General features: G+C 37.6%; 111 protein-coding genes (1 of these 111 only partly in view). 52 read left to right on the top strand and 59 right to left on the bottom strand.

The window, feature by feature from the left end:
• The 5 genes from fabF to FRZ67_RS03055 all read right to left on the bottom strand — a co-directional run.
• Positions 1–473, bottom strand: the 5' end (the start) of a protein-coding gene (gene fabF / locus FRZ67_RS03075; protein WP_147188137.1) for a beta-ketoacyl-ACP synthase II. The gene continues 784 nt to the left of window position 1, outside the view; 473 of the gene's 1,257 nt are visible here — the first part of the coding sequence; the start codon lies at positions 471–473; its stop codon lies off the left edge, out of view.
• On the bottom strand, positions 470–1,090 hold the full coding sequence (locus tag FRZ67_RS03070; protein WP_147188136.1) for a pyridoxamine 5'-phosphate oxidase family protein: 621 nt from the start codon (positions 1,088–1,090) through the stop codon (positions 470–472). The genes fabF and FRZ67_RS03070 overlap by 4 nt, the downstream gene beginning before the upstream one ends.
• Before the next feature lie 38 nt (positions 1,091–1,128).
• Positions 1,129–1,329: a hypothetical protein gene (locus FRZ67_RS03065; protein WP_147188135.1), complete on the bottom strand. Its 201-nt coding sequence runs from the start codon at positions 1,327–1,329 to the stop codon at positions 1,129–1,131.
• Positions 1,330–1,336: 7 nt separating this feature from the next.
• On the bottom strand, positions 1,337–1,750 hold the full coding sequence (locus FRZ67_RS03060) for a nuclear transport factor 2 family protein (RefSeq protein ID WP_147188134.1): 414 nt from the start codon (positions 1,748–1,750) through the stop codon (positions 1,337–1,339).
• A gap of 145 nt (positions 1,751–1,895) precedes the next feature.
• A complete protein-coding gene (locus FRZ67_RS03055) occupies positions 1,896–2,453 on the bottom strand; it encodes a carboxymuconolactone decarboxylase family protein (protein WP_147188133.1) in 558 nt (185 codons plus the stop codon).
• 345 nt (positions 2,454–2,798) lie between these two features.
• On the opposite strand from FRZ67_RS03055, the gene FRZ67_RS03050 reads away from it, so the two are divergent.
• Positions 2,799–3,101 carry a hypothetical protein gene (locus FRZ67_RS03050; RefSeq protein ID WP_147188132.1) on the top strand — a complete coding sequence of 101 codons (303 nt, stop codon included), beginning with the start codon at positions 2,799–2,801 and terminating at the stop codon, positions 3,099–3,101.
• Between the two features lie 222 nt (positions 3,102–3,323).
• A complete protein-coding gene (locus tag FRZ67_RS03045) occupies positions 3,324–5,048 on the top strand; it encodes a T9SS type A sorting domain-containing protein (RefSeq protein WP_147188131.1) in 1,725 nt (574 codons plus the stop codon).
• 86 nt (positions 5,049–5,134) lie between these two features.
• On the opposite strand, the gene FRZ67_RS03040 is transcribed toward FRZ67_RS03045, so the two are convergent.
• The 4 genes from FRZ67_RS03040 to FRZ67_RS03025 all read right to left on the bottom strand — a co-directional run bounded on the left by FRZ67_RS03040 (position 5,135) and on the right by FRZ67_RS03025 (position 10,074).
• The gene (locus FRZ67_RS03040) at positions 5,135–6,187 is read right to left on the bottom strand and encodes a 3-oxoacyl-ACP synthase III family protein (protein ID WP_147188130.1); all 1,053 of its coding nucleotides are present in this window, start codon (positions 6,185–6,187) and stop codon (positions 5,135–5,137) included.
• Positions 6,188–6,472: 285 nt separating this feature from the next.
• On the bottom strand, positions 6,473–8,209 hold the full coding sequence (locus FRZ67_RS03035; RefSeq protein WP_147188129.1) for an ATP-binding protein: 1,737 nt from the start codon (positions 8,207–8,209) through the stop codon (positions 6,473–6,475).
• Positions 8,210–8,227: 18 nt separating this feature from the next.
• On the bottom strand, positions 8,228–9,355 hold the full coding sequence (locus tag FRZ67_RS03030) for a sensor protein KdpD (protein ID WP_147188128.1): 1,128 nt from the start codon (positions 9,353–9,355) through the stop codon (positions 8,228–8,230).
• A gap of 152 nt (positions 9,356–9,507) precedes the next feature.
• Positions 9,508–10,074 (bottom strand): K(+)-transporting ATPase subunit C, encoded by a 567-nt coding sequence (locus FRZ67_RS03025; protein ID WP_147188127.1) that lies wholly within the window; start codon positions 10,072–10,074, stop codon positions 9,508–9,510.
• Between the two features lie 68 nt (positions 10,075–10,142).
• On the opposite strand from FRZ67_RS03025, the gene FRZ67_RS03020 reads away from it, so the two are divergent.
• The gene (locus tag FRZ67_RS03020) at positions 10,143–10,502 is read left to right on the top strand and encodes a four helix bundle protein (RefSeq protein WP_147188126.1); all 360 of its coding nucleotides are present in this window, start codon (positions 10,143–10,145) and stop codon (positions 10,500–10,502) included.
• Positions 10,503–10,544: 42 nt separating this feature from the next.
• Here the strand turns inward: FRZ67_RS03020 and kdpB are convergent, their stop codons facing one another.
• The 4 genes from kdpB to FRZ67_RS02995 form a co-directional block, all read right to left on the bottom strand.
• Entirely contained in the window at positions 10,545–12,599 is a 2,055-nt protein-coding gene (kdpB, locus tag FRZ67_RS03015; protein ID WP_147188125.1) for a potassium-transporting ATPase subunit KdpB, read from the bottom strand.
• A gap of 214 nt (positions 12,600–12,813) precedes the next feature.
• Entirely contained in the window at positions 12,814–14,517 is a 1,704-nt protein-coding gene (gene kdpA / locus FRZ67_RS03010; protein ID WP_147188124.1) for a potassium-transporting ATPase subunit KdpA, read from the bottom strand.
• Between the two features lie 409 nt (positions 14,518–14,926).
• Positions 14,927–16,270 (bottom strand): sigma-54-dependent transcriptional regulator, encoded by a 1,344-nt coding sequence (locus FRZ67_RS03000; protein WP_147188123.1) that lies wholly within the window; start codon positions 16,268–16,270, stop codon positions 14,927–14,929.
• Between the two features lie 188 nt (positions 16,271–16,458).
• Positions 16,459–17,886, bottom strand: coding sequence for an L-serine ammonia-lyase (locus FRZ67_RS02995; RefSeq protein ID WP_147188122.1), 1,428 nt, complete (start codon positions 17,884–17,886; stop codon positions 16,459–16,461).
• A gap of 172 nt (positions 17,887–18,058) precedes the next feature.
• On the opposite strand from FRZ67_RS02995, the gene FRZ67_RS02990 reads away from it, so the two are divergent.
• The 3 genes from FRZ67_RS02990 (at position 18,059) to FRZ67_RS02980 (ending at position 21,014) form a co-directional block, all read left to right on the top strand.
• Positions 18,059–18,769, top strand: coding sequence for a DUF4397 domain-containing protein (locus FRZ67_RS02990; protein ID WP_147188121.1), 711 nt, complete (start codon positions 18,059–18,061; stop codon positions 18,767–18,769).
• A gap of 204 nt (positions 18,770–18,973) precedes the next feature.
• Positions 18,974–19,666 (top strand): DUF4397 domain-containing protein, encoded by a 693-nt coding sequence (locus tag FRZ67_RS02985; RefSeq protein WP_147188120.1) that lies wholly within the window; start codon positions 18,974–18,976, stop codon positions 19,664–19,666.
• A gap of 157 nt (positions 19,667–19,823) precedes the next feature.
• Complete coding sequence (locus FRZ67_RS02980) at positions 19,824–21,014, top strand: pyridoxal phosphate-dependent aminotransferase (RefSeq protein ID WP_147188119.1); 1,191 nt, start codon at positions 19,824–19,826, stop codon at positions 21,012–21,014.
• Between the two features lie 204 nt (positions 21,015–21,218).
• Here the strand turns inward: FRZ67_RS02980 and FRZ67_RS02975 are convergent, their stop codons facing one another.
• Positions 21,219–21,878 carry an ABC transporter ATP-binding protein gene (locus FRZ67_RS02975; RefSeq protein ID WP_225975489.1) on the bottom strand — a complete coding sequence of 220 codons (660 nt, stop codon included), beginning with the start codon at positions 21,876–21,878 and terminating at the stop codon, positions 21,219–21,221.
• A 145-nt stretch (positions 21,879–22,023) separates the two neighbouring features.
• Between FRZ67_RS02975 and FRZ67_RS02970 the strand changes: the two genes are divergently transcribed.
• Together FRZ67_RS02970 and FRZ67_RS02965 are read left to right on the top strand one after the other, a co-directional pair.
• The gene (locus tag FRZ67_RS02970; protein WP_147188118.1) at positions 22,024–22,245 is read left to right on the top strand and encodes a DUF2795 domain-containing protein; all 222 of its coding nucleotides are present in this window, start codon (positions 22,024–22,026) and stop codon (positions 22,243–22,245) included.
• 108 nt (positions 22,246–22,353) lie between these two features.
• Positions 22,354–23,370 (top strand): Gfo/Idh/MocA family protein, encoded by a 1,017-nt coding sequence (locus FRZ67_RS02965; protein WP_147188117.1) that lies wholly within the window; start codon positions 22,354–22,356, stop codon positions 23,368–23,370.
• 70 nt (positions 23,371–23,440) lie between these two features.
• Here FRZ67_RS02965 and FRZ67_RS02960 read toward each other — a convergent pair whose 3' ends face one another.
• The 9 genes from FRZ67_RS02960 to FRZ67_RS02920 form a co-directional block, all read right to left on the bottom strand.
• On the bottom strand, positions 23,441–24,451 hold the full coding sequence (locus FRZ67_RS02960; protein ID WP_147188116.1) for a Gfo/Idh/MocA family protein: 1,011 nt from the start codon (positions 24,449–24,451) through the stop codon (positions 23,441–23,443).
• Positions 24,452–24,624: 173 nt separating this feature from the next.
• On the bottom strand, positions 24,625–25,203 hold the full coding sequence (locus FRZ67_RS02955; protein WP_147188115.1) for an acyltransferase: 579 nt from the start codon (positions 25,201–25,203) through the stop codon (positions 24,625–24,627).
• 85 nt (positions 25,204–25,288) lie between these two features.
• A complete protein-coding gene (locus FRZ67_RS02950; protein ID WP_147188114.1) occupies positions 25,289–26,488 on the bottom strand; it encodes a glycosyltransferase family 4 protein in 1,200 nt (399 codons plus the stop codon).
• A 2-nt stretch (positions 26,489–26,490) separates the two neighbouring features.
• On the bottom strand, positions 26,491–27,567 hold the full coding sequence (gene wecB, locus FRZ67_RS02945; protein WP_147188113.1) for a non-hydrolyzing UDP-N-acetylglucosamine 2-epimerase: 1,077 nt from the start codon (positions 27,565–27,567) through the stop codon (positions 26,491–26,493).
• Between the two features lie 295 nt (positions 27,568–27,862).
• Positions 27,863–28,240 (bottom strand): hypothetical protein, encoded by a 378-nt coding sequence (locus FRZ67_RS02940; protein WP_147188112.1) that lies wholly within the window; start codon positions 28,238–28,240, stop codon positions 27,863–27,865.
• Between the two features lie 329 nt (positions 28,241–28,569).
• Positions 28,570–29,397: an HNH endonuclease signature motif containing protein gene (locus tag FRZ67_RS02935; protein ID WP_147188111.1), complete on the bottom strand. Its 828-nt coding sequence runs from the start codon at positions 29,395–29,397 to the stop codon at positions 28,570–28,572.
• 181 nt (positions 29,398–29,578) lie between these two features.
• Positions 29,579–30,412, bottom strand: a complete 834-nt coding sequence (locus FRZ67_RS02930; RefSeq protein WP_147188110.1) for a hypothetical protein — start codon at positions 30,410–30,412, stop codon at positions 29,579–29,581.
• Between the two features lie 113 nt (positions 30,413–30,525).
• Positions 30,526–31,275 carry a hypothetical protein gene (locus tag FRZ67_RS02925; protein WP_147188109.1) on the bottom strand — a complete coding sequence of 250 codons (750 nt, stop codon included), beginning with the start codon at positions 31,273–31,275 and terminating at the stop codon, positions 30,526–30,528.
• 218 nt (positions 31,276–31,493) lie between these two features.
• Positions 31,494–32,840 carry a phenylacetate--CoA ligase family protein gene (locus FRZ67_RS02920; protein WP_147188108.1) on the bottom strand — a complete coding sequence of 449 codons (1,347 nt, stop codon included), beginning with the start codon at positions 32,838–32,840 and terminating at the stop codon, positions 31,494–31,496.
• Positions 32,841–32,976: 136 nt separating this feature from the next.
• Here FRZ67_RS02920 and FRZ67_RS23475 point away from each other — a divergent pair, with 136 nt between their 5' ends.
• Entirely contained in the window at positions 32,977–33,153 is a 177-nt protein-coding gene (locus tag FRZ67_RS23475; protein WP_192903896.1) for a DUF6728 family protein, read from the top strand.
• Between the two features lie 226 nt (positions 33,154–33,379).
• On the opposite strand, the gene lpxB is transcribed toward FRZ67_RS23475, so the two are convergent.
• From lpxB to FRZ67_RS02890, 6 genes are all read right to left on the bottom strand, one after another.
• Complete coding sequence (gene lpxB, locus FRZ67_RS02915) at positions 33,380–34,501, bottom strand: lipid-A-disaccharide synthase (RefSeq protein WP_147188107.1); 1,122 nt, start codon at positions 34,499–34,501, stop codon at positions 33,380–33,382.
• A gap of 132 nt (positions 34,502–34,633) precedes the next feature.
• Positions 34,634–35,143, bottom strand: a complete 510-nt coding sequence (locus tag FRZ67_RS02910) for a DinB family protein (RefSeq protein ID WP_147188106.1) — start codon at positions 35,141–35,143, stop codon at positions 34,634–34,636.
• A 2-nt stretch (positions 35,144–35,145) separates the two neighbouring features.
• The gene (locus FRZ67_RS02905) at positions 35,146–36,840 is read right to left on the bottom strand and encodes a S8 family peptidase (protein ID WP_158638288.1); all 1,695 of its coding nucleotides are present in this window, start codon (positions 36,838–36,840) and stop codon (positions 35,146–35,148) included.
• Positions 36,841–37,185: 345 nt separating this feature from the next.
• The gene (amaB, locus tag FRZ67_RS02900; RefSeq protein ID WP_147188104.1) at positions 37,186–38,709 is read right to left on the bottom strand and encodes an L-piperidine-6-carboxylate dehydrogenase; all 1,524 of its coding nucleotides are present in this window, start codon (positions 38,707–38,709) and stop codon (positions 37,186–37,188) included.
• Between the two features lie 48 nt (positions 38,710–38,757).
• On the bottom strand, positions 38,758–39,657 hold the full coding sequence (locus FRZ67_RS02895) for a DUF1338 domain-containing protein (protein ID WP_147188103.1): 900 nt from the start codon (positions 39,655–39,657) through the stop codon (positions 38,758–38,760).
• A gap of 376 nt (positions 39,658–40,033) precedes the next feature.
• On the bottom strand, positions 40,034–42,331 hold the full coding sequence (locus FRZ67_RS02890) for an aminotransferase class III-fold pyridoxal phosphate-dependent enzyme (RefSeq protein ID WP_147188102.1): 2,298 nt from the start codon (positions 42,329–42,331) through the stop codon (positions 40,034–40,036).
• Positions 42,332–42,465: 134 nt separating this feature from the next.
• Here FRZ67_RS02890 and FRZ67_RS02885 point away from each other — a divergent pair, with 134 nt between their 5' ends.
• From FRZ67_RS02885 to FRZ67_RS02875, 3 genes are all read left to right on the top strand, one after another.
• Entirely contained in the window at positions 42,466–43,608 is a 1,143-nt protein-coding gene (locus FRZ67_RS02885) for an acyloxyacyl hydrolase (RefSeq protein ID WP_158638287.1), read from the top strand.
• Positions 43,609–43,966: 358 nt separating this feature from the next.
• Positions 43,967–45,874, top strand: coding sequence for a molecular chaperone DnaK (dnaK, locus tag FRZ67_RS02880; protein WP_147188100.1), 1,908 nt, complete (start codon positions 43,967–43,969; stop codon positions 45,872–45,874).
• 153 nt (positions 45,875–46,027) lie between these two features.
• Positions 46,028–46,444, top strand: coding sequence for a ribosomal maturation YjgA family protein (locus tag FRZ67_RS02875; RefSeq protein ID WP_147188099.1), 417 nt, complete (start codon positions 46,028–46,030; stop codon positions 46,442–46,444).
• A 23-nt stretch (positions 46,445–46,467) separates the two neighbouring features.
• On the opposite strand, the gene FRZ67_RS02870 is transcribed toward FRZ67_RS02875, so the two are convergent.
• The gene (locus tag FRZ67_RS02870) at positions 46,468–46,752 is read right to left on the bottom strand and encodes a YXWGXW repeat-containing protein (protein WP_147188098.1); all 285 of its coding nucleotides are present in this window, start codon (positions 46,750–46,752) and stop codon (positions 46,468–46,470) included.
• A 253-nt stretch (positions 46,753–47,005) separates the two neighbouring features.
• Between FRZ67_RS02870 and FRZ67_RS02865 the strand changes: the two genes are divergently transcribed.
• Entirely contained in the window at positions 47,006–47,311 is a 306-nt protein-coding gene (locus FRZ67_RS02865; RefSeq protein WP_147188097.1) for a YtxH domain-containing protein, read from the top strand.
• A 114-nt stretch (positions 47,312–47,425) separates the two neighbouring features.
• On the opposite strand, the gene FRZ67_RS02860 is transcribed toward FRZ67_RS02865, so the two are convergent.
• Entirely contained in the window at positions 47,426–47,611 is a 186-nt protein-coding gene (locus FRZ67_RS02860) for a hypothetical protein (RefSeq protein ID WP_147188096.1), read from the bottom strand.
• Positions 47,612–47,842: 231 nt separating this feature from the next.
• Between FRZ67_RS02860 and FRZ67_RS02855 the strand changes: the two genes are divergently transcribed.
• Both FRZ67_RS02855 and FRZ67_RS02850 read left to right on the top strand, forming a co-directional pair.
• On the top strand, positions 47,843–48,253 hold the full coding sequence (locus FRZ67_RS02855; protein WP_147188095.1) for a hypothetical protein: 411 nt from the start codon (positions 47,843–47,845) through the stop codon (positions 48,251–48,253).
• Between the two features lie 5 nt (positions 48,254–48,258).
• Positions 48,259–48,786, top strand: coding sequence for a GNAT family N-acetyltransferase (locus FRZ67_RS02850; protein WP_147188094.1), 528 nt, complete (start codon positions 48,259–48,261; stop codon positions 48,784–48,786).
• Here the strand turns inward: FRZ67_RS02850 and FRZ67_RS02845 are convergent.
• Positions 48,725–49,420, bottom strand: a complete 696-nt coding sequence (locus FRZ67_RS02845) for an alpha/beta hydrolase (RefSeq protein ID WP_147188093.1) — start codon at positions 49,418–49,420, stop codon at positions 48,725–48,727. The two genes, FRZ67_RS02850 and FRZ67_RS02845, sit on opposite strands and share 62 nt — an antisense overlap.
• A 451-nt stretch (positions 49,421–49,871) precedes the next feature.
• On the opposite strand from FRZ67_RS02845, the gene FRZ67_RS02840 reads away from it, so the two are divergent.
• Entirely contained in the window at positions 49,872–50,189 is a 318-nt protein-coding gene (locus FRZ67_RS02840; RefSeq protein WP_147188092.1) for a peptidase associated/transthyretin-like domain-containing protein, read from the top strand.
• A gap of 138 nt (positions 50,190–50,327) precedes the next feature.
• Here FRZ67_RS02840 and tyrS read toward each other — a convergent pair whose 3' ends face one another.
• The gene (gene tyrS / locus FRZ67_RS02835; RefSeq protein WP_147188091.1) at positions 50,328–51,605 is read right to left on the bottom strand and encodes a tyrosine--tRNA ligase; all 1,278 of its coding nucleotides are present in this window, start codon (positions 51,603–51,605) and stop codon (positions 50,328–50,330) included.
• A 618-nt stretch (positions 51,606–52,223) separates the two neighbouring features.
• Between tyrS and cobA the strand changes: the two genes are divergently transcribed.
• The 4 genes from cobA (at position 52,224) to FRZ67_RS02815 (ending at position 57,477) form a co-directional block, all read left to right on the top strand.
• Entirely contained in the window at positions 52,224–53,078 is an 855-nt protein-coding gene (gene cobA, locus FRZ67_RS02830) for a uroporphyrinogen-III C-methyltransferase (RefSeq protein WP_147188090.1), read from the top strand.
• Positions 53,062–54,777, top strand: a complete 1,716-nt coding sequence (locus FRZ67_RS02825) for a diflavin oxidoreductase (protein WP_147188089.1) — start codon at positions 53,062–53,064, stop codon at positions 54,775–54,777. The genes cobA and FRZ67_RS02825 overlap by 17 nt, the downstream gene beginning before the upstream one ends.
• 225 nt (positions 54,778–55,002) lie before the next feature.
• On the top strand, positions 55,003–56,658 hold the full coding sequence (cysI, locus tag FRZ67_RS02820; protein WP_147188088.1) for an assimilatory sulfite reductase (NADPH) hemoprotein subunit: 1,656 nt from the start codon (positions 55,003–55,005) through the stop codon (positions 56,656–56,658).
• Positions 56,659–56,883: 225 nt separating this feature from the next.
• A complete protein-coding gene (locus tag FRZ67_RS02815) occupies positions 56,884–57,477 on the top strand; it encodes a precorrin-2 dehydrogenase/sirohydrochlorin ferrochelatase family protein (protein ID WP_225975488.1) in 594 nt (197 codons plus the stop codon).
• Positions 57,478–57,541: 64 nt separating this feature from the next.
• Here the strand turns inward: FRZ67_RS02815 and FRZ67_RS02810 are convergent, their stop codons facing one another.
• Positions 57,542–58,390, bottom strand: a complete 849-nt coding sequence (locus tag FRZ67_RS02810; protein WP_147188087.1) for a DUF6089 family protein — start codon at positions 58,388–58,390, stop codon at positions 57,542–57,544.
• Between the two features lie 198 nt (positions 58,391–58,588).
• Between FRZ67_RS02810 and FRZ67_RS02805 the strand changes: the two genes are divergently transcribed.
• From FRZ67_RS02805 to FRZ67_RS02780, 6 genes are all read left to right on the top strand, one after another.
• Complete coding sequence (locus tag FRZ67_RS02805) at positions 58,589–59,026, top strand: SRPBCC family protein (RefSeq protein WP_147188086.1); 438 nt, start codon at positions 58,589–58,591, stop codon at positions 59,024–59,026.
• 289 nt (positions 59,027–59,315) lie between these two features.
• Positions 59,316–59,753, top strand: coding sequence for a hypothetical protein (locus tag FRZ67_RS02800; protein ID WP_147188085.1), 438 nt, complete (start codon positions 59,316–59,318; stop codon positions 59,751–59,753).
• 129 nt (positions 59,754–59,882) lie between these two features.
• On the top strand, positions 59,883–61,388 hold the full coding sequence (locus tag FRZ67_RS02795) for a CCA tRNA nucleotidyltransferase (RefSeq protein ID WP_147193022.1): 1,506 nt from the start codon (positions 59,883–59,885) through the stop codon (positions 61,386–61,388).
• 307 nt (positions 61,389–61,695) lie between these two features.
• Positions 61,696–62,277 (top strand): IS1096 element passenger TnpR family protein, encoded by a 582-nt coding sequence (locus FRZ67_RS02790; protein WP_147188084.1) that lies wholly within the window; start codon positions 61,696–61,698, stop codon positions 62,275–62,277.
• Positions 62,278–62,336: 59 nt separating this feature from the next.
• The gene (locus FRZ67_RS02785; RefSeq protein WP_147188083.1) at positions 62,337–63,230 is read left to right on the top strand and encodes an SDR family oxidoreductase; all 894 of its coding nucleotides are present in this window, start codon (positions 62,337–62,339) and stop codon (positions 63,228–63,230) included.
• 1 nt (position 63,231) lies between these two features.
• On the top strand, positions 63,232–64,017 hold the full coding sequence (locus FRZ67_RS02780; RefSeq protein ID WP_147188082.1) for a CHAD domain-containing protein: 786 nt from the start codon (positions 63,232–63,234) through the stop codon (positions 64,015–64,017).
• Positions 64,018–64,038: 21 nt separating this feature from the next.
• Here the strand turns inward: FRZ67_RS02780 and FRZ67_RS02775 are convergent, their stop codons facing one another.
• From FRZ67_RS02775 to ahcY, 4 genes are all read right to left on the bottom strand, one after another.
• Positions 64,039–64,728, bottom strand: coding sequence for a DUF2306 domain-containing protein (locus tag FRZ67_RS02775; protein WP_147188081.1), 690 nt, complete (start codon positions 64,726–64,728; stop codon positions 64,039–64,041).
• A gap of 64 nt (positions 64,729–64,792) precedes the next feature.
• Entirely contained in the window at positions 64,793–65,770 is a 978-nt protein-coding gene (locus tag FRZ67_RS02770) for a MerR family transcriptional regulator (RefSeq protein WP_147188080.1), read from the bottom strand.
• 195 nt (positions 65,771–65,965) lie between these two features.
• The gene (locus tag FRZ67_RS02765; protein ID WP_147188079.1) at positions 65,966–66,445 is read right to left on the bottom strand and encodes a hypothetical protein; all 480 of its coding nucleotides are present in this window, start codon (positions 66,443–66,445) and stop codon (positions 65,966–65,968) included.
• Positions 66,446–66,595: 150 nt separating this feature from the next.
• Positions 66,596–67,921 carry an adenosylhomocysteinase gene (gene ahcY, locus FRZ67_RS02760; RefSeq protein ID WP_147188078.1) on the bottom strand — a complete coding sequence of 442 codons (1,326 nt, stop codon included), beginning with the start codon at positions 67,919–67,921 and terminating at the stop codon, positions 66,596–66,598.
• A gap of 113 nt (positions 67,922–68,034) precedes the next feature.
• Here ahcY and FRZ67_RS02755 point away from each other — a divergent pair, with 113 nt between their 5' ends.
• From FRZ67_RS02755 to FRZ67_RS02745, 3 genes are all read left to right on the top strand, one after another.
• Complete coding sequence (locus FRZ67_RS02755; RefSeq protein WP_225975486.1) at positions 68,035–68,538, top strand: Lrp/AsnC family transcriptional regulator; 504 nt, start codon at positions 68,035–68,037, stop codon at positions 68,536–68,538.
• A 627-nt stretch (positions 68,539–69,165) separates the two neighbouring features.
• Positions 69,166–69,894, top strand: a complete 729-nt coding sequence (locus tag FRZ67_RS02750; protein WP_225975485.1) for a sugar transferase — start codon at positions 69,166–69,168, stop codon at positions 69,892–69,894.
• A 110-nt stretch (positions 69,895–70,004) separates the two neighbouring features.
• Positions 70,005–71,126, top strand: a complete 1,122-nt coding sequence (locus tag FRZ67_RS02745; RefSeq protein WP_147188077.1) for a UDP-galactopyranose mutase — start codon at positions 70,005–70,007, stop codon at positions 71,124–71,126.
• A gap of 179 nt (positions 71,127–71,305) precedes the next feature.
• Here the strand turns inward: FRZ67_RS02745 and FRZ67_RS02740 are convergent, their stop codons facing one another.
• Positions 71,306–73,282 carry an ABC-F family ATP-binding cassette domain-containing protein gene (locus FRZ67_RS02740; RefSeq protein WP_147188076.1) on the bottom strand — a complete coding sequence of 659 codons (1,977 nt, stop codon included), beginning with the start codon at positions 73,280–73,282 and terminating at the stop codon, positions 71,306–71,308.
• Positions 73,283–73,603: 321 nt separating this feature from the next.
• On the opposite strand from FRZ67_RS02740, the gene lepB reads away from it, so the two are divergent.
• The 3 genes from lepB (at position 73,604) to FRZ67_RS02725 (ending at position 76,063) form a co-directional block, all read left to right on the top strand.
• The gene (gene lepB / locus FRZ67_RS02735) at positions 73,604–75,136 is read left to right on the top strand and encodes a signal peptidase I (RefSeq protein ID WP_147188075.1); all 1,533 of its coding nucleotides are present in this window, start codon (positions 73,604–73,606) and stop codon (positions 75,134–75,136) included.
• A gap of 71 nt (positions 75,137–75,207) precedes the next feature.
• On the top strand, positions 75,208–75,693 hold the full coding sequence (locus FRZ67_RS02730) for a cytidine deaminase (protein WP_147188074.1): 486 nt from the start codon (positions 75,208–75,210) through the stop codon (positions 75,691–75,693).
• Between the two features lie 133 nt (positions 75,694–75,826).
• On the top strand, positions 75,827–76,063 hold the full coding sequence (locus FRZ67_RS02725) for a hypothetical protein (RefSeq protein WP_147188073.1): 237 nt from the start codon (positions 75,827–75,829) through the stop codon (positions 76,061–76,063).
• Positions 76,064–76,073: 10 nt separating this feature from the next.
• Here FRZ67_RS02725 and FRZ67_RS02720 read toward each other — a convergent pair whose 3' ends face one another.
• Positions 76,074–76,595: a hypothetical protein gene (locus FRZ67_RS02720; protein WP_147188072.1), complete on the bottom strand. Its 522-nt coding sequence runs from the start codon at positions 76,593–76,595 to the stop codon at positions 76,074–76,076.
• Between the two features lie 170 nt (positions 76,596–76,765).
• Here FRZ67_RS02720 and FRZ67_RS02715 point away from each other — a divergent pair, with 170 nt between their 5' ends.
• Both FRZ67_RS02715 and FRZ67_RS02710 read left to right on the top strand, forming a co-directional pair.
• Positions 76,766–76,990 carry a hypothetical protein gene (locus tag FRZ67_RS02715; RefSeq protein WP_147188071.1) on the top strand — a complete coding sequence of 75 codons (225 nt, stop codon included), beginning with the start codon at positions 76,766–76,768 and terminating at the stop codon, positions 76,988–76,990.
• A 96-nt stretch (positions 76,991–77,086) separates the two neighbouring features.
• Positions 77,087–77,377 (top strand): YciI family protein, encoded by a 291-nt coding sequence (locus FRZ67_RS02710; protein ID WP_147188070.1) that lies wholly within the window; start codon positions 77,087–77,089, stop codon positions 77,375–77,377.
• A gap of 105 nt (positions 77,378–77,482) precedes the next feature.
• On the opposite strand, the gene FRZ67_RS02705 is transcribed toward FRZ67_RS02710, so the two are convergent.
• Positions 77,483–79,708, bottom strand: a complete 2,226-nt coding sequence (locus tag FRZ67_RS02705) for a patatin-like phospholipase family protein (protein WP_147188069.1) — start codon at positions 79,706–79,708, stop codon at positions 77,483–77,485.
• 189 nt (positions 79,709–79,897) lie between these two features.
• Between FRZ67_RS02705 and hutI the strand changes: the two genes are divergently transcribed.
• The 3 genes from hutI (at position 79,898) to FRZ67_RS02690 (ending at position 83,533) form a co-directional block, all read left to right on the top strand.
• On the top strand, positions 79,898–81,151 hold the full coding sequence (gene hutI, locus FRZ67_RS02700; RefSeq protein ID WP_147188068.1) for an imidazolonepropionase: 1,254 nt from the start codon (positions 79,898–79,900) through the stop codon (positions 81,149–81,151).
• Between the two features lie 102 nt (positions 81,152–81,253).
• A complete protein-coding gene (locus FRZ67_RS02695) occupies positions 81,254–82,465 on the top strand; it encodes a cation:proton antiporter domain-containing protein (RefSeq protein ID WP_147188067.1) in 1,212 nt (403 codons plus the stop codon).
• Positions 82,466–82,477: 12 nt separating this feature from the next.
• Complete coding sequence (locus FRZ67_RS02690; protein ID WP_147188066.1) at positions 82,478–83,533, top strand: formimidoylglutamase; 1,056 nt, start codon at positions 82,478–82,480, stop codon at positions 83,531–83,533.
• A gap of 209 nt (positions 83,534–83,742) precedes the next feature.
• On the opposite strand, the gene FRZ67_RS02685 is transcribed toward FRZ67_RS02690, so the two are convergent.
• Positions 83,743–84,093, bottom strand: coding sequence for a response regulator transcription factor (locus tag FRZ67_RS02685; protein ID WP_147188065.1), 351 nt, complete (start codon positions 84,091–84,093; stop codon positions 83,743–83,745).
• A gap of 436 nt (positions 84,094–84,529) precedes the next feature.
• Between FRZ67_RS02685 and FRZ67_RS02680 the strand changes: the two genes are divergently transcribed.
• Positions 84,530–84,745, top strand: a complete 216-nt coding sequence (locus FRZ67_RS02680) for a CD20-like domain-containing protein (RefSeq protein ID WP_147188064.1) — start codon at positions 84,530–84,532, stop codon at positions 84,743–84,745.
• A gap of 311 nt (positions 84,746–85,056) precedes the next feature.
• Here FRZ67_RS02680 and FRZ67_RS02675 read toward each other — a convergent pair whose 3' ends face one another.
• The 11 genes from FRZ67_RS02675 to FRZ67_RS02625 form a co-directional block, all read right to left on the bottom strand.
• Entirely contained in the window at positions 85,057–85,302 is a 246-nt protein-coding gene (locus tag FRZ67_RS02675; RefSeq protein WP_147188063.1) for an acyl carrier protein, read from the bottom strand.
• A complete protein-coding gene (locus tag FRZ67_RS02670; RefSeq protein WP_147188062.1) occupies positions 85,299–86,450 on the bottom strand; it encodes a dihydrolipoamide acetyltransferase family protein in 1,152 nt (383 codons plus the stop codon). The genes FRZ67_RS02675 and FRZ67_RS02670 overlap by 4 nt, the downstream gene beginning before the upstream one ends.
• Positions 86,443–87,438 carry an alpha-ketoacid dehydrogenase subunit beta gene (locus FRZ67_RS02665; RefSeq protein WP_147188061.1) on the bottom strand — a complete coding sequence of 332 codons (996 nt, stop codon included), beginning with the start codon at positions 87,436–87,438 and terminating at the stop codon, positions 86,443–86,445. Before FRZ67_RS02665 ends, FRZ67_RS02670 begins: the two co-directional genes overlap by 8 nt.
• A gap of 124 nt (positions 87,439–87,562) precedes the next feature.
• The gene (locus tag FRZ67_RS02660; RefSeq protein ID WP_147188060.1) at positions 87,563–87,835 is read right to left on the bottom strand and encodes a zinc ribbon domain-containing protein; all 273 of its coding nucleotides are present in this window, start codon (positions 87,833–87,835) and stop codon (positions 87,563–87,565) included.
• 50 nt (positions 87,836–87,885) lie between these two features.
• On the bottom strand, positions 87,886–88,137 hold the full coding sequence (locus FRZ67_RS02655) for a DUF2061 domain-containing protein (protein WP_147188059.1): 252 nt from the start codon (positions 88,135–88,137) through the stop codon (positions 87,886–87,888).
• Positions 88,134–88,568, bottom strand: coding sequence for a universal stress protein (locus tag FRZ67_RS02650; protein WP_147188058.1), 435 nt, complete (start codon positions 88,566–88,568; stop codon positions 88,134–88,136). Before FRZ67_RS02650 ends, FRZ67_RS02655 begins: the two co-directional genes overlap by 4 nt.
• 1 nt (position 88,569) lies before the next feature.
• Positions 88,570–89,577 (bottom strand): pyruvate dehydrogenase (acetyl-transferring) E1 component subunit alpha, encoded by a 1,008-nt coding sequence (pdhA, locus tag FRZ67_RS02645; protein WP_147188057.1) that lies wholly within the window; start codon positions 89,575–89,577, stop codon positions 88,570–88,572.
• A gap of 107 nt (positions 89,578–89,684) precedes the next feature.
• Positions 89,685–91,436: an acetate--CoA ligase gene (gene acsA / locus FRZ67_RS02640; protein WP_147188056.1), complete on the bottom strand. Its 1,752-nt coding sequence runs from the start codon at positions 91,434–91,436 to the stop codon at positions 89,685–89,687.
• On the bottom strand, positions 91,436–91,834 hold the full coding sequence (locus FRZ67_RS02635) for a hypothetical protein (protein ID WP_147188055.1): 399 nt from the start codon (positions 91,832–91,834) through the stop codon (positions 91,436–91,438). Before FRZ67_RS02635 ends, acsA begins: the two co-directional genes overlap by 1 nt.
• A gap of 31 nt (positions 91,835–91,865) precedes the next feature.
• Positions 91,866–92,273: a hypothetical protein gene (locus tag FRZ67_RS02630; protein WP_147188054.1), complete on the bottom strand. Its 408-nt coding sequence runs from the start codon at positions 92,271–92,273 to the stop codon at positions 91,866–91,868.
• A 185-nt stretch (positions 92,274–92,458) separates the two neighbouring features.
• Positions 92,459–92,992 (bottom strand): nitroreductase family protein, encoded by a 534-nt coding sequence (locus tag FRZ67_RS02625; protein WP_147188053.1) that lies wholly within the window; start codon positions 92,990–92,992, stop codon positions 92,459–92,461.
• Positions 92,993–93,382: 390 nt separating this feature from the next.
• Here FRZ67_RS02625 and ftsH point away from each other — a divergent pair, with 390 nt between their 5' ends.
• The 6 genes from ftsH (at position 93,383) to FRZ67_RS02595 (ending at position 99,671) form a co-directional block, all read left to right on the top strand.
• Positions 93,383–95,353, top strand: coding sequence for an ATP-dependent zinc metalloprotease FtsH (ftsH, locus tag FRZ67_RS02620; RefSeq protein ID WP_147188052.1), 1,971 nt, complete (start codon positions 93,383–93,385; stop codon positions 95,351–95,353).
• A gap of 172 nt (positions 95,354–95,525) precedes the next feature.
• Entirely contained in the window at positions 95,526–96,011 is a 486-nt protein-coding gene (locus FRZ67_RS02615; protein WP_147188051.1) for a hypothetical protein, read from the top strand.
• Positions 96,012–96,260: 249 nt separating this feature from the next.
• On the top strand, positions 96,261–97,100 hold the full coding sequence (locus FRZ67_RS02610) for a universal stress protein (RefSeq protein WP_147188050.1): 840 nt from the start codon (positions 96,261–96,263) through the stop codon (positions 97,098–97,100).
• 46 nt (positions 97,101–97,146) lie between these two features.
• Positions 97,147–98,157: a metal-dependent hydrolase gene (locus tag FRZ67_RS02605; protein ID WP_147188049.1), complete on the top strand. Its 1,011-nt coding sequence runs from the start codon at positions 97,147–97,149 to the stop codon at positions 98,155–98,157.
• A 341-nt stretch (positions 98,158–98,498) separates the two neighbouring features.
• A complete protein-coding gene (locus FRZ67_RS02600; protein ID WP_147188048.1) occupies positions 98,499–99,332 on the top strand; it encodes a universal stress protein in 834 nt (277 codons plus the stop codon).
• A gap of 18 nt (positions 99,333–99,350) precedes the next feature.
• A complete protein-coding gene (locus tag FRZ67_RS02595; RefSeq protein ID WP_225975484.1) occupies positions 99,351–99,671 on the top strand; it encodes a YtxH domain-containing protein in 321 nt (106 codons plus the stop codon).
• A 68-nt stretch (positions 99,672–99,739) separates the two neighbouring features.
• Here the strand turns inward: FRZ67_RS02595 and FRZ67_RS02590 are convergent, their stop codons facing one another.
• Both FRZ67_RS02590 and FRZ67_RS02585 read right to left on the bottom strand, forming a co-directional pair.
• Complete coding sequence (locus FRZ67_RS02590) at positions 99,740–100,951, bottom strand: phospholipase D-like domain-containing protein (protein ID WP_147188047.1); 1,212 nt, start codon at positions 100,949–100,951, stop codon at positions 99,740–99,742.
• 594 nt (positions 100,952–101,545) lie between these two features.
• A complete protein-coding gene (locus FRZ67_RS02585) occupies positions 101,546–102,256 on the bottom strand; it encodes an RDD family protein (protein ID WP_147188046.1) in 711 nt (236 codons plus the stop codon).
• Between the two features lie 62 nt (positions 102,257–102,318).
• Between FRZ67_RS02585 and FRZ67_RS02580 the strand changes: the two genes are divergently transcribed.
• From FRZ67_RS02580 to FRZ67_RS02555, 6 genes are all read left to right on the top strand, one after another.
• On the top strand, positions 102,319–103,368 hold the full coding sequence (locus tag FRZ67_RS02580) for a stage II sporulation protein M (RefSeq protein ID WP_225975483.1): 1,050 nt from the start codon (positions 102,319–102,321) through the stop codon (positions 103,366–103,368).
• A complete protein-coding gene (locus FRZ67_RS02575; protein WP_147188045.1) occupies positions 103,335–104,213 on the top strand; it encodes a hypothetical protein in 879 nt (292 codons plus the stop codon). The genes FRZ67_RS02580 and FRZ67_RS02575 overlap by 34 nt, the downstream gene beginning before the upstream one ends.
• Positions 104,188–104,991: a DUF4129 domain-containing protein gene (locus FRZ67_RS02570; RefSeq protein ID WP_147188044.1), complete on the top strand. Its 804-nt coding sequence runs from the start codon at positions 104,188–104,190 to the stop codon at positions 104,989–104,991. Before FRZ67_RS02575 ends, FRZ67_RS02570 begins: the two co-directional genes overlap by 26 nt.
• 5 nt (positions 104,992–104,996) lie before the next feature.
• Complete coding sequence (locus FRZ67_RS02565; protein WP_147188043.1) at positions 104,997–106,193, top strand: DUF4350 domain-containing protein; 1,197 nt, start codon at positions 104,997–104,999, stop codon at positions 106,191–106,193.
• Complete coding sequence (locus tag FRZ67_RS02560) at positions 106,193–107,155, top strand: AAA family ATPase (protein ID WP_147188042.1); 963 nt, start codon at positions 106,193–106,195, stop codon at positions 107,153–107,155. Before FRZ67_RS02565 ends, FRZ67_RS02560 begins: the two co-directional genes overlap by 1 nt.
• A 194-nt stretch (positions 107,156–107,349) precedes the next feature.
• Positions 107,350–108,696, top strand: a complete 1,347-nt coding sequence (locus FRZ67_RS02555; RefSeq protein ID WP_147188041.1) for a DUF58 domain-containing protein — start codon at positions 107,350–107,352, stop codon at positions 108,694–108,696.
• Between the two features lie 3 nt (positions 108,697–108,699).
• On the opposite strand, the gene FRZ67_RS02550 is transcribed toward FRZ67_RS02555, so the two are convergent.
• Together FRZ67_RS02550 and FRZ67_RS02545 are read right to left on the bottom strand one after the other, a co-directional pair.
• Positions 108,700–109,533 carry a ThuA domain-containing protein gene (locus FRZ67_RS02550; RefSeq protein ID WP_147188040.1) on the bottom strand — a complete coding sequence of 278 codons (834 nt, stop codon included), beginning with the start codon at positions 109,531–109,533 and terminating at the stop codon, positions 108,700–108,702.
• A 157-nt stretch (positions 109,534–109,690) separates the two neighbouring features.
• Positions 109,691–110,650, bottom strand: coding sequence for a sugar phosphate isomerase/epimerase family protein (locus tag FRZ67_RS02545; protein ID WP_147188039.1), 960 nt, complete (start codon positions 110,648–110,650; stop codon positions 109,691–109,693).
• 92 nt (positions 110,651–110,742) lie between these two features.
• Here FRZ67_RS02545 and FRZ67_RS02540 point away from each other — a divergent pair, with 92 nt between their 5' ends.
• Positions 110,743–111,192 carry a GNAT family N-acetyltransferase gene (locus FRZ67_RS02540; protein ID WP_147188038.1) on the top strand — a complete coding sequence of 150 codons (450 nt, stop codon included), beginning with the start codon at positions 110,743–110,745 and terminating at the stop codon, positions 111,190–111,192.
• Positions 111,193–111,391: 199 nt separating this feature from the next.
• On the opposite strand, the gene FRZ67_RS02535 is transcribed toward FRZ67_RS02540, so the two are convergent.
• Both FRZ67_RS02535 and FRZ67_RS02530 read right to left on the bottom strand, forming a co-directional pair.
• Positions 111,392–112,498, bottom strand: a complete 1,107-nt coding sequence (locus tag FRZ67_RS02535; RefSeq protein WP_147188037.1) for a hypothetical protein — start codon at positions 112,496–112,498, stop codon at positions 111,392–111,394.
• 206 nt (positions 112,499–112,704) lie between these two features.
• Positions 112,705–113,859: an acyl-CoA dehydrogenase gene (locus FRZ67_RS02530; RefSeq protein ID WP_147188036.1), complete on the bottom strand. Its 1,155-nt coding sequence runs from the start codon at positions 113,857–113,859 to the stop codon at positions 112,705–112,707.
• Between the two features lie 279 nt (positions 113,860–114,138).
• Between FRZ67_RS02530 and FRZ67_RS02525 the strand changes: the two genes are divergently transcribed.
• The gene (locus FRZ67_RS02525) at positions 114,139–115,137 is read left to right on the top strand and encodes a beta-ketoacyl-ACP synthase III (protein ID WP_147188035.1); all 999 of its coding nucleotides are present in this window, start codon (positions 114,139–114,141) and stop codon (positions 115,135–115,137) included.
• Positions 115,138–115,343: the final 206 nt, after the last annotated feature.

Genomic DNA, 115,343 nt, shown 5'->3' with positions numbered 1-115,343 from the left:
CCCCTTAATCCATACCGGATAGAGATAACGCCCGACGGAATATCTGCAATGATCTTTGGAATAAAATATGGATTGAACCGTGGATGTTTATTGACTCTAAAAAACTCTTCCAACTGGTCCTGGAACGTTTGAATACCACCATTACCGGAGCCCCAGATAACACCAATTTTATTTTTATTCAGTTTATTAAAATCAAGGTTTGCGTTTTTTATTGCTTCATCTGCTGCAGCTACAGCATATTGTGTAAAAAGATCATACTTGCGAGCTTCATTTTTTTCGAAATAATCACCGGCATTAAATCCTTTTACTTCAGCTGCAAATTTTGTTTTAAAATTTGTTGTATCGAATTTTGTGATCATGCCCACACCACTTTTTCCGGATACGACATTCATCCAGAATTCATCAACTGAATTTCCCAATGGAGTAATAGCACCCAGGCCGGTTATCACCACCCTTTTTAAGTCTTTTGTCATAACCCTTTCAATTTAAGTTTCAGCGCTGCCACTTCTGCTTCCAGCTTTGTAATATAGTTTCTTTGCACCATAAATGCTTCCTCAATATCCTCAACAGTATAGCGGGGTGTAATATGTTGCTGACAGTTCCAGTCGTATGCTTCTATATGCAAAACGATCATCCGTTCTGGTTTAAATTTATATTCCGTAAGATCAAGCGCATCGTATAATGAAGGATCATCTTTTAATTCTACCACTTCAGCCTTTGCAAGAATTTTCAACCTGGTTTTAGAAGGATAATCTACCATGATCAATGCAACATTTTTGTTGGTTGCTATATTTCCAACAGAAATATATTGCATGTTTCCCCTGAAATCTATAAAGCCAATTCGATTTTCATCAAGTACTTTTATAAAACCTTTTGGGCCGCCACGATGCTGTATGTAAGGAAAATTGTTTTCACCAATACTCGCCATGTAAAAACTGTCGCGTTGTACAATAAAATCAATTTCGATTTTCGTTAACCCGTCAACGTATTTTTCTCTTTCCATTCTTGCATAACTTGCCCTGCTGCCAAGTTTTTCCTGCATTGCTTTTACGGAATCGGTAAACGCTATTGTTCCAAAGTTTTTTGCCATGGTGATTTATTTTTATAGGCTGAAGTGTAGATTATCTATTAGGCTTTCGTTGTGTCACTCACTTGTGCTGCATCAATACTTTTCAACAACGATGCGGTATTTTTAGGGATCGTTTTTACATCACATACTTTTACTTCCTGTTGCAATACTGCATCCCACATCGTATCGCCACATTCGTCTGCAATAATAACCGGTTCAGCTGCAGGTTTATTTTCTGTTTGTTGCAAATCTGGTTTCATAAAATTTTTATTTAAATTTTCTGTCTTTTTCTTCAATCGGCAGGTCGTTAATACTGGCATATCTTTTTCTCATCAAACCATTCTCATCAAACTCCCAAAGCTCATTTCCGTATGCACGAAACCATTGCCCGTCTGCATGGTGAAATTCATATTCAAATCTCACAGCCATCCTGTTTTCTCTAAAGCCCCATAATTCTTTCCTGAGCTTGTAATTCAGTTCTTTTTCCCATTTCCTTTTTAAGAACTCTTTTACAGCCTCTCTTCCGTTGATAAATTCTGTTCTGTTTCTCCACTCAGTATCTGCTGTATAAGCAAGGCAAACTTTCTCCGGGTCTTTAGTGTTCCATGCATCTTCTGCCATTTGCACTTTTTGTAAAGCGGTTTCCATCGTAAAAGGCGGAAGGGGATGACGTCGTTCCATGATATTTAATTTTGTTCCACAAAGTTGCAGCTAAAACAATAAGCCGCAAATGGAGGAACAACGCAAAGGGATGGATAATTTTCCCTGGCATAAAAAAGTAAAGCCAGGTATTATTACCCGGCTTTACTTGAGCATTACTAATACACTAATTAAGATTGAGAGTAGCCTCTGTTTCTAATGAAGGTGCCAAAGGAAAATCAACAGGTATTTGAGTAAGATTATGTAAATAATTCATGGCTGTCTTATCACTTATTTGCAGAATCAGGTCAACCAAATTTTCATTCGTATAACCTTGTGCAAAGAATTCATCTACTAACATAGTTTCAGCCCTGCCGCGGTTCTTTGTAATATCTGCAGCCAATTTAACCAATGCATTCAGTTTAGGGTTTGCCGCATTACCATTCCGTATGTCAACTATTTGTTCATCTGTAAAGCCATTCATCTTACCAATTACCGTGTGTGCACTCTGGCAATACACGCAACCATTAACCTGGCTAACAATAAGATTTACTGCTTCCTTTTCTTTGTTGCTTAATGTGGTTTTTGCATTTTGAAAAGTAAGATACCTGCCTAATCCATTATTTGAGTAGGCGATGGTTGCATAAAGGTTTGGAACAAAACCCAACGCTTTGTTGAAATTGTCAAAAATAACCTGGTTATCAGGTGTCACTTGTTCTTTTGTCGGTACTGTGAATTTTTTCATTACTTATGTTTTTTCTATTTGTCATTATTGACATTGCAAAAATGCTGCGACAGAGAGCCTTTAAAAATGGAGAAACAGCGCAATGAAATGGATAATTTTCCTGCAAAGCATTCAGGTGAATAGTATTTGTAACTTAGTTTAAATCCATAGGCAGTTTTCCGGTTTTATGAATTAAGAAAGTAAAAGAGTGTGGTGCAAGTGCAGTTGAACAAATAGTAATATGATGACATCAAAATAGTAGAAATACTACTTTAATTATTAAAAAAAATAACGTAATTGCGGCATATTTATACATTACGTCAGCACTGTAATATATAATCTGTACCAAGCCTTCAATTTAAGAACATGATGATCTTACATTTTAATACCAATAACAGGTATTATAGTTTTAATGTGTATACTGCAGATGAAAGTATACCTGCGGCAGAGTTTCCTACCGTTGTAATGTGTGCCGACGGCACACTGAATTTTCACAACCCTTTTTTAGTAAGATCAGTTTGCGTGGTGCATACTATAGAGGAACTGAATTTTTTAGCAGATTATTTTTTTGTATTGCAGCATAAATTACCTGCAGATACAGACCTGCAACTATTCCTCGAGGTGCTTGCAATTAGTTTTGAACAGGCGTTTCTAACGCCGGAGTCATAAAGATCAGTAGCTTCTAAAAAAAGGAAATAAATATTTGCCGCACAATGAAACAAATGTACAAGAGTGCGACGCAACCAAAGCCGCTTCAGTTAATTCAGCCAGGCTCCAAAATTTTTTCTGCCAACTAATTTATTTACATATCTTAACAGTCAACTGCTGACCCTTCCTGGATTTTTATCTCAAGACATTTACGCATTAATTTTTAAATTAAAAAAAATCTTTATGAAAAAATTTGACACCAAAAAACTGTTATTGCTATTGGTAGTCTTTATTTGTAGTTATGCTTACACACAGGTAAGTAGCCCGGTATCGCTTCAAAAAAGACTATCGCTAAAACCATGGCAAAAACTTCCTGCTTACAATGCAACATTTAATGGAACACTTAAAACAAAAGCCAATACAGCGCCTGCGGCTTCTGTTTCCGATGGTGTTGACGTAAGGATATTCCCTTCTTCGAATGTGCAGGCAGAAGTAATTATTGCCATTAATAAGACCAACCCACTAAACCTGCTTGCAAGCGCCAATACTTTACTTGGGCCTTTAAGTTATAGCCAGGGATATTATTCTTCTCATGATGGTGGCGCAACATGGACAGGTGCTGATGCATTACAAAACATACAGGCCGGTAAGATTGATGGAGATCCCTCTGTTGCATTTTCGGCAGATGGCACAGCATTTCTTACAACGATTGCTGCCGGTGCTTTTGGTACCGCTGGTTACTGGTTTCAAAAATCAACAGATGGTGGTGTAAACTGGTCTGCAGGTGTAAAAGGAAACAGTAGTATAAATTTTGATAAAGAAATGATCACTTCGGATAATACTGCATCAAGCCCTTTTGCAAATAATTTTTATTGTACATGGACAGACTTTAATTCGGGTAATGGCGCGGTTGCTTTTAACCGAAGCGTTGATAAGGGCGTAACCTTTTCATCAAAAATTCAGTTAAGAAGTGGTGCAGTTGGATTTGGACAGGGTTGTAATGTGCAAACCGGCCCCAATGGAGAGGTGTATGTATGTTGGGCTGATCATACAACAGTTGTATCCCCATACGAAGCAGATGGAATGGGTTTTGCAAAATCTGTTGATGGAGGTGTAACCTTTACACCAGCCAGTGTTATATTTCCGTATGCAGGTATAAGAGTTGATAACACAAGCAGCAGGTATAATTTTACAAGGGTAAATGATTTTCCCTCTATGGCGGTAGATAAAAGCAGAACAATAAGAAAAGGAAGAATTTATATAACATACCCTGAAAAAAATGCTACAGGAAATTCTGTAATTAAAGTAAGATTCTCAGACAACCAGGGTACTACGTGGAGTGCCGCTAAAGTGATAAGTATTGCTAACGCAAGAGAAGCATTTTTTCCATGGATAACAGTTGACGATGCTACGGGTATAGTTTGGGTTACTTATTATGCATTTGACCAGGCAACAGGATACTCTACCAACACCTACCTCGCAGGCTCACAGAATGGTATCAAATGGGTGAATTTAAAAGTGAGTGATGTGCCTCATATTACAGCGCCAATCGATAATAATAATTTTGCACTTGGTTATGCAGGGGATTATATTGGCGTTGCGGCTAATGGTTTAAAAGCTTATCCTACGTGGATGGATAACAGGAATGGCACATGGCAGGTATACTGCTCACCGGTTACAGTAACCACTGCGTTTGCAAGCGATGCAGAACCGGTTGCTTCAGCAAATATCAGTGCTAATAAACTACTTGTTGTAAATCCCAATCCTGTAAGCAGCTTTATGCACCTTACATTGAAGGGTACTGAAATTATTTCTGCGCAGTTATTTTCACAATCCGGTAAACTTATTAAGCAATGGCAGAATGCTACTACAGACCTTGCTGTGTCTGAAGTACCCAATGGAATTTATTTTATAAAAGTGTTGGGTAAAGATGGTAAAACTTATACGGAGAATATGGTAAAAAAATAATACTTTAAACAACAATGAGGGTAGTAAAAAGCTGATGCAGAAATCATCGGCTTTTTACATTAATGCTGTAATAGAAGCTACAGGCATTAAAACCTGATGATCGCACTGGCCCATGTATAGCCGCTTCCATAAGAAGCGAGACAAAGCAGGTCGCCCCTTTTTAGTTTGCCATCCTTTACTGCTTCAAACATGGCAATGGGTATTGACGCTGCCGTAGTATTGCCATATCGTTGAATATTGATATAGATCTCATCATCCGTTAAACCAAGTTTTTGCTGCACAAATTCTGCTATCCTTGCATTAGACTGATTAAGTACTAGCATATTTATATCCTCAATACCAAGACCATTAGCGGTAAGACCTTCATTAATTACTTCTGGCAAATAATTAATAGCACGTTTCATTACTGCATTACCATCCATCTGCGGAAACACCTGCGCATTGTCTATCATTTTATGGCTGATGTACTGGTTGCCAAACCAATCCTGTTCATCATAATCAGCTACCGGTGTTTTCATCCAATGATTGCTGTGTGTGCCGGGGCTGAATTGTGCCAGCGCTTCTGCACCGTTACCATCACTGTGCAGATGTACACTCAGGATGCCTTCATTTTCATTTGCCGATGGCTGTAGTATTACAGCGCCTGCTCCGTCACCAAACATTACACTTACTGTTCTGCCACGTGTAGAAAAATCAAGACCAAAAGAATGTTTCTCTGAACCAACTACTAATATATTCTTATAGGTGCCCGTTCTTATAAACTGGTCTGCAACACTAAGTGCATAAATAAACCCGCTGCATTGATTGCGCACATCTAATGCGCCACGGCCTGTAAGGCCAAGATCGCGTTGCAGCAATACACCACAACCGGGAAAATAATAATCGGGACAAAGTGTAGCGAAAATAATAAAGTCAACATCTTCTTTGGTGATGCCTGCATCGGCTATAGCCATTAATGAAGCAGCAGTACCCATCGTGGTAGTGGTTTCTCCAAAGCGGTCTGCATAGCGTCTTTCTTTAACACCGGTGCGTTGCTGTATCCATTCATCAGTAGTATCCATGTGTTTCATAAGGTCTGCATTGGTAACTACATTTTTGGGTACATACATGCCCATACCGGCAATCCGTGATTTTTTCATAGCATTTTATTTCATGTGCACAAACAAATAAATATTTATGAAGTTATGCAACGGCTTATTTGACAGCAATATTTTGGATAGGCGGTATTTTTTTGTTAACTATCTATTGTACTACTATTAAGCTTTGTTGCGTCGCACTCTTGTGCTTTCGAAAGCCTATCAGCCTTTGGCTGCTAATTTAATAGTTAAATACGGGCATGCAAAATGCTGCACCGTGGTCTAAATGTACAAGAGTGCGACGCAACGAAAGTTTAATGCTTGCACAAAGCCTGGTTCATGAAAAAATTACTGAGCCGCATTAAGCGTAACTGTGAAAGTACTGCCCACGCCAATTTCACTTTCAACTGTTATGGTGCCACCCTGCGCTTCAATGAACTCTTTACTGATGGCAAGCCCAAGACCTGTGCCTTCTTTCTGGGAGCCGGGTACGCGAAAATAGCGGTCGAAAATTTTTTGTTTATACTCCTGTGCAATGCCGTGACCTGTATCTTTTACAGTAAAAAGAATTTTTCTGTTTTGCAGATTGATTCGCAGGTATATCGTTTCATTTTCGCGGGAATGCCTGATGGCATTGGAAAGCAGGTTGTTCAATACCCAGGTTGTTTTATCGCTGTCTGCGATTACCTGGGGAAGATTCTCTGCATAAGTCAGATCGAATTTTATGTGTTTGTTTTCTGCTGCCATTCTGTTTGCATTTACTGCATACATCATCATTTCTTTTGCATCTGAAGGCAACAACGCAAGTTGGATATTGCCGCTCTCAACCTGTGTCATGTTGAGCAACTCTCCTGTTATTTTTAATAAGCGGTTAGTATCATCTTTAATGCTATCAAGTAATTCGTGTTGTTCATTATTTAAGTTACCTGTTGTTTCATTATCCAATAATTGCAAACTCATTTTGATAGATGCAATTGGGGTCTTCAATTCATGTGAAACTGTTGCTATGAAATTTGTTTTTGCAAAATCAAGCTCTTTAAAAGGCGTAATGTTTCTTAGCACAATTACATTTCCAATATTTATTTTTTCATTTTCACCTGTTGGCGTAATTGAAATGGGTACGATCTCTTTTTCAAAATAGCTTTCTTTATTATCTGCATAGATCTTTAAAGGCTGCATTTTTTCAGTTAAGTTTTTTTCTTCAGGAATGATCATTTCTTTTATCAATGAACGAACAAGATCATTAGCTACGGCTATATCCTGTACAGGTTTTCCGAGTATTTCATGTTCTTTCAATCCTGTGATCTTTAATGCTTCATTGTTAGCAAAAAGAATTCTTTTGTTTTCATCAAGACCGATCACCGGATCATGCATATTGTTGATAAGCGTTTCAATGCGTTTCTTTTCCATCAATAGTTTTGCAAGACTGCTGTTATCATATTCCTGTAATTTTTCTGCCATTTGATTGAATGCATTGGCAAGTGTACCGAACTCATCTTTTTGGTTTAGGCGAATTCTTGCTTTGTAATTTTTATTGGCAATTTCACTTATACCATCTGCCAGTGCACGTACAGGTTTTGAAATAATAGATGGGAAATTGACGACCAATGTAAATGCTATGAGCGTAAGAACAGAGAAGATGATCGTAAGCCATGTTGTTGCATGTTGAGCTGTTGTTTCTGCTATTTCATTCTTACGCATGATGGCCTGCTGGTTGAGATAGTTAATAAACTGCAGGCTTTGCCGCATTTCTGGATAGTTCGAAGAGTCATTTGGATTTGCTTTTAACTCTTCAAAATTCTTTCTCAGCAGTTCAGTCGCTTCTTTTTCACCCGGCTCTGTAATATTTTTCTCCTGCCTCGAAAGATTTGCTTCAATGCTATCGATAGCAGCCCTATTAAACTTTATTTCGTCGAGTGCTTTGAGAATATTATTACAATACATGAGTGTTTCATGATTGTTCTTTAGTACCTGCGCTGAATCAGACTTTAGAATATTTATAGATATGATGCTTAGAACACCAAAGACGAGTATCACTATAAAAAGAAACCCGATGCCGAGTGTGAGTTTTGTTTTTAGCTTCATGTAAGTTGATATTTGATGCTAACTTAAAATAACGATGTCTATATCAGAAGCAGATAATTTATTCAATAGTTGGTTAAATACTGCAGTACTCAAAATTACATTGAAGAGGTTAAGATGCGGTTTGCCGATGCAAATGGTAGTAATATTTTTTTCTTCTGCTTTTTCAATAATTCCACGGGCAATATTATTTTGCTTTGTTTTTATTACTTCAGCACCCAATTCTGTAGCAAGCTTGAAATTATTGATCAAATGTCGTTGTGCAGCAAGTCCAATTTTATCACCATCTTCTTTTGACGTTTGTACATACAGCACAAACCATTTTGCATTGTAATAGGATGCAAGCCTGGCCGTTTTGCGGATCACCGTCTTAGCGATCTCATAATTGCTGCTGATACATGCCATAAAGCGTTCCTGCTTTAAATGCGTATTGCGTGGTAATTCTGTTTCAATCTTTCTTTCAACCTGGCTGGCTACTTCTTTCAGTGCCAATTCACGAAGCTGTAAAATTTTTTCACTTTGAAAGAAATTCTTTAATGCTATTTCTATTTTGTCAGGTACATAAATTTTTCCTTCCCTCAGTCTTGTTATTAATTCATCAGCAGTAAGATCTATATTCACTACTTCATCTGCCTGTTGTAAAACGCTGTCTGGTATGCGTTCTGCCACATCAATACCAGTAATATCTTTTACTTCTTCGTTTAAACTTTCTATGTGTTGAATGTTTACCGCACTGATTACATTAATACCCGCATCAAGAATTTCCATTACATCCTGCCAGCGTTTTTCATTTTTACTTCCTTCAATATTGGTGTGTGCAAGCTCATCAACGATCACAACTTCCGGTCTTAAATTTATTACTGCCTGTACGTCCAATTCTTCCAGTTCTTTGCCCTTGTAAAAGAGTTTCCGGCGAGGAATTACAGGCAAACCATCAAGCAATGCATGTGTTTCTATTCTGTTGTGCGTTTCAATGTAGCCAATCTTCACATCAACACCATTGCGCAACAGGGTTTGTGCTTCCTGCAGCATACGAAAAGTTTTACCTACGCCGGCACTCATGCCGATATAAATTTTAAACTTTCCTCTTCTTGATTTTTTTATCAGGTCAAGAAAGTGTTGTACGTTATTTTCTTTTTCGTCTGGCATTTTATTTTTTGTGACCTAACTGCATTACTGCTATTTAGCTTTACTTGCGTCGCACTCTTGTACACTTTATACCTTGCTCAGCAAAGATTAGAACGCACAAGAGTGCGACGCAATAACAGTTCCATAGTTATTCGAAAGCCTGATTCAAAAAATTATTGTTTTATTTCATTCAATTGAATATTTAACTGCAAAACATTTACATGCGTTGTTCCAAATAATCCAAGCAAAGGTTGCTGAATATTTTTTGCAATAAGATCATTCAATTGTTGTTCAGAAATATTTCTCGTTTTTGCAATCCGCTTGATCTGCACGTAAGCCGCAGCAGGAGAGAGGTCTGGGTCCAACCCGCTACCACTTGCAGTTACAAGCTCTGATGGAATTTCTTCCTTCTTTATACCTGGATTGTGTACAAGAAATGTATCAATTCTATCTTGTACTGTCTTTAGATAATCAGGATTGGTTGGTCCTTTGTTAGAGCCGCCGGATCCTGCCGCATTATAGTCCACTGCTGAAGGACGACTCCAAAAATATTTATCATCAGTGAACTTTTGACCGATCAGTTTATAGCCCACTACTTTGCCATTGACCTGGATTGTCTCTCCTTTACCATTACCAGGCGCAGCTTGCGCAATGCCCCAAATAAATAAAGGATAGATGCCCATAAAGAATATGATACAGACTACTGTAAGTTTAATTGCGGGAAGAATATTTTGTTTCATAATTGTAAGATGTTAGAAGTAAGATGTGAAATGTTTTAATTTTAGAAAAAGATTATATGTGAGATAAACTGTATAAAAATCTGGATGTATGGAAATACAGTTTTGATTTTGTCAAAGAAATATATAAAGCAACTTTGTCTTTTCCTGCTGATGAGAAATTTGGTTTGACTTCACAACTGCGAAGAGCTGCAGTTTCTTTGCCTGCAAATATTGCCGAAGGTGCAGGCCGCAAATCCACTAAAGAGTTTATACGCTTTTTGAGTATTGCTCTTGGCTCTGTTTCTGAGTTAGATACATTACTGCTTCTTTCAAAAGACCTAAAATTTATTGAAGGAGAAACAGTAACTGAATTATTAGATAGACTGAATATCATTGGAAAATTAATTTATGGATTAATGAAAAGCCTTGGATATAAAAGTGAATTTTAGAATTTTGCGTGCATCTCACATTTCACTTCTTACATCTCACTCCTAAAACCATATACTCACCAACATATCAATTAATTTAATTCCAATAAAAGGCACTACTACGCCACCAAAACCATAGATCAATAAGTTTCTTCTGAGCAAAGCACTTGCACCAATGGGTTTGTACGCAACGCCTTTTAATGCAAGTGGAATCAATAAAGGAATAATGATCGCGTTGAAAATAACGGCAGAAAGAATTGCGCTTTCAGGGCTATGTAGGTTCATAATATTCAAAGCCTGCAAACCGGGTATTGATGCTATGAACAATGCAGGTACAATAGCAAAATATTTTGCCACATCATTTGCAATGCTGAATGTAGTTAGCGTTCCTCTTGTCATCAGTAATTGTTTTCCTATTTCAACAATCTCGATCAATTTTGTTGGATCATTATCCAGGTCAACCATATTGCCTGCTTCTTTTGCAGCCTGTGTGCCACTGTTCATTGCAACGCCAACATCGGCTTGTGCAAGTGCAGGGGCATCGTTGGTTCCATCACCCATCATGGCAACAAGTTTACCACCTTGTTGTTCCTTCCGGATGTATTGCATTTTGTCTTCAGGTTTTGCTTCTGCAATAAAATCGTCAACACCTGCTTTGGCTGCAATGTATTTTGCGGTTAATGGATTATCACCTGTAACCATCACCGTTTTTACGCCCATCTTTCTTAAACGTTCAAAACGTTCCTGTATGCCGGGTTTGATAATGTCCTGTAATTCTATTACACCCATTACCACATTGTTATTACTTACAACTAAAGGTGTTCCTCCATTCGCAGCAATTTCTTTTGTTTGATCTATCGTTTCAACAGGCACTTTATTTCCTGCCTGTTCCACCTTATTGCGAATAGAATCATAAGCGCCTTTGCGAATATGTATTCCTTCCATATCAATACCACTGCTTCTTGTTTCTGCAGTGAATTCAACAAAATGAACTTTGTCTTTTTGCAAGGAAGGTTTTTTGAAACCTTTTGTTTCTGCTAATTCAATGATCGATTTTCCTTCGGGTGTTTCATCTGCAAGCGATGATAAAATACATGCTTCAATAAATGCAGCTTCATCAACACCTGCCGAAGGAAAGAAATTTGTTGCTTTTCGGTTACCAATGGTTATTGTTCCTGTTTTATCAAGCAACAATGTATCAAGATCACCCGCTGTTTCAACTGCTTTACCGCTTTTGGTTATTACGTTTGCACGCAAAGCCCTGTCCATACCTGCAATGCCAATAGCACTTAGCAAGCCACCGATTGTTGTTGGTATCAAACAAACAAACAATGAAATAAATGCAGCAATAGTTATTGGTGTGTTTGCATAATCACCAAATGGTTTTAGTGTAACGCATACAATAATGAAGATGAGCGTAAATGCTGCTAATAAAATTGTCAGTGCAATTTCATTCGGCGTTTTTTGTCTTGATGCGCCTTCAACCAACGCGATCATTTTATCCAGAAAACTTTCACCGGCTTCTGTCGTTACACGAACTTTTATTTTATCGCTCAATACTTTTGTGCCGCCTGTTACAGAGCTTTTATCACCACCTGATTCACGGATTACCGGTGCAGATTCTCCTGTGATGGCGCTTTCATCTATAGTGGCAATACCTTCCACAATTTCTCCATCCATTGGGATGATGTCTCCGGTTTCACAAATAAATATGTCTCCTTTTTTTAGTTGCGATGATGGAATAATTTTCATTTCACCAACAAACATTTCACCAACAGGAAATATTTTTTTTGCAGGTGTGTCTTCTCTTGTTTTGCGTAAGCTATCTGCCTGTGCTTTGCCTCTTGCTTCAGCAATGGCTTCTGCAAAATTTCCGAAAACTACCGTCACAAAAAGTATTGCAGTAATCAAAATGTTGTAGGTTAATGAACCTTGCGATGCTTCGCCAAATCCAATCCAAATGCATACTGCAAGCATTATCACTGTCCCGATTTCTACGGTAAACATTACAGGGTTACGAAACAAAACCCTGGGATTTAGTTTTACAAATGATTGTTTCAATGCTTCTTTTACCAAAGAAGATTCGAATAATTTATTTTCTCTTTTATGCTTTGACATGATGCCCTCCTAAATCCTCCCTAAAGGGAGGACTTCATAAGTTGATAATATTTTAGAAATTTGTTTTCGAACTGTATATCTTTTATCATCTTCCGTTGTGTCACTCACTTCACCGTTCTGTTCATTAATGATCTGAATGTACAAGAGTGCGACGCAACAGGCGATTCCATGAAATACTATTGTTAGGTTCATAATCTATTTCTTCAAAGTACCTTTAGGGATGTAGGGTAAAATATTCTGCAATAGGTCCTAATGATAGTGCAGGGAAGAAACTTAATGCAGCTACAATAAATATTACAGCGAAGATCATAATACCGAATGTGGATGTATCTGTTTTAAGTGTGCCTGCACTTTCAGGTATATATTTTTTCTTGGCAAGAATGCCGGCTATTGCAACCGGGCCAATGATTGGAAGAAAACGACCAAGTAACATAACGATACCACAAGTAATATTCCAGAAAGGCACACCATCACCAAGCCCTTCAAAGCCACTGCCGTTGTTTGCAGAAGATGAAGTGAATTCATACAACATTTCACTGAATCCATGATTACCCGGGTTGCTGAGCCAGCCTGCATAAGTCGTGGGATCATGCGCATACATATAAGAAGAAAGCGCAGTGAATGCAAGGATGAGCAGCGTATGCAACAATGCTATGATGGAAGCGATCTTCATTTCTTTTGCTTCTATTTTCTTACCAAGTAATTCAGGTGTTCTGCCAACCATTAAACCACTTATAAAAACTGCTATGATGATGAAAATGTAAAAGTTTAGAAAGCCCACACCAACACCGCCATAAAATGAATTGACCATCATGCCGAGCATAGCAGACATACCTGTAAGTGGCGTGAAACTATCGTGCATAGCATTAACAGATCCATTGGATGTGCATGTTGTACTAATACCCCAGTAAGCAGATGCCGCACCACCAAAACGAACTTCTTTTCCTTCCATGCTTCCGAGCGGTTGTGGAATGCCCATCTTCGCGATCTCAGGATTGCCGTGCATTTCATTGTAGATGGAAGGAAGTAGTAACAGTAAAAAACCAAGCGTCATTACCGCAAAGACCATCCATGCAAATCTTTTTCTTTTTATAATATAGCCTAATGCAAAAATCATTGCAATAGGGATAAGAAGAATGCAAATATTTTCGATGATGTTTGTAAAATAGTTTGGATTCTCTAAAGGATGCGCAGCGTTTGCGCCAAAGAAACCTCCACCGTTTGTGCCAAGTTGCTTAATAGCAACCATTGCAGCCGCAGCACCTCTTGAAACATTTACTGTGTCTCCTTGTAAAGAAATATATTGGCCCTTTCCTTCAAAATTCATTGGTGTGCCGTTGAATAATAATATCACAGCAACAACGATTGATAAAGGCAATAATATTCTTGTGCAGGATTTTATAAAGTAGTTATAGAAGTTGCCAAGCTTTTCAGTTGTTCTCTCTTTCATTGCGTTGAACACTACCGCACATACTGCCATACCTGCACCTGCACTAATGAATTGAAACAACATCAATACCATTTGCCCGAGATAGGAAACACCTGTCTCTCCTGAATAGTGCTGAAGGTTTGTATTTGAAACAAAACTTATTGTTGTATTAAATGCAAGGTCTGCTGTCATAGATGGATTGCCATCAGGATTTAATGGAAGCCAACGCATATTCATGAGCACCAGCATAGAAAACAAAAACCAAAGAAGATTAATAGTAAGTAATGCAACAAGATGTTGTTTCCAACTCATTTCTCTTTCAGGTTTAATGCCACTGAATTTGAAAAATATTTTATCCAGTGGATTGAATATTTTATCCAGCCATGTTTTATCTCCGTTGTAGACTTTGCCAATATAATGTCCAAGCGGAACTGCCAGTAATACAGTGGTGACGTACGTTATAATAATTCCGGCTATTTCTGTGTTCATAAAGTCTCCCCCAACCCCTCCGGTGGAGGAGCTTTTTAAAAGTTGTTGATTGTGATTAAAATTTTTCTGGTTTTGCCAATACATAACAGAGGTAAACAAAGACCAACATTGAAATGATGAATAGATAGATCATGTTTATTTTCTTTTAAATTTTTTCAAACCAGTCAATGAATTTGTAGAACAGGGCAAAGCCTATAATACCTGCAAGAATTAGAATGACTGTGAGCATAACTTTTTTGTTTGGCTGAATAGCGCCAAAGTTTATGCCCTTGTATACAAATAAGTGTTAGGTGTATCCTGAAATGGTTACTGGAAAAGGATTACAGAATGTTAAGCAGTTTTGGCAGAAAGTTTTAAAAATAAAAAACCCTTTCATAATGAAAGGGCAGTATATCATTTTGAAAGCCTTTTAGAAAAGCTTGTATTCTTCTATTTTCCTGTATAGTGTGGTTAAGCCGATGTTCAACAAACGTGCAGTTTCTGTTTTATTGCCATTGGTATAGTTAAGTACTTTTTGAATATGCAATTTTTCTGCGCTGGCAAGATCAAATGCGGAAAGTATCTTTCCTGTTGAGGATTCAGTTTTATGTTGAAATTCAAAAGGCAACGTATCAGCAACAAGTTCATTTGAGTTAGCCAGTATAACGCTCCGTTCAATCACATTTTTCAATTCACGGATATTGCCAGGCCAGTCATGCTTTTTCAATGCTTTAATAAAAGCGTCATTAAGTGTATCGATTTTTTTATTTGTTTTTGCAGCAAATATTTCTGCAAAATTCTTTGCAAGCATTTCTATATCGGGAACTCTATCTCTTAAAGCAGGCAATTTTATTTCAAAAACAGATAAGCGATAAAAAAGATCCTGCCTGAAATGACCTGCTTCAATTTCTTTATGTAGGTCGCGGTTGGTGGCTGCTATAATTCTTACATCAACTTTTGTTGTTTTGCTTTCACCGACCTTAATAAACTCACCGGCTTCAATTACACGCAGCAATTTTGCCTGCAGTTCAATACTCATTTCGCCGATCTCATCAAGAAAGATCGTTCCTTTATCTGCTTCTTCGAACAAACCTTTTTTATCTTTTGATGCACCTGTAAAAGACCCTGCAACATGACCAAACATTTCGCTTTCCAACAATTCTTTGCTGAATGCAGAGCAATTGATGGCAACAAAAGATCTGCTATTCCGGCTGCTTGCCTGGTGTATGGCCTGTGCAAAAACTTCTTTACCTGTTCCTGTTTCGCCGGTTAATAAAACCGTTGTATCTGTTGATGCCACCCGCTTTGCAAGATCTACAGCGACAAGGATAATTTTTGATTTGCCAATGATATTATCAAAAGAATATTTTTTTTCTACCTGCTTTTCAAGTTTACAAACACGCTCGGATAATTCTATTTTTTCAAAAACGCGATGGAGTAATGGAATGATCTTGTTATTATCATCGCCTTTTGTGATATAATCAAATGCTCCATTTTTTATGGCCTGTACACCATCTGGAATATTGCCATAAGCAGTAAGTAATATTATTTCAACAGCAGGATATTTTTCTTTCACTTCTTTCACCAGGTCAACGCCATTACCATCAGGAAGTTTTACATCGCAGAGAATTGCATCAATTGCTGATTGCTCCAGTTTTTTCAATGCAGCTTTGCAGGTTGCAGCTTCCAGAACTTCAAAACCTTCCAGCTTTACAATTCTTGCTAACAGGCTGCGGAGTTTTTCTTCATCATCAATAATAAGTACTGTTCTCAAATTTTTTTATTAATTATTCAAAACTATGGAATAGGAAAATAGTGTGTAATTATTTATTCAATTGTATAAGTAAAGACTATATATACGACTGAAAGATTTGCCTGCTGATTAAAGTTAAGAATGCTGAAGTGAGTGACACAACAGGCGATGCTGCAAAGAACAAAAGCCTGTCACCGGAAAATATCAGATCAACATTCACTCAAGCTTATAGGAATATTTACAGCAAGGCCACCATCGGCGGTTTCTTTGTATTTGCTGTTCATATCAAGAGCAGTATCCCACATGGTTTTGATTACTTTGTCAAGACTAACTTTTGCGTAATCAGGAGTGCTCTGTAATGCAAGCTGGGATGCGGTTATTGCTTTTATAGCGCCCATTGTATTGCGTTCTATGCATGGTACCTGTACAAGCCCGCCAATAGGATCGCAGGTAAGGCCAAGATGATGTTCCATGGCAATCTCTGCAGCCATCATGGCTTGCTTTTGTGTACCGCCCATGCTTTCTGTTAATGCAGCGGCAGCCATTGCAGACGACACGCCAATCTCTGCCTGGCAACCGCCCATTGCTGCAGAAATTGTTGCGCCTTTTTTAAAGATGCTGCCGATCTCTGATGCGGTTAATAAAAATCTTATGATCTTATCATTATCATAACCATCACAGAAAGCAATGAAGTATTGCAGCACCGCTGGTATTACACCCGCTGCGCCATTAGTAGGCGCTGTAACAACACGGCCAAACGCTGCATTCTCTTCATTGACTGCCAATGCAAAACAACTTACCCAATCAAGAATATAGTGAAAACTGTTGCCACCATTTTTAATGGCAATAACCCAACTTTCATAATCATTGTATGTTTGATTGCCGATGAGTTTTTTATTGAGATCAAATGCTCTTCTGTGTACATGCAGGCCACCGGGTAATTCACCTTTGTGGTGACAACCCCGATACATACATTCCCTCATTGTTTGCCATATCTGCAGCAGGCCTTCTTTTGTGGATGTTTCGCTGCGCCATGCATGTTCGTTTTCCATTACCACTTCGTAAATGGCAAGCCCTGTTTTTATGCACCAGTGCAGTAGATCATCTGCAGTATTGATAGGGAAAGGGAGATCAACATTTGTTTTGCTGTCATTATTTTCTCCTTCTTTTACCACAAAACCTCCTCCAATAGAATAATAAGTTTCGCTGATGCTTTCGCCGTTTTTAAACTGCGCAAGAAAGGTTACACCGTTTGGATGGAAGGGCAGTGTTTCTGTAAATAAAAAAGCAACATCTGTTAAAGGATCAAATCCGATCTCTGCTTTGTTTGCCAGCATCATCTTTTTTTCTGTAGCTATTTGCTGCATTTTAGGTGTAATGCTATTTACATCAACTGTTACGGGATCATCACCACACAAACCAAGTATAACTGCTATATCTGTACCATGTCCCTTGCCCGTTTTTGCAAGCGAACCATACAGCAGCACCTGCACGTCCAGCACATCAGTTAAACTGTAATTGTTTTCTATTGTCTGTAAAAAACGCAATGCCGCACGCCATGGGCCAAGTGTGTGAGAACTGGATGGACCTACGCCAATTTTAAACATATCAAAAACAGAGATGCATTCGTGTGGCATAACATGCGTTTGTTAGACAAATCTATACTAAATAGTGTCATAGAGTTATCATTTATGCTTATCAGCTTTATTATATATTTTAACTTTTCAGCACTCACAATTGTGCCTTTTGCAACGTTCCTGTATATAAGATTGTCAAACACTATATTTGCGAAATTTTAAAAAAACAAAAATGATCAAACGCTTTAGCTTTTTGCTTGTTGTATTAACCGCTGTGCTGTTTAGCAGTTGTTTGAAAAGTAATTCCGGGCCTGCTGCCCCAAATCCTGCCGGAATATTTATTGTACAAGCTTCTCCAAATGCACCTGTTACGGATATTTATATTAATGGGCAGTTGTCTCTCCCAAATATTACTTATGGTACAGATACGGGTTATGCATATGGAACACCCGGACCTTATGAACTTAAAATAGCTGAAGCCGGCAAGACGGCTTATTATGTTACTAAAACTTTTATTCTGGACACTGGTACTTTATATAGCATATATTTTATTGATTCAGTAAGTAAAATGAAAGCAGTTGCTGTGGCAGATAATTTTACAATACCAGATTCTGATTCTGTAGAGGTAAGGTATCTTGATTTTTGCCCCGACCTGACTTATCATACTATTCGGTTTGAAAATACAGCAACATCAGATGTGCTTGAATTAACAGGCCGTTCCTTTAATGACCAATCGTATGATAGTTACAAGTCTGATTTTACTACGATCAAAGGCGGAACTTATAACATAAAATTATTTATGCTGGGAAGTGGTACACCTTTTAAAACTTTTGAAAATGTTCAATTGTTAGGAAGTAAAGCATACACCATTTATTTGAAAGGTTTTTATAACGGCACGGGCACACAGGCTATGGGTTACGGTCTCATACAGCATTTACTTTAAATAAATCTCTTACAAAAGCCGGTTATCTTTTTTGGTAACCGGCTTTTGTATTTTAATTAAGCATCGTTGTGTCACTCACTTGTACTCCATAACTTTTGGCAGCAAAACAATATAATTTTCATTTGTATAACACAACTATAAGTAATCTCATTTTATAGTTTATAGGCATTAACCTATTTTGCGGCATAAATTACAAAAGTCTTAATGAAACAAAACACCGGTGTTGCAATTATCATGCTGTTTGCACTATCTGGTTGCGGGCTAACCGGTGGCGAAACAACTCCACCTTCTGCAGGTTTGTATGTTGTCAATGCTTCACCAGACGCACCTGCCATTGATGTAACACTTAACAGCAACACCATTGCAACCAATTATGTTTATGGCAAAGACAGTGGTTACTTTCTTGTATTTCCCGGAATCTATGAATTTAAACTCTCACAAACAGGTTCCACTAATTCACTGACTGATCAATTGCTAAATCTTCCTGCAGGTAAATATTTCAGCCTTTTTCTAATAGATTCTTTTAACGCAAGTCTACCAAATGTTGTATTTACAGAAGATAATTTAACTACAGATACTTTTTCTTATGCTAAAGTAAGAGTGCTCGATTTTTGTCCCAACAGCCCAACACTCGATGCTTCATTTACAAATGTTTATGATACCATAAAATTTGCTGGAAGATATTTTAATGACCAAAGCCTGGTAAGTTCATACTCAAATTTCAGCGTTGTTCCTGCAGGCACTTATGATCTCTCGTTATACGATCATGATACTACAACGGTGATTAAACAATTCAGCAGTATAAATTTTCAAAGCGGAAAGCAGTATACCGTTTACCTGAAAGGTTTATATGAGAATACCACCACTCCTTTAGATACAGCCATTATAAGACATTAATGAAATGGTTATCCGCATTTGCCCAATGTTGATCTGAACGTACAAGTGAGTGACACAACCGCAGCCTAACATTTGTTCATAAGTTGGTTACATAATCTCTCTCTTCGTTTTTTGTATTACCCTTACCTTTGCCATCCAAAAAACGAAGCAACTGACAATGAAACTATCTTCCATTCTAGACAGGTTTGCAGAACCTGAAACGCTCAAAATGGCTAAACTTGGCCGTGAGCTGCGGGCCAAAGGTGTTGATGTAATTGACCTTAGCCTTGGTGAGCCTGATTTTGACACGCCGCAACACATTAAAGATGCTGCTGTAAAAGCAATTGCAGACAACTGGAGCCATTACACACCTGTGGCTGGTTTTCCCGACCTGCGCCAGGCCGTTTGCGATAAACTGAAGCGTGATAATAACCTGGATTATAAACCTGAACAAATCGTTACGTCAACCGGGGCCAAGCAAAGTCTGGCAAATGCTATTCTTGCATTGGTTGATGAGGATGAAGAAGTAATTATTCCAACGCCTTACTGGGTTACTTATTCTGAGCTGGTTAAGATTGCAAGAGGTAAAGTTGTGGAAGCTCATACAACTTTAGAAAGTGGTTTTAAAATAACACCTGCACAACTTGAATCTTTTATAACAGATAAAACAAAATTGTTTTTATTTTCTTCTCCATGTAATCCTTCCGGTGCTGTGTACAGCAAAGAAGAATTGGCTGGATTAGCAGAAGTGTTTAGAAAACATCCTAACATCTATATCATTTCCGATGAGATCTATGAATACATCAATTTCGTTGGCAAGCATGAAAGCATTGCACAGTTTGCTGATCTGAAAGACCGCATTATTCTCATCAATGGATTGAGTAAAGGTTTTGCGATGACAGGCTGGCGTTTGGGTTATACTGCGTCAAGTGTGGAAGTAGCAAAAGGAATGGAAAAATTGCAGGGGCAATTCACCAGCGGCACTTGCTCTATCACACAGAAAGCTGCAGTGGTGGCACTTACAGCAGATCTGAGACCTTCGCATGAAATGGCTGAAGAGTTTACACGCAGAAGAGCAAAAGTACTTGAGCTTGTAAAAGATATTCCGGGTATTAAGTGCGGAGAGCCGGAAGGCGCGTTCTATATTTTTCCTGATGTGTCTTCTTACTATGGTAAAAGTGATGGTGAAAACGTTATCAAAAACTCAGCAGATTTTTCAATGTATTTGCTGAACACGGCACATGTATCTTCTGTAATGGGTGATGCATTTGGTGAACCAAAATGTGTGCGTTTTTCTTTTGCCAACAGCATGACCAATATTGAAAGGGCATGGGCAAGAATTAAAGATGCATTGGCTAAGTTAAAGTAAGTATATAGTGTATATGAAGTTTATAAAGTAACTCCGCAGTATAATTTATGCGGAGTTTTTTTATGTAGTAAGCTCAAGTGCATATGGCATCTTCGTTGTGTCACTCACTTGTACTTTCTATTCTTTGTTGAACAATAATATTGCAGTACAAGTGTGCGACGCAACAGGTGATGCTATGAAAAACAAAAGTCAGCTCCAAAAAAACTATGCCACGATCAAACCATCTTTCATATGCAACGTACGATCACTCATGCCGGCTAACTCTTCGTTGTGTGTAACTATTAAAAAAGTTTGATTGAATTGGTTGCGCAGTTGTACAAACAGATCATGCAGTTCTTTTGCATTTTTGCTATCGAGATTGCCGGTAGGTTCATCGGCAAATACTATGGCTGGTTTATTGATGAGGGCACGGGCTACTGCCACTCGTTGCTGCTCGCCACCGCTAAGTGCATTGGGTTTATTATCGAGCCGCTCTGCCAGTCCCAGCATTTGTAAGAGTTTCGTGGCTTCTGTTTCCACTTCTTTTTTTCTACGACCAGCGATCCATCCGGGAATGCACACATTTTCCAGGGCAGTAAATTCGGGCAGCAGGTGATGAAACTGGAAAACAAAGCCGATCTCTTTATTGCGGAAAGCAGCCAGCTTTTTGCCTTTTAGTTCATGTACGGGAACCTGGCCAAGAAAAATTTCACCGGCTGCAGGTTCATCAAGCGTGCCAAGAATATGTAGTAAAGTGCTTTTGCCTGCGCCGGAAGAGCCAACAATAGAAACGATCTCACCTTTATTAACAGAAATATCCACACCTTTTAAAACATGAAGTTTCTCGTAAAATTTTTGAATGCCTTTTGCGTTTAACATGCTCATTGAGTGGATAGATTTTCTTTTTTAGAGTGGTTGCAAAGAAACGCAGTCTTTTTAAAAAAGTTTTTAAAATTAATTTAAACCCAATGTGCAATAGCATATTTGGATATTTCGTTACAACGCTTACATTTGCGCAAAATTTGAGACTATGTTCTGGACACTGGAATTGGCAAGTTACCTGGAAGAAGCGCCCTGGCCGGCAACAAAAGACGAATTGATCGATTATGCTATACGCAGCGGCGCTCCTATTGAAGTAGTGGAAAATTTGCAGGAACTGGAGGACGAAGGTGAAGTGTATGAAAGTATTGAAGACATTTGGCCTGATTATCCAAGCCAGGAAGATTTTATGTTCAATGAAGATGAATACTGATCCTGTTTACCACTTCAGATAACAAATAAATAATTTAAACCAATCATACCATGATTGGTTTTTTCTTTTATTAAGGTATTCACTCCTTATCTTTCCAAAAAATTATTAATGCTTCGAACGAACCTGCGTTTTGCTATTATTGGTTGCGGAAGGATTGCGCAACGTCATGCGGAACAGATCGATCGTTTTGGACATTTGGTTGCGGTATGTGATATTATTCCAAACAAAGCGAATGATCTCGCAAAAGAATTCGGGGCTAAGGCCTATTATACTACAGCGTCACTTTTGCTGCAAAGGCAAAGCATAGATGTTATAGTTGTATGCACACCAAATGGTTTGCATGCATTGCATGCCATTGAAGCATTGAATGCAGGTTTTCATGTGTTATGTGAAAAGCCAATGGCAATAAGCGCTCCAGATTGCAGGCTAATGATTACGACATCCGAAAAAAATAAAAGGCAATTATTCGTAGTAAAACAAAACCGGTTCAATCCACCCGTGCAGGCAGTAAAAGAATTGCTTGATCAAAATAAGCTCGGTAAAATTTATAGTGTTCAACTGAATTGCTATTGGAACAGAAATCCTGATTATTATAAAAATTCATGGAAAGGGACAAAGGAATATGATGGTGGAACTTTGTTTACGCAGTTCTCTCATTTTATTGATCTGTTGTACTGGTTCTTTGGTTATGTGAAAAATGTGCAGGCAATGTTATCAAATATTGCGCATAAGAAGATTATTGAGTTTGAAGATACCGGTATTGTTAACATGGAATTTGAGAATGGCATTATTGGTGGCATTCATTACACAGTAAACAGTTATAAAAAAAATATGGAGGGCTCGCTTACGATTTTTGCTGAGAAAGGAACAGTGAAGATCGGAGGGCAATATTTAAACGAATTGGAATACCAGCTAATCGAAAATTATACAATTGAAAATCTTCCAAAAAGCAATACGGCAAACGATTACGGTACGTACATCGGTTCAATGAGTAATCATGATAAAGTATATCAAAATCTTGTGGATGTATTATTGCACGGTGCTACGTCGTATGCCAATGCATACGATGGATTGAAGACTGTTGAGATCATTGAGAAAATCTATAAAGAAGCAAAATATATTTAGTTAGCCACCTAAAGAATAAATGGCGTCGCCTGTTGTGTCACTCAATTGTACTTTCTGTTTTTCATTGCAGCTACTTCTTTCCCGCAGCATAAATCCGTTCTATAATATCTACCACTTTCAAGCCTTCCAATGCATTAGTTGTAATAGTAGATCTTGAACGAATTACATCAATTACATTCTGAATAATAAAATTGTGGTTCGCCGCGGAGCCTTTATAAGCGCCATAATCATTACCGGGATTAGTTGGTGAAAGCTCAGGAACTGTATAATCTTTTACATGACAATATTCAATCTTATCCATATACTGACCGCCAATTTTTATACTGCCATTTTCTGCAATGATGGTGATGCTGCTTTCCATATTCTTATCCCACACAGAAGTAGAAAAATTTAGCGAACCTGAGCCACCGCTACAAAGATCAAAGGTAACAGTACCACTGTCTTCAAATGCGGTTAATGATTGATGATTGAATGAGTGTAATCTTGATTGAATATTTTCTATATCACCAAACAGCCAATATAAAATATCTATGAAGTGAGAGAACTGTGTAAAGAGTGTGCCGCCATCCTGTTCTTTGGTGCCATGCCATGTATCGCCTTTGTAATAACGTGCATCACGGTTCCAGTAGCAGTTAAGTTGTACCATGAAGATCTTACCAAGTTTGCCACTGTCAATTAGTTCTTTTATCCATGCAGAAGGAGGGGAGTAACGGTTCTGCATTACAGCAAACACATGTTTATGTACATGTAACGCCTTAAAGATAATTTTCTCTGCATCTGCTTTGGTAAGTGCAATAGGTTTCTCTATTACCACATGTTTATTGGCTTGTAAACTTTGCAAGGCTTGCGTTGCATGCAATCCGTTTGGTGTGGCAATATTGATAACATCAGCATCAATGCCTGATTGTAAAAAACTTTCAAGACTTTGAAAGAAAGGAATATTATTATCAATATTCAATGCAGTTTTATCTTTTACGTCAATTAATGCGACAAGCTCTGCTTCTTCATTTCTTTGAATCATTTCTGCATGACGCTTTCCAATATGTCCGCAACCAACTACTGCAAATTTTACAGGCTCCATTTATATAGCGAGTTTATGAATCTTTGAAGTTACTGGTCTGACGGCTTAGAGCCGTCTGACCAGTATTGAAACGCGAAGACGCAAAGTAAAGATATTGTAGGATATGTTGCATAAAGTTCAATAGTACAAGAGTGCGACGCAAGAGGTGATGCTATGAAATGCAAATGCCGGGCTCATAAAACCTTATTTACAATACCCTCTTTCAATTGATACTTTTCATTACTCTCTTTGCAAAAAGCAAAACCATCCTCATCAAAAGAAAGTTTGTGCCCATACTCGCTCATCCAACCGGTTTGTTTGGAAGGATTGCCAACGACCAACGCATAAGGCGCTACAGTTTTTGTAACAACCGCACCTGCACCAATAAAAGCATACGCACCAATATCATGACCACAAACAATAGTTGCATTCGCGCCAATTGTTGCGCCTTTGCCCACATGTGTTTGCATATACTCATGTTTGCGCACAATGGCACTCCGGGGATTGATAACATTCGTGAAAACGCATGAAGGACCAAGGAAAACATCATCATCGCAGGTTACGCCGGTGTACAACGAAACATTGTTCTGCACCTTTACATTATTGCCAAGCACAACGCCGGGAGAGATAACAACATTCTGACCAATATTGCAGTTGTTACCAATCTTTGCATCTTTCATAACATGAGAGAAATGCCAGATGCGTGTGCCATTGCCTATTTCAGCGCCTTCATCTATAACTGCGGTGGGGTGTGCGAAAAAGTCTGCACTCATGTTTGGAAATTATGTGAGAGCCAAAAGTAAAAATTCAAAATTCAAAAGTCAAAACAATTGTTCACTGTTCATTGTTAACTGTTCACTATAAGGCTTGTAATTCTTTCCAGAATGCTTCTGCGATTTTATCTCTGCGGAAATAATTATTTACATAAGCTTGTCCGCTGAAACCTAAGTCAGTTGCCAATTTCCGGTCGTTGTATAATTGTATGATAGAATCAGAAAGCTGTTCTGAATTTTCAGGTTCGAAGAATAATCCGCCTTTTGCTTCGTCAATAAATAATTCTTTTGCTTCTCCTTCAACACCGAGTAAAATGGGTTTGCCTATTCCTAAAGGCTCAAATAATTTGGAAGGAATAGCACCTTTGAACAGATCAAGTTTACGAAGCGGAACAATATATGCATCGCATTGATGCAGCCATTCCATTACTTTTTCTGATGGTTGATTACTGATGAATGTAATATTATTTAGCTGTAATCCTTTCTGTAATTCAAGCAATGAATTTTTTACCGGTCCATCACCGATGATATGAAAATGAATATCTGTTTTATCTTTTAGTTTATTGGCTGCATGTAATATTACTTCCAAACCTTGCGCATGACCAATAATGCCTGCATACAACAAAGAAAAATTATTATTGCTCTTTACTGTTCCGTTATGATTATTGAGTTTGTGCAGGTCAACACCATTAGGAAACCAGAATAATTTTTGTTGTGGCTGCATTGCTTTTATGGCGGCAACAATTCCCTTTGTTTGCCCGCTTACAAGATCTGCATTCTTATAGATCCAGTTGGCAAGTTTATAAGAACGGTTAATAACAAATTTGTTTTTGATAATGCCCATCTTTTCAGCACTCTCGGGCCACAGGTCAGACACATTGAACACCAATTTACATTTCCACTTGCGTTTTAATAATACTGCTGTTATTCCAAGAAACAATGGTGGTGATTCACAAATAATAATATCTGCAGGTTGTAATCTTTTTGCAGCGCTGTAATAAGAACTAAAACAAAATGAAAAATAATTACTCAATCTTCTTGTAATGCCCCCTTTCTTACTTACATAAATAGAAGAGCGGTGGACAGGAATATTTGCAATGGTTTCTTTATAATATTTTTTCCCTTTATACCCGTCAAATATTTCGCTCTTTGGGTAGCTTGGCATTGCGGTTAATATCTCTACATCATTGCCATAAGAAGCCAGATAACCTGCAAGGCTCGACAGCCTGTTTTGTGGTGCTCCTGTCTCCGGGGGATAATATTGTGTAAGTATTACAATGCGCACAGTTAGTTCAAATAATTTTCCAGGATGTTGGCAATTTTCTCACCTGCATTACCATCGCCGTACAATGCAATATCACTGGTAAAATGGTTGCTGATAAAATTTTGTGACTGTAATATAATCTGTTCTTTATTACTCCCTGCAATCGTTGCAAAGCCGTGCTCTGTCAATTCCTTCCATTCGGTTTGTTCCCTCATAATAACGCAGAATTTTTTAAAGAAGTATGCTTCTTTCTGCAAACCCCCACTGTCTGTAATTACCAGCGAACAATTGTGCAGCAATTGAAGCATATCAAAATAACCAACAGGCTCAATGATCGTAAACAAAGGCTTTACACTCAGTTGCCCAATCAGTTTCGATGTTCTTGGATGCAACGGCACCACAACCTGTTGCTGCTTATTCAATTCATTCAACGCTTCTACAATAGAAACAAGATGCAGAATATTTTTGGTATTCTCTGCCCGGTGTATCGTTGCCAGTATAAATTGCTTATCCTGCAATTGCAGTTGTTCTATAATGCGTGGTGCAGATCGTTCAAAATAAAACAATGCAGCATCATACATTACATCACCCGTTAAATGAATATGGTAAAATGATTGTGTATAACCTTCTGCCTGCAAATTATCAACAGCAGTCTGTGTAGGGCAAAACAACAAATTGCTCACTTTATCTGTAACGATCCTGTTGATCTCTTCCGGCATCTGCATATTAAAACTTCTCAGTCCTGCTTCCACATGCGCCACCGGAATATGCAGTTTCGCGGCCGCCAGCGATGCCGCCATCGTACTGTTCGTATCGCCGTAAACCAGTACTGCATTGGGTTTTTCATCCAGCAGAATTTTTTCAATGCCCATCATCATCCGCGCCGTCATCATGCCATGCAGCGATTCTTTTATTTCCAGGTTATATGCCGGTTGCGGTATCTGCATCTCCTCAAAAAAAATATCGCTCATATTATTATCGTAGTGCTGCCCGGTGTGCACGATCAGCTCCTGCATGCCGCCATGATGCTGCAAAGCCCTCGATACCACGGCGGCTTTTACAAACTGCGGTCTTGCGCCTACTACAGTAATAATTTTCATGAAATTGGTTTTTCTAAATAAGCGTTGCCGGTTTCTTTCGATGCCCCAAATTACAGGCAATCAACGAAAAACAACTTAAAAGCACATGAAGATTTAAAGAAAGGACGGTTTGCGGCAAGTTTTTGTTGGCAAGCAGTGGTTTTTCATGGCATCGCCGGTTGTGTCACTCACTTGTACGTTTTGTTTTTTATGGCGGCATAGAAACCGTTGCATCTATCGGTCTGTGTCCTCACAGACCGAAATTAGAAGTAGTATTTTTCGGTTGGTAAGGACATCAACCGATAGAAAAATAAACTCAATGATATAAGAAATATGCAAAACTATATAGCACGATTGCTACATCTACCAGTAACGCAAAAAAGAACGGCGGTAAAGTAACTTTTGTACGTTGAGCAGCTAAATTCAATGCCAGTACCGGAACGTTTACAACAGCCGCGATTATGATCAAACTAAAATTAGCACCCCCTAAAAATAGAATTGAAGCTAAGGTTAAGGGAAGCGTCATACCTATAATACCCATATAAGCCAGACCTTGCCAGAACATCTTGTTTTTTTCCTGTCGTTCGCACCAGTTAATGAATGTAGAGATATAGTTCTTATGTTGAATATTTACCTGGTTTATCAGCGGTATACCATTGTGATCTCTGTATAAGGGTGATAGTGCTTCTCGCATAAACTTGAATTTTATAATGCAAATTTCATCCCGGGCAACCTTGAATTCTATGACTGCTATAAGCCTAAAACATGACTTTCATCAGTTTTTTCGGCAATAGCTTTCGGTAATGATGAAATGATTCTTGGGAGAGCAGTGATTGCCTTATGCTATTTATTATCTTGGCAGCGTTTTTCATGGCATCGCCGGTCGTGTCACTCACTTGTGCGGTTGGAAATAAATGAAGCATTAAAGTATAAAGTAAAAATCCTGCAAATCAAAAAACGCAACATCTCGTAACCAGCACACAAAACCTTTTATGAAGATGTTGCAGCGAAAGAGTGTTTGTACTATTCATCTTCTATGTCCCAATTATTTTCCCAGTTTTTGTAATCAATTGTAAACTTAAACTCAGCTAGATATCTTACAATATCTTTAATCATTTCGTTAGTGTCACTCATTACAGCTGCACCAACAAACACATGAACCATAGTCCCCCCATTACCAACACCATAAGTTTCTACTTTAAGTCTATGCCAATGAAAACGAGTTGCAATTAGTTTATTAAAATATTTCTTTGAATCTCCGCCATCAAAGTGATTAGATGGATAAAATGATGCAAGCTCATTTAAAATTTCTTCATAGAAATCAATGATCTCATAATACGTTTGCCTAACAACATTTGTAATTCCTGTGTCCAAATCAGGTGTTGCATATTTAAACACCGTTTTCTTTATTTCTGCAACTTTATAAACGTAGTTCTTAAATCTGTTGATTTCGTGTTCACTAACTTCAAAAACATCTTCATAAGGTTGTATGAAAACTTCAGGTTCTGCGGATTTGCTTTCTATTTGTCCTTCAATAGTTTTTAAAGAAACCAACTCATCTACACTTTTTCTTCTTTGCTCAACTCGAATAACCCACTCTTCTCTATATTTCATTACTTGTGCAGCATTAAGCTTTCTCCCGAAACCTCCCCGTATTTGGGTCTCCTCATGACATTGAAAACATAGAACAGCTAAATTGGATAGTTCATTATTACTTGGATTTTCATCAATATGATGTATTTGAATTGCTTTTCCTCTTTCATTGCAAACACAACAAGTCCTGTCTGAGGCATATAAGACCTGTGCAGATATTTCATCGTCAATTTTGACTCGATTTTTTTTGACTTTCATAGTGTTTGTCTGGTATAACGCCCAACGCCCCGCGTTTTTTTGTTTTTACAGAGTTACTTGAAAGGAACTCTGTGATTCGTTGGTACAAGTTATTATTTAGTTTGCTTATTTTCAAACTAGTGAAGCAATTAGATTCCCAGTCCACAGAGTTCGCTGCGCGTAACTCTGTGGCAACAGCAAATTATTTCTTTTTCAATTTGGGCTTTACAAAGGGTCTAGCTCCTTGTTTTAAATTATTGGTAGAAGGGTTGACATCTCGAAATAATTCATCTTTCCATTCTATATTAGAAAGCATAGGGTTAGGCTGAATTTCCATTCCGTGTAAAAAGTAACGGTTATCCTTAATTATCCCAATACTTTTTGCAGGTAGTTTTGTATATAATGCAACTAGCTGTGGGGTGCCTCCAGAAAGCCTATCATCTCCAGAGCTTATCGAATCACAAAATGCTGAAAAGAACGATCGACTGGTGCCTCCTACATCTGAATTTTGCCAACTTCTTCCGTGATTCTCCGCACTTGGTGCTCCGGAGCCCAGTGAAACAATAATGCCTGTTTCTTTTGGTAAATCAACCTTATTACTAAACCATTCATTAGTCTTTGCCTTATAAGATATATGCCAGAATAAAAACTCGGTGTGAGGCCAAGGATGAGATCTGTACGCATGTACAATTGAGAAGTCCATCGTTGTATTGTTATGACTTTTTTTATATGAGGTCTTTATTGTATGGAGTATGCTCTCGTGTTTTTCATCAGGGGTTTGTTGACTCTCAAATAAAATTTCATTATCTATTGCTGAAATTATTTGACCAAGCACAAGACTTGGAAAAACAACATCACCGCAATAACCAAAAACATGTGGCTTCTTTTGCGAATTGAAAACCTTTCTGCCGGCATCCCAACGCACCGATTGAGAACCCCAAGTAATGCGACTATCTGAAACGATATATATTGCCCTTGGAAGCTCCGGCTTTTCACCTGTCTTACTATAAGTTACCCAAGAAGCTAAAGTTGTCATTTATACCTTATTTTATTGTTACTAGTATTTTCGTATCGGTCTGTGTCCTCACAGATCAAAAATTAGCAGTAGTATTTTTCGGTTGTTGTCGTCACCAACCGAAAAATACCATGTTAGCTGAAGTTTTTAGCTCGCAATATTGTTGCTGATTTTTCAATTTTAAAATTTGAATTGTATTTTGAAAGTAAACTTTCAAGATTTTTAAACTTCCACTGATCCAAATGTGGGTGAGTGATGACGGTCAGTTGGAACTTGCTAAAGTCTATTGGGATTGTACAATGACTAGGCTGTTTATCTAACTTATCAACTGTAAAAATTAAAAATCGATACTCCATTTCATATTGAAAGGAAACATCCTTCTTAAATGCACTGAACCTAAATTTTTGTTTTGGCAAGGAAACGTCGAATGGGTTCAAAGGCAGATACGTTACTTTGTCTCCAATTACTGACACGCGTTTTTCATTTTCTAAAACGAAGTCTAAAAAGGATTTTGTTATTGCTATTTTTAGATCATTAAATTCGACTCTAAGCGCTAATGAATCTGGATTAGAATAAATATTCCACATTGCCATTGATTCTCGTTCATTTGCATACCAGCAATTTACATATTGTCGTCTTTGCGCTTTTTCAATTTCGTCTTTCTTCAAATAATCATGAAGTTTTTTTTCATTGATAAGTTGTTGTTTTTTCTTTTTTGATAAATCGTCTTTAAAGTCTTCGAGCTTTAAAGGTACTTGTGAATATTTTGCATCCCTTCGAAGTAGTTTAGTTGTAATACCTTCAAATGGGTCATCTAAATTATCAAGGCGAGCAAAAAATAATTTTTGCTCTATTATGAGGTAGAGGAACTTGTGTAAATCCATATACCTCCATAAATATTTAATATTCTCTTCTGGCGGTTTAATAATTATCTTTCCGTAGTTCAAGTTGATGGGATTTACTCTAAAAATTTCGCTTAACACCTAAATATACAACACTACGTCTTCTCCCAAAATACAATCTGATGCCTTCCCTTCCACCAGCACATGTGTGCGACGCAACGAAAGCTCAATAGCATTACTACACTTTGGCTCATAAAAAATTACTTCTTTAATTTCGAAACCACTGCCTGGAACTTTCCATTGTTGTTTAATGGAATAGTTGGTACTTCTTCAATAACAATCTGCATGTCGCCCAACTGGCTTAAGATGCGCTGGCGGATCGTTTCTTTTTCTGTTGCATCTGCTTTGCCATCTGCAACAATTTTTACAAGAATGGTATCTGTAGTTTCCTGTATTACCTGCGCCTGTTTTATGCTGTGCAGGCTGTTGAACACACTGTGGAAACGCACCATTTGCCTGCCATCTTTTCCAACGATAACATCTTCTACGCGACCGAGAATTTCCTGCACCACGGGCATGTGCCTGCCACATGAACATTGCTTGTTGGAGAGAATAATTTTATCGCCGATGTTGTAGCGTATCAATGGCTGATCATAATTTAAAAAGCCGGTGCAATAAACAGTGCCCGCAATTCCAAAAGGAACTGGCTGCATATTATCGTCAAGCACTTCCAGCAAACCCGCATCAGGACTAATGTGCAGACTGCCATGTTCACATTCGGTAATAAGTCCACATGCTTCTACACCGCTCCATCCATCAAAAGTTTTGCAGTTGTAAACATCGGCAAATGTTTGCCGCATTTCATCAGTAAGCTTTTCACTGGAGGTTATTACAGCTTTCAATTGCGGTGCTTCAATATTCAATTCTTTAAAGAATCGTGCAAGAAAAAAATTACTCATCGCATAACCCGTCATATAATGCACATGATGTTTTTGCATGCCATGTAAATAATCTTTTGCGTTTTGTTTGCTGATATGATACGCAGAAAAATAAACCTGCTTTTCAAAATAATTGTAACGATAGAAAGGAGGTTTGTTTGCAGCGTCTGCCAAAACTCTTCTGCCACCGATCATACCACGAGGTTCAAAACTATTTACGCCAGCCCAGTTGCGCACACGTGCCTCAAAGACTGCCATCCATCTTTGATGCATAGCATGAGAAAATAAAATTTGTGTTGGTGTTCCGGTGCTACCACTGCTGGCAAAGAATTCGCCGTTCTTTTCTTTCTTATCAGCAAGCAGGGTAGTGGTTCCATGTTTGCGCAATAATTCTTTTGAAAGAACTGGTAACTGATCAATTGTTTGCGGTGTAATTTTTTTTATTGCTTCAGCAGTTAAACCATCCGCTAAAAAACTTTCTCTATAAAAAGGCACATGCATAAATGCATGCAATAATATTTTTTGCAATTGTACCTCATTGTGTTGATGCCATTGATCTGTTGTAAAATTTTCTCTTTCTTTTGCGGCTTTGTATGCTTCAGGAAAAACGCCGCCAAATCTTCTTTGCTTCCATCGCAAACCATATGCAGATACCAAAATGTTCTGCATCCAAACGGGGCTGTTATTGTATATGTTGGTGGAAAGGCTCAAGCTTTATTGTATTGTTCAAAAATAAGCATCTGTGGTTAACATACGCAATGAACTAAAATGAATGAAGCTTGTTATTTTTGTATAAATCTTTCTTATGGGCATCTGGCGGCAAATGGCAGAATATCTCTACATCAAAAAACGTGACCCCAATCAGCCACGCACACAATGGATGAAATACATGCATGGCATGAACAGGATTTCACTGTTGATGTTTATGGTGGCGCTTATAATAATGCTGTTTAAGTTTGTGATACTGCCGATGTTTAAATAGCCCGCATTTACTTTTTTGTCTTGACACAAAAAAGTAACAAAAAAAGTCAAGGCTTCAGAAAAATAGCTAAAATTTATTTCATTCCGCTACAGCGAAGAAGCTAAACATGGTCTAGGAATAAAATTCTGCTAAGACTAGTGAATTACTTCTTCTTTTGTTTCAACATCTTCGCTGTGTACGCTACATTCAATAAATTTCTTAACGCTATTTTTCTGATGCCGTGGTTCTATTCAACGTTACACATAAACTGATAAATACTCTTTGCCGCTTTTGCGGAAGCATTTCCACCCTGGCTTAACAGATGTTTCAGATCTGCATAATCTTTTTTTATTTCAGCAATTCTTTTTTGATCAGTTAGAATAAGAGAAAGTTCTGCAGTAAGATTTTTTATGGTAAGATCATTTTGTATCAATTCTTTTACAACGGGTTTATCCATGATAAGATTAACCAGTGAAATGTATTTGATACTTATTAGACGTTTTGCTATTTGATAACTGATATTACTTCCTTTGTAACAAACAACTTCCGGCACGCCAAACAAGGCAGTTTCTAATGTTGCTGTACCACTTGTAACAAGCGCTGCTGTTGATTGTGTTAATAGTTTATAGGTTTCATTTCTTACGCTACTTACATTACTATAAGGCTGTAATAATGGTTCGTAAAATGTATCTTCCTGTCCGGGTGCTTTTGCTACTACAAATTCATAGTCTGGAAAATGTTTGGCAACTTCCAGCATAATCGGAAGTTTCTTTAGTATTTCCTGTTTACGGCTTCCGGGTAATAAAGCAACAACCGGTTTTGAGTTTTGGGTTTTGGGTTTTGAGTTTTGACTTTCAATAAACGAGTCGATCACTTCAACAAGCGGGTGACCAACATATTCAACATCCCAGTTCCATTTGTTCTTGTAATAATCTTTTTCAAAGGGAAGTATCACGAGCATTTTATCAATGCATTGTTTCATCTTTTTTACGCGACCTTCTTTCCATGCCCATACCTGTGGCGAAATATAAAAGACCACTTTAAAGCCTTTTTGCTTTGCCCATTCAGCGATACGTAAATTGAACCCCGGATAATCTATCAATACCAACACATCCGGTTGAAATTGTTCTATATCCTGTTTACAGAATTTCAGGTTGTTCATGATGGTGCGCAGGTTCATAACCACTTCTGCAAAACCCATGAAAGCAAGATCGCGGTAATGTTTGATCAATGTGCCACCTGCAGCCTGCATAAGATCGCCACCCCAGCAATGAATGTTGGCGGCATTATCCAAATGCTTTAATTCCTTTATGAGATTACTGCCATGCAGATCACCACTTGCTTCTCCTGCTATGATATAATATTTCATATTCGGGGCGCAAAATACAATTAGTTTGCTGAAGCTGTAATTTGAAAATGATTGGTGAGTTTATTGTTGCAGTATAAGAGTGCGACGCAACAGACGATGCCGTATGCACATCAGTCCGGCTCAAAAATAAAATTACAGATATCTTTCTTCGAGAATCAATTTGTGATGGAGTAAATGACCATAAATAATAAAACATAAGGCATTTGCGGTGATACTTTTATCGCTGGCTGTGCCTCTTTCATTTAGTTGTGTTTCGCTGAAACTATTGAGCAAGAAATCTGTTGCAGTGCGGACAGCATTGAATTCATCTTTGAGTGATTGGGATGTTCTGTTTACGCTGCCATCGTTTTCGGCATAAGCGTTTTCATCAAAACCGGGGAGCGGTGTTTTATCTTTTCTTGCAATACGTAATGCACGATAAGTAAAAATTCTTTCCGCATCTATTACATGCTGCAATAATTGTTTAATGGTCCACTTACCTTCTGCATAAGCATAATTTACTTTTTCTTCGGGAAGGCTGTTATAAAAATCATATATCTCCTTGCTGTGATTTGCAATGATCTCTTTTACAGAATCTCCTTGTGTATAATTAATATAACGATGATAAAACTCAGCGGAGTCTGCTGCTGCGGGGCGTGACATGATTAATTTTTACTTTTAATTTCTTTGGGATTAATAAAGACAGGCTTATTTATTTTGTCAGGCTTTGGATTGTTGACAGGCATCTCAGGCTTTAAAGCAGATGCTATTTCAATTGCCTGGTAAGCATTTACAAAACCACCTGTTTCGCAAAGCTCGCTCATAGTTGTGCTGCTGTCTGTTCCAGGTACTGTAACCGTAGTTGCTAATTTGGTTTCGGCTGATTTATCAATGGCGTATTTTACCTGTTTTGCGGAGAGTTGCGGATAATAAGACCGTATCAATGCTGCAATGCCTGCAACGATCGGTGAAGAAAAACTGGTACCATTCAAATAACCATACTGGTTGCCGCCGGGCAATGTAGAATAGATTCTTACACCAGGTGCAAAAACATCAACAGTCTCTTTTCCATAATTACTAAAGTCGGCAATCACTTTTCCTGCTGCAACATGCGGATCGCCACTTGCACCAACGGTTATAAAATTTGTAGCCCTGGCATTAAAGCTAATGAGATTTGGATTGGGAAAATTATCTACTACATCCACATCATGTGATTCATTACCTGCTGCGTGTACCAGCAATACATCTTTTGATTCAGCATAACGAATCGCTTCATCAACCCACTTCTTTTCAGGAGAAAAACTTTTGCCAAAACTCATGTTAATTACTTTGGCGCCATTGTCAACGGCATATACAATGGCAAGCGCAACGTCTTTATCGTATTCATCACCATCAGGTACGGCACGTATCATCATGATCTTGACATCGTCTGCAATACCATCCACACCGATGTTGTTATTACGTTCTGCTGCAATGATACCTGACACATGTGTTCCGTGCATGGGATCAGGGCCCATTACATCATTGTTGCCATAGTATTTATCATCAATTGCGTAGTAATTATCTTTTATGGTCTGTGCCCTGTAATCAGGTGGAGCAACAATCTTCGCATCCATTGATGTTTTTTTGCCATCAACATATTCCTGAAGGTCTTTAATAAGGTCCTGGTTGGTTTGATCTTCTTCTATATTCAGCATTTTTAAACAGGTTATAAAACCCATTTTTGCCTGTTTGCCTTTTTGTGTTTGTGGTTCAAACTTTTCAAGTTCATCACGATTGTAAGATTCTTTCTGCATCTCTTCGCGGATTATTGCATCATTCTTCTTTAAAGATTTTGCCAATATTTCCAGCATCATCACTTCCATCTTTTCATCAGGATCTATATTCATCTGCTGTGCAGCTTTCTGCCATTCGCGGTACTGCCATTTTTCATCAGACGTAAGTGAACTTGTATCTATTTGCCTGCCATCAAACTTTTCTTTGAAGCGGTAATACACACGGGTTCTTTCATCCACATCTTTTTTCAGGTTGCTGCCATCTTTATTGCCAAGAAAATTCCAGCCATGTATATCGTCAACGTATCCGTTGCCATCATCATCTATGCCATTACCCGGAATTTCTTTTGGGTTTGTCCAAAGTATTTCTTTGAGGTCTTCGTGCGTAGTGTCTATGCCGGAATCTATAACGGCAACAATAACCGGTGATGCAGTTTTACCTTTTATAAAGTCATAAGTTTTATCAAGGCTTATGCCGTAAAAACCATCCTTCTCAGGATCCCGGAGATACCAGCCTTTAATATTGTTTTGTGAAAAGCCTAACTGTGAAGCAAGAAGGAAGCTACACGCGGTAATTAATTTCATTCGCTGCATAATCGTCTATGTTTCTTATGTGCAAACAATTCCAGGATTTTATACCTGTTGTTTGAATCTCAATGATAATTTGAATACCAACTTTGGTTTTTTATGGGATCCTGGTTGTGTCACTCACTTCAAGGTTCGGACCAATGCTGAACAGAGAACAGAAAGTACAAGAGTGCGACGCAAGTAAAGCTCAAATCAAGTATCAATGCCGGGTACAAAAAACCGTACCAATTCAATCGTTTCGTAATACAAAATTGCGGCAAGCTTTCTTCTCATGAGTCAAGCATACCGCAGTTATTTGCAATTTTAAGCAATTGTTACCGATTTATGAATTTATCGGGGCAATTATATATGGAATTTAATGCCTTGCGCCAATGGTAAGTTGGTGCTCCAATTAATGGTATTTGTTTGCCTGCGCATATAAGCTTTCCATGCATCTGAACCACTTTCGCGGCCACCGCCGGTTTCTTTCTCACCTCCAAAAGCGCCACCAATCTCGGCACCACTGGTACCAATATTAACATTTGCAATTCCACAATCGCTACCAGCCTGTGATAAGAACAATTCAGATTCACGAATGTTCAAAGTCATGATTGCTGAAGACAAACCTTGTGGTACACCATTCTGCAAAACAATTGCCTCTTCGATTGTTTTATATTTTATTAGATATAAGATTGGCGCAAAAGTTTCATGCTGAACAATACCTAAATCGTTGGTTACCTCTGCAATACAAGGTTTAACGTAACAACCGCTTTCATAACCGGCACCTTCGAGAATACCGCCTTCTACCACAAAATTGCCACCCTGCTGTTTACATTTTTCAATGGAATCAAGGTAAAGTTTTACTGCATCTTTATCGATTAATGGACCCACATGATTTTTTGAATCAAGCGGATCACCAATGCTTAGTTGTTTGTATGCATTGATGAGCTTGTTTTTGAAAGTATCATAAACGGATTCATGAATGATCAAACGACGTGTAGAAGTACAACGCTGACCAGCAGTACCAACCGCACCAAACACAGCGCCGATCAATGACATATCAAGATCTGCATGTTGAGAAATAATGATTGCATTATTGCCGCCTAATTCCAGAATTGACCTTCCCAAACGAGCAGCCACAGCTGTTGAAACCGCTTTACCCATTCGTGTAGAGCCTGTTGCAGAAATTAGTGGAATATTGGTATCATTGGAAAGCCATTCGCCAATTTCTCTGCCACCTTGCACCAGGCAACTTACACCTTCAGGAACATTGTTCTTAGCAAAAACTTCTGCAATTATTTTTTGACATGCAATACCACACAACGGTGTTTTTTCGCTCGGCTTCCAGATACATACATCGCCGCAGATCCAAGCTAGTGCTGTGTTCCAGCTCCATACTGCAACGGGAAAGTTGAAAGCGGAAATAATTCCAACAACACCCAGCGGATGCCATTGCTCATACATTCTGTGTAACGGTCTTTCGCTATGCATGCTTAAACCGTATAGCTGACGAGACAAACCAACAGCAAAATCGCAGATGTCGATCATTTCCTGTACTTCGCCCAAACCTTCCTGTAAACTTTTGCCCATTTCATAGCTAACCAATTTCCCAAGCGGTTCTTTCTTTTCACGCAATGCTTCGCCAAACTGGCGAACAATTTCTCCACGTTTCGGCGCAGGCCACATGCGCCATTCCTTAAAAGCAGCAAGCGCTTTTTCCATTGATACATCATAAGCGGCTTTATCTGCGCTTATAACTGTGCCGATTAGTTTGCCATCAACAGGAGAGAAGGATTCAAGTTTTGCACCTTTAGAATCTATCCATGTAGAGCCTGTTGAAACACCTTTATTTTCCTGTTCTAATCCTAATTGTTGTAAGAAATCCATATATAAAAATTTAAAGCCCTCTCCTTTGGAGAGGGTTTGGGTGAGGTATTATTTTTTACTTGTTTGCGAAGCATAAGTGCTTTCGAAAATTTTGTCTGCATTGCCTGCTTCAAAACCTTCTCTTCTATGTTCGCGTTTTAGTTCGTTTGCAGACAAGCCTTCGTATTGCTTCAAAACTTTTCTTTCTGCAAATTCAACATAAGAACCTGAGATCAGGTGCTTAACGCTATTTGCAAAAGTTGCGATGATCATTTCTGCAACTGTTGAACTTTGCAACAAATTTCCATCCGGACTGGTTTTGATTTTGCCACCAGAATCATTTAGTTTAAAACCATTGCGTTCAAGAAAATTATTGAAGTCCGCAACGTTGTTGTATCCTGTTTTTAAATTATGAACGCTCACAGTAAAGTGATTTAAATAATAACGGTTATAAATAACCCATGCCGCATATTCACTTTCGCTGCTGAGTGTTAGAAAATCTTCTAAAGTTGGCAAACGCCATAAACCACTGTGTAAAAAATCATCAACTGCAGCCGCATCGTCTAAATTGATTGAATCAACAGGATCACACGTTACTTCATCTGTATAACTATGTATAATTTGCTGCGCACTCTTTGATAGATCTTCAACGATCAATTCACTTATAAATATGCGTGGATATTCCGGCGAAGGCGGCGCATACCAATAGGCATCTAACTTCTTCGCCGGAAAGAAATAATGATCTTTTCTTTTGTAACCATAATGAAGGAATATTTTTTCAAGTGATGCAATTCCAAGATGTTTTACACCCATCGTTCTGAAAGCAATATGATCATTCTCAATTTCATTGGCATTTGCAATTACGCCTTCTTTTATCATGGCATTAATTACACCCTGCACATCGGGCACACGTTCTTTGTATCGGGTCATAAGGCCTTCAAGAACCTTATTTAATACAATTTTTGACATATTATTTATTTGAGCAAGAAAAAAATTATGAGCCAAACTTTTGTACAAGTATTGTGCATCGTTGCGTCGCACACTTGTACTGAAAATTTTTATTCAACTAATAAAGTTCGTAAATCAGTTTATGAGGAGAAAGAAAATATTAAGGCACGTGAGAACATGTACTTCTGAGAAAAGCCATGTAAGAAAGCTGTATGTTCAGCAGAATATTCATTTGCGGCTGCAAAGCTATTGCTTTTTGCGGGAAAAAACTAACGGTTGAAAGTGTTTGCTATAAAGAACATGTTAATCAATATATACTGATGCATAATGCTATACAGTACAAGAGTGCGACGCAACGAAGATGCCATGAAAAACTACAGTCTGAAACAAAAAATAATTACAACTCACTCAAAGATTCATCAAGATATTGCAGTAACTCATCTGCATTTTGTTTATTGAACGGTAGCGGGGGTTTGATTTTTAAAACATTGTGCAGCGGACCATCGGTGCTGAGCAAATAACCTTTTGTTTTTACTTTTTCAACAACAATATCAATTTCGGGCAACGCTGGTTCAAGTGTGTTTCGGTCTTTCACCATTTCGGCACCGATGAACAAACCATGCCCACGCACTTCGCTGATGAGTGGGTGTTTGTTCATGAGCTTGCGTAAGCCATCCATTAAATATTCGCCGGTTTCCTTTGCATGTTGCTGCATTTCTTCGTGCTGAATTACGTCGAGCACCGCAAGCCCGGCAGCCATGGAAACAGGGTTGCCGCCAAATGTGTTGAAATATTCAAGCCCGTTGTTGAAAGCATCAGCAATCTCGTTTGTAATAACAACTGCCGCCAGTGGGTGACCGTTGCCAATGGGTTTGCCCATCACTACAATATCTGGCACCACGTTCTGCAATTCGAAGCCCCAGAATGCATCTCCAACGCGACCAAAGCCGACTTGCACTTCGTCTGCAATGCAAACCCCGCCTGCGGCGCGAACATGTTTGTAAACTTCTTTTAAATAATTCGGCGGCAAGGGAATTTGTCCGCCAACGCCGAGCAATGTTTCGCAAATGAAAACCGCAGGCGCTTTGTTTTCTTTTTTTAATTCTTCAATGATGCGTTGCACATCTGCTGCATATTTTTTTCCTGCTTCCCTATCATTGTATTTGTAAGGTCCGCGATACAAGTCCGGGTTCATGGCTTTATGAATCCATGGCATTTGCCCGAAACCACCTTTGCTGTCAAATTTATACGGACTCATTTCCATTGCCACTGTAGATGTGCCATGATAAGCGTGATCTAATACAATAATATCTTTCTGCTTGGTAAAATGACGCGCTATTCTAACAGCAAGATCATTCGCTTCGCTGCCACTGTTGGTGAAATAGCAAACACTCAATGAAGGCGGAAGTGTTGCAGTTAAACGTTTGGCATAGTCAATAATATTATTATGGAGGTATCTTGAATTAGTATTGAGTGTGGCAATTTGTTTTTGCATTGCTTTTACCACAACAGGATGACAATGCCCCACATGACTTGGATTGTTTACACAATCAACAAACGTGTTGCCTTTGTCGTCATATAAATATTGCAAAGCACCACGAACAATTTTTAATTTTTGTTGGTAACTGATACTAAGATTGCGACCAATATGTTCTTTTCTTTCTTCAAGCAGGTTTGTATAATCATCGTTATTGATGATAGCTTTAAAGCCACAAACTTTTCTGAAACTGTCCTGTGCTTTGATCGGGTTGATGCGGATGAGTTTGTACAATAATTCCCATGCAGGTTTTTCAGAAATAAAATGATGTTCATTGTTTGTTTCAATAGATGCGTTCCAGGCAGACTGTGTTACACTTATACAAAGCCTTGCGGCAATCAAGTAATACAGCAGATCAATTTCCTGTTCGGTTAAAGCATAAGCTTTGTGATAACCTTGTACAACAAGCGTTGCTGCAAATAAAGGATCAGGGTGATTCATCATTGCATAAGTACAAGCCACTGCAAGATTATTGATGAGTGCGGTATAGACCATGTCACTGAAATCAATCAATCCAACAACTTTATCGCCTTGTACTAAAATGTTTGTATCATTCGCATCGTGATGTAAATATGCGTGCCGAAGCGATGAAATAACCGGCAACACTTCTGTCTCAAACTGCAGTAAAAAATAACCGGCTATTCTTCTGAGTTCATGATCTTTTATACAATGCAATTTACGGTTTGCATCTGCAGCATTACTGATATCCCACACATAATGGCGGTGCATGGCAGGATGAGAAAAATTTTGCAGCACTTTATCCATACGACCTAGAACATTGCCAAGATCAATGTGTAATGCATCTGGGCGTTCACTTGTGTTGCACCAGAATTTTCCTTCTAAAAATGTAATTAAGCGCAGATAAAATTTCCTATCACCTTTTTGCAGCACGGTCATTAGTTCACCTGAAGAATTGGGAATATATTGAAAGAATTTATCAGCTACTTCGCTGTTTGATAAATGCTGCACAATTTTTATTTGCGCGTCAAAAAAATCATAGCTATGTTCATCACTTGCTGCTTTGAAAATATATTTAGTGCCATCCTGTGCAGTCAATAAAAAATTGAACTCATACTCACCTGTCAATGCTTTTGCTTTTACATCAAGCAGGTAATATTTTTTTACCAGCGATTCAATTTCTTTTTCGGTAAAGCTCATCGTTAGTTTTTGATAGTCGTAAACTTACTCAATAATAACCAGTCAATAATCGTTTTGTAACTAAAATTATATCTTCGGCTTTGTTGGAAAATAAACTGTATCTGATGCAGCGATTTTTAAAATTTTCATTTTGCATGTTATTAAAGTACGTTTATTTTTTGTTGGCAATTGTCATAAGCATTCTTTATTTCTCCTTTGCCGGCGAGGCACAAACCGATTCAACATCTTTAAAAATTACCGGGCAAAAGTCTTATACTTTTAACCTTAATTATGGATGGATATATGCTCATTCAATAGATATAAAAAATACTGCAGGTGCAAAGCCAAGAGGTGTATCTTTCGAAATCGTGAACAGATCAACTGATACAGCGGTATGGAATAAGTATGGTTCGTATCCTTCTACAGGTATAATGCTCACATACCTTGATTTGAATACGCCTATTCTTTCCAAATCGTATACCGCTGCATACATTTTTGAACCAACATTCAGGCTTAATAACAAGATGGATTTTTTTATAAAAACAAGAATTGGATTATCATACTTAACTAATCCGCATGATTCTTTAAAAAACCCCACCAATAATACATACAGTACAAGGTTTAATTTTTTTACTGCAGCCGGGCTTGGTATTACTTACAAATTCAATAACCATTATTCAGCAGTTTTGGATGCGAATTTTTTTCATAACTCCAATGGGGGCTTTGATCAACCAAACCGGGGTTTGAACTATCCTAATCTTTCAGCCGGTATCCGGTATGACGTTGAAAGTAACACTACCCCAACATTCAGGCGAATAAAAGACACAAGCTGGAAAACGGATAAATGGAACTATGATGCCATGGCTTACTATTCCCCTAAAGAAGGATATAATTATGTATGGCAACACAAAAGAAAGTACTTGTTTGGTGCTGGTTTTCAAACTTCCTACAGGATAAGTTCACTTGATGCGCTTACATTAGGAACCGAAATTTACTATGATGACGCAATAGGTTCCATTAAAAGAAACCTTGGTGATAATTCCTCGAATGTGTATACTGGTTTACTGATGGGCAATGAATTCATTTTCCGCAAAATTATTTTCAGTCAGCAACTTGGTTTTTTTCTGCATAAAAACACTGAGTCTTACACAGATATTTACAAACAACCTTTTGGATTAGTTTACCATCGCTGGGGATTGCGTTACCGCCTGCAGAAGCATTGGTATTTTGGCTTCAACTTCCTGGTGCATGGGCATGTGGCAGATTTTATTGATGGCAGGTTGATCTATAGGTTTTAAGAACTTAAAGAGCAGGTCTTTGATCCGGTCTTGATTACTACTACTTAGCTTTTCTTGCGTCGCACTCTTGTACTTCAGTAAGTATTTCAGCATGGCAGAACCAGCGTATTTGACAGCGTAAAGTGTTTTTTGCTGAAAGTCTGTCTGCATCCTGTCCGGTAAAGTTCTAAACCCTGAAGTGAGTGACACAACCGGCGATGCCATGAAAGCCTTTGGCTGACTACATAAAACCTGCATTAAAAAGAAATTTTCCCCACTTTTTGTTCTGCCATTTTTTCACCCCAAAGCCCAATGGCATAATGATTGACAAGAGAAACGAGTAAATCACTGAATACTAACCTAAAGTAAATTTAAAAATATGGGTAAAATAATAGGAATCGACCTTGGTACTACAAACAGTTGCGTTGCCGTAATGGAAGGTAACGAACCTGTGGTAATAGCCAATGATGAAGGGCGCAGAACCACGCCTTCAGTTGTTGCGTTTCTCAAAAATGGAGAACGTAAAGTGGGTGATCCGGCAAAGCGCCAGGCTATCACAAATCCACATAACACGATCATGTCTGTAAAGCGTTTTATGGGGCGCAGATATGATGAAGTGACAGAAGAAATAAGCCATTGGAGCTATAAAGTTGCCAAAGGTGACAATAATACCGTGCGTGTAGATATTGACGGACGTCTTTATACACCACAGGAAATTTCTGCGATGATCCTTCAGAAAATGAAGAAAACGGCGGAAGATTATCTTGGACAGGAAGTGAGCGAAGCAGTAATTACTGTTCCTGCATACTTCAACGATGCACAACGCCAGGCTACTAAAGAAGCAGGTGAAATTGCAGGCTTGAATGTTCGCAGAATAGTAAATGAACCAACGGCTGCGGCACTTGCTTATGGTCTGGATAAAAAACATGTTGACCAGAAGATCGCGGTGTTTGATCTTGGTGGTGGCACATTCGATATATCAATCCTTGAATTGGGTGATGGTGTATTCGAAGTGAAATCAACTAACGGTGATACGCACCTTGGTGGTGATGACTTTGATAAAGTTATCATGGACTGGCTGGCTGAAGAATTTAAAAAAGATGAGAACATTGATCTTCGTAAAGACCCGATGGCTTTACAGCGTTTGAAAGAAGCTGCTGAAAAAGCAAAAGTTGAATTGAGTTCTTCTTCAGAAACAGAAATAAATCTTCCTTATATCACGGCTGTTGATGGTGTGCCTAAACACCTTGTAAAGAAACTTACCCGTGCAAAATTTGAAAGCCTTGCTGATAACCTTTTTGCAAGATGTCTGAAACCTTGTGAAGCAGCATTGAAAGATGCGGGTTATAATATATCACAGATCGATGAAATAATATTGGTTGGTGGTTCTACACGTATACCAAAAGTTCAGGAAATAGTTGAGAAGTTCTTTGGTAAAAAACCAAACAAAGGAGTAAATCCTGATGAAGTGGTTGCGGTTGGAGCAGCTATACAGGGCGCGGTTCTTACCGGTGAAGTAAAAGATGTGTTGTTACTCGACGTTACACCACTTTCTCTTGGCATTGAAACAATGGGTGGGGTTATGACAACGATGATAGCTTCTAACACAACTATTCCTTCCAAGAAAACAGAAATATTCTCTACTGCCAGCGATAATCAACCCGGTGTACAGATACATGTAATACAGGGTGAGAGGCCAATGGCAAGCCAGAATAAGAGCCTTGGTGTGTTTAACCTTGATGGTATTCCGCCAGCTCCACGTGGTGTTCCTCAAATTGAAGTAACCTTCGATATAGATGCCAACGGTATGTTGCATGTAAGTGCAAAAGACAAAGGCACAGGTAAGGAACAAAAGATCAGGATTGAAGCTGGTAGCGGTCTTAGTAAAGAAGAAGTAGAAAAGATGAAAAATGAAGCTAAGGCACATGAAGCAGAAGATAAGATTGCACGTGAAAAAGTTGATAAGCTTAACCAGGCAGACAGCATGATCTTCCAGACAGAAAAACAATTCAAAGAATTTGGAGATAAAATTCCTGCTGATAAAAAAGCGCCAATCGAGGCAGCATTGAATAAGCTGAAAGATGCGCACAAAGCACAGGATGTAGCCGCTGTTGATGCAGCAATGGCTGAAATGAACACGGCATGGACTGCAGCAAGCGAAGAAATTTATAAAGCACAACAGGCTGGTGGTGGTGCACAACCGGGACCAGATGCAGGCGCAAACGGAAACGCTGGTGCAGCAAATAACGAAACTGTTACCGATGCAGAGTTTGAAGAAGTGAAGTAAGGTTTGGGTTATCAGGTAATAATAAAAAATTCCTCACAGCAATGTGGGGATTTTTTATTTGAGCAAGAAGCAAGAATAAGTATTAAGCTTTTGTTGCGTCGCACTCTTGTACGGTTGGAATATATTTGAGCAAGAAAAATTCCTACAACCTTTATGAACTCAAATCTTTTACGAAGAATAATTTATTTGCTGCTGTTTGCTTTCTTTATTTGGCTTGCGTTAGCAACAAGACATCACAAAGAATGGTTTTATCCATTGATTGTTAAGTACGGTGGTGATGTAATATGGGCTGGAGCATTCTTATTTTTATTAAGAACGATCTTTATTAATACCGCTTTGTGGAAACTTGCCGTGTGGTGTTATGTATTGGGTGTGCTTGATGAGGTTTCTCAATTAATTCGTACACCATTTGCAGATGTAGCTAGAACTACCACATTAGGGAAGCTAATGTTTGGACAAGGCTTTTTATGGAGTGATATTCTCTGTTATGCAATTGGAACTTTACTTGCATTTTTAATTTTAATTCTTTTGGAAAAAACATATTCAAAACGAAAAGAGGTTATTAGGTGAATAACCTCTTTTTGTTTCGATATTTATCTCCAATGACCTTTGTTCCAATACCAGCCACCCCTTCTTTTTTCCCAATGACCAGGTACCCATACGCCACCTCTGCGGGGAGGAGCCCAATAGCCTTGCCTGTATTGATATTTTCCGCCAGCTATATACCATTCTCCATCAATCCATATATAATTGGGGCGAGGTTGTGGTGGTCTTGCAACTACTGCAGGTGGAGAAGGTCTGGTAGCTACGGTAGTCTTACAACTTTCCATGCTCATTAGTGAAAATATCAGAGCACTAAATACAATCAGTCTTTTCATACATTTTGTTTTTGGAAATAAATATTTCTTTTCATTTCAGTTAACATAAAGCCAAGAAATATGCCAATGCTTTTTATTTAGCAAGTGAATAATTATATTTTAAAAGTGTAGAAAAAAATAAACAATATGGAGCAAACTTTTGTAAATTACATGTATCATATCCTGAAGTAATATAAATCTTTTCTGGCAGGATTTTGGGACTATTTCCAGCACAACTGATAAATAAAATTGTTAACCTTAAATTTAATTTTTTATGAGCGCTCAAAAAATTTTGATTGGTGCATTGTCCGGACTCGTTGCAGGTGTTGCTATTGGATTATTGACTGCTCCTGCAAAGGGTAGTGAAACAAGACAAAAAATATCTGACTCTGCGGACGAGTTAAAAAGAAAATTACGTCGTCTCCGCGGACAGGCGGCGGATGAATTAGATGAACTGAAATCTGTTTTTGAAACTGAAGTGGAGGGGCTGAAGGATGATGTGCGGGAAAAAGTTTTAAAGCTTATAGAAGCAAGCAAGAAAAGTTATAATCATGTAAAAGAAGAAACAAAGACTCTTTAAATTCTTCATTCATAGGAAAATAAGGAACAGGCTTTCAATTGAAAGCCTGTTCCTTATTTATAAAGTAGTGCATTATAAAACCAAAGTTTCTTATGATCTGTCTTGCGCCTAAACTTATAAAGCCGGCAAAGGGTTTCTCCTTGATGGTACCACAATAGTTTCGTCTTCGCTGAGGTAAACAAAAAAATCTGCAAGAGCATAAATGTCACCTGGCGTTTTAGGGCCACCGTTTGCATCATTTCTTTCGTAAGGGCCAAGTAATTCCCCATCATGCTTAAGTGCCGATAGTTTTTCCGGCATAGAAAGTTGTTTGAAAGTTTCAATAGTCATGCCCCAAAAATAATCGTAAAATTGTTTCGATGAAAATAAAATGATAAAATACATAAGTCAATTAAAAATGGTAATTAGATTTGGTGTTTATGCAGGCATGGTAAATTCTCTAAAATAGAAATTTTTAGCGTTGAAGAGTGCGACGCAACAGGAGTTTAATAGGACTATGAAAGCCCGGCTCATAAAATTATATAAACAATTATGAAAAGATTATTGGTTACAGTATTGCTGTTTATGTTAGCGACCTCGTCGCGGTCTCAAGTAATGCAGCAAAAAGCGCAATGGGCTATGATAAGTATGCCCCAACTTAAATGCTGGGTTTGTAAAGACAAGGTTGATAAATTTCTGCTAACAGAAAAAGGTCCTAATGGTGACGCAGGTATTATTAAGTGGACAATTGCTATGAATACAGGCACGTTAAAAATTCAGTATGTGCCTGATCGCATAACGCTTGATTATATCCGCACTACTTTAAATAATGCAGGTTACGACGCAGATTCCACAAAAGCAGAACCGGAAGCTTATAAAATGCTGCCTCCGATTTGCAAACGTGCAGAGGATGGAGGAGGACCACAAAAAGGTAAACCTTGTAGCCTGCCACCCGATCTATAATAATTATGGATAAAATTATTATAAGACGATTGTCTGCCGATGATATTGAGATGTTACAAAACATAAGCGTCAATACATTTATTGATACTTATGCAGGGCATAACACTGCGGAAAATATGCAGCATTACCTGCAGCAACATTTTAGCAGGGAACAACTATTAACTGAGTTGATCAACGGCAATAACTATTTTTTTGCCGCGTTTGATAATGATATTCCAGCTGGATATACTAAACTACGCACATTTGAAAACCCCGAACAACTTCCTGGACGAAAACATATAGAACTTGAGCGTATTTATACAGTAAAGAAATATCAGGGTATGGGCCTTGGTCACAGAATGATGCAATACAGTCTTGATTTTGCTTCGGTAAAAGGTTATGAATTGTTATGGCTTGGGGTGTGGGAGCACAATGAAAAGGCATTAAAATTTTATACCAAATTTGGTTTTGAAATTTTCGGCGAACATACTTTTACACTTGGTTCAGAGGAGCAGACTGATTGGCTGATGAAGAAAGAACTTTCTCCTGCATAAAAATTTCTTTTATCATTGCTGAAATAATTGCTGATTGTTCCATCACCATTAAATGCCCGCCCTGTTTAATGGTCTTATCACATTCAACATATTTATAAGGCAGAATTTTATCATCAGTGCCATGAATATGTGTAACATTCGCAGGTACAATCTCGTTATTCCAGTTTAATAATGCGGTTATTGCCCATTTATTAAAATCCGTGTCAGCATTGTTTATTAATTCTTCGTAGACCTTTATATGTAATGGATCTTTGAGGCCAAAAAGATATTTAATATTAAGCATGAACCACCGTTGTAAAGATGCCGGCGTCCATTTATGCATTGACAAATATTTGCCCATTCTGTAAAATGGTGGCAGCTCATATTTTGTTTTGGCGCTGGAAATCAGTACTGCTTTTATGTTCGAATGCTTTTTGGCAATTTCGGTTGCTAACATACCTCCAAATGAAAGCCCGATAATAATAGCATTTACAGGAATATGGTAGTGCTTTGTTAAACGCAATGCGTAGTTGGGCAGGGATTCATTTTTATGAGGAGCGATCCATTCAATGAAAACAGGTTCGCAGAAATCAAGATCAAGAAATTGGAAAACTGTTTTATCAGCCCCCAAACCTGATAGGAAATATACTTTCATAAGTTATAGTAATTCTGCACAAACTTAGGAATGATTTCTAGATTGGTAGAGTAACAAAAAAAGAAAAGCATCAAATTTCGCATTTGTATCAGCCGAAGCTTTCCACATTTGCTAATCCGATGCTTTCGTGGCTAACATTCTTTCTTTTTACGGAATTTCTGTTTCGCCGCAAGAGATACAAAACTTTCTTTTAACAGATTATTATTGCACTCAATTGTATTGTGAAGTTATTTCTGTTAATATTATTTCTCAAATATTTTAGGTGTTTCTTGTTAACCTCTTCTGCACTTTTTAATGCACATTTTATTGCGGAAATTTTTGTAAAATCAAACACAGGTACATTACTGCTGTTAAATGTTATTGGCATGGTACTTGCAAATTTTAAAACGGCGTTGATACTCTTTTCAATGCCGGTTAATCAATTTATAATCGTTTACTTAAATGCTAAAGTATGAAAAACACACGTATTGGTCTTATGGCGTTGTCTGCAGTGGTGGCAGGATTATTCGCTTTTACAACTTTCCAGGGTGGTTCAATCAAAGGTAAAATTACACCGGTAGACGGGGCATCCCAGGTATGGGCATTATCTGCCACAGATACTTTAAAAGCTATGATCAACCAGGGAACTTTTGAAATTCAGAATGCAAAAGCTGGCACTTATAAAGTTTATATCGATGCAGTCGAGCCTTACAAAGATGTGATAAAAGAAGGCGTTCAGGTAACTGATGGAAGTTCTGCAGATCTTGGAGAAATAATGTTGCAAAAATAAAAAAACAATGTACTAAGGACGGTTATTAAAGCTAAAAACAGGCAGTAGTGTTTATTAACTGCCTGTTTTATTTTTTATACCTGTCATTAGTATTGCTGTTAAACTTTTGTTGTGTCTCTCACTAGTAAATTCTGTTCACTATTCAGCACAGACGAGGTAATAATTCCTTTTACCCTTTTGAATCAATATATATTTATTATGCAATAGAGTGGCATTATTGATATTCATTTGTATATCTTCCACTTTCTTCCTGTTAACGCTGATTCCTCCATTCTGAATATTTTTTCTTGCCTCTCCCTTGCTTGGAAAAACGCCTGTTTCTGCAAGAAAAGTAACTATATCAATACCGGACACAATTTTTGTTTGCGAGTAATTAAATTTAATTATGCCTTCCATATTTTCCAGGTCGTTAATACTCAAACTTTCAGCATCAGCATTTTTATTGGCAAAAAGTTTTTCTGTTGTTTCAATGGCTGTGTTATATGCTTCATCTCCATGTACAAAAACGGTAACTTCCTTTGCCAGTCTTTTTTGCAATAGTCTTTGGCCAGCATCTTTTTCATGGGCAGAGATCGATTCATTTATCTCTGTTTCTGTTAAGAATGTAAATATTTTAATCCATTTTTTTGCATCATCGTCAGTCGCATTAAGCCAGAATTGATAAAACTGATAAGGCGTTGTTTTTTCTGCATCCAGCCAAATATTTCCTTTTTCTGTTTTACCAAATTTGCCACCATCCGCTTTTGTCAGTAAAGGGCACGTAAAAGCAAATGCTTCACCACCAGCTTTTCTGCGAATTAATTCAGTACCTGTTGTAATATTCCCCCACTGATCACTACCACCCATCTGCAGTTTACAATTTTTGTTTTTGTATAACCAATAAAAATCATAACCCTGTATCAATTGGTATGTAAACTCAGTAAAGCTTAAACCAACCTCACTTTGCAATCTTTTCTTTACACTGTCTTTAGCCATCATATAATTTACGGTTATGTGTTTGCCGGCATCTCTTATAAATTCCAGGAACCCCATGCCTTTAAACCAATCGTAGTTATTCACCATTACTGCTGCATTGGGTTTGGATGCATCGAAGTCAAGAAATTTCTCCAATTGTTTTTTTACACCAGCCTGGTTTTTAGCAAGCACATCTTCACTTAAAAGATTTCTTTCTTCGCTTTTTCCTGATGGGTCGCCCACCATGCCCGTTGCACCACCTACTAATGCATATGGTTTATGTCCTGCTTTTTGCAAATGCACTAGTAATAATATTGGAACAAGGCTGCCAATGTGCAAGCTATCCGCAGTAGGATCAAAACCAATATATCCGCTGGTCATTTCTTTTTGCAATTGTTCTTCTGTTCCGGGCATTATATCCTGGATCAATCCACGCCAACGTAATTCTTCTATCAGGTTCATGCATCAAAATTTTCGCAAATGTAACAGTTGCATTTTAGTATCACAATCAAAAAGTTAATTGTCGCATAAAGAACAGAACGTACAAGAGTGCGACGCAACATAGCGTCACTGAAATAAAATTGTTTGGCTCATAAATATTTTCTTGTTGTACCTGGCATACGAATAAATATTAAGCTCCTGTTGCGTCGCACTCTTGTTCTACAACAATTCTTTGCTGCTCAAACAAATGTTAGCTTTTTTTTCACTAAATATTTTCTATTTATTTGGTAGACTATTCATTCTGCTGTTTCTTTGCACCACCAATCTGGTAGACTAATGGCTAAACTCACACATCTTCATTCTTGTTGCCACATGCAACTCATGATCTGCAAGCGCTGTTGTTTGTGTTGCTGTTAATACACATTACGAAGCAGATCATATTATTGTTTAGCAATTTCCTTTTCAAATTTATTCTCAACACAATGGCAATGCCAACTAACATTCTACCAAACATAAATACAAATCTGAAGGATAGAAGTGTAATGTGTTTGACTGTTTGTTGCACCAAATCATTGTATTTTGATTTGAAAAAGGGCTTGCTTTTTATTTTATACTTTAATCTACTAAAATTGTGGACTAATGGGTAGGCAAAAATATGGAACAGTTTATTTTATTGGCGCCGGCCCCGGCGATCCAGATTTGCTTACCATAAAAGCAGCAAAGGTTTTATCTATAGCAGAAGTGGTGATTGTTGACCGCCTGGTAAGTGAGGAAATTTTGAAAGCATATGTAAATCCAAATGCAGTTATAATACCTGTAGGTAAACAAGGTAGAAGTGAATCTTCAACACCACAATATGAAATAAATGATTTGATTGTTCAGTTTGCATCTGCTTACAATACAGTGGTAAGATTGAAAGGCGGCGATGTTGCATTGTATTCGAATGTTTTGGATGAACTGATTACTGTAAATGAAAACAATATTCCTTACGAAATTATTCCTGGCATTACTGCTGCGTCAGGTGCTTCTGCTGCAACAGGTGTGCCGTTAACAGCAAGAGGATTATCAACCGGTGTTCGTGTTCTTACTTATTACCAAAATACTGCAATCGCAGATGAAGCATGGAAGCATCTTGCTTCATTTGAAGATACATTGGTGTTTTATATGACCGGTAACGCACTGCCACAACTGGTTAATAAATTATTACAACATAGTGCTGATGCAACTATTCCATTTCTTATTGTTGAGCAGGCTACAACGCCGCAACAATATGTCTATGAATATACATTGGGTGGTTTTGAAACAGCAGAAAAACCTGCATCATTTATAAGCCCTTCACTGGTAATAATGGGTAAGGTTACAGCTTTATATAGGCAATTTAAATGGCAGGCAAATAATGAGGAACGCAAACATTATTTCAAACCATTGCAGGATAATCCCGAATTAATTTCATTGATCAATCATATACAAGAGAAACATGTTAGCAGGGCCTAAATTACAGATGTTACACGAGCTGGCGAAGGGCGCATCGAGAGATGAATTGATGTGGATCAGCGGTTACATAGCCGCACTTACAGGGCAACCAATAATGGTTGAAACACCCGCAAATGAATTTGTACAGGATGCTTCTTTTGTAATGCCGGCATGTACAATAGTATATGGAACAGAAACGGGCAATTCAAAAAAAGTAGCAACAGATTTTGGCAATCGTTTGAAGAAACAGGGTGTGCAGGCAAAGATCAAAAGCCTTGACCAATATCGTTTAAATGATCTTGCCAAAGAATCATACATGATCGTCGTCATCAGTACGCAAGGCGATGGAGAACCACCAGCCGCTGCAAAAAAATTCTATGATTATATTCATCAGAATGATGTGGCATTAAGTCAATTAAAATATGCGGTGCTTGCATTAGGCGATACAGCGTATCCTTTATTCTGCCAGGCTGGTGAAGATGTTGACAAGCGTTTACATTTTCTTGGAGGGCGCAGAATTGTACAAATGAAAAAATGCGATACAGATTTTGAGGCCGATGCCAATGCGTGGATAGATGAATTAATCACTGCGGCTCTTGCGGTAGGCGGAGTAACAAACGGTACGCCTGGCGTAAAATCAAAACCTGCAAAAACAGGAAAGAAATTTTATGATGGTACTGTTGTTACAACGATCAACCTTAACGATCGTGGTTCTAATAAAGAAACTTATCATATAGAAATTGCAACAGAAGAAGCCATTAGCTACCAGCCCGGTGATGCAATTGGCATTGTGGCAAAAAACAATGCAGCCTCAGTGAAGAAAATTCTTGATTTACTTTCATTGAAAGGCAATGAAGAATTCCAGTTCCGCGATCAAACTTATAAAGCAGAAGAATTATTTAATTCCAAAATAAATATTCAGCATCTGCCGGAGCGTATTATACAACATTACGCTTCCTTATCGGGTAAAGAAATTCCAAACATAAAAATGGATCTTGCCGACCTGTTGCGTATTTATCCTGCTGATAAAAAATGGAACGTACAGCAATTGGTTGCTATTCTTGAGCCCATTGCGCCAAGATTATATTCTGTTGCTTCTTCACCTGCATCGCATGGAGAGAATGAAGTACATATAACTGTTAGCCGCGATCATTTTTCTGTAGACGGACAAAAGCGTTTTGGTTTGTGCTCAGATTATTTATCGCAGTTAAAAGAAAATGATACGCTGCAGGTTTATGTGCAAAAGAATAATGCATTTCGTTTACCCGATACAAAGACAGATGTGATCATGATTGGACCTGGCACTGGTATTGCACCGTTTCGTTCTTTCTTATTTGAACGTGATGCACAAGGAGCTGAAGGCCGCAATTGGTTGTTCTTTGGCGATCAGCATTTTGTTACAGACTTCCTGTATCAAACAGATCTGCAGGGTTTAAGAGACACGGGTGTTCTCACCAAACTCAACCTTGCATTTTCAAGAGATCAGAAAGAAAAAGTATATGTGCAACATAAAATGCAGCAACATGCAAAAGATTTGTTTGAATGGATAGAAGGCGGCGCACAGATCTATATCTGTGGTTGCAAAGATCCGATGAGCTATGATGTAGAGAAAACTTTGTTCAACATTATTGCGCAGGAAAAAAATATTAGTGGAGAAGCTGCACAGGAATATTTAAATGCAATGAAAGAAGCAGGCAGATATCATAAAGATGTTTATTAGTGAACAAAGAATAATGAACAGCGAACAGTGAGCAATAATTGAGTAGGATTTTTTTGAGCCAAACATTAGAATAAATATGAAGCTTTCGTTGCGTCGCACTCTTCAACACTTTGTTCAATATTATAAAGAACGTACAAGTGAGTGGCACAACGGGCGATGACCAAAGAACAAAAAAGTTAAGTACAAAAAATAGTTACAGATTACTTACAACTTAGAATTAATTATATGTCGCAGAATGAATCTCCGGTCGAAAGAATAAAAAAAGCGAGTCATGGTTTACGTGGCACGCTCAAAGAAAGTTTGTTGGATGAGCATACGGGTGCAATACGTGAAGATGACCAGTCGCTGATTAAATTTCATGGCATGTATATGCAGGATGATCGCGACAGGAGAGAAGAGCGTGCATCAAAAAAATTAGAGCGTTTATATTCTTTCATGATCCGTTTGCGTTTGCCTGGCGGATTGCTTACACCGGAAGAATGGATTGCGTTGCATCATATTGCGGGCGAACATTCAACAGGTGTAATAAAAATTACAACAAGGCAAACAGTGCAGTTGCATGGAATTTTAAAATCGCACATAAAGCCCACCATTGCTGCATTTGATAAAATGAAGCTTGATTCTATTGCAGCATGTGGAGATGTGAACAGGAACGTAATTGCGAGTGCGCATCCAAAATTTTCTGAGATACATGAAGAAGTTTTTCAGTACGCAGATAAGATAAGTTATTTGTTGCTTCCGAAAACAAGAGCATACTATGAAGTTTGGCTTGATGAAGAAAAGTTGCTTGAAGTAAATGAAGAAGATAAACTTTACCAGGATCGTTATTTACCAAGAAAATTCAAAATAGCAATTGCAATTCCGCCATACAACGATGTAGATATTTTTACAAATGATGTTGGCATAATTGCTATTATAGAAAACAATAAACTTATTGGTTTTAATATTTCAGCAGGTGGTGGCATGGGCACTACACACGGTAATCCTGACACTTATCCAAGACTTGGAACTGTGTTAGGTTATGTTGAAAAGGATGATCTTGAAAAAGTTGTTTACGATATAGCAACAACGCAAAGAGATTTTGGAAACAGAACAGATAGAAAAACATCCCGTTTAAAATACACAATGGATAGAATGGGTGTGGATGCTTTTAAAGCAGAAGTTGAAAAGCGCAGTGGTGTTACATTTAAGCCTGCAAAGAAAGCAGTGTTTACCACAAGAGATGATTGGTATGGTTGGCAACAAAATCATGAAGGACTTTGGTATTATACGATGTTTGTTGAAAATGGAAGATTGCTTGACGATGAAAAAGTGCAATTCAAAAAAGCATGCTTGGATATTGCAGAAAGTGGTAAAGCACAGTTCAGATTTACCGCCAATCAGAATCTTATTGTCGGCGACATAAAAGAAGAAGACAAGGCTTTTGTTGATGAGATATTAACGAGGTATGGTGTTATTGCTACAACAGAAAAAGCATCGCCTTTAAGAAAAAACGCATTGGCTTGTGTGGCGTTAAATACTTGCCCGCTGGCACTTGCAGAAGCGCAACGTTATTTACCATCACTTATCGATAAGATAGATGTGCTGATGAATAAACATAGTTTGCAGGAGGAAGGCATTACTATTCGTATGACTGGTTGCCCTAACGGTTGTGCAAGACCTTATATTTCAGAAATTGGATTTATTGGTACTGCATTAGGTCATTATAATATGTATCTCGGTGCAGACGCCAATGGTTACAGGTTGAATAAAATTTACAAGGAAAATCTCGATGAGGCTGCCATATTGAAAGAACTGGATGTGTTGTTGGGAAGCTTTAAAGCGAAGCGTGAAGAGAAAGAAAGTTTCGGCGATTTCATAATGCGTGAAGGGATAGTGTAAATGAGATTTATTAATTGTTCGAGAGAACAATTTTCATTTCGTCTCTCATGTGTTGACTATAAACCAATCCCCGCATCCCTCTCAATCCTGGGAGGGAGCAAGGTGCGGTAATTATGCATTTTATTTTATGTACCAAACTGTATTATTTTTCTTAAACTTCGTTGCGTCGCACTCTTGTACGCTTTATTCATTATTCAGCAATAAATATTTTAACTTGCCGCAATTATGGCTGCAGAAGAAAATATTAATAAACTTTTCCCCGTATTTTTTAAACTCGAACAACTGCGTGTATTGTTGATTGGTGGTGGCAATGTTGCATTAGAAAAACTGCAAGCTATTGTAAACAACGCACCAAAAACAAAAGTTACTGTTGTTGCAAGAGAAGTTTTTGATTCATTCAAAGAAGAAGCAACAAAGCATGAAACGATTAGCATAATTGTTGGCGAGTACGCACCACATTATCTGGATGATTGTGATCTGGTAATTGCTGCTGTTAATGATATTCCTGCAAGTGAAATTATTAGGAAAGATGCGAAGGCAAAAGGCAAACTAATAAACGTTGCAGACAAACCTGAACTCTGCGATTTTTACCTGGGCTCTATTGTTACAAAAGGAAATTTAAAACTGGCGATATCAACAAACGGAAAATCACCTACTGTTGCAAAAAGATTGAAAGAAGTATTCAATGAATTATTGCCAGGTGAACTGGAAGAAGTACTGGAAAATCTTCAGCAAATAAGAAATAAACTGAAAGGTGATTTTACGAATAAAGTGCAGCAATTAAATGAGATAACAAAGATATTGATCGATGAAAAATGATCTCCTGTACAAGTGTGCGACGCAACAGGAGATGCCAATATATACCGCTGCAGGCTCACAAAAATTATAATCTAACCGGCGGACAACCTCTGTGATTACTGCCGCTGTGTTCATCTGTTTTGATATTGCCAAAAGGTAATCTGTAAGACAATCGGAACATTAGAAAATAATAATTATCTTTTGCTTTAGGATTGCCGCGTTGTGCACCGGCGCCGGGGAATGCAATGGGTGGCTTTAATTCATCTCCCCGATAAGATAATGCTGCACTTCTGGGAGCCAACAATGCAAGATCAGGATAATCAGTACTTACATCGTCAAGATAATCGGTAAACAGTTTACGAAAGCCAAACTCTGCACCTACTCTTATGTTATCGCTTAACGCAAATTTTACGCCTGCACCAAAAGGAATATTTACCTGCACGTTCTTGTAGGGAAGCCTGTCAGGATAACTCGTTAAGCCTTGGCCTTCCGTATGCAGACCACGCAAAAACCGTTTTCTTCCAAGACTATCGTACGTGTAAGGACTGAACTGAAAAACGCCTAACCCTGCAAATACATAAGGCACCAGTTGATGATCATAATTATTGAGTATGTCGTATTCTGCAATAAGGTTTAACTCCTGTAAAACGGTTTTAAAGTTAAGATTACGTCTTACTTGAAAATAATTATTGGAAAGTGCATCGTCTGCACCAAGATTCGTAAAAGAGTATTCACCTCTTATAAAAAATTTCTCTGAAATTTCATAGCTGAGTCCTAGCGCAACAACTGGCCTGGATTGTTTGAAAGTAAAACCTTTCGCCTGAAGATCGCCGCCATAATTTGATACACCGCCAAATAAATTTACATGCAAACGTTGCGCCTGTAAAGTATAGACAGCTAATAAGGTAAATGAAAATAAAATGATTTTCTTCATAGTGTACGCTTCAATGACAATAATTGTGCCTGCCTTTAACTGTATGAATGTTTTGATGAAACCAACTGCTGCAACGAATGTAGATGAAATAAAAGTATTTCTCTTTGGTTAATAAAACCCAAATTTATAAAGCTCATTATTTACGTAGCTTCGAATTGGTATCCGTTAACCATCGTTAAATTTAGTAAGAGTTGCCCCATGAAAAAAGTAACAGCATCTATAGCTATCAATAGTTCATCCTCAAAAATAATTGATGCATTTCTGCAACCGCACATGTTAAAAGAATGGTGGAACGTGGAGCGCTGCCTTATTCAACCGCAGAGTGGCGGCTTATATACATTAGCATGGAATATAAACAGCAATGGCTTCGGTTATATATCATCTGGTATTATAACTGTCTATCAGCCGGGTCACATGCTCGTCATAGAAAAACTTGTATACTTAAATCCTGAACTACCGATACTTGGCCCTATGGCCCTTAGCATACATACAGAACAACTTGAAAATGCTGTTTCGCTTTATCTTACACAGGATGGTTATAAAGAAGGGCCGGCATGGGATTGGTATTACAATGCTGTAAAAGATACCTGGCCGCAGGTATTACAAACATTGAAAATTTATCTCGAAAAAGAATAATCTTTTGCACCAAACTATATAGACGCTATTAAGCTCCTGTTGCGTCGCACTCTTATACATTTTTCTCTTTACCCTGCAATTAAGACGCTGAACATGTATCATTTCGTTACAATTTTGTATCAAAATCGAACAATTTACTTCTCCTGTAAGTCAAACTGGTAAAGAGTTTGGTTGTTCATCACTATTATTTTACCGTTCATAACGCTATTTCATCCATTCATTACCGGGTTAACATTTATTAACCTCTTTTGTCACGCACTTTGCATTTGTATTATCAAAATGATTTATCATGAAAAAGCACTTGTTATGGTTATCGGTTGTAGTGGTGGTAGCAATTGCCGCTATGAGCAAACAGGTGAAAGATGTAATTACACCGGCAAAACCTGTTGAAAAAAGTGTTTCGTTTGCCTTGTATAAAGAGGGCAACTATGCATCAGATGCATACAACAGTACTTCGGCTTCGGTGCATATTACTATTGAAAAAGTAAATGGGAAAAACCGCAAGACAGTTTGGGAAAAAACATTTGATGCACAAATGCTGAAACAGTACCCATCACTGCAGGAAGCAATGGCCCAAACCGTAAAAGTTCCCGATGTGTTTGATTCAAAAGAACACCTTGAAGTTTCTTACACACTTACCTACAATTCAAAAGGCAGCGAGTTGCAGATGCAGAATGGTATGGTAGTAAATGGTAACGAAAATGACAAAGTTTATATTGGTATATAAGCTAACAAAGAAGAACACCACTTAGAGCAACCGATGGATCACACGAAAAATTAAAGAGCGCTACAAGCGCTCTTTTTGTTAGTTAATACCAGCAAGCTTCACTTCAATCCATCTCTTATCTTTGCTGCAATGGATATTCAGTGCAACAATAAGGAATTGTTTATACTTAAAAAGATAGCTAAAGCAGCACAGGAATTAAATGTGGAATGTTACCTTATCGGCGGCTTTGTTCGCGATAAGATCATTGACCGTCCCACAAAAGATGCAGATATTGTTTGTCTCGGAGATGGTATTGCATTAGCTCATAAAGTGGCAGAACGGTTTAAGCCAAAACCACATGTAGCTTTCTTTAAAAATTTTGGCACAGCTCAAATAAAGATCCCGGGATTCTTTAGTAATATTATGGAGGTTCCTTTGTTTCATGATCATGAAGAAGAGCCTGTACTGATAGATATAGAAACAGATGAACTTGCTTTTGAAATTGAATTTGTAGGTGCCCGCAAAGAAAGCTATAACCGCAACAGCCGCAAACCAATAGTTGAGCCAGGCACACTTGAAGATGATCAGAACAGGAGAGATTTTACCATTAACGCGCTGGCTATTAGTTTGAACAAAGAAAACTTTGGAAAACTTATTGATCCTTTTAATGGTCTTAAAGATATTGAGCACGGCATTATTCAAACGCCATTGCAGCCCGCAGAAACTTTTAGTGATGATCCTTTGCGGATGATGCGTGCTATACGTTTTGCGGCTCAACTTGAATTTACCATCGAAACAAATACATTTATTGCCATACAACAAAATGCAGAGCGTATATCAATCGTATCTCAAGAGCGTGTTACAGATGAATTAAACAAAATAATGCTTTGCAAAAAACCTTCTATAGGTTTTGATCTGCTGGGTAAAAGTGGATTGTTACAACTTATTTTTCCGCAGATGATGTTGTTGCATGGTGCGGAGTATGTAGATGGGAAAGGACATAAAGATAATTTTTATCATACGCTCCAGGTGCTTGATAATATTGCCGAAAAAACAAACGACCTGTGGTTGCGATGGTCTGCGTTATTGCACGACATTGCAAAACCTGCTACCAAAAAATTTGAAGAAGGTCATGGGTGGACCTTTCATGGACATGAAGTGGTTGGCGCACGAATGGTACCCAAAATTTTTACAAAATTAAAACTGCCGCTGAATGAGAAAATGCGTTTCGTGCAAAAGCTTGTGGGGCTTCACCTGCGGCCGATAAGCCTTACTAAAGAAAATATCACAGACAGTGCGGTACGCCGTTTGTTGTTTGAAGCAGGAGAGGATATAGATGCATTGATGATGTTATGCGAAGCTGATATAACCAGCAAAAACAAATTCAAGGTAAAGCGTTACATGCAGAATTTTGAAATAGTGCGCCAACGTATAAAAGAAGTGGAGGAGAAAGATCATTTGCGCAACTGGCAGCCGCCCATTACAGGCGAATTGATCATGCAGAAGTTTGGTATTCCGCCTGGTCGCAATGTTGGTCTTATAAAAGATGCCATTCGCGAAGCTATTCTTGATGGTATTATTGCAAATGATTTTGATGCTGCTTATAGCTTTATGTTGCAAAAAGCCGGTGAACTGGATTTGCAACCCATTGAATAAATTGTATTTTCGTTGACTTGTAAATATATTTTTGAGCCGGACTATAAATAAACATTATGCTCTCGTTGCGTCGCACTCTTGTACTATAGAGTTTAACGCAGCAAGCTAAATGGTCAGCGATGTTTTGCATTGTGCTAAAAGCGTTCAGCTCATAAAAGCTCCGAACGTACAAGTGAGTGACACAACAGGCGATGACCAGCGAATAGAAAGCAGGAACAAAAAAAATCTTACATTTATTTTTTATCAAAAGACAGGTTAGAGAGCAGTATCAAAAATCTGGAATCAAAAATCTGAAACCTACAATCGAATGGCTATTTTAAAATTCAGGGTTTATTTCGAAGAAGACGAAGCAGTTTACAGAGATGTGTTGTTAAAACACACTCAGACATTTGAAGACCTTCATTACATAATATTGAAGGCCTATGAATTTGACAGTAAACACCAGGCTACTTTTTATCGCAGCAACGATAACTGGCTACGTGGACGTGAAATATCTTTTGCCAGGTATGATAAAGAATATAAAGTTGCGCCATTACTGATGACTGAAACAACTATTGGCAGTGAAATACGCGACACCAACCAGAAATTTATTTACCAGTATGATTTTGTAAAGAACTGGACATTCATGCTGGAACTTATTAATGTAAGTAAGGAAGAAAACCCACGACTAACTTATCCATCAGTAAGCAGGGTAGAAGGTATTGGGCCCCAGCAATATGGCACACGCAGTTTGCTGGGTGATAAATTTGCTGACATTGAAGAAAAATACGATCTAACCAAAGGTGTGGAAGGCTTTGGTGTGGAAGGAGAAGCTGCAACAACAGATGAGGATGAATTTAGTGATGGGGCAGAAGATACTAGCGTTGGAGATGGTGCTGATGAATATTAATAAAATGTAAACTTTCTATTAATTATTTCTAATTGCCAATAGGTTATTAAATTGGCAGTATGAAAATACTTATTACTGGTGCCAATGGCTTTCTGGGGCAACATCTTACCCTCTTTCTGGCTGAAAAAGGTTATAACATAATAGCCTGCAGTCGTGGCGCCTGCCGTATTCCGGAAAGATTTCATTTCGAATATTTTCCCGTAGAACTAACAGATAAGATTGCGGTTAATGCATTAGTAAGAAATATTTCTCCTGGTATTATTATCCATACTGCGGCAAACAGTAAACCTGATGATTGCCACATTAACCGCGAAGCCTGTTTGCAGCAAAATGTAGAAGCAACAAAGAATCTTTTACAATCATTGAAAGCTGTATCCACAAAGGCAAAATTTATTTATATATCCACCGATTTTATTTTTGGTGAAAACGGCCCACATAGTGAGGACGCCACAACAGATCCGCTGAACTTTTATGGAGAAAGTAAACTAATGGCAGAGCAATGTGTAAAAGAAAGCGGATTGTCATATGCTATAGTAAGACCCGTTTTTATTTATGGTCCTGTTTGGGATGGGGTAAGACATACCTTCCTGCAATGGGTTAAAAACAGTCTTGAGCATGGAAAAGCAATTAAGGTAGTCAGTGACCAAACGCGAACACCAACATTTGTTAAAGATATTTGTAAGGGCATAAAAGCTATCATTGATTCAGAACAAACCGGAGATTTTCATCTTGCCGGGAAAGATTTGCTTTCGCCGTATGATATGGCTATAGCAGTTGCTTCATTTTTAAATCTTAATGCAGCATTAATAGAGAATGTAACGTCTGAATCTTTTAAAGAACCTGTGCAAAGAGCAAAACGTTCTGGTTTAAGGATCGATAAAGCAAAACAATTGTTGCAATATGATCCGGTAGATTTTGCAAAAGGCGTAGAACTAACTTTTAACAACCAATGATATGGATACACCACTCGAGAAATATTTTGCTCAACGGGTAAAAAATCTCTTTAATAACCTTCATGATTTTGAGCTTAATGGTGATGAAGTATCCATGCATGACCTGCGTGTAGAAATAAAGAAATTACGCGCTATTATTAAATTTTTAGGTACGATATATCCAAAGCAACAATTAAAAAAAACCTCTCATTTATTACGATCCATTTTTCAGAAAGCCGGAGAAATAAGAGAAAGTCAGTTATTGCAGCAATGGCTGCATAAGCATCAATTCATTGTGATCGAAAACACTTATTTTCCAAAGGAAAGACTAGATTTTTTAATTGCAGATTTTCGCAAATATGCTCCACAATACAAAGAAGATTTTAAAGAGATCATTGAAGTCGTTTCAAAATTTGTACATGGTACCAATGAAATTCTAGCCGAACAATATTTTACAGACATTAACGCACAGGTAGAAAAATTATGTCGTCGAAATTTACCCGATACTGAATGGCACGAATTACGAAAACTTATCAAACAACGTATCTATGCATATAACTGGGTTCGTCATGAACATGAAAGTGAGGATTCGCATTTTGCTTATTATAATAAATTACAGGAGAATATAGGTCTCTGGCACGATCTTGAAATAATAAAAGATAATTTCTCTCAAAAGCAGGTATATCTTTCACAGGAAATGGATGTACAGATAGACTTTAATCTGGCGTGGGAAAAACTAACCTCTTCTCATAAATACCGTGAAAGAAATGTAGAAGAAATGCTTTCTAAGCAACTCATACAAGGATAATTAACATCAACCCCAACCCAATTACAGATTTATTGTTTGCAGCTCGTCTTTGGCTGTATTGATTGCAAAAGAAACATTATTATAACTGTTGTTTATTTTTTTGTTTCTGATAAGCATCCATTCTGTTATCAATAAAGGAACTATCCATGATATCCAGCTTAATGCTGTAAGGCGTTCAACCCTATCCACTTCTGCATGTGCATGTACTATCATATCTTCCAGCAGGCGTGAGATGGAGAAACCTATCGTAACTACAAAGCTTCTTATTACCCATGCCTTGTGCTGTATTAATCTTCCTTTTAAAGCAGATACCATACCCATAATTGCGGTAAATAACCATGCAGCTGTAAACCCGCCAAGACCAAGCGCATACCAAATATTTTCAGGAGTAGTGGCACACAAATAAAATGAGGTAATAGAAGAAATACAGATACTAAATACATATATTCTACCCAGCAGTTTGTGTAACCGTAAGTGACGCTTTCTTATAAAAGTTATAAATTGAAAAGGCGAAACAATTGTAGCAAGCATACCAAATATTATATGAATAAAAACCCAATATTTACGTGTCCAAAAAAAATCGAAATGATAATTTTTTGGAGTAAACACGAAATACCTGAGACAGTTCTCATAAATGTAATAACCGCTAAAGAAGATGATGCATGACCAAAGTAAAATACGTAAGCTCTTTTTGAGGGTAACGGATTTCATGGGTATTCTTTGAACAAATTTAAGATTTCAGCAGGCTTTGGTTCATTAAAATATTCTTTAAGTATTAGTTAGGTAGGCCATGTTTTGCAAAATTTAATAAATGTGCCATGGAAGTTAACAAATGGCTGTTATCGGGGGTTTCTTCAATTTTGCAGGCAAGTGGCCCACTCATTATTATTTTTTTTCCTGGGAACCTGTCGCTTAGTAATAAAAGATAATCACTGACTGGTTGTTTTGTAAAATTTGTAATAAGATGAAAAAAAAGTATATCAGCTTTCTTTTGGATTACAAATAATTCAAGTTCCTTTATCGACGCGTTAATGCCATAATAAATAAACGGCTTGCTATATTTTTTTAATAAATAGCTGGTAAATAAAAGAGGTATCTCATGGTATTCACCCTCTGGTGTAAACAGCAAAATGGGTGCTGCAGTTGTATGCGAAGATCTAAGTTTGTCAATTGCCAGTATTATTTTGTTACGTATAATATTGCTTGAAAAATGTTCCTGTGCAGGAACAGCAATGTCATTCATCCAAAGCATGCCTACTTTTTCAAAATAAGAATATACCACTTTTAGTATACATTTTTCGAAACCCAGCATTTCTATTGCTTCGTTAAGGGTGTTCTCAAACTCAATATTGTTAAATTCAAACGCATGTTGCAGTAAGCGATTTATAAATAACTGTTCCACGTGGCCATTTGCTTCTTTGTAAGATGTGAGTTTATTTATTTCTTCATTATTCAGTTTTGTAATCTTTGATATTTTATAACCAATGTGGTAGAGATATGCAACTTTCAAAATATATTTCAAATCATTATTATCATAATAGCGATGATTGCTTTCCTTTCTTTTAGGGTTATAAAAATTATATCGTTTCTCCCAAATCCGCAGTGTATGTGCTTTTATACCTGTTAAGTTCTCAATGTCATTAATAGTAAACCTTTCCATTAAATGAAGGTAAAGATCATTTTGAAAAAAAATAACATGGATTATTTTATTATTAAATAAATAATTAAATGTTTGTTTGTATGTTTCCGGCATTAGTTCAATGTGGCATCTTTTCTTGCGTCGCACTCTTGTACTTTGTAATATAATTTAGCAGGTTAAGTTTAAGCTTGTTGCAAATACAGCAAACAGCACAAGAGTGCGACGCAACGGAAAGCTTCACATTATTAGTGAAGCTGGGTTTATTAATATCTTTTTGTAAGAATTACTGTAACAAGCAAAAAGGTATAATTATAAAGCAGCCTGTGAGTGCGGATTGTTAACGGAATCAATTATATTATTTTCTGTGCCGTCATTAATAAAAAAGAGGTATTGAGAGGACATGCTAATTAAGACCGAAAATGCGGCAATCATAGATATCCAGTCAGTTTGATCATTATATTTTGCAAGTGGGGTATTTATAAATTTATCAGCAATAACAGCCACAATAATCCCAATAATCATAAGCAACCAAAATGATTTGTTTTTTTGCATACCTGCAAAGATTTTTGCCACTATGTAAATAATGCTAAATGTGATTGCGAAAATCAAAATGCTAAGGCCGGCACTTAACAGAATTATATATAAAGAGTCGATAAATGAAAACCCATTTGGTACCAGCAAATGTGGCTCAACTGCCGTTAATATATGAGGAGATACTACTGCAGTATTTGAAAAAACAGAAATAAGAAAGCCTGCTAAAATAAAACGCGTCAAAGAATTTTTTTTCATGGATTATCTTTTTACTTAAATCTTTTACATTAACGTAAAACTACTAAATTCAGGTATTTTGATTGATAAATACTTTTAGAAGCAGCGAATAATAATAAAAAAAACCCACTGCGCGTTGCAATGGGTTGTATTTTAAGATAAAAAATTTTATTAATATCTGTAATGCTCAGGTTTAAAAGGACCTTCTTTTGTTATACCCAAATATGCTGACTGTTCATCAGTTAATTCATCTAATTGCACACCAATTTTGGAAAGATGCAAACGTGCTACTTTCTCATCAAGATGCTTGGGTAATACATACACTTTGTTTTCATAACTGCCGTGATTAGTCCACAACTCTATCTGGGCAAGAGTTTGATTGGTAAATGAATTGCTCATAACAAATGAAGGGTGACCTGTTGCGCAACCAAGATTAACCAATCGGCCCTCTGCAAGAATGATTATATCTTTTCCATCAACATTATAAATATCAACCTGTGGCTTGATAGTATCTTTTGTCTGGCCGTAGTTGTTATTTAACCATGCGATATCGATTTCAATATCAAAATGGCCAATATTGCAAACAATTGCTTTGTCTTTCATAGCGCGAAAGTGTTTTTCAGTGATCAGATCACGACATCCAGAGGCTGTAACAATTATGTCTGCTTCTTTTACTGCGTCTATCATTTTCTTTACTTCAAAACCATCCATTGCTGCCTGTAAAGCGCAAATTGGATCAATTTCCGTAACAATAACACGACAGCCCGCACCAGCTAATGAGGCTGCGGAACCTTTGCCTACATCACCATAACCACCTACAACCGCAACTTTACCGGCAAGCATTACATCTGTTGCGCGTCGAATAGCATCAACTAGTGATTCTTTACAACCATATTTATTATCAAACTTGGATTTCGTAACAGAATCATTAACATTAATTGCCGGGATGGGTAAAGTACCCTTTTCCATGCGCTCGTATAATCTATGTACACCTGTTGTTGTTTCTTCACTCAAGCCCTTAATGTGCTGGATCAGCTCTGGATATTTATCAAAAACTATGTTGGTTAGATCACCCCCATCATCAAGTATCATATTTAAAGGATGGCCTGTATTACCAAAAAACAAAGTCTGTTCTATGCACCAGTCTGCTTCTTCCAGTGACTGCCCTTTCCATGCAAACACGCCGATCCCTGCGGCGGCAATGGCAGCAGCAGCATGATCTTGTGTAGAAAATATATTGCAGGAACTCCAACGTACTTCTGCACCAAGCGCAACCAAAGTTTCAATTAAAACGGCAGTTTGAATAGTCATATGTAGGCAACCTGCAATGCGTGCACCTTTCAACGGTTGCAATGCACCGTATTCGGCGCGTAGCGCCATAAGACCTGGCATTTCTGCTTCTGCTAAACGAATTTCTTTACGGCCCCAATCGGCAAGGCTTAGGTCCTTCACTTTGTAAGGAAGGCTCAGATCGATTTTTTCTGCTACAGTTGACATGATAATTAATTTGAATGGCAAAGATAAAGTTGCAGGATAAAATAATAGATATTTAATTAAGTTTGGAATAAATCTCCATATTAATTTTATTTCAAAGAATAAAATACCTGTTTATGTTAGAAAAAAATATGAAAAAAGAACAATTACCCACTACTTCTTTAATATTGGATTCAAAAGATATTTCTATACTCCGCATTCTACAACAGAATGCAAAGGCTACTGTAAAAGAAATATCACAAAAAATTCATTTAAGCACCACGCCTGTTCATGAACGTATTAAACGTATGGAGGAGCATGGAGTTATTAAGCAGTATGCCACATTAGTAGATTATGCCAAAATAAAAAAGGGCTTGATGGTTATCTGTTACGTATCCCTAAAGCAACACAACAAGAATGCTGGTGCAAAGTTTATAAAATCAGTACAAGAAATGAATGAAATAATTGAATGTTATAACATTTCCGGAGAGTTTGATTTTATGCTGAAAGTCGTAATAGAAAACATGGATGCATATTATGATTTTCATGTAAATAAACTAAGCCAAAGTGAGAATATAGGCCATGTTCAAAGTGTGTTTGTAATGGGTATAATAAAACAAACGCATGTATTAATAAACTGATTTTTAACCAATAAAAATCAGTTAACACATATTTTATAAGCAAATACCTTCTCATAAAATTACAGTATAAAAAAATAATAAGTAATAATAGTGAATTTAATTTTCAACAATTATTTATAATTCTTTTTCAGTAATAAGTAAAATTTAAGGCAAATAGCACTTGTGTCTTAAATAGAAGTTATGTAATTGTTTCTGAGAACATAAGAAAAAAATAGAGTGATAAATATTTCTAAAAGTTTTTTATAATGGCTGTGTTTTTTCAAAATAAATAACTTATGTTTGCGTTCATGAGAACAGAGTAATGGGCTAATAAGTTTGATTCTGGTTTCAGGTTAATAATCCGTAATTCCCAGTACTCTACTGAAAATTATTCTTTTTGCTTCGCTTGTATGTTTTCGCGTAACACATGAATAATTTATTTAGTTATTTGAATTTTAAAACAAATTCCAATGCTATCATTTTCCTAATTTGGCACCTATGAATTTTTTAATGTTCTAAACTAATTAGGAAAATGAGAAAAGGATTTTTCTCGCTTGGGAGTAATCTTTAAAATTACAATATAAGATATGCAAATCACATATCTTTGAAATTCGTATCCCGTAAAAACCATAATAAAAACTCAAATCTATGGAAGTAAACCTTTTACAAAAACAAAATGGGGTGCATGAATCTCTTCTGCATATTCATTTAGAGACATCCTATCCTGAGCGAAAGCGATCAATTGAAGAATCACTTCAACAAAAAAAATTGCAAGTTATGTTGAAGCGAATTTTTGACATAGTTGCTTCATCATTACTCATTCTCTTCTTTTCTCCAATCCTCATTACTGTAGCTTTAATCATCAAATTAACCTCCAAGGGACCTGTTCTTTATTCTAATGAACGTGTTGGCTATAGAGGTATTAATTTCAGATGCTTCAAATTTCGGTCTATGGTATCAGATCAAAGTACCCGAAAATCTGATTATGAAATAGCATTGGCAGGACAAGAGAAGGGCATTCTTCACAAAGTAAAAAATGATACACGTATTACCTGGATCGGGAAGATTATTCGTAAAACCAGCATTGATGAGCTTCCGCAGTTATTTAATGTACTTATCGGGGATATGAGTATTATTGGTCCAAGGCCACTTGTTCCCTTTATGCTTAAGCATTTACCGGAATTTAAAGAAGTACGTTGCCTGGTTCGTCCGGGTATAACAGGCCTTTGGCAAATTCGCGATAGAATAAATAACACAAGTGCCGAATTCATGATTGAACATGATACTGAGTATATCGAAAATTATAGCCTTATAATGGACGCTAAAATATTGCTCAAAACACCAATAGTTGTAATTACCGGCGAAGGGGCGTATTAAATTATGCCGGTATAAAATTTTTATATTAAAAAAACGTTTATAATTACACGCTTGCCCATTCGGACAAGCGTGTTTATTTTTACATTCATATCTTATCTAACTAACCACTTATGATTAAAGCTGACTTTGTAATTGTTGGTTCCGGTCTTACAGGAAGCACTATTGGAAGAATCCTTGCAGATAATAACCAAGATGTTATTATTCTTGATCGCAAAGAGCACATAGCAGGAAATGTTTACGACTATAAGCATGAAAGCGGTGCAATGATACATAAGTATGGCCCGCATTATTTTCGTTGCGGCTCCGATAAAATATGGAATTTTGTAAATCGTTTTTCGGATTTCTACAATTGGAGCTCTGTGTTAATGTCAAGGGTAAATGGCGAATATCTCAATTGGCCAGTTCAGCAATCTTATATTGAAAAAATTGCTGGTAAAGAATGGAATCTGTTTACTGGAGAACCTAAAAATTTTGAAGAAGCATGTCTTGCTAAAATGCCAAGAGAATTGTATGAACTGTTTATCAAAGGTTATACTGAGAAGCAATGGGGCGTTAAATGTGTTGATCTGGATAAGGAATTGGCAACACGAATAACAATCAATAAATCAAATGTTACCACACTTACACCTAATCATAAATGGAATGCATTACCAAGAAATGGCTACACTGAAATGGTGCGTAATATGATTGGAGAAATCCCTGTTGAGCTAAATTTTGATTATCTGCATAACAGAGACAAAATTGTAGCTAACAAACTTTTAATTTTTACAGGACCTGTGGATGAGTTCTTTGGTTATAGTTATGGTAAATTAAAATACAGGGGTCAAAACAGGAAAGTAGAGCACTTACCTGATTTAGAGCAACATCAGCCTTATATACAGGTAAATTATCCAAATGCTGATGAACCAAGGATTCGCACTATAGAATGGAAGCATCTCATGCATGAAGATGATAAGAAAAAAGTAAAAGGCACTTTACTCACACATGAAACACCTTTTACGCCGGATAGCCCTCATCAATATGAATATCCATTCCCTGATAAGATCAATAAAGCTTTATATGAAAAATACAGGCAGGCAGCAGAAGAACTTAAAGATGTGTTGATTTGTGGTCGTTTGGGTGAATACAGGTATTATGATATGGATCAGGCTATTGGAAGAGCTATGAATTTTGCAACAGAAATAATGCAGAAATACAATATAACAGAAGGTATAAAAGAAACAGCCGCATAGTTTGAACATAATTATATTATTTAGACCGCCTTCTATGGTGGTCTTTTTATTTATGAGCCCAGCATTAGCAACATTCCTCATCGTTCATTGCGTCGCACACTTGTACAACAGCAAATAATTCAACAAAAAAACCTGTTCAATTTTTTTGAACAGGCTTTTTATTTTTTATGAATGAAATTTTATTCTTCTAATGCCATTATCTTTTCAAACAATTGCTCATATTCCTTTTCAGCTGTTTGTATTTTTTGCATAACATTTTTATGATCAGTTTCCAACTGGTGAAATCTTTTTACATCGGCATATATATCGGGCTTCCCAAGATCAGATTCAATATTAGCTTTGGTTGTATTTAGCTTATTAATATCTTCTTCCAGTTTACTAAATTGTTTTTGCAACTTCTGTAACTCTTTCTTTTGATCACGGTCAGTATTATTACTACTAATTGCCTGTTTATTATGCACAGGTTGTGACTGAATTTTTAAAACAGGTGTTTCTTTTATCTCTTCTTTTTGTTTTTCGCTTTCGGCTTTTTGTTTGGCTAGGCGCTCTTTCCAATCTACATATTCATTATACGGACCATTGAAAACTTTTATTTCATGATCAACTATTTCCCAGATTGTATTAGCCGTTTTGGATATAAAAAATCTATCGTGACTGACCAATATAGAAGTGCCTTCATACTTATTCAAAGCTTCTGCTAATAACTCGACGCTATGCATATCAAGGTGGTTCGTAGGCTCGTCAAGCATTAAAAAATTCCCCTTACCTGTTATTACTTTAGCCAGTGCAACTCTAGCTTTTTCGCCACCGCTTAATATTTTTATTTTCTTATCAACATCATCCCCGCTGAAAAGAAAACAGCCCATTAAAGCACGCAATTCCATTTCTGTTTTTCCACTGCCGCATTCTTTCATTTCATCAAGAATAGTGTTGTTGATATTTAATGCTTCTAACTGGTGTTGTGCATAAAAGCTTTCATCAACATTGTGCCCCCAAATCCTTTCGCCATCAAATGTTTCCGTTCCTGCAATCATTCTAAGTAAGGTAGATTTCCCTTTGCCATTTGCGCCGATCAATGCAATTTTATCACCACGGTTTATTTCTGCTTCTGCATTTTCAACAATAGTAAGATCGCCGAATTTTTTGGTAGCATCTTTTATCGTTGCAATTATTTTACCTGGTTGTTTATCTACTTTAAAATTGATACGCAAATTTGGTCTTTCCAATTCTACCTGTTCAACTCTTTCCAGTTTGTCAAGTTTCTTCATTATACTCTGTGCCATTGCTGCTTTACTGGCTTTAGCTCTAAAACGTTCAACCAATCGCTCATTTTGTCTTATATAATCCTGTTGGTTTTCATAAGCACGTTGCTGCATTTCTATACGCGTTGCTTTTTCTGTTTCGTAGTAATCATAATTGCCGGTATATAAATGCAGTTCCTGCTGGTAAACTTCAGCAATCTTATTTACCATGCGGTTAAGGAAAAATTTATCATGGCTTACAATAACTACACTGCCTTTATAATGCTGTAAATATTTTTCGAGCCATTCGATAGAAGGAAGGTCAAGGTGATTGGTAGGTTCATCGAGCAACAAGACATCTGGTTGTTGTAGAATCATTTTTGCAAGTAAAACACGCATGCGCCATCCACCGCTGAATTCTTTATATGGTCTTAATAATGAATTATTCTCAAAACCAAGACCCTGTAATACTTCTTCCGTTTTATGATGAATTTTGTACCCGCCCAATACGTCCATTTCATGCAGCTTATCAGAATATTCGTGCAATAATGCTTCATCTTCCGGGCCATCACCGGTAAAAGAAGGAAGTTCCATTTTTTTGCCGAGTAATTCTATCTCTTTCTCTAACTGTTTTACTCTTTCAAATGCACCCATAGCCACTTCAAGAATAGAATCGTTGGTATCAAAACTCAGCAAATCCTGATGCAAATAACCAATGGTTGTATCCCGGCTTTTTTCTACGCTGCCGCCACTGGGTAGGTATTCACCAACCAATAGTTTGAGTATAGTGGATTTACCCGTACCATTATAGCCAATCAATCCCACACGATCTCCTGGTAGAATATGCCAGGTAGCATTTTCTATAATAACTCTTGCACCAAATTCAAACGTAACATTATTCAACCCGATGAGCATAGCTTTAAAAAATTGAAGCGCAAAAGTAGGCAATAGTTGAGAAGTTAAATAAGTGAATAGCCGATGAATTGAGAAGTTAAGGTATTTGCATTGTCATTATTTGTAACATTTGAGGCACATTGACGACAAATGGAAAGAAACCTGAAGAGTGCGACGCAACAAAAGTTCAAGCAGGGATATATTGCCAGGTTCAAAAAAGAAAAAATTAATATAAATAGGCAGGTTTTTCATTTCAGGTAATTCTATTTAAGAAAACTTTGGACAGAATGATTTTGAAAGCTTTAATAGAATGTTATTTTTGCTGCCATTAAACTCAACTAAATGGGCTGGATCATTTTTATTCTCGGTACGATAGGATGGCATATTGGACTATATGGTATGTTTAAGAAATCGGGCATTGATCCGGTAAAAGCTTTTATTCCATTTTACAATACATGGCTGATCGTTGAAAAATGCGGTATCAGTAAAACCTGGTTCTGGTTGCAATTGATTCCTATTGCAGGTCAGTTCATAACAATCTGGATCATCATCATTTACACCATGCATTTTGGCAAATTTGGTGTTGGCGCTCATGCAGCCGCTGTGTTTCTGCCTTTTATTTACCTGCCTTATCTTGGATTTTCAAAAGATGTTCGCTGGGGTGGTGAAAAGGTTATGAAGATGTACAAGAAATCTGCTGCCCGTGAATGGGTTGATGCCGCTGTATTTGCTGTAGTTGCTGCAACACTCATACGAACTTTTATTTTTGAAGCCTACACCATTCCTACAGGCAGTATGGAACGCACTCTGCTGGTGAATGATTTCCTTTTTGTAAATAAATTGAGCTATGGGCCAAGATTGCCACAAACTCCAATAAGTTTTCCTTTTGTGCACAATACTTTACCAGCATTACCTACAACACCATCTTACCTAAAATGGATTCAGGTTCCTTATACAAGACTACTGGGCTTTGTTGATGTAAAGCGCAATGATGTTGTAGTATTTAATTTTCCTGCCGGAGATACAATCATTAACCTGGAGAATTACGGATCAAAAAATCCATACTACGATGTGTTGAGAAAAGATTTTAATGGTAATCGCGATCAGCTGATGGCCCAGTTTGGCGATCATATATTGGTACATCCAATGGATAAAACAGATAATTATATTAAACGTTGTGTGGGTGTGCCCGGCGATGTAATAGAAGTGCGTAATGGCGTGTTGTATGTGAACAATGAAAAAGCTTTTGTGGCGCCTGACTCTCAAACTGACTATCAGGTAGAAACAAGCGGAACGCCTTTTACACAGGAGTTTTTAGAAGACGACCTCGGTTACCAGTTTGTAACAGAAGATGGCAAAACATATGAGAAAAATGGCGATTATGGAGAACTTTCCCAAACTATATCTGTAATGAACATGACACCTGATAATCTGGAGAAAGTCAAAAAGCAACCAAATTTTAAATCGGTTAAAATGTATTTAGATACAGTTCCTAATCCGGCAGAAATTTTTCCTTTTGATAAAAATTTCCCATGGAGTGTAGATAGGTTTGGTCCGCTGCATATCCCTAAGAAAGGTGAGACTGTTACGCTTAGTGCAAACAATATAAACCTGTACCAAAGATTGATAACTGTGTATGAGCATAACACATTCGAGAATCAAAATGGCAAATTCATCATCAATGGAAAAGAAGCAACTACTTACACTTTTAAATTAAATTACTACTGGATGATGGGTGACAACCGCCACCGAAGCCAGGACAGCCGTTTCTGGGGCTTTGTTCCGGAAACACATATTGTAGGTAAAGCTTCATTGATATGGTTTAGCTACAATGACGGGCCGCGCTGGAACAGGTTCTTTAAATCTATAAAATAATATTTCAGTTATACCGTAAAAGTCTTCATTGCAAAAGCATTGAAGACTTTTTGCTTTGTAAATTGCGTAATATGAAAAAGCAACAATCTTCTTTTTATTACAAGGTTTATGATTCCGCAGAAACATTACCGGATGCAGATGCCGTCTTACTTAAGATGGCAAAAGATGCAACCGCAAATGCGTATGCACCTTATTCTCATTTTCATGTGGGTGCTGCTGCACAACTGAGCAATGGCTCATTTATAAAAGGCACCAACCAGGAAAATGCAAGCTATCCCGTAGGTATTTGTGCAGAACGTGTATTGCTTTCGGCAGTTGCGTCGCAACATCCAGGCGTGTCTGTAGAAACAATGGCTATCAGTTACGATAACCGTAATGGTGAAAGTACCCAACCTGTTGCGCCCTGTGGTATGTGCAGGCAGGCGCTTGTTGAATTTGAATCACGCCAGCAACATACAATACGTTTGATACTTGGTGGCATGCAGGGCAAGGTGTATGTTATTGAACAGGCAAATGCCTTGCTGCCATTGAGTTTTGGCGGCGAAAATCTTAAATAAGAAAGTGGTTTATGATTTTTTTTTAGGCCCGGCTTTTGAACTTCTATTATACTTTACTTGCGTCGCACGCTTCTACGTTCTTTTCTATATTCAGCATTTACAATCGTAACTTTAAGTATATAAAACACCACTTATGAAACGCTTTCAATGGATAGTACTGACAGTAACTTTGTATGCTATTTTTTTTCAGGTTACTCCTTTTACAGGTATTTCTGAAACAGTAATATGGTTCATGTTTTTTCTTTCTCCTTTTCTTGTAATATGGATGGGTTATAATATTATGAAACATGGCAAACCTTCTCAACATTCATTTGATGAATACTTCTATGATGATTGGGATTACCAGCGCAATGGGAAAGAAGAATTATAATTGCAACCAGCTAAGGAAACCTAAAGCCATCCAGGAATAAATCAATTTTAGTGCTTTTATCTGAACCCAGTTCACCATCTTTATACACGTACATAAAACCAATAAAATTTCCATCTGTCCACGATTTTATTTTCCACTCTGCACCATCCTTATCTTTCCAGTAATCAATTACACCGGTTGCTTTCTCATTTGAACGCATCGTATGGCCTTTACCATACCCGGCAGATTCAGTGATATTAAATTGTTGCTTTAGATAGTCAAGATATTGCAGCATCAATCCTTCCGGATCTTGTACAGGCAAAACGGCATCATTGTATTGTACGCAGATAAGGCCATAATGGATATTATCTGCATTACATTCCATAGTGTATATCGCTGAAGAATCTTCTGAATATGATTTTACTGCATTACCGGGATCGCAAAAGAAATAAGCCTTACATCCGGAATTGCCTATATCATATTTTTTTAGCGACTGTGCATTTACAAAACAACTGTAGCAGCAAAATATTATTGTAGCTAACAATACTTTCATAGTAATAATAATTTTATTCCTGCTGCAATCTAATTTTTTTCGGGCGACAATAATACCACCTGGTGGGTATAAATGTATATGTGTTCAAATAACAAAGCCCTCAAAATGGCAAGGGCAGTATTTCTGGCATGGTTTTGTAACTATGCTAAGTTAATCAAAGTTGTTAAGTTATGAAAGCATGTATTATTAAATTGTATTGTTTAGACGAAACAGAAGATTCAACTGTAAGAGTTAATGCAAACAATATTTCAACTATCCGGCGCATGAATTATAATGATGTTGTGCAAACCATGATCATGATGGTTGGCGGTGAACGTTTTGGGGTAATCGAAACTCCGGAAGAAATATTGGAAATGATCGAAAAAGAAAATACAAAAGAACCTGTTTACAATTAAATAGCGGGTTTACAGAAATGGCGCATCAAACGATGCGCCTTTTTTATTTAAGAACCATATATTTTTCTTTGCGTATAACTTTGTAAAAAACATTGTATGCCTCAATTTCTTATTTTAGCCGATGATTACAAAGACCCGGATGCACTAAGCAGAAGAATGTCTGTTCGTAAAGATCATTTAATGAGAATGCGCATTGAGAAAGCTGCAGGCAGATTTATTGTTGGCGGCGCTAAGCTAAATGAACAGGGCAATATGCACGGTTCTATGCTGGTGGTACAATTAGAAAATGAAGATGCTGTAAAAAATTGGATAAATGAAGATCCTTATATACAAGGAAAAGTGTGGGAACATGTGGAAATACTTCCCTTTCGTATTGCAGAGGTATAAACTAAAAATAAGTAGCTTTTTTATTTTGCTGCATATAGAACAGAAAGTACAAGGGAGTGACACAACTTAGGCATTATAGCAGCAACACAGCCTGTAACATAAACTCTATAAAGGAATACCAAGATTAATATAAGGCAATAATTTCCTTGACTGATCGCAATACATGGCGCTTATTTCCAAAGGCCCCAAAACAAAATTATAACCAAGGGATAAACTGTAACCCGTTAGTAAAGTTGAATTACTAAAGCTTTTATTGCTGCCAACAAAATTATAATAAGCGCCATTGGCTTTTGCCAGAACAAATAAACTATTATACATCTGATATCGGAGGCCAAACTGTAAAGCAGCTACACTGCTTGAATTTACGCTGCCTTCATTAAGGCCTGCAAAAGTTATTTGGTTACGAAATGTGTTTGTAAGGCCACCGATAAAATAATTATTGAGGATACTTTCCTGCTGGTTAAAATTAATACCCGCCTGTATTAACGTGCTGAAGGTATATTTTTTAGATATTGGATAATAATGTTCATAAGACAATTTCGTTCTGATAAAATTATTAAAGTTAAAGCCAAGTGAATCAAGATTGGTAATAGGATTACCCTGTAAAAAGAATTCAACATCTGGTCTTTGAGAATAAACATAACCGGCCTCAATATCGATCCTGGAGCCGCGTTTGGGATATACTGCATTGCTAAGCGTATTTAACCGCAGTTCTATATAAGAGTTCAGTAAATTGTTTCTTCCACGAAATTCAAACTTGGATGTTATTTGTGGCTTGTATCCAAATGCTTCGAAACGTGTGCCGATACCCATTGCATATTTTCTGGCAATATTCCATGAACTGCTTACATTGGCAAGAAAATAATCCTGCCTGTATAACCCGTCTTTTGCAAAATCAGTGTAGGTGTTAAATGCAAGTCTTTCTGCCTGTACCTGTGCTTTTACAGAAAGCGATTTAAACTTACCAAAGAACTGCAGGTGTTCTGCTTTCATGCGCAGGTTCTCGCCAAGATTAACGGATACATAACTTCTGGAATAAGAAGTAAAAAAATCTCTTGTAGTAATATTGGCAATAACACCTATGCCCGTAAAACTATTATAGTTTATACCAAGCTTTGCAAACGTCAATGGGTTTTCTTCTGCATCAAAAATTATCTTACAACTGCTATCAGGCTGTTGTTCCAGAGAATAAATTATTTTATTGTAATAGCGTGTGCCAAATGCTTTCCTGATGCCTGCAGATAGTTGCTGTGCCGTGTACCATTTATTGTTTTCAAATTGTGTACGATGAAGAAAAAAACTTTCGGTTGTATTATGTAAGCCCTTTATTTCATAAGCAGTGATCTTTACAGAATCTACCTGTGGTAAAACTACTGTGGTATTTTTCTCTGCTCCATATATCGCATCTAAAGAATCTCTCAGCCTTGTGAGCTTTGGATAAATACTATCACCTTTTGAAAAACCTTCTTTCATAATAGCATCAGAAGAAGAAAAGCTACCCATATTAAAATCATCAAGATTGTGCTTTATGTAAATATCACAAAGCTTGTTTTCCCTTACCGCATCTTCATCTTCCCTGAAGAAAGCCACCTGCAGCAATACCTGGAAAACATTGGTTATCTTTTCTTTTGGCAACAGTCCGCCTGCTACATTGCTCCCAATAACAATATCAGCGCCCATTTCTTTTGCGTCTCTTACAGGAAAATTGCGCACAATGCCGCCGTCTACAAATTTTCTTCCATTATAATCAACCGCGGTAAACACAGACGGAATAGCCATGCTGGAGCGCACTGCAGAAACTATTTCACCAGAATCAAGTACTACACCTTCGCCACTGGCTACATCAGTGGCAACACATTTAAACTGCCTTGGAAATTTGCTAAAGTCTTTAATGTTGTAAACAGGAAAAAAATATTCGCTCAATCTAAGCCAGAGTTCTTCTGATTCAAGCACACCACTTGGCAACCGAAAACCATTATTTACCCAGGGAAGTTCCACTGCGTATTTGCTGTATTCCTCCTTCTCTTCAATGCTTAATGAGCGTAAAGATGCAGCGTTACTCAGTAGCAGGTCCCAGTCCATTGCATTTGCTATTTTCTGAATGCTATCGGCTGTATATCCACTCGCATATAAAGCGCCAATGATGCTGCCTATACTGGTACCTGTAACGTAATCAACTTTTAAACCAGCCGAGTCTATTGCTTTTAAGATACCAATATGCGCAATACCTTTGGCGCCACCGCCACTCAGTGTAAGACCTATCCTTGGCCGCTGTGCATACAAAATAGAAAGGGAATGTATAAATACAATAAGGATCAGTAGCCGCTTCATTAACTGTAAATAAACGAATCATTAGTTAATAGAAAATTATTTTTTTGGTACAGGCTATAGAATAAATGGCAGCCCCTCTTGTGTCACTCACTGCAGGGGTTCCGAAAACTGACCGAACTGCAGTTTACGAAAGCAGTTTTACTACTATTTATTCTGTTTGCATCTTTCCCAAAACCTGTAATATTGCTTATGCCTAGACAATTGATAACAAATATCGGCTGCCTTGCCAATGTACGTTCCAAAACAAAATTATTGCGTGGCGCAGCACTTGCTGAACTGCCTGTAATAAATAATGCCTTTCTGCTAATTGAAGACGGTATTATTAGCGAATATGGAACCATGCAGCAACTCGAAACCACAAGCGATAAACTAAAAACAATAAACCTTCAAGCATACAACGCAAATGGCGCTACTATTCTTCCCTGTTGGTGCGATAGTCATACACATCTCATTTTTGCAGCCAGCCGTGAAGAAGAATTCGTAGATAAAATAAAAGGAAAAACTTATGCAGAGATAGCTGCAAAAGGCGGCGGCATTTTAAACTCGGCTCGTAACCTTAATGCAACGCCGGAAAATGGATTGTATGAAAAAGCTTTATTGCGTTTGCAGGAATTAATTAAGCTCGGTACAGGTGCTATTGAGATAAAAAGCGGTTATGGATTAACAGTAGAAGCAGAATTAAAAATGCTGCGCGTAATAAAGCGTTTAAAAGAATCAGTGAGTATTCCTGTGAAAGCAACATTTCTTGGCGCACATGCTTATCCTGAAAAATACAAAGAAGATCATGAAGGTTATATTCAACTCATCATTAATGAGATGCTTCCCAATATTGCGGCAGAAGAACTTGCCGATTATATTGATGTGTTTTGTGAACAGGGTTTTTTTTCTGTTGATGACATGATACGTATTTGTGAAGCAGGCGCTAAATATGGATTAAGACCTAAACTGCATGTAAATCAGTTAAACAGTATTGGCGGTATAGAAGCTGGTATAAAACTCGGCGCAATTTCGTTGGATCATCTGGAAACAATGAATGATGCTGAAATAAATGCATTAGCTGATAGCAACACCATCGGCACATTATTGCCCACTGCCGCATTCTTTCTTCGCATGCAATACCAGCCTGCAAGGCAATTGATAGATAATGGCTGTGCTATTGCATTGGCAACAGATTTTAATCCGGGATCATCACCAAGCGGTAATATGAATTTTGTTGTTTCGCTGAGTTGTATACAAATGAAAATGTTGCCCGAAGAAGCTATAAATGCAGCAACTATCAATGCAGCACATGCAATGGAAGTACAACAGGAAACAGGAAGTATAACCATTGGTAAAAAAGCAAACCTGATTTTTACAAAACCAGTTTCATCCATTGCTTACCTGCCTTATTCTTTCGGTTCTGATATGATTGATAAAGTGATGATCAATGGAACATTTGTATAAAAGCCGCATAAAGTAAAACAGTACAAGAGTGCGACGCAACAGGTGATGACATAAAGTACAACAGCCGGTAACAAAATAATAAACTTATAAGCACAGCAGATTATGCATATTTCTTCAGAACTTGTTTTGATCATTATTGCTTCGGTGGTTGTAGTGTCTTATCTTTTCTCAATTGCTTCTAATTATATAAAAATTCCTTCCGTACTCTTGTTGCTGGCAACTGGAATTATAGTACGTGTCATCGCAGTTCAACAGCATTGGGCACTTCCTTTACCCGAGCAGCTTACGGAAATGCTTGGCGCCGTTGGTTTGATAATGATAGTGCTGGAAGCCGGCCTGGATCTTAAACTTGGAAGAGAGAAAATCCCGCTTATACGAAATTCGTTTCTTGCCGCATTGTTCATTTTTATTTTATCGCTTGCCGGTATTGGTGCTGCATTGTATTATGTATTGCATGAACCCTTACTGAACTGCATCGTATATGCTATTCCACTTTCCATCATGAGCAGTTCTATTGTTATACCAAGCCTGCACCAGCTTACACAGGCGAAGAAAGAATTTCTTATTTATGAAGCTTCCTTCTCTGATATCATTGGTATATTGGTATTCAACTATTTTATCGGTGAAAAAATTCTTACACTTATCTCAGTGGGTGCATTCTTCCTTAACATTATTATATCGGTAATGCTTTCTTTACTTTTTTCCGTATTATTATTTCTTATTCTTACAAAAGCAAAAACAACCGTAAAATTCTTCCTGATCTTTGCCTTATTGATCATTCTTTATGAGGGTGGCAAAATGATGGGTCTTCCATCGCTCATTATTATTTTGGTCTTTGGTTTGCTGATGAATAACTGGCACCTCGTAAATATTCCCCGTATTGCCAATATGTTCCCTAAAGAAAAGGTAGAAGAAACTACACATCTGCTGCATTCACTTACTGCTGAAAGCTCTTTTCTGATCCGCACTTTTTTCTTTATACTCTTTGGTTTTTCCATAGACCTGAATTTGATTGCTTCTTCTGAAGTTATCATGATCGGTAGCGGGATAGTGGTGGTATTGCTTATTACCCGTTTCTTTTACCTGCGCTTCTTTTTAAGAGAAAGTGTATACCCGGAAGTGGTGTTCATTCCGCGTGGTTTGATAACTATTTTGTTATTTTATAAAATTCCTGCTACATTAGAACTGAAGAACTTTAACGATGGCATTTTATTCTTTGTTATTCTTGTTACCAGCCTTATTATGATGATGGGCATGTTCTTCTATAAAAAAAGAGATAAAGACATTGTATCTGACGAATTATTAATCAACTAAAAAACGTTTGCCATGCAGCATTTTAAAATATATAACAGGCAGGACCTGCTTTCCCTTACACGCCTCCGAAGATTTGAAACCAAACTGGGAGAACGTTTGCAGGTAGTAAATAATATAAACGATATTGACAGGTCACTCAACGAATCAACTGCAAAATTTGTAATCATCGGTGTACCTGAAGATATAGGTGTTAAAGCAAATCTTGGCCTTGGAGGAGCAGATACGGCCTGGATACCTTTTCTGCAGGCTTTCTTAAATATTCAAAGCAATGATTTTTTGCCCGGCGACGATATATTGTTGCTCGGGCATTTTGATTTTAGTGATATGTGTCTTGTGATTGAAGAGAACGCCGGCAGCCATGAAGAAAAAATAGAAGCATACCGCCATGCAGGTCACGCTATTGATGATGAAGTGGAGCATGTGGTGAAACTTATAACAGCGCATAAAAAAATCCCCATTGTTATTGGTGGTGGACACAACAATGCGTATGGTTGCATAAAAGGTGCAGCAAAAGGTCTGTATAAAGCCGGTATAATTCCACTGGCACAGATCAATGCCATTAATCTGGATGCGCATGCCGATTATCGTCCACTGGAAGGAAGACATAGCGGTAATGGTTTCCGCTATGCAGATGAAGATGGATATCTTGAAAAGTATTGCGTAATTGGTTTACACGAAAATTATATTCCACAAAATTGCTGGATAGATATTGTGAACGATCCTTTCATCGATGTGATTACCTATGAAGATATTTTTCTCCACGAAAAAAGAAATTTTATACAGGCAATTGCCCACGCCACGGGCTTTACAGAAGATTCTTACTGCGGTCTCGAACTTGATCTTGATAGTATTCAACATACACTCAGCAGTGCAGCCACACCTGTTGGCATTACCGCATTACATGCAAGGCAATATGTAAGTTTTGCCGCCAGCGATACAAAAGTTGCTTATCTCCATATCTGCGAAGGCGCAAGCCGTTTAAGCGATGGAAGATCAGATAACAGCACCGGGAAACTCATCAGTTATCTTGTCAGCGATTTTGTAAAAGCAGTTGATGTATTGGAGTAGTTTTATGTACCAAGCATTAGTATTTCAATTAAGCTTCGTTGCGTCGCACACTTGTGCTCAAACAAGAAAGGCAACCAGGAGAAAGAAGGCTACTATAAAAATTTTTTATTGTTCATTGCCCACTGTCTATTGTTCATTAAAGCTCCGAACGCACAAGTGAGTGACACAACAGGCGATGCTATGAAATATTTTAGCCTGTAAAGAAAAGTTTATGCAACAACAGAATTTACTGTAGATAAAATAGTGTTCATGTCAAATGGTTTGGCTATAAAAGCATCTGCTTTGCATTCCCTTGCCATCATTTCCAATTGGGTATTGGCAGACATTAATACAACAGGTACATGACTGCATTCCTTCTTTATTTGTTTGCAGATATCAAGACCGCTTTTGCCAATAAGATTAATATCTATAAGATAAACTTCCGGGCACGGTTCGTCTAAAAGATCAAGATCGTTTCCGTTAAAGTCCGCTATTACTTTGTAACCTTTTCTTTTAAAAAAAATATTTAAGATGTTGAGTATATCAACATCATCTTCTATAATGTGGATCATTCTGTTCATTGCCTTTGTTTGAGTAATAAAGCGGTTAGCAATTTTTTAGGCTATTTAATTAAAAATCAACATAAACCGTACCGTTTATTAGCTAATACAAAATGCAGGAAAGGCAGCAGAAATGGGCAATTAATTACTCCTTTGATGTAATGTTCAAAGGATATAAGGCAAATATGTTTTGGTAGCAGGTAATCGTATTGAATTAAATTTTGGTTGCGTTGCAGTTTTGTATGTAATGCTTTTGCTGCAAAAACAATCCTCAACCGCTTTGCTACACAATTAATAAAGGCTAAACCACCTATTGCAAAAAACCTATTCTACCAATAACAATGCAGCTAAGTTTACGCACTTATACTAAGATTGAGTAATCATTTACTCATTACACCAGTTTTATAAGGCTAAAAATTGCTGGCACAATATTTAAGCATTAGTATTTAAAGTTTATATGAAAACATTAGGAATAATACTGATTGTTGTTGGCATACTGATGTTCGTTTTTACCAATATCAACTTTACTACAGAGAAAAAGGTGGTTGATCTTGGACCAGTAGAAATAAATAAGAAAGAAGATAAGTCTATAGCATGGCCGGTATGGGCAGGTGGTGTTGCCGTTATTGCGGGTGTGGTATTAATAATAGCAGATAAGAGAAAAGCATCATAAGAGATAGTTTGTGCTAATCATTCCTGAAGAGTAATACCAATAAAATAAGTTCTCAATACCGTTGTTAAGCCACGATGGATTATGAAAACCCGGCAGGTGTAAAAACCTGCTTTTTTGTGCCGTATTGACGATGTTTCAATTAAACACCTGTTGCCTTGCACACTTATGCTGCTTATCGAACAAGGGTATACAAAAACAAATGCATTTGTATCTGGTATAAAAAAACTTATCTCATTCATGAATACAATGCACAAGAGTGCGACGCAACGAAGATGCCATGAAAAACTTTTGCCAGGCTCATAATACTTTCTTCATTTCTTACGCTGCATGATGTAAGTAACCAAATTCCGTAATGTGTCAATCTTTCCATAATCGGCTTCTGGCGTTTCAATACCAAAATGCTCGTCTAATGCAACAACGAATTGCAACCCATCAAAAGAATCAATTTCGAGTGTGTGTCTTATATCATCATCTGGTTGCAGTTTTTCGGGTTCTGTATCTGGCGCAATTTTTTTCAGCAACTGAAAAATGGTTTGTCTTATTTCCTGTTCGTTCATAAAATCTCCGGTTTTTGCAAATGATTTTTTACTGCCATTAAGAAACGGCTACCCGTTGCCCCATCTGTTGCACGGTGATCGGCGGATAAAGTGATATTTATTACGGGCCTTACATCCAGCATACCCATCTCTGCCCAGGGCTCTTCGGTAATACTTCCAAAACCAACAATGGCAACCTGTGGCGGATAAATAACACCATATACAGTTTCTACATTGCCTTCTCCAAGGTTTGTAACAGTAATAGTAGATTCACTTAGCTCAGAACTGCGCAACTTCATTGCTCTTGCCCTTGGGATAATATCATTCAGCGCTGCCATTAGTTCATCTATTGTTTTTTTATCAGCATTATGAATAGCAGGTATCATTACGCCGCCGCCCCGCAATGAAACAACAAAGCCAATATTGATATCTTGTTTTTGTTGCAAACCATTTTCCCAGTAGCCATTCAGATCAGGAATTTCTACAAGTGCTTTTGCAACCGCTTTCAACAATAATATAACCGGCAGTAAACGTTGTTTTACGGTTCGTTGTTTATTGGTCTCTGTTAACCAGGTCAACGCCTTGCGCATATCCACCTTTGTCTCTAAATAATAATGGGGTATTTCGCGGTTGGATTTACTCATAGCCGCAGCAACCGCCATGCGGATATTTTCTGTTGTAGTAATTTTCTTTTCTGCTGCGGGGGCCATTTTTTCTATGATGGCTTTCTCCACGTCTTCTTTTGTAATAGCGCCGTCTTCTCCTGTACCTTTTATTGTATTTAACTCAATGCCTTTTTCAGCTGCAATTCTTTTTGCTAATGGGGATGCTTTGATAAATTGAGGAGTTGCCACAACACTTATTTTTTCTGTTGCTTTTTTTTCTTCAATTTTTGAAGTTGGCTTTATTGCCTCTTTCTTTGTTAAGTCTTCTTTGCCAGACTCAATCAAGGCCATTACAGTTCCCACCGGTACTTTTTCATTTTCTTTGATCACCAGTTCACTAATGGTGCCTTCATCAAACACTTCAATATCTATCAAACCTTTTTGTGTATCCACCACCGCAATAATATCTCCACGCTTTACTGTATCGCCGGGCTTTACCAGCCACTCCGCCAAAGTGCCTGCTTCCATATCAGCGCCAAGGCTGGGCATTTTAAACTCAATCATGCTGTAACATTTTCTTTACCTTATTAACAATGTCTGCCTGCTGTGGTATGGATGCATCTTCTAAATGTTTGGGATAGGGGATTGGCACCTCAACGCCTCCAAGCCTTTGCACAGGTGCATCTAATTCGTAAAAAATATTTTCCATAATTCTTGCGCTGACTTCTGATGATACATTTACTGAAGCCCATGCTTCTTCCACCAGCAATGCCCGGTGCGTTTTCTTTACTGAGTTAAAAATGGTTGCTTCATCAAGCGGACGCAATACCCTCAAATCAACTACTTCTGCATCTATGCCCATTGTTGCCAATTCACTGGCTGCACCCAATGCTTTATAAACGGCGGCTCCGTACGTGATGATAGAAATGTCTTTCCCTTCACGCCGCACTTTTGCCTTTGTAATATCTACCGCACCTGCATTTGCAGCAATCTCCGCTTCCTTGTTTAACAGGTAAGTGTATTCAAAAATGATGACCGGGTCAGGATCTTGTAATGCAGTCAGCAACATACCCCTTGCGTCTTCATGTGTTCCTGCCGATAGTACTTTTAATCCGGCAATATGTGTATATAGTGGTTCCCAACTGTGGGAATGTTGTGCTGCTAATTGTCTTCCAATTCCACAACTCATTCTTATCACTACAGGCACATTCATTTGCCCGCCTGACATGTGAAGTAACGTGGCAGCATTGTTAACGATCTGGTCCATTGCCAGCAAACTAAAATTTACTGTCATCACTTCCACAATAGGGCGCATACCGTTTAAAGCAGCGCCTATGCCTGCACCAACAAAACCCGATTCTGATAAAGGCACATCCATAATGCGTTCCGGGCCAAACTCCTGCAGTAATCCTTTACTTACAGCAAAAGATCCGCCATAGCGGCCCACATCTTCACCCATCAAAAAAACGCTTTCATCTTTCTGCATAGCTTCGCGTATGGCTTGTTTCAAAGCTTCCCGGTAGGTGAGTTTTATGACGTTGTTATTGCTCATTTATTTTTCTCTTTATCAGATCAACTGCATTACTGCTATAAAGCTTCTGTTGTGTCACTCACTTGTACGTTCCGTAATACTATTCAGCGAAGAGAAACATCTACACAACAATTTATTAATTGCATCATAATGAAGCTGACTTCATGCTCCATCTTTTTAAATGAGGAAGGCTGCTTACTGCCATATCTATTGTCTTTGAATCAATATGCATTTTCTCCATTTGATTAATAACCACTGAGGTCATTTCTTTTAATGTCATATTCGGATTAATGAATGCTCCATTCTGGTAACAATATTTGCAGTACTCATTACTTTTACTTCCATCTTTTTCTGTACCCAGCATTTCCGGGTTATCCAATGGCATGCTGCAACTCTGGCAAAAATTTTCAGGTTTCATAACGCATATTTTTAATAATTAATAAGGTTAATGTTTCTAATATTTATTCATTAACTTTTTTTATAAATTATCTTACCCCATTTTATTTTATCCCAGATCCTTTCGTGAATAAAATAACCTAGTGTAGTATAGACATTGCTAATAATCATAAAACCAACAGCCACTTTTACCTGACCTGTAAACAGGTAAATGGAAGTAAAGTCAAGAATTAGAATAACAACCCTGTAGCTAATAGTTTTTACAATAGACCTGCGCAATGTTTCTTCCGCATGATGTGTACTTGGGTGAAGTTTTTCTATCATGGCCGTGTAGGTATAATAAACAATGGTTTTTCTGAATGCCTTACGATCTTTTCTGCAACACTGCCCATAAATAAATGAGCCAAGCCCGTTCTGCCATGCGTACCCATAACAATTAGATCCGCCTCCCATTCCTGTGCTACTTTTAAAATTTCTTCATGCGGTTTTCCTTTTTCTACAAAACTCCAGACTTTCACATCTTTAAATATTTTATCCATCAGCAATTGGTGGTTTTGCTTGTATTCTTTTGTCATGATATCTGCCAATTCCCCCACAGTTATGCCACCTTCGCTCATCAGGGAGGCTGTATCAACAACACTCACCAGGGCCATCTCAGCCTTTAACTGATGTGCAAAATGAAAGGCACTTAAAGCAACTTTTTCAGCAGTAGGTCCATCATCAACAGCTATCAGGATTTTTTTAATGTTGGTCATGTTATTTCAGATTTTGTTTTTCACTGTAAACAAATTTTATCAGTTCTTCTACCGGTTCCCATGTTCCTGCTTCTGCAAAATCAACTGCTTTTTGTACTTCATCTTCTACGCTTTTATTTATTGCTTCTATATCATTGGTGGTGACCAGATTTTCAATAAGTAGTTGTTGTTGCAATTTTGGAATAGGATCACGTTTTTTCCATTCTTCCACTTCACTCTTTTCACGATACAGTTCTGCATCAAACATGCTGTGTGCACGAAAGCGATACGTATTGCATACAAGGAAGCAAGGTTTGCCTGTTGTTTTTATTTTTTCAACAGCTACTTTTGTAGCCTGTTCAACGGCTAATACATCCATGCCATCTACCACTGCTGTTTCTATTCCGTAAGCGGCGCCTTTCTTTTCAATTTCAATTATGGAATGCGAATAACGAATAGCAGTGCCCATGGCATACAAGTTATTTTCGCACACGAATAATACAGGTACACTCCATAATGCAGCAAGATTCATGGCCTCATGAAATTCACCTTCTGCTGCTGCACCTTCTCCGAAGAAACAAACAGTGATATTGTTTTTCTTTTGCTTTTTAGAAGCCAGCGCCATACCAACCGCCATTGCAAGGTGCCCGCCTACAATGGCGTTGCCTCCATAAAATTTTGTCTTTGCATCAAACAAGTGCATAGAGCCGCCACGTCCACGGCTGCAGCCTTCCATCTTGCCATACATTTCCGCCATGATAGCTCCGGCATTAACACCTCTCGCCAGCGCATGTCCATGTTCACGATAAGTACAGAGTATATTATCTTCTACAGACAAAATATTGATCACACCAACTGCAACGGCTTCTTCACCCACATACAAATGCAGGAAGCCACGTATCTTTTCTTTGGTATATAATTCTGCACTCTTCTCTTCGAAACGACGAATCAGCATCATCTGGTAAAGTAATTTTTGACCGTGATCTGTATCCATTTTTTCAGAAGGTTTTATGACTGTTACAGTTTGCATAGTGATTGTTTTTGTTCAACAGTGATATGAACGTTCAAGAGTGCGACGCAACGGAGTTCAATGTATGAGCTATGGGCGGGCTCATAAAAATTAAAAACAATACAGCACTAATTCTCCTTTTCCAATGTTGACAGATCACCTTCCGGCAATCCCAACTCTCTTGCTTTTAATAACCGCCTTAATATTTTTCCGCTTTTTGTTTTTGGTAAGCCATCTACAAATGCCAGCTCTTTCGGCGCAACTGCAGGACCCAATTTTTTTCTTGCATAACCGATTATATCCAACTGTAATTTTTCATCTGCAATGAACCCTGTTTTCAATACCACAAATGCTTTTACCAATTCGCCGATCATAGGATCAGGTTTGCCGATTACAGCAGCTTCTGCAACGGCAGCATGTTCCATTAATGCACTTTCTACTTCAAAGGGTCCAACCATATGTCCCGAAGTTTTGATAATATCATCTGCGCGGCCAACAAACCAGTAATAACCGTCTTCATCCTTCTTTGCGAGGTCGCCGGTGAGATACCAGTCGCCGCGAAAACATTTTTTATAGCGCTCTTCCTCGTACAGGTAAGCACGAAACATGGAAGGCCAGCCTTTCTTCAATACCAGGTGACCTTGTTTGTATGGTTCTGTTACAATTTTTATTTCACTGTCTGTTACTTCTGCGATGGCAGCCTCTACGCCAGGTAACGGTTTGCCCATGCTGCCGGGTCTTACTTTCATGGAGCGATAGTTGGCGATCATAATACCGCCGGTTTCTGTTTGCCACCAGTTATCCAGTATGGGCATACCAAAAGTTTTTTCTCCCCATAGTACGGCTTCTGCATGTAATGGTTCACCTACACTGCAAATGAGACGAAGGTTCTCGAGATCATAGTTTTCTTTTGGCTGAATATCCATGCGCATCAACCTGCGGATGGCTGTGGGAGCAGTGTACCATACATTCACTTTTTGTTCTTCTAAAATGGAATACCATCTTGCCGCATCAAATTCTTCTTCATCAACTATATTGGTAACAGCATTTACCAGTGGAGCAATAATACCATAAGAAGTTCCCGTAACCCAGCCGGGATCTGCCGTGCACCAGAAAATATCTCCTTCGTGAAAATCGAGCACATATTTGCCTGTTGTGTAATGCGTAAGCACAGCGCCATGAACATGCATTGCGCCTTTGGGCATACCTGTAGTGCCGCTGGTGAAATGCAGCAGAGCAGGGGTTTCAGGATCAGTTGGAGGAATAATATATTCATCATGTGCTTCTTCCATTAACCGGAGAAGTGATAATACTTTCTCATTGATATGTGCTGCTTTATCCGTTAATAAAATAAACTGAAGAGAGGGCAATCTTTCGAGCAATGGTTTTACTTTCTTTTCAAATAATGCAGTCGTTGTGATGAGCACTTTTGCATCGCCCTTACTCAAACGCTGAAACACCGGCTCAGGGCCAAACACCGCATACAAAGGGCAAAACACGGCAGTTGTTTTTAATGTGCCTAATGCTGCAATATATAATTCGGGAATTCTACCTGTAAGTGCAAATACGCTTTCACCTTTCTTAACGCCTAACGTTGTGAGCAAGTTCGCGAAACGGGAACTGAGTTTATGTAAATCATAATAAGTAAAATCTTTCGTGGTCCTGTCTTTGTGTATGCAGCGAAGGGCAATTGTATCTTTTGATTTTCCTTTTGCATGACGTTCCACTGCTTCATAAGCAATGTTCAGTCCTTTGCCTTCCGGCAAGCCATTCAGCAATCTTTGTTCATCCTGCCAGTTAAAAGAACCACTTAAGATTTCATAGTCCGTTAAATTGGGAGCAAGATATTTCTTCAATATAGCAGCAGATGAATTTTTCATCAGTCTTTCTTTTTCCTGAGCGTGTCAGATAAAAAATTATAACAGCCAAACTTTATATCAATATATTCTTTCTCGGCCGCCTGTATCTTACTTCGCAATTCCATTTGCCGCTTTTCTATTGTATCATTAATGGAAGCATTATCAATAAGCATACTATCTGTTTTAAGTGCAGTCTCCTGTTGTTGAATTTCCATTTCCAGTTTATAGAATTTTTCTGAAACCTTGTTGAGCAGGCTTTGATGTGCCTCTACTTTTTCTGCAATACCAACAATGGAATTGCGACTAATCACTTCAGCCAGCTTATGGTCAAATTCATCCATTTCATTATTATAAAAAACGATCGCATTGTTCCAGTCAACAAGTTCATCTGTATAATATTCGGCTATTGTATTCGGCATAATATTTATATTTTAAAGTACTTAAGTATTGTTATACTTCTTCGTTTTCTTCCTCATCAAGATCTGAAAGAATAAAATCATCCGAAGAGTTTCTTCCCATTTCATTTAATTCCTTTAAAGTAAAATCATCCATTCCAGTCGTTTGTTCCCAATGATCTTTTTCCTTTCTTAGGATTTGCACAGACAAACCGAATCGCTGCATAAATTCCTTTTCCACATCAGCTACTTTGGAAAGTGGCAGCATTTCTATCATGGCCGAGACATGGGTCTGCTTCACCTCGCCAATTGTCTTACCCGGATATATCAACTCACGTTCTGCAGATGCTTCATATTTCTTATGTGGACTTTTATAAAACTCCATCTGCAGGTAAGGATAATAATCGGAAAATATTTCCTGAATATGTCTTAGCGTTGTATTGTCATTTATTTCAATATGCATTTTTTTATTTTTATTACGTTGTTAATCACGCTGAAAATTCATTGAATAATTTTTTTTGAACCCTGCAATTGAATACTGGTAAGGCTTTCGTTGCGTCGCACTCTTGTACTGCAGTACATGAAGCTGCATTTTAAAACAATAAAAGCTCAATTGATTTAACATCCGTTTTTGTATTTAAATATCATTCACCATTTCTCCCAATGAATATTTTTTGCATTGTATTTATTTTGTGCGCTTTCATCACCTGCAGGATGTCCAACAGGAATTACATTCAATGGAATTACATGCCGCGGAATATTTAATTCTTTTCTTATAAAATCCATTAGTTCCTTATTCGGATAAACTGCAGTCCATACTGCGCCTAACCCCAATGCCTCTGCAGCCAATAAAATATTTTCACTGGCGCATGCACAATCGATTATTGCAAAATCTTCATTTCCCAGTGCCGCCTCACCGGGTACTGCACATACAATGATGCCCGTACCTGCTTTGGGCAACATTTTGGCAAAGGGCAAGCCATTAGCTAATACTTTTAATTTTTCCGGGTCTGTAACTACTATGAATTTCCATGGCAGCATATGAATGGCTGCCGGGGCGGCCATAGCTGCATGTAGTATCTTATCAATATCTTTTTTGGTTACTTGTTCACCAGTGTAGTTTCGTACGCTTTTTCTTTCCTGTATAACAGTAAGCGTGTCTTTAAATGTAACTGTTTCCATATAGCGCTATTGAAAGCATTAAGTAAAAAAGGAACTGTAATTTTTCAAAACTAATCCCACTTTTTACCATTATCAATGATAATTATTAGCTTATGTCATGACTATCGTCAAACATAATTATGGTTAACATTATTTGTAAAGCGAAGGAGAATGCCTGCATCATGCATAAAAAAAGGAACCGGTAGTTATCCGGTTCCACGATACAGTAGTTTTTTCACTCTTTTGCAAGCAATATTGTCTACTTTAATCTTACCAGCATCGGAGAATAAATCCCGTACACTGACTAGTACAAAAGTAATATTGTGAAACTGTTTGAAACAATGAAAGCAATCATATTGTTGACTGATTGTCATCAGCTGCTTATTGGTAAATGCTTTTAACCTTCATACAATGAATCGTCCAGATAATAATGAGCAGAGTGAATTACCTGCGCAGAAACCGCCTCCCGGCAAAAAACGTTTCAATTGGTGGTGGATATATGTGATAATGTTACTATTTATTTTTTATCCTTCTTTATTAAACGTCTTTACTCAGGAGACTGAAATTACGTGGCAACAGTTCGAAAAAGATATACTTAGCCGTAAGGCTGTTGAAAAGATTGTAGTGATAAATAATGCAAAAGCTGAAATCTATATCAAAAAGCAATTTGTAAACGATTCAATGTTTAAAAATGTTTTGAAGCCCTCTTCAGGTAAAAGTATTAGCGAGGGGCCTCATTATTTTTTTAATATTGGCTCTATAGAATCATTTGATCGCAGGCTTGATGAAGCCGAGAAAAATTTCTCTATCAACGAAAAGATACCGGTGCGTTATGAGAATCGTACAAACTGGCTATGGAATATGTTTGGATGGCTAATAACGCTGGTTTTTATTTTTTTTATATGGAATTTTTTACTGCGCAAATCCGGTGGCTTAGGTGCAGGTGGTACATCTGTTTTTAATTTTGGAAAATCAACCGCTACCTTAATTGAAAAACAAAAAAGCAATATAACTTTTGATGATGTTGCCGGTTTGGAAGAAGCAGAAATGGAAGTAAAGGAAATTGTTGACTTTTTGAAAAGCCCTGAGACATTCACTAAACTTGGTGCAAAGATCCCTAAAGGAGTAATATTGGTTGGTCCTCCCGGCACTGGCAAAACATTGTTGGCAAAAGCTGTAGCAGGGGAAGCACAGGTTCCTTTCTTTACTATTTCAGGTTCTGAATTCGTAGAAATGTTTGTGGGAGTTGGTGCATCAAGGGTTCGTGATTTATTTAAAAGAGCTAAAGAAAAAGCACCATGTATAATCTTTATAGATGAGATTGATGCTATTGGAAGATCAAGAGGAAAAGGTGCTTTTTTAAGCGGCGCTAATGATGAGAGGGAAAGTACTTTAAATCAATTGCTCACAGAGATGGATGGTTTTGGTACCAACAGCGGTGTAATAGTACTGGCTGCTACCAACCGTGCCGATATGCTTGATCCTGCATTACTTCGACCTGGCAGATTTGACAGGCATATTTATTTGGAACTTCCTAACATGAAGGAAAGAGAAGAAATTTTTAAAGTACATCTTCGCCCACTTATATTAGACAATACTATTGACCCACGTTTCCTTGCTTCACAAACTCCGGGCTTTTCCGGTGCTGACATTGCCAATATTTGCAATGAATCAGCCCTGATTGCTGCAAGGAAGAAAAAAGAAAAAATAGATCGTCAGGATTTTTTAGATGCAATTGACAGAATAGTGGCTGGTCTTGAAAAGAAAAGTAAAATCATTTCAGCAGCCGAGAAAAAAATTATTGCTTATCATGAAGCAGGACATGCTGTAGTAAGTTGGTTGCTGAAAGAAGTTGACCCTCTTGTAAAAGTTTCTATTATTCCCCGTGGCAAATCTTTAGGCGCTGCATGGTATTTACCCGAAGAAAAGCAATTAAGAAGTGAATCTTCCTTTACTGAACATTTATGTGCCACATTGGGTGGAAGGGCCGCAGAAGAGGTAATATTTGATGAAGTTTCATCAGGAGCGTTAGATGACCTGGAAAAAGTAACAAAAGAAGCCTATATGATGGTAGTTTATTACGGCTTCAATAAAAAGATTGGCAATATAAGTTTTTATGATTCCACGGGTCAGCGGGATATGGGCATCCAAAAACCTTATAGTGAAGAAACCGGAAAGCTGATTGATGAAGAGGTTCGCAAATTAGTAAATGATGCTTACCAGCGAACCAAAGAACTGTTGCAGCAAAACAAAGAATCATTACAAAAAGTAGCAGAACTACTGATAAAAAAGGAAGTCTTATTTAAAGAAGACCTTGAAAATATATTAGGTAAACGGTTAAATGACTTATCCTCTGCACAAACAAAAACAGCTGCAGTATAATAGTTACATGATTGATAAGTATCATTAATGTCAGTGATACAGGTTATTGTTTAGGCATTTCATATTTTTTTCCTTTGTATTGATTTTAAGATTAATAATTGTAATCGTTTACAATTTTTCGTAGATATAAAATCAATATAAAACAGATTAATAACTTTAAAAACTTACGATCATGAAACCACAATTCATTGTACGGCTGTTTGGAAGTTTACTCTTTTCCATAATTTTTCTAGGGCTATATGCACAGGAAATAAAAGAATTGCCACCAGTAACTGTAACTACATCTTCAAAGGTTACCGAAAAAGTGGCCCGGGCTTTCGACAAATCTTTTAAGGATGCCATACGGCCGGAATGGTATAAACTAAACAAGAATTATTTTGTAAAATTTATAAGTGAGGATCAGAAAAATAATGCGCTTTTTACAAAAAGTGGAAATCTTATCTATCATATTAGCTATGGTTACGAAAAAAATCTACCTGACGATATAAGAAAAATGGTAAAATCAACTTACGTAGACTTCAATATAACAACTGCAATTAAAGTTGAAGAACAGGGAAGGAAAATATGGGTTATAAACCTTGAGGATGATAAGCACTTAGTTTTGATTAGAATAGAAGATGATCAGCTCGAAGAAGTTGGTAATTACAACAAATCCTGAACTGATATGCCTGAATAATAATTGCACAACACAGTTGGATTTTCTGCATTGGTGTACACTTTTTAAAGAATGTAGAAAGCTTCATGATTGTGTAGATATAAAAGGCATTTTTAAAAAAATATTTATAGAAGAGTTTTGTTAACGAACCAGGCTGGTCAAAACCAGCCTGGTTCGTTAGATCAATACAATACCTAATAAGGATTTACTCATTTTTAAAATTTGTAGTACCTCTTTTTAAAACAATCTAAGATGAAAAAAATAATAACAGCATTCGATGGGCTTAAATATTCAAAATGCGCAGAATCTTACGCACTATTTTTAGCAAAGCAAACAAATGCCCACATGGTTGGAGTATTTATGGATGATCCTATATATACCAGTTACAAAATAAGCGATGTGATGGTAAAAGGAAACGTTTCCAATGAATTGATAAAAGAGCATGAAGATAAAGATAAAGCTACCAGGAAACTCGCAACAGATAATTTTGAAAAATCGTGTCAAAAAGAGAAATTGGAATATAGTATTCATCATGACAAGAATATTGCCTTAATTGGCTTATTACATGAAAGTATATATGCAGATTTACTAGTGATAGATTCCAAAGAAACGCTTACGCATTATACAGAAAAGATACCAACACGATTTATCCGTGAGCTTCTTACAGATGTGCAATGCCCTACATTAATAGTTCCACAGAGGTACAAACCAATACAGAAATTGATTTTATTATATGATGGAAGCCCATCTTCTGTATATGCAATTAAAATGTTCAGTTATTTATTGCCACAAATGAAACACCTGGATACCGAGGTGTTGTCTGTAAATCCAACTGATTCTTACATGCACTTAAAAGATAACAAACTCATAAAAGAATTTTTAAAGAGACATTTCCCTAAGGCAAAATTCATAGTAACACGTGGGTTGGTGGAGGATGAAATAATAAAATACTTAAAAAATGACCAGGCAAATGCGCTGGTGATTATGGGAGCATATCGCAGGGGCGCTGTAAGCCGGTGGTTTAGGGAAAGTATGGCTGATGTACTTATGAAAGAAGTTAAACTGCCCCTATTTATAGCGCATTATAAATAATAGCGATTATATTATACAGTAACTTTATTGTATAGCTGATCGGCATATGGATTCAATTACTCATATAGCATTAGGCGCCTGTATGGGCGAAGCGTTTGCCGGCAAAAAACTTGGCAAAAAAGCTATGCTTTGGGGCGCGTTGGCACAAAGCATTCCTGATATTGATTTTACCGCATCTCTCTGGATGGATACATCTTCGGGCTTATTGGCACATCGTGGCTTTACGCATTCATTTTTGTTTTGTGCACTCATTACACCACTGTTGGCACTACTTGCAGAGCGCTTACACAGGCCACATAATATAAGCCTCCGAAAATGGTTGCTCTTTTTTGGTGCTGTTATATTCATACACATATTTATTGATGCATTCAATAACTATGGTGTGGGTTGGTTTGAACCTTTTAGTAAAGAACGTATCTCATTTAATGCAATTTATGTGGCAGATCCATTTTTCTCTGTATGGTCAGGCGTGGCATGTATTGCTTTGATCTGGTTAAAAAGAAATAACCCACTCAGAAAAAGATGGTGGCAGGCAGGCATTGGTTTTAGTGCGGTTTACTTGCTGTATTGTATTTTTAATAAAGTACAGATCAACTCAGATGTAAAAGAAATTTTCAAAACACAAAACATAACTTACACAAGATATTTTACAACACCCGCACCTCTGCAAAATTGGTTGTGGTATGTAGTAGCCGGAGATGATAAAGGATACTATGTTGGTTTTCGTTCTTTGTTCGATAGCAGGAAAGCAATAAACTTCCAATATTTTCTGCGAAATGATACACTCTTAAAATCAATAGAGGATCATGAAGACCTGCAAAAACTTATCCGTTTCTCACAACAATTCTATACAGTAGAGCAATGGAAGGATACCCTTGTGTTTAATGATCTTCGTTTTGGTCAGATAATCGGATGGCAGAACCCGCATGCAAAATTTGTATTCTATTATTACCTGCAACATCCTGAAGATAACAGGTTGGTGGTGCAGCGTGGCAGGTTTCAGGGTTGGAATGATAAGACCTTAATTTCTTTACTGCAAAGAATTCGTGGAAATTAGTATTGATAGCATGGTATTGTAAATTTTTTTGTACCCGCCTGCTGAACGTTAATGATCTTCCGTTGCGTCGCACACTTGTGCTTTATAACATAAAGCAGCATGAACAACAAATAATTTCGTAATTGCTGCGCAAAGCTTTTACTGTACAAGTGTGCGACGCAACAAAAGCTTAATAGCCATGCTGCAGCCTGGTTCCTGATATACCTATTTCATAATTTTCAACTTCGTGACAAGAATCAGAAACAGCAGTGACAGTTATCATTTGCCTCTGATAGTTGTGCTGCTAATTTTGAAAGACCAATTAATTGCACTTATTCAACAATACTAAAACAAATGCAATCATGAAAAAAATAATAGTGGCCACTGATTTTTCTGCAACTGCTGCAAATGCTGCAAAATATGCTGCTCAAATGGCTTTGGCAGTTGATGCGGAGTTGCACCTGTTACATATATATGAGCTTCCGGTAGTTTATATGGAGTTGCCTATTTCAATGACTGATGCAGAATTGACCGCGAATGCGCGCAAGGCCATGAATGAACTTAAAAATTCCCTGTTTGCCCTCACTAATAATAAAGTGCATATCAAATCCGAAATTGTTATGGGTACATTCTTTACGGAATTGAATACTATTTGCAACAAGATACATCCATTTGCAGTAATAATGGGTAGCCAGGGTAAAACAGCAGCGGAAAGATTGTTCTTTGGTACACATGCTGTATATGCAATGAAGCATTTGCCATGGTCTTTAATTGCTGTACCGCCAGAGGCAAAATTCTCTGCTATAAAAACAATCGGCCTTGCCTGTGATTTTGAAAATGTTAGTGAAACAATACCTGTAGATGAGATCCGGTCAATGGTTACAGATTTTGATGCAACACTGCATATTTTAAATATTGGAAAACAAGACGGTTTTGATTCCGCAATTGTTCGGCAGTCCCGCATTTTGAGAGAAAAGCTGTCTTCTTCAAAACCTGTATATCATTTCCTGGCCGATAAAAATATAGATGAGGGTATTTTAAATTTTGCCGAAAAAAACAAGATCGATTTGCTGGTAATAATTCCGAAAAGCCATTCTCTTATTGATAAACTGATGCATAAAAGTCACACAAGACAAATGGTATTGCATAGTAGTTACGTTCCGGTAATGGCATTACATCCTGAATATCATGCGTAAAAAATAAGCAGCCCTTTTTTGAAAAGGGAGCCAAAAAATAAAAACATGTGTAATAGTGAAAAAAATATTCTGTTAATTAATCAAACCAAAAAAATAATAATTATGAATAGCACGACCAAAATAGTTGCAGCAGCTGTTATAGGGGCTGCAGCAGGGTTAGCAGCGGGGATATTGTTTGCGCCTTATAAAGGAAAAGAAACAAGAAAAAAAATAAATGAGCAGGGGAAAAAGCTTGCTAAAAATGCAAAGGATACATTTCGTAAAGGAAAAGAAAAATTTGAAGATATTAAAGATGAAGCCGAACAGTTCTTAAAAGATAAGATTGATGAATTTGCATAAGAAGTTTAATTGCCTTAAACCCCTTTAAATGCGTTGCTTTATATATAAGGCAACGTTTTTTGTGGTATTTAGTGACTTCTTTTATAGTAAAAAGTAACAGAATAGAAAACGATGCGAATGATCTGGTAAGAACACCAGCGCGCAAACTGCTTGATGAAATTTTTATTCTTACTGTGTTTTTCTGAAGTAATATTTATACAATCATTTGTAATGATGTTTGTAAGCATATTCTCCGCTTTAGTTACAAATAAATTATTCCGAACATCGATATTCAATTCTATACTTGCGTAGGCACTAATGTTGTTAATATTGTAAGAACCAATCGTTAGCCATTCATTATCACCGGTTGCAATTTTTGCATGCAATATGGTTGGCTGGTATTCATATAATTCAATATTATTTCGTAAAAGCCAATCGTATAGCCAGCGCTCTGCATATTTTGCCAGTATAACATCTGACGGGCCGGCTATAATCACTTTTATTTTTACGCCACGTTTCGCCGCATTTACCAGTAATCTTCTGATTGCTTTTCCGGGTAAAAAATAACTGCACATAATAGTAATATGCTCATTAGCTTTTCGGAAAAGCTCGATGTAGGATACAGAGATTTCATTTTTTCTTCTTACCCAATCATTGCGTCGCATACGCACATTGCAGGTTTCTTCTTCTTTAAATAAGAATGATAATCTCTTTTCTTCACATGGTGTAAGACCCATTTTCACAGGAAAACTCTTCCATGTTTTCCAGCAAAGCACACATAGTTCTTGTGCAATATCACCTTCTATATAAAGCGCAAGGTCAAACCATGTGTTATTCCCGTGAATTTTGTTATACCGGTCGGCAATATTTATTCCGCCTGCGAGCGCATATTTTGCATCTGCCACAAATATTTTATGATGCATTCTTCTGCCAAAATAAAAATATTTACTCCTGAAAAGGGGTTCAAAAAAACGGAAGTGAACACCAGCCTCTTTTAGATCTTGAATGAATTTTCGGGGCAGGTGTTGTGAGGCAAAGCCATCTGTTAGCAGGAAGACCTGCACATTTCTTTTTGCTGCAGATTTTAGAGCAGTTGAAATTGTATGGCCTGTTTCATCACTTTCAAAAATATATACCTGCAGATGAATGCTTTCTTTTGCTGAATCTATCAGATACAATAACTGGTTGAAATATTCTTGTCCGCTGTGAACTAATTTTATCTTATTACAGGATGAATACCCTCCGGATTTCTTTGGATTTGCAGACTTTATTGATGTATCGGCGTTGTTTCGTGGGCTCATATCAAATGCATAAGGCGAACATTAGATAAAAATACAAAACAAAACTTGTTTACCCGGTTCCCGATAACAAAAGCGCCACACTTTACAGTGCAGCGCTTTTTAGTGGGGATATTACAACAAAATCTTTCTTTTGATTTATACTTTACCAGTAAAATTAAATCTAGCTATTTCAGAAGGGAAAAACAATAGCGGGCCTAATAATTAATGCACTTTAAATCTGTCGCTGTCCTTATTTCAGAAAAAATTAATAACTGATAGCTGCCAGGTATTCAACACAGTCCACAAGTTGACATGTCTATTTATGGTCAGCTCTTTTGATAAATAACAAAGGCACATGCTTTCAATTGCGGTAGCCTGTTTGAGACAGGGGCGCTTATGCATCAATCTAAAACCCTTACTTACCGGTTGGCATAAAATACCGGCATCAATATGTAAACATTATACCTGATACTTCTAAGATTTTATATAAAAATATTCAATAGCTAATGATGAGTAATTTCAGAAAAGGGCAAGTTTTGTTGCCATACAAAACAAAAGTACAAGTGAGTGACACAACAGGCGATGCCATAAAATACTTTAGCCCTAAAACAAAAATTATCTCTCCTGTGCAGCCAAATGATTATAATCGCTTAGTAACACATAAAGAAAATTCATTGGGTCACCGTACTGGTTTTTTATATGCAGAACCGATTCTAATTTTTCTACTGTTTGCCATGCCAGCATAGGATTGCCACTTTTACGCACATTAAGAATTACTTCTTTTATAAGTTGCATATCACTGTCGCGGAGGTTGATTACTTCGGGATAAGTAACATTGTAACTTGTTTCGGCAACGGGCACATACAAAGTTTGTTCAATATTGCTCCGGGCCTTTGTTTTTACCAACGTGGTGCCGGCAATAAGATCGCCAATACGCTGGTGTTTTTCTGTTGCAGCAACCATAATAACTGCAATTACGCCAGAGCCTATCCATATATCCACCAAACGAAAAAGCCAGCGTATAAGATATTGGCTGAAAGAGGCCTGGCTTCCATTAAGACTGATCACTTTTATGCCCATTACTTTTTTACCAACAGACTGACCGTTAAGAAAAGTTTCGCTAAGCAAACTGTAAAATGCAATAGGTAAATTGATGAAGACATTCAGCCAGCTAAAATCAGCATAAGAAAAAATAAGGCTGGTGATAATGAACCAAGCAACGAAAATTACCAGGTCTATTATACATGCAACAATTCTTTCGCCAACACTTGCCAGATCGTAACCTATCTCTATGTTTTGGGTTGTGGTAATGGAAATAACTGCCATACTTCAAAGATGTATAAATAAATTTTATTTTCCATCATCGTATTGATTAACCCGTTATTTTTATGTTTTATAACCCTGCTATGCGTGAAGCCCAGTTTTTAAAACAAAATGCAGAAAAATGGAAGCTGTATGAAAAGGAGGTGAATGATGAAATTCCTACCGATACCGCTGCCAACCGGTTTGTTGAGCTGACAGACGATCTTGCCTATGCCCGTACTTTCTATCCAAAAAGCAATACAGAGAAATATTTGAATGGCCTTGCCGCTGTCTTTCACCAGAAAATATATCGCAACAAAAAAGAAAAGAAGGGCCGCATATTCTGGTTCTGGCAATATGAACTGCCTTTCCTTTTTAAGCAGTACCACAAACAATTTTTATTTGCGTTTTTATTTTTTGTATTGTTCTCTTTAATGGGGGCAGTCTCTGCAAAATATGATGATAATTTTATAAGATTAATTCTTGGGGATGATTATGTTAACATGACCAACCTGAACATTGAAAAAGGAGATCCTTTTGGTGTATATAAACAGGGCGATAGTTTCAGTATGTTTTTGATGATAGCATACAACAATATCTCTGTTTCTTTTTTTGGGTACGTACTAGGCATAACTTTCTCCATTGGTTCTGTGTGGTTGCTTTTTAGTAATGGAATGATGATGGGCGCTTTTCAGTATTATTTTATCTCCAAAGGCATGGGATTAAAATTTATAACCGTAGTATTTATACATGGCACATTAGAACTATGGAGTATAATTATTGCAGGCGTATCGGGTATTATATTGGGCAGCAGTATTCTTTTCCCGGGTACATATACAAGAACTGCATCTTTTCTAAAAGCAGGTAAAGATGGATTAAAGATCGTAATTGGTTTGATTCCGCTGTTTCTTACAGCAGCATTTTTCGAAAGTTTTGTAACACGCTATACAGAAATGCCGTTAGTTGTAAGCCTTTCTATACTATCAGGTTCACTAGCGTTCCTGATATGGTATTTTATTATTTACCCGGTAAAACTGCATAAAAGAATGGAAGCAGTAAAGAATAAAGAAATTTCTGAAACAGAAAATAAAAATTTCAATGCATGGCTCAGCAAAAAGTTCAGCTCAGAAAAATAAGAGACTTCGGCGAAAATTTTAGCGATACTTTTCAATTTATAAGAGAAGAGTTTAAACCTTTATTGGTTTCTTTTCTTTTGGTGGCTGGTGTGTTTATACTTGTTACAGCTATCTTTTCTGGCCTGTATCAAAAGAGTGCTTTTGGTTTTCTTGATGAGATAGAAAATGGAGGATTTCGTAACAATGAGATTTCGTCAACATTTACAGGAATGTATTTTCTTTATCTCGGTGTAATGCTGGTTACTGTTACAGCTATGCGTACTGTAGTTGCTGTGTATATGAAATACTATGATGAGCATGAAACCTCCCCAACTGTTCAGCAGGTATCATCAGGATTCTTAAAATATTTCCCAAAAGTTTTTCTCTATAGTATTCCAACTTATTTTTTGGTTATTGTGGGTCTGGTGTTTTGCATACTGCCCGGTATCTATTTTATAGTGGTGTTTGCTCCTTTTGTTTTTATCATCGTATCAGAAGATGTTTCTTTCGCAGATGCATTTGGCCGCAGCTTCGATCTTATAAAAGAAAATTTCTGGTTAACGCTCGGCATATACCTGGTGGCATACATTATTTTTTCTGTAAGCTCTGGAATTACAGGTCTTATTCTTGGTCTTGCAGTAAGCGCTGTGTCTTATTTTACTACCAAAGAATTAAGTACTTCAGTAGGCGTACTCATGTCTGTCGTAAGTATTGTACAATATATTTTTTACATCATCTTTTTTGTTTCAGTAGGGTTGCATTATTATAATCTTGTTGAGATAAAAGAAGGAACCGGTTTGGCAAAAAGACTTGAAGGTCTTGGCAATAACATTAATCCAAATGAAAATATTGAAGAACAGTATTAATACAGTTATGTTACAGGCTGTGTTGCATTTGGCATCACGTGTTGTGTCACTCACTTGTACGTTCAGATCATTTTTCAGCAAATACATGCATCGCTATTTATTCCTTATATTATTCTTCTTATGCAACCAAACAGTTTTTGCACAACAAAAGCTTGTGTATGATTCTGCTGCTGTTGAAGTAAGAACTTTTAATGATACATCTTTTCAGGAATATAAAAGCGATGCGGATTTTCAATATGAGAATGAAGTGGTCGAAACACCTTCTTTGTGGGATCGTTTCTGGGCCTGTGTATGGAAAAAGTATGATGAAATAATGAGCACAGAGGCAGGCCGTGCCACCATGAAATTTATTTTCTGGTTGCTGGGTATCGGAGGCCTTGCATTCTTTGTTTACAAAGTAGCCCGCATGAACAGGTTGTCTCTATTTGCAACAGAGCAACAATCGTTAACTGCTTATAAAGTAGAGTCTGAAGATATACATGCCATTCCTTTTGATACAGCCATTAATGAAGCATTGCAACAAGGTAATTACCGTTTGGCAATAAGACTAAGCTACCTGCAAAATCTTAAACTGCTTACTGATAAAGAACTAATAGACTGGCATCCCAACAAAACGAATACAGATTACTGGCTGGAGATAGCAGACACGTCTTTACAGCGTTCATTCAAAAGCGTTACAAGTATTTTTGAATATGCATGGTATGGTAGCCATTCAGTAACAAGAGAAGATTTCGAAACAATGAAAGAAGAATTGCTACAATTTAAAACCCAGCTTTAAACCCGGTGAAAGGAAATAAATTGCTCATATTGATCTTTGGTATATTGCTGGTGCTTTATATAATTGTGCAGTTAAACAAACCAAAAGAATTCGATTGGACACCCACTTTAACAGCAAAGGATAAAAATCCCTTCGGCGCTTTTGTTTTATCATCCCAGTTAAAACAATTATTTCCCAATGCAGCTGTTCAATCTCACCGTGTTCCTATTTATAACGTACTTCATAATAAGTATGAAACCAATAGCGCTTATATAATTGTTACTGCAGAATTTTCACCGGGCAAAACAGATATAGACGAAATGCTGGAATATGTGCGCAATGGCAATACAATAATGTTCTCCGCTTTTGATGCAGAAAAAAAATTACTGGATACACTTGGACTAAAATTGCAGCAAATGGCAGAACTTCTTCAAACAGATTCAACTACTATCAACTTTGTAAACCCTTCATTACAGGCAAAAAATTATTATGGTTTCAAACGTTCTACTATTGACGGCTATTTCAGCGAGATAAAAAAGAAGGATTCATCTGTTGTATTAGGCATCAGAAAAGATAGCCTGCCTGACTTTGTAAAGGTGCAATATGGTGATGGTTTCTTCCTCGTGCATGCTGCACCTTTATGTTTCAGCAATTATTTTATGCTGTACAATAATAATAAAGATTATACAGCAAAAGCATTGTCTTATATACCTTCAGGTGTAGAGACCATTCATTGGGATGAATATTATAAACTCGGCAGGGAAGGAGCTTCAACACCTTTGCGCTTTTTCTTAAGCGATACTTTTTTACGCTGGGCATTATGGCTTACTATATCAGGCTTATTAATCTATATTTTCTTCCAGATGAAACGCCGGCAGCGTATTATTCCCGTCATTGAACCAGTACGTAACACTACGCTTGATTTTGTTGATACTGTTTCTTCTGTTTATTTCAGTCAGCATGACAATAATAGTATTGCAGCCAAAAAAATACAATTCTGGTACGATCATATAAGAACGCGTTATTATCTTTCACCACAACATGCAGATGAAGCTTTTGTGTTGCAGTTGCAACGAAAGAGTGGTGTTTCAAAAGATCTTATAAAAATAATTTTAGAGAACATAAAACGTGCAGAAGCACAACCAAAAGTAACCGATGACCTGCTTGCACAACTTACCAGCAGCATCGATGAATTTTATCAACTATCCAAAAAAATCATCTGATGGAAATAACAACAAGTGTTGCGCAGTTGAATGAAGCTGTGGGCAAAATAAAAAATGAGATCGGTAAAGTGATAGTAGGGCAGGAGCAAATGATTGATCTGCTGATTGCAGCTTTGCTCGCTGATGGACATGTATTGATAGAAGGAGTTCCCGGCGTGGCAAAAACATTAACGGCAAAACTGCTGGCACGCTGTATTGACGTGCCTTTCAGCCGCATACAATTCACGCCGGATCTTATGCCGAGTGATGTGATTGGTACTTCAATTTTTAATCCACAGACAGCAACTTTTAGTTTTAAACATGGACCGATTTTTAGCAATGTTGTTTTGATTGATGAGATCAACCGCTCACCTGCAAAAACACAGGCGGCTTTGTTTGAAGTGATGGAAGAAAGACAAATAACATATGACGGCATCACCTACAAATTGCCGCAGCCTTTTATAGTGTTGGCAACACAGAATCCCGTGGAGCATGAAGGCACTTATCGTTTACCCGAAGCGCAGCTGGATCGTTTTCTATTTAAGATCGAAGTGGGTTATCCTTCACCTGAAGATGAAGTGAAAATATTAGAGCATGCACATAAAGGTCTTACCACTCATTTTACAGAAGCGGTGCAACATGTATTGAGTGGCGATGACATCATTCAATACCGCGAAGCAGTAAGCAATATTCACATTGAAGCAAAGGTGATGAAATATATTGCAGAACTGGTGTATGAAACGCGCAACAATAAATCAATTTTCCTTGGGGGTAGTCCACGTGCATCTGTTGCGGTGTTACGCTCTGCAAAAGCTATTGCTGCCATTAACGGTCGCGATTTTGTAACGCCGGATGATGTGATAAAAGTGTTGCATCCTGTGCTTTGTCACCGCATTATTCTTACGCCTGAAAGAGAGATGGAAGGCGGTACCGCGGCAGATGTTATAAGAGATATTACCAAGAAGATAGAAGTGCCAAGATAAAAGCAGTTAAAGAATTTTTTGTAACAGGCAATAGAATAAATATGAAGCTTTGGTTGTGTCACTCACTTGTACTTTCTATTGAGTATTGAGCAGAACGATGAAGAGTGCGACGCAACAGGCGATCAATAGCATATCATCAGTTGGGCACATAAATAGTTTACAACATAACAGAATTATCATTCACGATTCATTACATGAGGTCATTCATAAAAAAATATATTGGTTCCCTGTTTATAACACTAAGATTGTATGTGAGCATCATTGTTTGCATAGCATTGTTTGTGTTGCGTTTCTTTTTTATATGGTTGGGTGACATTCCTTTTGTTGCATTTATAATATTGGTACTTGCTGCAGTGTATGATTATGCGATGTTATATAGCAGGCAGAAAGGCATCTTTGCGGTGCGTACTATGGCCGAAAGATTAAGTAACGGGGATGTAAATGAGATAAGAATTGACATCGAAAATTATTACGCATACAATATATCGCTGGAGATCATTGATGAAGTGCCACATCAATTTCAAAAACGCGATGTGCTGTTTCATGTACAAATAAATGGCGGCGAGAAAAAAATATTACGTTACCAGTTACGACCCGTAAAGCGGGGTAGCTACGAGTTTGGCGTTATCAATATTTATGTAAAAGCAATGCTGGCATTATTCAGCAGAAGATATATTGTTGGCGAACCGCAAAATGTTCCGGTATATCCATCTTACCTGCAGTTACGCAAATACCAATTGATGGCTATCAGTAACAGGCTTAGTGAGATTGGTGTAAAGAAAGTGCGCAGGATGGGCCACAGTATGGAGTTTGAGCAAATAAAAGAATATGTGGCCGGTGATGATTACCGTACCATTAACTGGAAAGCCACTGCACGTAAGGCTTCGCTTATGGTGAATAATTACGCAGATGAAAAGAGCCAGCAGTTGTATTGTGTGATTGATAAAAGCCGTGTAATGAAAATGCCTTTTGATGGATTGAGTTTGCTTGATTATGCAATCAATACAGCACTCGTGATAAGCAATGTTGCTTTAATGAAACAGGATAAAGCCGGGCTTTTGACTTTTGCAGAAAATATCAGTTCTTTTTTGCCTGCAGAAAAAAAAGCATTGCAGATGCAAAGCATATTAGAAACTTTGTATAACCAAAAAACACGCTACCTCGAAAGCGACTATGAAAAGCTGTATATTTTTACGCGAAGAAGAATTACTCAGCGCAGTTTGATATTGCTCTTTACGAATTTTGAATCGCTCACAGGTATGCGCAGGCAATTGCCTTATTTAAAAAAGATTGCAGAGAACCATTTGCTGATAACTGTTTTTTTTGAAAATACGGAACTGGCAAAATTTATTGATAAACCTTCTGAAAATTTGGAAGAGATATATAGCAAAACAATTGCGGAGAATTTTGCTTTTGAAAAAAGACAGATCGTAAAAGAATTAAACCAAAGCGGTATTCTAACCATACTTACTGCCCCAAAAAACCTTACTGTTAATGCTTTAAATAAGTACCTTGAAATAAAAGCAAGGGGAATGTTATAAAAATTATTTCTGCTTTACGCCTGCCAGCCAAAATAGTGCATCAACAATAAATTTATTCTGTATATCATTATCAAACTGGAACGATAATTCTTTATTCGTTTTGTTTTCGTAATCAATATCATTGTGCCCCATGTTATCGTAGATCATTTTATATTTTTTGTTTGTCCAGGCAACGGGATAGTAGCCGCTGTGCCAGATCTCGTAAGGCTTTGGCCCGGTACCCAAAGGAAAACTGGAAGAATCTATTGCCAACAAAATATCGATGTCTGGATTTTTAGTGATGTCTTTCTCCCAACTGTACCATTCATTGGGAGAGGATTTGAATAAGTGTGGTAAGTGTATTGTTGAAGGATGAGTTGAATCCTCCACACGCAAAATAGCTGACGTAGGACGCCATGTATTTCCTTTATACTGGCCTGCACCAATAAATTCATTATGATACCAATCCCAATCTTGGTTATACTCAGAAGGCGTTAATGCAAACCCGGCAAAATGAAAACCCATCCATCCGCCACCATGTTCCACATAGTTTTTAAAGGCTGCTCTTTGTTCAGGAACTTCTGGCCTTGAGTCTAAAAACAATACAACCTGGTATTGTTTTAAAAATGTTTCATTGAGATTACTCCAGTCGTTTGTAGAATCATACTGAAAATTATATTGTGCTGCAATCTTTGGAAAGAACCTGTTAGACTCATGCACATAGCTGATATGCGCCTGGTCTTGTTTGGCAGTATAAAAAGCAATGACTTTAAAGAGCGGTTTTTTATTCTGTCCATTACTCATCGGAGTAATAAAAGAAAACATGATTATTGCAATAACCAGTTTGATGAGATTCATGCGTGAGTTGTATTTGATTTTTATTATTGGTAAAATATAATAAATAGTAATAGTTACTTTTTACTGCATTGATTGTTTTTGTACAAGAGTGCGACGCAACAGAAGCATCATAAAAGTTATGAAGCCGGGCTAATAAAATTTATTTCAATAAATATTTTTATTTCAATGATGCCAGGTAATCGTAACTTTTTTTAAGTGCGATTTCTGGTTCCGCAACCATGTCTTGCTCAACTATAAAATGTTTTACACCTGTTGCCTTTGCTTTTGTAAGTATGGTTTTTAAATCAAGTACTCCATTGCCGGCTGTAGTCATGTATGGAAATAATTCGATCCATTGTTTGGAATCGCCGCCATCGCCGGAGAACTGCACTTTTTTGCTCATATCTTTTACATGCATCAGGTGGTATCGTGTTTTGTAATCTTCAAGCAATGCGATGGGATCCGCGCCACCTGCTGTCGTCCAGTAGAGATCCATTTCAAAAAATACAAGTGAAGGATCAGTGCCATCTAATATTAATTTTAATGGAATTTGTCCATTCATTTCTTTTAAACCATAGCCATGATTGTGGTAAGCAAATTTTACTCCACCCTTCTTTGCAGCTTCCCCAATTTTATTAAATGCATCTGCCATATTTTTATAGTCGTCTAATGTTTTTCTTTTTTCCTCAGGAATGGAAGGAAGAATTACATATTCGGCGCCGAGTAATTGTGCTGCTTCTGCAAGCTTATCCATGCCGGTTTGTAATGTATCGAGGTCAGTATGCATGGAAGGCACAGTAAGACCATTGCTTTGCAGCATGTTTTTTACTTCTGCGCCACTGTGTCCAAAATAACCACTGCCTTTGAATCCCAATGATGGCGTAACTGCATCCCATCGTTGCCGCGCAGATGCAGTACTAAAAGAGTATGGGCCATACAACTCAACTTCTTTATAACCCATTTTAGAAAGCATTGCCAATGTGCCCGGAAAGTCTTTTTCCAGGAGTTTCGGTAAAGAAAAAAACTGGATTCCAATCTTTTCAAGTAACGGTGACTTTGCAAAAAGTTCAGCGGAAAATAATAAACCGACGGCTGATAAGGTAGCAGTTTTGCTAATGAAGTCTCGTCTGTTCAACATGGCAATGTATTTACTTATGAAGAATAAGTAAAGTTACATTCAGACAGTTGAGACAGTAATATTTTTTATTGCATTTATTCTAAATTAGTTTTATGAATTTCCGCGTAGCAACAATAAAAGATATTACACAAATACAATTTGTGCGCAATGCAGTAAAAGAAAACCAATTATCTGATCCTGCATTGGTGCCTGATGAAGATGTGGAGGATTATATCATAAATCGTGGCAGAGGATGGGTTTGCGAAATTGATGATAAGATCGTTGGCTTTGCTATTGTTTCTTTGGTTGATAATAATGTGTGGGCATTGTTTGTGCAACCCGGCTATGACAAGCAGGGCATTGGAAAGAGATTGCATGATGATATGATGAATTGGTATTTTGCGCAAACAGATTTAACGGTTTGGTTAAGCACTTCTCCTGGCACAAGAGCAGAAATATTTTATAGAAAAGCAGGCTGGCAACAAACAGGCTTCATCAAAAGCGGTGAAATAAAATTTGAAATGACAGCAGTAATATGGGCATCTAAAGAAAAACTGTTGTAATAAATTGTTGCTAAATAATATCCCTATGGCTACACGTTCACAGCGTAAATATAAATTTTTATGAACCTAAAGATTGAATATGCATGAGGCTTTCGTTGCGTCGCACTCTTTTACTATAACAATTCTATTCAGCAGGGAAAGCACGAACTCCTAAATACACAAAGAAAAATTCCTCTCTTAGCGCCTCAGCGGTCTTTATTTATTCATTCCTCAATACAAGATATTCCAGTAGCAATGCATCATTATATGCAGGACAATAATGATAGAAGAAACCAATTTCATTTGCAGTTGCAAATGCTTTTGAAAAATCTTTGAAGTAAGAAGAAATATTGCCAACAAAAAAACAAAAATCATTTTGTTCAATTTGCCTTGCTATTTCATTTATTGAAATTGCTATAGGTGGCGGTTCATAACCAAGTTTTAGTATAGTACTGCTGAGTATTACTTTTTCCATGGCATTTGTCGCAAGTGCCAATTCTTTAGCAGCGTCTGAAAGGATTTTTATTTTCAAAGATTCCAGTTGTGGAATTGGTTTTATGCTCATCAGCCTTGCCACATGATATAGTATAAGTGAAGCCTTGGGATAATAAGGAGAAGCATAAACAGCTTTACCAAGATGATAATTTTGTTCAATTGTTTTTACAATTACAGTAAGGCATGCGGAATCTGCTTTTGTCCAGGAAAGATTATGCAGTTGTACAAAAGAAAGCACATTGCATAAAACGGATACATCAAACACAACCGGGAATTTTTTGCCAAACCATGTTGAGTAAGCACCTAACTGATTATAATCTTCAATAACAGATCTTACTTTATTACTGTCGCAGTTTACGAACTGTTGCATCAATGCATGTACAGCTTCCGCAGTTGAATCAGCTACATCTAACGCAAGCAATGAAAGTACCGTGTCATCCATATCATCCGGCAGTGAAATATCTTTAGTAAACATTTTAAGCATACCGGAATAGGGGTAATCATACACACTATCTGTGCGCCAGAAATTATAAGTGTTCCTGCCTTTGATATTTTTGAATTTAGAAAATAATGGCTTTGACTTATTTAGTGCTGCATCTGTAATTTGTAGCGATTCCTGATCGAGTTTTGGTTTTATATCATTAAGTGTATAAGCGATCAATCCGTTGAAAAAAATATTATTGTCTTTCTTTTTTGTATTGAAACTTTCATGTTTTGAGATGTAAGAAGGAAAAATTCCGCTAAGAAAAAAATCATCTGATTTTACCTGTTGGGCTGAAATCCTGTTTATGAGATAATGTATCAATGCAGTATCCTGCGCTTTGCAGTACATACATCGTAAACAAGAAAAAATAATAATTATAAAACTCTTTTTGCCTTTCATTAAAACGAAGATAAGATAATGGGATGTTGAGATAATAATCGAAAGTACAAGAGGCGACGCAACAAAAGTTCAATGTATATTCTATAGATGGGTTCAAAAAAATAACCCCGCCATCGACAGCGGGGTAATGTGTCCCATGTGCTTTATAAACCCAACTATTGTAAAATACTTCTCCCGATTACGATACGTTGCACTTCACTGGTGCCCTCATAGATCTGTGTGATCTTTGCATCACGCATCAACCGTTCTACATGATATTCCTTTACATAACCGTAACCGCCATGTATCTGCACTGCTTCTGTGGCAGCCCACATAGCCGTTTCACTCGCAAACACTTTTGCCATTGAACTGCTAAGCGTATAATCTATATTGTTGTCTTTCTCCCATGCGGCCTTCAAACACAGTAAACGGGAAGATTCAATACGTGTAGCCATGTCTGCCAGTTTGAATTGTATGGCCTGGTGGTGCATGATCTCTTTGCCAAATGCTTTACGTTCTTTTGCATATTTCAGTGATAATTCATAAGCTCCGCTTGCAATACCAAGCGCCTGTGATGCAATACCAATGCGGCCTCCGGCTAATGTCTTCATAGCAAACTTAAAACCAAAGCCATCTTCACCAATACGGTTTTCTTTAGGCACTTTTACATCGGTGAAAGAAATACTGTGTGTATCACTGCCGCGAATGCCGAGTTTATTTTCTTTGGCCCCAACCGAAACGCCTGGCCAGCTCTTTTCTACAATAAATGTATTGATACCTTTTGGGCCTTTGCTTGCATCTGTTTGTGCCATTACCAGGTAAACACTTGCACTGTTACCATTTGTGATCCAGTTCTTGGTTCCATTTAGTAAATAGTAATCCCCTTTATCTTCTGCTGTTGTTTTTTGTGAAGTAGCATCACTGCCCGCCTCCGGCTCGCTTAATAGAAATGCGCCGATATATAATTCTCCATCTTTTTTCCCCTGGGCAAGTGGGGTAAGATATTTTTGTTTTTGCGTTTCGTTCCCAAATGCTTCAAGACCCCAGCTTACAAGACTGTTATTCACACTCATGCATACACTTACACTTGCGTCGATCTTGCTGATCTCTTCCATTGCCAGTACATAGCTAATTGTATCCATGCCGGCGCCACCATATTCAGGGCTCACCATCATGCCCATGAAGCCAAGTTCTGCAAGTTTCAGTATTTGTTCTTTGGGAAATTTTTGTAATTCGTCTCTTTCAATAACACCAGGTAAACATTCGTTCACTGCAAAATCACGTGCAGCTTTTTGTATCATTAAATGTTCTTCACTTAACTGGAAATGCATGTAATCTTTTTAAATGATGCGCAAAAATAGAGGAAACATTTTTAAAACTAACACATGGTAGCGTAAATTTATTTTCTTTGTTGAGCGAGGGATGATAAAATTATTATCTAAAGACTTTCATAAAATCTTAGTAATCGTCAAATTAACAGATGGCTGCTTTATGAAAGTTTGAAATAAATAAAGCTTTCTCAAACAGTACTTTAAAAATAAAGCGCTGTCAAATACTAACAGGTACTAATATGATATTTTGATACTTTTGCCACTCTAATCGGAATTCTTATGAATAAAATAACTGCCGCAATAACAGCGGTTGGTGGCTATGTACCGGAATACAGGCTTACAAACGCAGAGTTGGAAAAGATGGTTGAAACGAATGATGAATGGATAAGAACACGTACCGGTATTGAAGAAAGGCGCATTCTGAAAGAAGAAGGCAAAGCCACCAGCGATCTTTGCATTCCCGCAGTTGAAGAAATTCTCCGCAAGAAAAATCTTGATCCCAAAGAAATTGATTGTATCATTTGTGCCACAGTAACACCGGATATGGTCTTTCCTGCCACAGCTAACATTGTTGCTTATAAAGTTGGTGCCACTAATGCGTTTAGTTATGATCTGGGTGCAGCCTGCAGTGGTTTTCTTTATGCACTCTCAACAGGTGCTGCTTATATTGAAAGTGGGCGTTATAAAAAAGTGATCGTTATTGGTGCAGATAAAATGAGTGCCATTATTGATTATACAGACCGTGCTACCTGTATTATTTTTGGCGATGGGGCCGGAGCAGTTTTATTAGAACCCAATTCTGAAGGTTATGGCGTAAAAGATTCGATCTTAAGAAGTGATGGCAGCGGTAAAGATTTCCTGCATATGAAAGCGGGTGGCTCACTTAAACCTGCAAGCATTGAAACCGTTACTGCCAAAGAACATTACGTTTACCAGGAAGGTAAAACTGTTTTCAAATTTGCAGTAGTGGGCATGGCCGAAGTAAGTGCAGAAATAATGGAACGCAATAATCTTGGTGCAGACGATATTGCATGGCTTGTGCCGCACCAGGCTAACCTGCGCATTATAGATGCAACAGCAAGCCGCATGAACCTGTCCAAAGATAAAGTGATGATCAACATACAGAAGTACGGCAATACAACGGCAGGCACATTACCGCTTTGTTTGTGGGATTGGGAGAAGCAATTAAAGAAAGGCGATAACCTTATTCTTGCTGCATTTGGCGGTGGTTTTACATGGGGCGCCTGCTGGGTTAAGTGGGCTTACGATGGAAAATAATTTTATGTTGATACCAGCACGGGTTTTTATGGCATCGGCTGTTGCGTCGCAATCACTTTATCGTTCCGAACTTTTATAAACAAATTATATTTATACTACATTCAAAATTTGTAAAGGCTTTGTTTTATAAAATTTCGTTTCAACTCGCTCATTTAATAACAAAGCGTTGAAGAGTGCGACGCAAGAAAAGTTTAATCGTAATTCAA

This window comes from Panacibacter ginsenosidivorans, assembly GCF_007971225.1.
GTDB lineage: Bacteria > Bacteroidota > Bacteroidia > Chitinophagales > Chitinophagaceae > Panacibacter > Panacibacter ginsenosidivorans.
The sequence above is the reverse complement of the archived record's forward strand: the minus strand, read 5'-3'. Positions and strand labels throughout refer to the sequence as shown.

Bases quoted from the DNA above. Each gene is read 5' to 3' on its own strand.
- FRZ67_RS03070 (WP_147188136.1), bottom strand. From the start codon at position 1,090: ATGGCAAAAAACTTTGGAACAATAGCGTTTACCGATTCCGTAAAAGCA.
- FRZ67_RS03065 (WP_147188135.1), bottom strand. From the start codon at position 1,329: ATGAAACCAGATTTGCAACAAACAGAAAATAAACCTGCAGCTGAACCG.
- FRZ67_RS03060 (WP_147188134.1), bottom strand. From the start codon at position 1,750: ATGGAACGACGTCATCCCCTTCCGCCTTTTACGATGGAAACCGCTTTA.
- FRZ67_RS03055 (WP_147188133.1), bottom strand. From the start codon at position 2,453: ATGAAAAAATTCACAGTACCGACAAAAGAACAAGTGACACCTGATAAC.
- FRZ67_RS03050 (WP_147188132.1), top strand. From the start codon at position 2,799: ATGATGATCTTACATTTTAATACCAATAACAGGTATTATAGTTTTAAT.
- FRZ67_RS03045 (WP_147188131.1), top strand. From the start codon at position 3,324: ATGAAAAAATTTGACACCAAAAAACTGTTATTGCTATTGGTAGTCTTT.
- FRZ67_RS03040 (WP_147188130.1), bottom strand. From the start codon at position 6,187: ATGAAAAAATCACGGATTGCCGGTATGGGCATGTATGTACCCAAAAAT.
- FRZ67_RS03035 (WP_147188129.1), bottom strand. From the start codon at position 8,209: ATGAAGCTAAAAACAAAACTCACACTCGGCATCGGGTTTCTTTTTATA.
- FRZ67_RS03030 (WP_147188128.1), bottom strand. From the start codon at position 9,355: ATGCCAGACGAAAAAGAAAATAACGTACAACACTTTCTTGACCTGATA.
- FRZ67_RS03025 (WP_147188127.1), bottom strand. From the start codon at position 10,074: ATGAAACAAAATATTCTTCCCGCAATTAAACTTACAGTAGTCTGTATC.
- kdpB (WP_147188125.1), bottom strand. From the start codon at position 12,599: ATGTCAAAGCATAAAAGAGAAAATAAATTATTCGAATCTTCTTTGGTA.
- kdpA (WP_147188124.1), bottom strand. From the start codon at position 14,517: ATGAACACAGAAATAGCCGGAATTATTATAACGTACGTCACCACTGTA.
- FRZ67_RS02995 (WP_147188122.1), bottom strand. From the start codon at position 17,886: ATGCCACACGAATGCATCTCTGTTTTTGATATGTTTAAAATTGGCGTA.
- FRZ67_RS02990 (WP_147188121.1), top strand. From the start codon at position 18,059: ATGATCAAACGCTTTAGCTTTTTGCTTGTTGTATTAACCGCTGTGCTG.
- FRZ67_RS02985 (WP_147188120.1), top strand. From the start codon at position 18,974: ATGAAACAAAACACCGGTGTTGCAATTATCATGCTGTTTGCACTATCT.
- FRZ67_RS02980 (WP_147188119.1), top strand. From the start codon at position 19,824: ATGAAACTATCTTCCATTCTAGACAGGTTTGCAGAACCTGAAACGCTC.
- FRZ67_RS02975 (WP_225975489.1), bottom strand. From the start codon at position 21,878: ATGAGCATGTTAAACGCAAAAGGCATTCAAAAATTTTACGAGAAACTT.
- FRZ67_RS02970 (WP_147188118.1), top strand. From the start codon at position 22,024: ATGTTCTGGACACTGGAATTGGCAAGTTACCTGGAAGAAGCGCCCTGG.
- FRZ67_RS02965 (WP_147188117.1), top strand. From the start codon at position 22,354: ATGCTTCGAACGAACCTGCGTTTTGCTATTATTGGTTGCGGAAGGATT.
- FRZ67_RS02960 (WP_147188116.1), bottom strand. From the start codon at position 24,451: ATGGAGCCTGTAAAATTTGCAGTAGTTGGTTGCGGACATATTGGAAAG.
- FRZ67_RS02955 (WP_147188115.1), bottom strand. From the start codon at position 25,203: ATGAGTGCAGACTTTTTCGCACACCCCACCGCAGTTATAGATGAAGGC.
- wecB (WP_147188113.1), bottom strand. From the start codon at position 27,567: ATGAAAATTATTACTGTAGTAGGCGCAAGACCGCAGTTTGTAAAAGCC.
- FRZ67_RS02940 (WP_147188112.1), bottom strand. From the start codon at position 28,240: ATGCGAGAAGCACTATCACCCTTATACAGAGATCACAATGGTATACCG.
- FRZ67_RS02935 (WP_147188111.1), bottom strand. From the start codon at position 29,397: ATGAAAGTCAAAAAAAATCGAGTCAAAATTGACGATGAAATATCTGCA.
- FRZ67_RS02930 (WP_147188110.1), bottom strand. From the start codon at position 30,412: ATGACAACTTTAGCTTCTTGGGTAACTTATAGTAAGACAGGTGAAAAG.
- FRZ67_RS02925 (WP_147188109.1), bottom strand. From the start codon at position 31,275: ATGGATTTACACAAGTTCCTCTACCTCATAATAGAGCAAAAATTATTT.
- FRZ67_RS02920 (WP_147188108.1), bottom strand. From the start codon at position 32,840: ATGCAGAACATTTTGGTATCTGCATATGGTTTGCGATGGAAGCAAAGA.
- FRZ67_RS23475 (WP_192903896.1), top strand. From the start codon at position 32,977: ATGGGCATCTGGCGGCAAATGGCAGAATATCTCTACATCAAAAAACGT.
- lpxB (WP_147188107.1), bottom strand. From the start codon at position 34,501: ATGAAATATTATATCATAGCAGGAGAAGCAAGTGGTGATCTGCATGGC.
- FRZ67_RS02910 (WP_147188106.1), bottom strand. From the start codon at position 35,143: ATGTCACGCCCCGCAGCAGCAGACTCCGCTGAGTTTTATCATCGTTAT.
- FRZ67_RS02905 (WP_158638288.1), bottom strand. From the start codon at position 36,840: ATGAAATTAATTACCGCGTGTAGCTTCCTTCTTGCTTCACAGTTAGGC.
- amaB (WP_147188104.1), bottom strand. From the start codon at position 38,709: ATGGATTTCTTACAACAATTAGGATTAGAACAGGAAAATAAAGGTGTT.
- FRZ67_RS02895 (WP_147188103.1), bottom strand. From the start codon at position 39,657: ATGTCAAAAATTGTATTAAATAAGGTTCTTGAAGGCCTTATGACCCGA.
- FRZ67_RS02890 (WP_147188102.1), bottom strand. From the start codon at position 42,331: ATGAGCTTTACCGAAAAAGAAATTGAATCGCTGGTAAAAAAATATTAC.
- FRZ67_RS02885 (WP_158638287.1), top strand. From the start codon at position 42,466: ATGTTATTAAAGTACGTTTATTTTTTGTTGGCAATTGTCATAAGCATT.
- dnaK (WP_147188100.1), top strand. From the start codon at position 43,967: ATGGGTAAAATAATAGGAATCGACCTTGGTACTACAAACAGTTGCGTT.
- FRZ67_RS02875 (WP_147188099.1), top strand. From the start codon at position 46,028: ATGAACTCAAATCTTTTACGAAGAATAATTTATTTGCTGCTGTTTGCT.
- FRZ67_RS02870 (WP_147188098.1), bottom strand. From the start codon at position 46,752: ATGAAAAGACTGATTGTATTTAGTGCTCTGATATTTTCACTAATGAGC.
- FRZ67_RS02865 (WP_147188097.1), top strand. From the start codon at position 47,006: ATGAGCGCTCAAAAAATTTTGATTGGTGCATTGTCCGGACTCGTTGCA.
- FRZ67_RS02860 (WP_147188096.1), bottom strand. From the start codon at position 47,611: ATGCCGGAAAAACTATCGGCACTTAAGCATGATGGGGAATTACTTGGC.
- FRZ67_RS02855 (WP_147188095.1), top strand. From the start codon at position 47,843: ATGAAAAGATTATTGGTTACAGTATTGCTGTTTATGTTAGCGACCTCG.
- FRZ67_RS02850 (WP_147188094.1), top strand. From the start codon at position 48,259: ATGGATAAAATTATTATAAGACGATTGTCTGCCGATGATATTGAGATG.
- FRZ67_RS02845 (WP_147188093.1), bottom strand. From the start codon at position 49,420: ATGAAAGTATATTTCCTATCAGGTTTGGGGGCTGATAAAACAGTTTTC.
- FRZ67_RS02840 (WP_147188092.1), top strand. From the start codon at position 49,872: ATGAAAAACACACGTATTGGTCTTATGGCGTTGTCTGCAGTGGTGGCA.
- tyrS (WP_147188091.1), bottom strand. From the start codon at position 51,605: ATGAACCTGATAGAAGAATTACGTTGGCGTGGATTGATCCAGGATATA.
- cobA (WP_147188090.1), top strand. From the start codon at position 52,224: ATGGGTAGGCAAAAATATGGAACAGTTTATTTTATTGGCGCCGGCCCC.
- FRZ67_RS02825 (WP_147188089.1), top strand. From the start codon at position 53,062: ATGTTAGCAGGGCCTAAATTACAGATGTTACACGAGCTGGCGAAGGGC.
- cysI (WP_147188088.1), top strand. From the start codon at position 55,003: ATGTCGCAGAATGAATCTCCGGTCGAAAGAATAAAAAAAGCGAGTCAT.
- FRZ67_RS02815 (WP_225975488.1), top strand. From the start codon at position 56,884: ATGGCTGCAGAAGAAAATATTAATAAACTTTTCCCCGTATTTTTTAAA.
- FRZ67_RS02810 (WP_147188087.1), bottom strand. From the start codon at position 58,390: ATGAAGAAAATCATTTTATTTTCATTTACCTTATTAGCTGTCTATACT.
- FRZ67_RS02805 (WP_147188086.1), top strand. From the start codon at position 58,589: ATGAAAAAAGTAACAGCATCTATAGCTATCAATAGTTCATCCTCAAAA.
- FRZ67_RS02800 (WP_147188085.1), top strand. From the start codon at position 59,316: ATGAAAAAGCACTTGTTATGGTTATCGGTTGTAGTGGTGGTAGCAATT.
- FRZ67_RS02795 (WP_147193022.1), top strand. From the start codon at position 59,883: ATGGATATTCAGTGCAACAATAAGGAATTGTTTATACTTAAAAAGATA.
- FRZ67_RS02790 (WP_147188084.1), top strand. From the start codon at position 61,696: ATGGCTATTTTAAAATTCAGGGTTTATTTCGAAGAAGACGAAGCAGTT.
- FRZ67_RS02785 (WP_147188083.1), top strand. From the start codon at position 62,337: ATGAAAATACTTATTACTGGTGCCAATGGCTTTCTGGGGCAACATCTT.
- FRZ67_RS02780 (WP_147188082.1), top strand. From the start codon at position 63,232: ATGGATACACCACTCGAGAAATATTTTGCTCAACGGGTAAAAAATCTC.
- FRZ67_RS02775 (WP_147188081.1), bottom strand. From the start codon at position 64,728: ATGAAATCCGTTACCCTCAAAAAGAGCTTACGTATTTTACTTTGGTCA.
- FRZ67_RS02770 (WP_147188080.1), bottom strand. From the start codon at position 65,770: ATGCCGGAAACATACAAACAAACATTTAATTATTTATTTAATAATAAA.
- FRZ67_RS02765 (WP_147188079.1), bottom strand. From the start codon at position 66,445: ATGAAAAAAAATTCTTTGACGCGTTTTATTTTAGCAGGCTTTCTTATT.
- ahcY (WP_147188078.1), bottom strand. From the start codon at position 67,921: ATGTCAACTGTAGCAGAAAAAATCGATCTGAGCCTTCCTTACAAAGTG.
- FRZ67_RS02755 (WP_225975486.1), top strand. From the start codon at position 68,035: ATGTTAGAAAAAAATATGAAAAAAGAACAATTACCCACTACTTCTTTA.
- FRZ67_RS02750 (WP_225975485.1), top strand. From the start codon at position 69,166: ATGGAAGTAAACCTTTTACAAAAACAAAATGGGGTGCATGAATCTCTT.
- FRZ67_RS02745 (WP_147188077.1), top strand. From the start codon at position 70,005: ATGATTAAAGCTGACTTTGTAATTGTTGGTTCCGGTCTTACAGGAAGC.
- FRZ67_RS02740 (WP_147188076.1), bottom strand. From the start codon at position 73,282: ATGCTCATCGGGTTGAATAATGTTACGTTTGAATTTGGTGCAAGAGTT.
- lepB (WP_147188075.1), top strand. From the start codon at position 73,604: ATGGGCTGGATCATTTTTATTCTCGGTACGATAGGATGGCATATTGGA.
- FRZ67_RS02730 (WP_147188074.1), top strand. From the start codon at position 75,208: ATGAAAAAGCAACAATCTTCTTTTTATTACAAGGTTTATGATTCCGCA.
- FRZ67_RS02725 (WP_147188073.1), top strand. From the start codon at position 75,827: ATGAAACGCTTTCAATGGATAGTACTGACAGTAACTTTGTATGCTATT.
- FRZ67_RS02720 (WP_147188072.1), bottom strand. From the start codon at position 76,595: ATGAAAGTATTGTTAGCTACAATAATATTTTGCTGCTACAGTTGTTTT.
- FRZ67_RS02715 (WP_147188071.1), top strand. From the start codon at position 76,766: ATGAAAGCATGTATTATTAAATTGTATTGTTTAGACGAAACAGAAGAT.
- FRZ67_RS02710 (WP_147188070.1), top strand. From the start codon at position 77,087: ATGCCTCAATTTCTTATTTTAGCCGATGATTACAAAGACCCGGATGCA.
- FRZ67_RS02705 (WP_147188069.1), bottom strand. From the start codon at position 79,708: ATGAAGCGGCTACTGATCCTTATTGTATTTATACATTCCCTTTCTATT.
- hutI (WP_147188068.1), top strand. From the start codon at position 79,898: ATGCCTAGACAATTGATAACAAATATCGGCTGCCTTGCCAATGTACGT.
- FRZ67_RS02695 (WP_147188067.1), top strand. From the start codon at position 81,254: ATGCATATTTCTTCAGAACTTGTTTTGATCATTATTGCTTCGGTGGTT.
- FRZ67_RS02690 (WP_147188066.1), top strand. From the start codon at position 82,478: ATGCAGCATTTTAAAATATATAACAGGCAGGACCTGCTTTCCCTTACA.
- FRZ67_RS02685 (WP_147188065.1), bottom strand. From the start codon at position 84,093: ATGAACAGAATGATCCACATTATAGAAGATGATGTTGATATACTCAAC.
- FRZ67_RS02680 (WP_147188064.1), top strand. From the start codon at position 84,530: ATGAAAACATTAGGAATAATACTGATTGTTGTTGGCATACTGATGTTC.
- FRZ67_RS02675 (WP_147188063.1), bottom strand. From the start codon at position 85,302: ATGAACGAACAGGAAATAAGACAAACCATTTTTCAGTTGCTGAAAAAA.
- FRZ67_RS02670 (WP_147188062.1), bottom strand. From the start codon at position 86,450: ATGATTGAGTTTAAAATGCCCAGCCTTGGCGCTGATATGGAAGCAGGC.
- FRZ67_RS02665 (WP_147188061.1), bottom strand. From the start codon at position 87,438: ATGAGCAATAACAACGTCATAAAACTCACCTACCGGGAAGCTTTGAAA.
- FRZ67_RS02660 (WP_147188060.1), bottom strand. From the start codon at position 87,835: ATGAAACCTGAAAATTTTTGCCAGAGTTGCAGCATGCCATTGGATAAC.
- FRZ67_RS02655 (WP_147188059.1), bottom strand. From the start codon at position 88,137: ATGATAGAAAAACTTCACCCAAGTACACATCATGCGGAAGAAACATTG.
- FRZ67_RS02650 (WP_147188058.1), bottom strand. From the start codon at position 88,568: ATGACCAACATTAAAAAAATCCTGATAGCTGTTGATGATGGACCTACT.
- pdhA (WP_147188057.1), bottom strand. From the start codon at position 89,577: ATGCAAACTGTAACAGTCATAAAACCTTCTGAAAAAATGGATACAGAT.
- acsA (WP_147188056.1), bottom strand. From the start codon at position 91,436: ATGAAAAATTCATCTGCTGCTATATTGAAGAAATATCTTGCTCCCAAT.
- FRZ67_RS02635 (WP_147188055.1), bottom strand. From the start codon at position 91,834: ATGCCGAATACAATAGCCGAATATTATACAGATGAACTTGTTGACTGG.
- FRZ67_RS02630 (WP_147188054.1), bottom strand. From the start codon at position 92,273: ATGCATATTGAAATAAATGACAATACAACGCTAAGACATATTCAGGAA.
- FRZ67_RS02625 (WP_147188053.1), bottom strand. From the start codon at position 92,992: ATGGAAACAGTTACATTTAAAGACACGCTTACTGTTATACAGGAAAGA.
- ftsH (WP_147188052.1), top strand. From the start codon at position 93,383: ATGAATCGTCCAGATAATAATGAGCAGAGTGAATTACCTGCGCAGAAA.
- FRZ67_RS02615 (WP_147188051.1), top strand. From the start codon at position 95,526: ATGAAACCACAATTCATTGTACGGCTGTTTGGAAGTTTACTCTTTTCC.
- FRZ67_RS02610 (WP_147188050.1), top strand. From the start codon at position 96,261: ATGAAAAAAATAATAACAGCATTCGATGGGCTTAAATATTCAAAATGC.
- FRZ67_RS02605 (WP_147188049.1), top strand. From the start codon at position 97,147: ATGGATTCAATTACTCATATAGCATTAGGCGCCTGTATGGGCGAAGCG.
- FRZ67_RS02600 (WP_147188048.1), top strand. From the start codon at position 98,499: ATGAAAAAAATAATAGTGGCCACTGATTTTTCTGCAACTGCTGCAAAT.
- FRZ67_RS02590 (WP_147188047.1), bottom strand. From the start codon at position 100,951: ATGAGCCCACGAAACAACGCCGATACATCAATAAAGTCTGCAAATCCA.
- FRZ67_RS02585 (WP_147188046.1), bottom strand. From the start codon at position 102,256: ATGGCAGTTATTTCCATTACCACAACCCAAAACATAGAGATAGGTTAC.
- FRZ67_RS02580 (WP_225975483.1), top strand. From the start codon at position 102,319: ATGTTTTATAACCCTGCTATGCGTGAAGCCCAGTTTTTAAAACAAAAT.
- FRZ67_RS02575 (WP_147188045.1), top strand. From the start codon at position 103,335: ATGGCTCAGCAAAAAGTTCAGCTCAGAAAAATAAGAGACTTCGGCGAA.
- FRZ67_RS02570 (WP_147188044.1), top strand. From the start codon at position 104,188: ATGAAAATATTGAAGAACAGTATTAATACAGTTATGTTACAGGCTGTG.
- FRZ67_RS02560 (WP_147188042.1), top strand. From the start codon at position 106,193: ATGGAAATAACAACAAGTGTTGCGCAGTTGAATGAAGCTGTGGGCAAA.
- FRZ67_RS02555 (WP_147188041.1), top strand. From the start codon at position 107,350: ATGAGGTCATTCATAAAAAAATATATTGGTTCCCTGTTTATAACACTA.
- FRZ67_RS02550 (WP_147188040.1), bottom strand. From the start codon at position 109,533: ATGAATCTCATCAAACTGGTTATTGCAATAATCATGTTTTCTTTTATT.
- FRZ67_RS02545 (WP_147188039.1), bottom strand. From the start codon at position 110,650: ATGTTGAACAGACGAGACTTCATTAGCAAAACTGCTACCTTATCAGCC.
- FRZ67_RS02540 (WP_147188038.1), top strand. From the start codon at position 110,743: ATGAATTTCCGCGTAGCAACAATAAAAGATATTACACAAATACAATTT.
- FRZ67_RS02535 (WP_147188037.1), bottom strand. From the start codon at position 112,498: ATGTACTGCAAAGCGCAGGATACTGCATTGATACATTATCTCATAAAC.
- FRZ67_RS02530 (WP_147188036.1), bottom strand. From the start codon at position 113,859: ATGCATTTCCAGTTAAGTGAAGAACATTTAATGATACAAAAAGCTGCA.
- FRZ67_RS02525 (WP_147188035.1), top strand. From the start codon at position 114,139: ATGAATAAAATAACTGCCGCAATAACAGCGGTTGGTGGCTATGTACCG.